A 115,343-nucleotide genomic window follows, 5' to 3' on the forward strand; every position below is an offset into this window, starting at 1 on the left:
AACGCCTTGTCGATCGCGACCTGCCCGAACAGGTAGTCGACGTCGTGGCCGGGCCGCGCGCTCTTCGACACGATCACCGTCTTGCTGGTGGACGACGTCGCGCCGCCCATCCCGTCGATCTGCTTGCCGTACGGATCGGGGCTGCCGATCACGCGCAGCAGCAGCGCGTCGCGCGCGGCGCCCGGCGCCTGCGCCGCATCGGGCAGGTCCTGCAGCCGGAAGAACACGCCCTTGCTGGTGCCGCCGCGGATATAGGTCGCGGGAATCCTGATTTGAGGAATGTGAGCCATGTCTGTGTTCTCGATGTAACCCGTCACGCCGCCTGCGACGATTCGAGGAAGTCCTGCGCGAAGCGCTGCAGCACGCCGCCGGCTTCGTAGATCGACACTTCCTCGGCCGTATCGAGCCGGCACGTCATCGGCACCTCGACGCGCTCGCCGTTCCTGCGGTGAATCACGAGCGTCAGGTCGGCGCGCGGCTTGCGCTCGCCGATCACGTCGAAGGTCTCGGTGCCGTCGATGCCGAGCGTCGTCCGGTTCGTGCCGGGCTTGAACTCGAGCGGCAGCACGCCCATCCCGATCAGGTTCGTGCGGTGGATCCGCTCGAACCCTTCGGCGGCGATCGCCTCGACGCCCGCGAGCCGCACGCCCTTCGCGGCCCAGTCGCGCGACGAGCCCTGGCCGTAGTCGGCACCGGCGACGATGATCAACGGCTGCTTGCGATTCATGTACGTCTCGATCGCTTCCCACATCCGCATGACCTTGCCTTCCGGCTCGACGCGAGCGAGCGAGCCCTTCTTCACCGCGCCGTCGACCACCGCCATCTCGTTGATCAGCGTCGGGTTCGCGAAAGTCGCGCGCTGCGCGGTCAGGTGGTCTCCCCGGTGCGTCGCGTACGAGTTGAAGTCCTCTTCCGGCAAGCCCATCTTCGCGAGGTATTCGCCGGCCGCGCTGTTCGCGAGGATCGCGTTCGACGGCGACAGGTGGTCGGTCGTGATGTTGTCGCCGAGCACCGCGAGCGGGCGCATGCCCTGCAGCGTGCGTTCGCCGGCAAGCGCCCCTTCCCAGTATGGCGGACGGCGGATGTACGTGCTCTGCGGCCGCCAGTCGTACAGCGGCGCCGCGCGCTCGCCCGCATCGGCGCTGCGCGCGAACATCGGCTCGTAGACCTTGCGGAACTGCTCGGGCTTCACGCTCGACGCGACGATCGCATCGATCTCCTCGTCGGTCGGCCAGATGTCCTTCAGTGTGACCGGCTTGCCGTCCTGGTCGTGGCCGAGCACGTCCTTCTCGATGTCGAAGCGGATCGTGCCCGCGATCGCATACGCGACGACGAGCGGCGGCGACGCGAGGAACGCCTGCTTCGCATACGGATGGATGCGGCCGTCGAAGTTGCGGTTGCCGGACAGCACGGCCGTCGCGTACAGGTCGCGATCGACGATCTCCTGCTGGATCTTCGGATCGAGCGCGCCCGACATCCCGTTGCAGGTCGTGCACGCGAACGCGACGATGCCGAAGCCGAGCTTCTCGAGTTCCGGCAGCAGGTTCGCTTCTTCCAGGTACAGCTCGACCGCCTTCGAGCCCGGCGCGAGCGAGCTCTTCACCCACGGCTTGCGCACGAGGCCGCGCGCGTTCGCGTTGCGCGCGAGCAGGGCCGCGGCGATCACGTTGCGCGGGTTGCTGGTGTTCGTGCAGCTCGTGATCGCGGCGATGATCACCGCGCCGTCGGGCATCTCGCCCGCCTTCTCTTCCCACTGGCCGGCGATCCCGCGCGCGGCGAGGTCGGACGTCGGCAGCCGCTTGTGCGGGTTCGACGGGCCGGCCATGTTGCGCACGACGCTCGACAGGTCGAACGTCAGCGTGCGCTCGTACTGTGCATTGTCCAGCGTATCGGCCCACAGGCCCGCCACCTTCGCGTAGGTCTCGACGAGTTTCACCTGCTCGTCGCTGCGGCCGGTGAGACGCAGGTAGTCGGTCGTCTGGCCGTCGATGAAGAACATTGCGGCCGTCGCGCCGTATTCGGGCGCCATGTTCGAGATCGTCGCGCGATCGCCGAGCGTGAGGCTCGCAGCTCCCGCACCGCGGAATTCCAGGTATGCGCCGACCACCTTTTCCTTGCGCAGGAACTCGGTCAGCGCGAGCACGATGTCGGTCGCGGTGATGCCGGGCTGGCGCTTGCCGGTCAGCTCGACGCCGACGATGTCGGGCAGGCGCATCCACGATGCGCGGCCGAGCATCACGTTCTCTGCTTCGAGCCCGCCGACGCCGATCGCGATCACGCCGAGCGCGTCGACGTGCGGCGTGTGGCTGTCGGTGCCGACGCAGGTGTCCGGAAACGCCACGCCGTCCTGCGCCTGGATCACCGGCGACATCTTCTCGAGGTTGATCTGGTGCATGATGCCGTTGCCGGGCGGGATCACGTCGACGTTCTCGAACGCCTTCTTCGTCCACTCGATGAAGTGGAAGCGATCCTCGTTGCGACGATCCTCGATCGCGCGGTTCTTCGCGAATGCGTCCGGATCGAAGCCGCCGCATTCGACGGCGAGCGAGTGGTCGACGATCAACTGCACTGGCACGACCGGGTTCACCTTCGCCGGGTCGCCGCCGCCGTCCGCGATCGCGTCGCGCAGGCCGGCGAGATCGACGAGCGCCGTCTGCCCGAGGATGTCGTGGCACACGACGCGCGCCGGGAACCACGGGAAGTCGCGCTCGCGCTTGCGCTCGATGATCTGCTTCAGCGAATCGGCGAGGATTGCCGGATCGCAGCGGCGCACGAGGTTTTCGGCGAGCACGCGCGACGTGTACGGCAGCGTGTCGTAGGCGCCGGGCGCGATCGCTTCGACCGCGGCGCGCGCGTCGAAATAATCCAGCGACGTGCCGGGCAGGGGTTTGCGGTTGGCGGTATTCATGATGTGGGGGCAGACTGGGTAGGACGTTCAGCGCGCGGCGGCCGTGCATGCGTCATGCATCGGCCGCTGCACGCTGCTGGCGTTTCAGCGCTTCTCGATCGGCACGAACTGCAGGTCTTCCGGGCCCGTGTAGTTCGCGCTCGGGCGGATGATCTTGTTGTCGATGCGCTGCTCGATGATGTGCGCGCTCCAGCCCGACGTGCGCGAGATCACGAACAGCGGCGTGAACATCGCGGTCGGCACGCCCATCATGTGATACGACACCGCGCTGAACCAGTCGAGGTTCGGGAACATCTTCTTCGCTTCCCACATCACCGATTCGAGGCGCTCGGCGATGTTGTACAGCTTCGTGTCGCCCGCTTCCTTCGACAGCTTGTGCGCGACGCCCTTGATCACCTTGTTGCGCGGATCGGAGATCGTGTAGACCGGGTGGCCGAAGCCGATCACGACTTCCTTGTTCTCGACGCGGCGGCGGATGTCGGCTTCGGCGTCGTCAGGCGAGCTGTAGCGGCTCTGGATTTCATACGCGACTTCGTTCGCGCCGCCGTGCTTCGGCCCGCGCAGCGCGCCGATCGCGCCGGTGATCGCCGAGTAGATGTCCGAGCCCGTGCCCGCGATCACGCGGCCCGTGAACGTCGACGCGTTGAATTCGTGCTCCGCGTACAGGATCAGCGACGTGTGCATCGCCTCGACCCACGACTTCGACGGCGTCTTGCCGTGCAGCAGGTGCAGGAAGTGGCCGCCGATCGAATCGTCGTCGGTTTCCGTTTCGATGCGCTTGCCGTTGTGCGAGAAGTGATACCAGTACAGCAGCATCGAACCGAGCGACGCCATCAGGCGATCGGCGATGTCGCGCGCGCCCGGCAGGTTGTGGTCGTCCTTCTCCGGCAGCACGGTGCCGAGCACCGACACGCCCGTGCGCATCACGTCCATCGGGTGCGCGGACGCCGGGATCTGCTCGAGCGCCGCCTTCAGCGCGCTCGGCAGGCCGCGCAGCGCGCGCAGCTTGGTCTTGTACGCGGCCAGTTCGGTCAGGTTAGGCAGCGTGCCGTGCACGAGCAGGTGCGCGATTTCCTCGAATTCGCACGACTCGGCGACGTCGAGAATGTCGTAGCCGCGGTAGTGCAGGTCATTGCCGGTCTTGCCGACCGTGCACAGCGCCGTGTTGCCGGCCGTCACGCCCGACAGCGCCACCGACTTCTTCGGCTTGAATGCGCCTGCGGCGGCCGGTGCTGCTGCGTCTTTCGTCTCGCTCATGTTTCCGTTCTCCAAAATTTGTCGGCCAGTGTTGGCGCTTCAGCGCTTGTCGACCGGTGTTAGTGCTTCAGCACTTGCTCCGGTCCCACGCAAGGCGCACTCTGGCCCCATACAACACTCGAATGCGTGTATCGGGGGCGCGGGCCGCGTTACTTCTTGCCCTGCGCGAACAGTTCGTCGAGCTTGCGCTCGTATTCGTGATAGCCGAGGAAATCGTACAGCTCCGCGCGCGTCTGCATCGTCGGCACGGCCGCCTTCTGCGTGCCGTCGCGGCGCAGCGTCTCGTAGAAGTTCAGCGCGGCCTTGTTCATCGCGCGATACGCGCCGCAGCAGTACAGCGCGATGTCGACGTTCGCCTCGCGCAGTTCGTCGAGCGTAAACAGCGGCGTCGAGCCGAACTCGGTGAGGTTCGCGAGGATCGGCACCTTCACGGCCGCCTTGAAGCGGCGGTAGTCGTCGAGCGTCTTCATCGCTTCCGGGAAGATCATGTCGGCGCCGGCTTCGACATACGCGACCGCGCGCTCGATCGCCGCGTCGATCCCTTCGGCGGCGGCCGCATCGGTGCGCGCCATGATCACGAACTGGTCGTCGGTGCGCGCGTCGACCGCGGCCTTGATGCGATCGACCATTTCCTCCGCCGGCACGACTTCCTTGCCCGGACGATGGCCGCAGCGCTTCTGGCCGACCTGGTCCTCGATATGCACGGCCGCGACGCCGGCCTTGATGAACGAGCGGACCGTGCGCGCGATGTTGAATGCGCCACCCCAGCCCGTGTCGATGTCGACGAGCAGCGGCAGGTCGGTTGCGTTGGTGATCCGGTTCGCGTCGATCAGCACGTCTTCCATCGTGCTGATGCCGAGATCGGGTATCCCGAGCGAGTTCGCGGCGACGCCGCCACCCGACAGGTACACGGCCTTGAAGCCGACCGCCTGCGCCATCTTGGCTGCGTATGCGGTGATCGCGCCGACCACCTGCAGCGGCTGCTCGGCCGCGACTGCCGCGCGGAATTTCGCGCCGGCGCTCTGAAGATGCGTGTTGCTCATGAACGGCCTCCTGAAGGAATGCCCGATAACAGCAAGGACCGGGCCAGCTCGCGAAACATCGCTAACCCACTGATTCTTAAGCAACCGGCGCGGGCGATGCAGTGCCAGGAAATTTCAATTCGGCAATTTCATGTTTCAAAAATGAAATCCCGCGCGCATAATCGATCGCCATGGACCTCTCCTCGACCAAGCCCGTCGACCCGGCCGATCGCGCGGCGCGCCCGCGCATCTGGGCGATGGGCATCAGCCGCCTGCGCGACTTCTTTCGCGAGATCGCGGGCGAATTCGACGAACGCGCCGACGTGCGCATCGTGACGCGCGCGTATGAGGATGCGCTCAGCGCGATCGCCGAGGCCGGCGCCGCGCGGCCCGACGTGATCGTCGCGGCCGGCTCGAACGGCGCCTTCCTGAAGACGCGTGCGCAGGTGCCGGTCGTGGTCGTGTCGCCGACCGGCTTCGACGTGATGCAGGCGCTCGCGCGCGCCCGGCGCGACGCGTCGCGGATCGCGCTCGTCAGCGCCGGGGAAACGCCGCCCGAAGTGCGCCGCTTCGTCGCCGCATACGGCCTCGACGTGCAGTTTGCGTCATATCAGTCCGCGCAGGAAGCGGAAGCCTGCGTGCACGACCTGCGCGACCGCGGCATCGAGACGATCGTCGGCCCCGGCCTCGTCACCGACCTTGCGGCCAGTGCCGGCATGGGCGCGGTGTTCCTGTATTCGCATGCATCGGTGCGCAAGGCCGTCGATACGGCGCTCGAAGTCGCGTATGCGACGCACGCCGAGGCGTTCCGCCGCCAGCGGCTCGACAACCTGCTTCAGCACCTGCGCGACGGCGTGGTCGCGCTCGACGCGCGCGGCCGCGTCGAGGCGATCAACGAGCGGCTCGCGTCGGCACTCGGGGTCGAACCCGCGGCGGCCGTCGGCCGCGCGCTCGTCGACCTGCGGCCCGAGCTGCGCACGCTGCGCGGCGAGGACGGCGACGCGCTCGCGACCGTGCGCGGCGTGCGCTACGTCGTGCATCGCGGGCCGCTCGTCGATCGCGGCGTCACGTCGGGCAGCGTGCTGACGTTCCAGGAATCGCGCGCGGTCGAACGGCTCGATCGCGCGCTGCGTTCGCAGCCGACCACGCAGCAGTTCGCGGCGCGCTACGCGCTCGACGACGTGATCGGCGCATCGGCGCCGATGGCGCGCGTGCGCGACCTCGTGCGCCGCTACGCGAAATCCGACGCGACCGTGCTCGTGCTCGGCGAAAGCGGCACCGGCAAGGAAATGATCGCGCAAAGCCTGCACGCGCTGTCCGCGCGGCGCAGCTACCCGTTCGTCGCGGTCAATTGCGGCGCGTTTCCGGAAGCGCTGCTCGAGAGCGAGCTGTTCGGCTATGAGGAAGGCGCGTTCACCGGCGCGCGGCGCGGCGGCAAGACCGGGCTGTTCGAGGCCGCGCACCGCGGCACGCTGTTTCTCGACGAGATCGGCGAGATGCCGCCGTCGCTGCAGAGCCGGCTGCTGCGCGTGCTGCAGGAGCGCGAGGTGATCCGCCTCGGCTCGACCGAGCCGATCCGCATCGACGTGCGCGTGATCGCCGCGACGCACCGCCCGCTGCTCGCGGCCGTCGAGGCAGGCACGTTCCGCGCGGATCTCTATTACCGGCTCAACATCCTGAACATCGGCCTGCCGCCGCTGCGCGAGCGCGCGGCCGACATCCCCGCGCTCGCGGCGACGCTGCTCGTGCAGGCCGCGCGGCGCGAGCCGCGCCTCGCCGAACGTCTGCGCGACGCCGGCGACGCTGCGCGCGTGCTCGGCGCGACGCAGGCAACGCTTGCGCGCTACCGGTGGCCCGGCAACGTGCGGGAACTGCAGAACGTGATCGAGCGGATCGCGGTGGAACTCGCCGAGGAAGCCGATGAAAACGATCCGGCCGCCGCGTGCGCCGCGCTCGATCCCGACGCGCTGCAGGCAATCGCGCCCGAGCTGTTCGCGGCGCCGCCCGACGCGGCCGATACCGACGATACGCAGACGCTGCACGCGCGCCGCCGCCGCGCGGAAGCCGACGAGATCCGCGCGGTGCTCGACGCGTGCGGCGGCGACCGCGACCGCGCATGCGCGATGCTCGGCATCAGCAAGACGACGCTGTGGCGGAAGTTGTCGGCGAAATAGGCAGGTTCGGGGCCGATGCGCTCGCAGGCGCGTGCCTGAACGTGCCCGTCAGTGGGCCTTGTGATAGTGGCGGTACGCCTTCGCGCGATTGCCGCACGACGACATCGAGCACCAGCGGCGGCTGCCGTTCTTGCTGTCGTCGATGAACAGCCACCGGCATGCGTCGTTCGCGCATCGCTTGACCTTCGCGAGCCGCGCGCCGCCGAGCAGGTCGATCGCCGACCACAGCACCGGGCTCAGCAGCCCCGCGAGCGTTGCGCCCGCGTCCCCGATCCGCCACGCATAACCGCCGTCGACGCGCGCCAGCGCGACCCGCGGCGACGCTTCCGCCAGGAAGCCGCCGAGCAGCGCGAGATCGTCGGCCTGCGGCTCGTGCCGCTCGGCTTGTGCATGAAAGAGCCGATACAACGCCTCGCGCAACGCGAGCGCACGCGCGAGCATCGCCGGCTCGCCTTCCTCCCTACCGCGCACGCGGCACCGGTCGGCCAGCCCGGCCGGCACGCCGGCCTGCTCGCGGCACCACGCCAGCAGGTCGTCCATCGCTCCGAAGGTTTCCGTCGGCGCCTCGCTGCCACGCCAGTACAGCGTGTTCGCGAAATCGATGCTCAGGGTTTCGGGCGGCGCCGGTATCAGGCAGTCCATCGTGACGGAAGGTTGCGTATTGCTCATGGTGCCATCGTATCTAACCACCATGCCGGTTGACAAGCGTCCGGACGCTTTCTAACATAACCAGCATGGTAGTTATAAAAAGGTTTGCTGTACTGACGCCCCCTTCAGTTCAAGGAGCCACAGATGATCGATCGCCATTCCCGCGGAGTTATCCACAACTACCGCAGCCGCGCGTTCTACGACAGCACGCTCGGCGCGCTCGGCTACAAGCGGCTGTATAGCGACGACGGATCCATCGGGTACGGCACGACCGAACCGGAGCTGTGGTTGCAGCACGCTGCCCGCCCGGTCGCCGCCGATCCCGAATCGGGGCTGCACCTGTCGTTCAAGGCCGCTTCGCCCGTCGAGGTCGACGCGTTCTACCGCGCCGCGCTCGAGCACGGCGGCCAGGACAACGGCGGCCCCGGCAAGCGCGAACACTACGGCCCCGGCTACTACGCGGCGTTCGTCGTCGATCCCGACGGGTATCGGCTGGAAGCGCATTGCGAACTCGACAACGTCGTGTGACCCGCCCGCGTACACCGCGTACAAATGGCAGAAGCCCGATTCCGCATTGCGCGGAATCGGGCTCCTGGTTTTGATGCGTCAGCGCCCGGTTTCCGGCGACCGCCTGCAGCGGTCGCTCGACGGGATCGCGGCTCGTGCGGTTACTGTGCGCCGCGCGTGCGCTGCAACTGCTCGCCGAGCCCTTCGATCCCCAGGCGCACCACCTGGCCGGCCGTCAGGAAGATCGGCGACGGCTTGATGCCCATGCCGACGCCCGGCGGCGTGCCGGTCGTGATCACGTCGCCCGGCTGCAGCGTCATGCAGCGCGACAGATAGGCAATCAACTGCGCCACGGTGAACACCATCGTGCGCGTGTTGCCGTTCTGATAACGGTGGCCGTCGACTTCGAGCCACAGGTCGAGACGCTGCGGATCGGGCACCTCGTCGCGCGTCACGAGCCACGGACCGATCGGGCCGAACGTGTCGAAGCCCTTGCCCTTGTCCCACTGGCCGCCGCGCTCGATCTGCCATTCGCGCTCGGACACGTCGTTGACGACGCAATAGCCCGCGACGTAATCGAGCGCGCTCGCTTCGTCGACATCCTTGCACCGCGCGCCGATCACGACGCCCAGTTCGACTTCCCAGTCGGTCTTGACCGAACCCTTCGGGATGTCGATGCCGTCGTTCGGGCCGCAGATCGAACTCGTCCACTTGCCGAACACGACCGGTTCCTTAGGCACCGGCATGCCGGCTTCGGCGGCGTGATCGGCATAGTTCAGGCCGATGCCGATGAACTTGCCGACGTGCCCGACGCATGCGCCGATGCGCGGCTCGCCGGACACGAGCGGCAGCGTGGCCGGATCGATCGCGCGCAGCCGCGCGAGACCGGTGTCGGACAGCACATCGCCGGCAAGATCCGGCACGTGCGCGGACAGGTCGCGAATCCGGCCGTCCGCGTCGAGAATACCGGGCTTTTCCTGGCCGGACGGGCCATAGCGAAGCAGTTTCATCGTGGTCAACCTCTGTTGTCGAATGGGACAGGATACCGGCCGACGCGGCCATTCGCGGCCGCGCGCCGGACTGATTGTCGATCGTCGATTGCGCGCGTTGGCACCGCATCCGGCATGCCGTCGACGCGCAAGGGTCGCGCGTGCGCAGCGATCGCGGCGCCGCACGAAAAGCACGGCGCGCATCGAACGGGCGGCCGCCGGTCTGCGCATCGGCGACGACGGCCCGGTACCCGCGACGCGTGCCGGCCGATGCCGGCCGACTTCACGCGCGGCCGCACCGTCGCTGGCCCGCAAGCCTTTGTACCATCGGCCGCGCACCGTGAAATGACGGGCGACGGATACCGACTATTGGTGCGCCTGCAGACACTGCGGCGCAACATTGGACGCGCCAACGCAAAGCGATCCGCCGCGCAGGTCGCCGTTGCCTGCCATCGGCGCCTGAATACTGGCTATTCGGGGTGCCCCTGTCATCGGAAACGTTTGCCAATCCGTTCTTGTCAGGTAATGATCGGTAAATGGACGCTGCATTGCACACTGTATGTTTATTGCTAAGCTCGTATGAATGGTTTTCATCGCCATACGCGGGGCCGACTTATGCACGTGCAGAACCGGCCAGCGTGCGTCGCCAACCGATCGACGGTAATCCCCCCAACCTCACACTAAAAATGCAAACAACCAACGACCCGCTTTCCGGCTGCGACGCACGGGAATCGATGGCCGCAATCGATCGCTATCGCGCGCCCGCGCTCGACAAAGGCCTCGACATCCTCGAACTCCTGTCGGAGCAGAAGGAAGGACTCACCCGCACCGAAATCACGAAGGAACTCGGCCGCAACGCGAGCGAAATCTACCGGATGCTCGAACGCCTGGTCGCACGCCGCTATGTGATGCGCTCGACCGGCGGCGACCGCTACACGCTCAGCCTCAAGCTGTTCGCGCTCGCGCACCGGCATCCGCCGATGAACCGGCTGATCGCCGAGGCATTGCCGCCGATGCAGCGCTTCGCCGATGCCGCCGAACAGTCGTGCCACCTGTCGGTCTACGATCGCGGCAACCTGCTCGTGATCGCGCAGGTCGACGGGCCCGGCCCGTGGGGCGTGTCGGTCCGGCTCGGCTCGCGCGTCGGGCTCGCCGATACGGCGTCGGGGCGCGTGATGCTGTCGTTCCAGGGCGCCGAGCAGCGCGCGCACATGCTGGCCGAGCATCGCAAGGTCAGGGGCGAAGCGCCGCTGAACGAGCAGGAACTCGCGCATGCGTGCCAGTCCATCCGGCAGTCCGGCTATCTGCGCCAGGACAGCCGCCAGGCATACGGCGTGACCGACCTGACCGCACCGATCCTCGGGCCGTCCGGCCATGCGATCGCGGTACTGACCTGCCCGTACATGCGCCGGATCGATGTGCACACGGCACCGTCCGTCGACGTCGCCGTCGAAGGGCTGCGCGACACGGCCGCCCATCTGTCGATGGGCCGCATCGAGGCCTGCTGACGCGCGGGTTCAACGAAGCGCACCGGGTCCGGCGCAGTTGCGCCGGACCCGGTCGCGCAATACCTGTGCAGTGCCCGATCCACGGTGCCACATCGTGCGCTCACGGCGCTACGCTAGAATAGCGGCCCTCTCAAAAACTACGGCGGCCGGCTGTCGCGGCCGTCGTGTCCGATGGATGTCATGGCCAAACTTCTGAACGATCAAGAATTCCAGCGTTTCTCCGAACTTCAGCAGAAGCAGGCAAGCTTCACGATCACGCCCGAGGAGGCGGACGAGCTGCGCGATATCGTCGCGCGCGCGCAGAAGAAGCGCGACGATCGTGCCGCCGCGATGCAGGCGATCGAGAACTACATCGAGCAGTTCGACATCACGCCCGACGAGCTCTTCTCGCCCGAGCAGATCGGCGATGCGGCCCGCACCTATGGGCTTATCACGGCGACCAAGAAGGAACGCACGCTGCCGCCGTCGATCACGTTCAACGGCAAGCCGTACCAGTGGACCAAGACGCTTCCGGACGACGTGCGCGGCGCGCTGTTCGAAGCATTCACGTCCGGCGAGTCGGTCAAGCGCTTCATCGCAATGCCGAAGGACACCGCGCGTTGCGCGCTGACGATCGCCCGTCTCGAGCGCGAAACCGGCGCCGTCTATGCCGATCCGCACCTCGAGGAACTCGCGATTTCGCGCGACCAGGTGAACGACGCGGCGTCGAAACTCGCTGCCTGAATCTGATCGCGGGCACGGTTCATGCGTGCTCGCACCCACGTGTGGCGCCGGCAATGGCCGGCGCCGCGCTCGCGGGAGCCGTGCGTCCGCATGCTCCCGAAAAGTCTCACCTTGGTGCCCTGCAAGCGCTCACCAACACCTCCCGAAAAAGCTCACCCAAAGCTCCTGGAGACCCTCGCCAACGTCTCCCGAATGTCCTCACCGGCCCCTCCCGCAACCCCTCCACCAACGTGTCCCGGAAAGGCTCACCAGCGCCTCCCGCAGGTGCTCACCGGCCGTTCCCGGGAAGGCCCACCGAATGCTCCCGTATCGGCTCACCACACTTCCCCGGAAAAGCTCACTCGCGGCTCCCGAAAAGTCTCACCTTTGCGCTGATTCCGAATTGGCGAGGCCGGAACGCGGTTGCGAACGCGCGTGAACGCCTCGGGTGAAACGGCTGTGCGAAGCCGATAGTGCGGCACACAGCAAACGCCTCCGGGCGCTATGCGTGCGTCGATATCGACGTAGCGAACGAGCCCGATACGTTTAGGCGTTTCGTACAAGATGCCGGCTCGAATGTTTTGCATCTCTGAATGAAAACAGGTGCAACACGGTGAAGGATTGGCACCATCGACTGCATGCGATAGCGCCGCGCTTCACGCAGCCGACAAACGCTACGGCTGCAACTGCATCCTGAAACCCACGACGCCCGGCTCCTCCGTCGTCGACACCTCAAAACCGCACGACTTCGCGAGCGAGATCATCGCCGAGTTCTCGCGCAGCGCCTCGCCGATCATCCATGCGGTTCCGCGCGAGCGTGCGTAGTCGATGATGCGGTTCATCAGCAGCCGGCCGAGCCCCTTGCCCTTCTGATCGGGCCGTACCGCGATCGCGAACTCCGCCGTCTCGTTGTCGGGATCGGCGACCGCGCGCACGACCGCCAGCGTATGGTCGCGCCCCGACACATCGGTGTACGACACGATGAGGGCCATCTCGCGGTCGTAGTCGATCTGCGTCATGCGCGCCACTTGCGAATGATCGAAGCCGCGCACCGCGCCGAAGAAACGCATCCGCAGATCGTCCGGCGTCATCGCGCCGAGCAGTTCGTTATGCGCGGCCTCGTCTTCCGGACGGATCGGACGGATCGTCACCGTCTCGCCGCGCCACTCGAGCGTCTGCTCGAGGTGGCGCGGATACGGCATGATCGCAAGCCGGCTGCGCCCCGTGGCCAGCGTGATGCGCGGCGCGATCACCTGCGCGCGATCGGACAACACACGCAGCGTGACGGACATCGCGACGACGTCGCGCACGTCGCAGACGACCTGCGACAGCGCCGTCAACGCGTCGAGCGTCGGCTCGACGGGCGTGCGGCGCGCATACGGCGAGCGCTCCATCACCGCGCGGGCGAGCACGGTGTTCAGCGGCGGCAGGCCGTAGACGACGAATGGCGCCGACACGCCGTCCGCAGGCGGCACGGCATAGCGAAACACCGGACCGAAGTTCGAATCGTCGTACATGTCGACCATGACATCGACGACTTTCGCGCCGGCCGGCTCGCCCGCCTGTTCGCCCTGCAGCCCGAAATGGGACAGCCAGCGCAGCGCGGCTTCGCCGGCCAGTTCATGCTGGCCGGTTTCGACCATGCGGCGCGCGTCGGCCTGTGCAGACGCAACGCACTCGGCCGGCTGCAGCGGCGTGCCCTCGGGCGTCTGCATCAGCAGTTGCCGCCCGAGGTTGTAGTCGACGAGACGCGCATACGCGCGCGCGAGCCGCTGCGGTGTCGTGTGTACGGGAATGCCGTTCGCGTGCAGCGCATCGCGCGTCGCCGCGTCGACCGCACCGAAGAAACACGCGAGGATGCCGCGATGCGCATACTGCCGCGATTCGATCAGCGTGCGCGCAACCGAATCGGCCGGCGCGCTGTGGGACGTCGAATGGACGACGAACAGCGTGCCAGTTTGCGGGAACGGCGCGAGCGCCTTGATCGCCGCGGCGAAGTGCTCGGGGCGCGCGTCATCGCCCAGCGTCAGCGGATTGCCGGGCGCAGCCAGATGCGGTAGCGCGGCCGACACGGCCGAGGTTGCAGCCGGCGACCAGTCGGACAGCACGTCGCGCACCTCGGCGACCGCATCGACCGCCAGTTTCGCGACGCCCGCATCGCTCGTCACGAGCGTCGCCGCGCCGCGCGCCGTGACACGGCCGACGCCGAGCGTCTCGATCTCGTCGAGCAGATCGTCGAGCGCATCGACGCGCACCATCCCCGCGCGCTGGAACGCCGCCGTATAGAGCGCGTCGCCGGGATCGGCGCGCCCGGTGCGCAACGCGAGCACCGGCTTGTTGCGTGCGGCCGCACGTGCGGCCGACATGAACTTGCGCGCGGCACGCACGGTATCGAGTTCGAGCAGGATCGCGCGCGTGCCGGGATCGCTCGCCAGATAGTCGAGCACGTCGCCCGCATCGACGTCGGACTCGCTGCCGAGCGCGACGACATGCGAAAAGCCGAGGCCCCGCGCATCGGCCCAGCCGAGCGCCGCGTTCGTCAACGCATTCGATTGCGACACCCACGCGACGCCGCCCGAGCGCGCCGTATAGGCCGGCGCGCCGAAATGAGCATGCCGCGCGGGCGACAGCACACCGAGGCTGCCGGGCCCGACGATACGGAGCACGAACGGCTTCGCCGCCTTCAGCGTGCGATCGAGCGCGGTTCGATCGGCATCCGTGCGCGCCTCACCGACGATCACCGCGACGCGCGTGCCGAGTTCGCCGAGCTTGCGCACGATACCGGCCCAGGTCGCGGGCGGCGTGCAGATCACGGCTACCGACGGCGGCGCGGGCAGCCGGTCGACGTCGGACACGACCGTATGCCCGTTCAGCTCGCGATATTTCGGATTGACGGGCCACACGGGCCCGTCGAACGCGCCGTCGAGCACGCGCGACCACACCATCGCGCCGATACTGCCCACGCGCGACGACGCGCCGACGACCGCAACGGACTTGGGCTGGAACAACGCATCGAGATGGCGAACGGTCACATCGGCTCCCTGCGGTAACGAAAGACGACCCGAGCGGCATACGGCACGGACAGGCCGCGCGCCGCTCGACGCGAACCCCAAGCATAGGCGAAGCGCATGCGGCTGCCTATATGCCGAACGGCCGACTACCCGACGAACGTCAACGCTCGCACCATGGATCTGCAACACAAGCGCGACGCGACATCGGCCGCATGCCGCAAGCAACATGGCGCAACGCCGCCGCTTCCTCAAAGGTGAGGATTTACAGGAGCCATGGTGAGTATCTTCGGGAATTGCACGGCACGACGCGCAAACACGCGAAAGGTGATGCAAATCTGCGGCAGGCGTGCACCGCGGAAATGGCGATTGCCAATGCACATGCACTGCGCAATTGCACGGTTGTTTACCGGAATTCACCGCGATAAGCAGCCGAATCGCGGCGAATTCGCAAAACGGGATCCGTTAATCGTGCGGCATTGCACTGCAATTCGTCAGCGGGAATCGCACGGCGACGGCACAAAAACAAAACGGTGCGACGGCCGCATGGCCGTTCGCACCGTCAGTCAACGCACGAAAGGTGAGGATTTTCGGGAGTCAGTCCTTGATCAGGAAACGTGCGCGATTCTTGCCGAGCCACGCCGGCGCGCGCCCGCGGCCACTCCAGGTTTCGCCCGTCTTCGGATTCAGGTATTTCGGCGGCAATGTGCGCTTCGGCTTCGAGGTAGCGGCGGCCGTCCCTACCGGACGAAAACCAAGCTCTTCCGGCGTAATGTCGTATTCGTCGATTTTCGCGCGGATATCGGCAATCGCGTCGGCAATCGCCTTTTCGCGTTCCTTGTCGATCTTTTGCTGAAGTCGTTCGAGCTGCGCGGTCAGTTGCCTGTAGGTCGCCATATGGATGGGACTCCGTGAGTGTTATTCGTGAAAAATAGACGACTCCAAGCAGGCAGAAAAGCGCTTCGCCCGATCGCGGTCTCCTCGGCCGGTCATTTCGGGATCAGTAACCGCTTTTCTTCTTGCATGCGAAGAGAAGATTTCGCACGGCGTCATCAGTCGATTGCTGGATCACTTCGAAATCCCCGTTGCACATGGCCCGGGCATTGTCCGTGCAATTGCTCCAGCCGCTGCCGGTGCATTGCACCTGCGTGGTCGGGCGCCCGTCCGAAGTGAACAGCGGCGCGCTGCCACCGCACCCGCCGAGCCCTGCGACCAGAGCCAACAATCCGGCCACCCGAGGCCACCGACAGACCGACGCAAGCATGTGTTTCATTATTCTTCCCGTCAACCATTTTTTAAATGTCGCGAGTATGCCATGCGCTGCCCTTCCGTCGTCAGTTCGGTGCGCGGTCCGGTTGCCCGCGCGCCTTGTACGGCAAGCTCCGGCGCGGATCGTCGGTGATACGAACGAACACCTGCTCGACGTCCGGAAGCGCCTCGAGTTCGCGTTGCAGCGCCTGTCGATCGAACGCCATATCCGCGCATCCTTCGACATAGATGAAACGCCGCTGCACGGTGATCCACAGGCTCGTACCGTGCAGGCGATCGGAGCCCGCGAAGTGCGCCTTCGCGGCGTCGGCGATCGGTGCGTCATACATATACGAATTCGGTTTCGTGCAGCGGTGCGCGAGCCAGCAGGTGGTGCCACGTTCGGCGCGGTAATGCGCATCGTCCGACATCTCCGCGCGGGTCATCCACGGGCCGAGCGGCAGCGGGCATTCGGCCAGATCCTGCGACAGCGCGACGAACGGATCGTTGTACCAGTTGCGCCGCGCCTCGGGCGCGTCCGCGCCGCCGGACTGCGCGAGCGCGGAGGTCGCCAGCAACATGGTCAGCCAACCTGCGATACCGATCCGCTTCATCGTGATCTCCTGTTCGATGCTTCAACTCCGGCCGCGTCGGCGCCGCCGATCGGCCTACCGGTCGATGCCCAGCGCCGCCAGCTTCTTGTACAGCGTCGCGCGACCGATCCCGATGCGCGCGGCGGCTTCCACGACCCTGCCGTCACAGGCCGCCAGCGCGTCGATCAGGAACTGGCGCTCCCACGCCGCCAATGCATCGGCATACGACGCGGCCGGCGCACCGGATGCATCGCCCGCGCCCTGCTCGACCGATGCCGCCGCGACCCGCTGCGCCGGCGACGCGCCGTCCGTCGATATGCGTACCGGCCCGAGGAACGGCGCGAGCGCACGCGCATCGATCACCGAACGGTCCGACAGCATCAGCGCGCGTTCGAGCGTATTGCGCAACTCGCGCACGTTGCCCGGCCACGGATACGCACACAGCATCCGCAGCGCGTCGTCGGTCAGCTCGCAGTGCGCGGCGCGTCCGTGCTGCGCGGCCAGTTCCTCGAGCGTCGCGTACACGAGCGCCGCGATGTCGGACGCCCGCTCGCGCAGCGGCGGTGCGTGGATCGTCAGCACGTTGAGTCGGTAATAGAGATCCGCGCGAAAACGCCCGGCCTCCACGAGTGCCGGCAGGTCGGCCGACGTCGCGGCGATGATCCGGACGTCCGCGCGCACGATCCGGTTCGAGCCGACCGGCTCGAACTCCTTGTCCTGCAGCACGCGCAGCAGCTTGCCCTGCAGCGGCAGCGGCATGTCGCCGATTTCGTCAAGAAACAGGGTGCCGCGATCGGCCAGCTCGAACTTGCCGACACGCCCCTTGCGGTCGGCGCCCGTGTACGCACCGGGCGCCGCGCCGAAGAATTCGGTTTCGAGCAGCGTGTCGGGAATCGCAGCGACGTTGACCGTTACGAGCGGCTGGAGCGCACGCGCCGAAGCCGCATGGATCGCGTGTGCGAGCAGTTCCTTGCCGGTGCCCGTCTCGCCGAGCAGCAGCACCGGCGAATCGACCTGCGCGGCCCGCCGCGCCTGGCGCTTGGTTTCGAGGCTCGCGGCACTCGTGCCGACGAAGCTCGCGAACGTGTATTTCGCGCGACGCGCCTGTGCGAGCGAGCGCTGCGTCGCGATCAGTTGCTGCTGAAGCTGCACGTAGCGGGAAAAGATCGGCGTAAGCGTCTTCAACTGATCGAACAGCGCAAAGCCGATCGCCCCGACCGTCTCGCCGGCCTCGTTCTTCAGCGGCAGGCGCGTGACGACGAGCGGCTCGCGGCCCGTCTCCATGATGTCGAGCAGGATCGGCTGCCCGGTCGACACGACCTCGCGCATCAGGCTGTTCGGGATCACGGCCTCACAGTCGAGGCCGACGGCCTGCTGCGGATCGGCGAAACCGAAGCGCGCCGCGTAACGCTCGTTCATCCACACGACGCGCGCGTCGCGATCGACGACCACCGTGCCCGCGCTCGAATCCTCGAAGGTCCGGAACAGCGACTCGGCGGCGCGCCGCAGCACGTCGCCGTAGTTGACGGGCAGGCGGGCCCAGTCGTTCATCATCGTGTCTTCGTCTCCGTGTATTTTCGGCCGGATGTCTCCGGAACGAGACGGATTATCTCACTATGGAGACACGCCACAACGGGTTGTCCGGGAAAGCCCTGCCCGATTTCACGAGCTGGCCGGATGGCCGTAACGTCTCCGGATGGAGACGTTTTCTGTAGAATCGTCAGACATGGACCGGCGCGGCCCCGCCGGTCTCCGTCGGACCCATGTCCGGCGGCGCAATCCGGCCGATGGCACGAAACCTGCACGAACCTGAGCCGGTCCGCGGCGCATCGCGCGATCGAACAACAACCAAAGCCATTAGGAGACTCCCCTTGTCTTTCGTGATCGTCCTCGCCGCGCTGGCGTTCCTGATGTACGCCGCGTATCGCGGCTACAGCGTGATCCTGTTCGCGCCGATTGCCGCACTCGGCGCGGTGCTCCTGACCGAACCCGCCGCCGTCGCACCGGTCTTCTCCGGCATCTTCATGGAGAAGATGGTCGGCTTCGTCAAACTGTATTTCCCGGTGTTCATGCTCGGCGCGGTGTTCGGCAAGGTGATCGAACTGTCCGGGTTCTCCGAGTCGATCGTCCATGCGGCGATCCGCTACATCGGCCGCTCGCGCGCGAATGCGGTGATCGTCGCGGTGTGCGCGCTGCTCACCTATGGCGGCGTGTCGCTGTTCGTCGTGGTGTTCGCGGTCTATCCGTTCGCGGCCGAACTCTATCGCCAGAGCAACATTCCGAAGCGGTTGATGCCCGGCGCGATTGCGCTCGGCGCGTTCTCGTTCACGATGGATTCGCTGCCCGGCACGCCGCAGATCCAGAACATCATCCCGACCACGTTCTTCAAGACGACCGCGTGGGCCGCACCCGCGCTCGGCACGATCGGCTCGCTGTTCATCGTCGTCGTCGGCCTCTCTTATCTGGAATGGCGCCGCCGCTCGGCGATGGCGAAGGGCGAAGGCTACGGCACATCGCTCGTCAACGAGCCGGAGCGCGTCGAGGCGACGTCGCTGCCGCACCCGGCGCTCGCGATTCTGCCGTTGATCCTCGTCGGCGTGTCGAACTTCCTGTTCACGAAGCTGATCCCGCAATGGTACGGCGCCGCGTCGTACACGGTCGCGCCGGACGTGCTGCCGGGCGTGCACACGCCGGTGACGACGTCGATCAAGACCGTCGTCGCGATCTGGTCGGTCGAGGCGGCGCTGCTGCTCGGCATCGTGCTGGTCGTGCTGACCGCGTTCAGGCGCGTCAGCGACCGCTTCGCGGCCGGCTCGAAAGCCGCCGTCGGCGGCGCACTGCTCGCCGCGATGAACACCGCGTCGGAATACGGCTTCGGCGGCGTGATCGCCGCGCTGCCGGGCTTCCTGGTCGTCGGCGATGCGCTGAAGAGCATCCCGAACCCGCTCGTCAACGCGGCCGTGTCGGTCAGCTCGCTCGCCGGCATCACGGGCTCGGCGTCGGGCGGCATGAGCATCGCGCTCGCCGCGATGTCGGACCTGTTCATCAAGGGTGCACAGGCAGCCAACATTCCGATGGACGTGCTGCACCGGGTCGTCGCAATGGCGAGCGGCGGCATGGACACGCTGCCGCACAACGGCGCGGTCATCACGCTGCTCGCAGTCACGGGCCTCACGCACCGCGAGTCGTATCGCGACATCTTCGCGGTCACCGTCATCAAGACGCTCGCGGTGTTCTTCGTGATCGCGGTGTACTACACGACGGGGCTCGTGTAAGTGCCTGCATGAGGCGGCGTTCCGTACGCCGCCTTCCGGCCTGCCGCGTCGCCGTGCAGGCCTCTGCAAGCCCCACTGGCCTGTCACGATCGGACCGGATGCGAACCGGAATGGATTCCGGAGTTCGCATCCGGTCCGATTTCATTTCCCCGCTCGCCGGAACCGGTCGGCTCCACACCGCCGCACAGCTCGCGTGGCCTGTCGCCCGTCACTCTCGTCAAGCCGACATCCGGCATCGCCCGCCACCGCCTGCCCATTGTTACCCGCTACAAAACACTGCGTTGGGCGCGATCGCATTTTTCGCGCGCCTGCTCCGGCCTACACTGGTTTCAACGTCGCCCGTCGCTTCGACGAACGAAGCGCGGCGAATCACCGAAATCATGGAGGTCCCGCTCATGAAGCGCCTGATCCAAGCCGTTGCCATTGCCCTGGCCGTATCGGCCCCGCTCGCCGCGCAAGCGCAGTCGAACCAGCCGCTGACGCGCGCGCAGGTCCACGCCGAAGTGAAGGCGCTCAAGCAGGCCGGCTTCCAGTCGAGCGACTGGTTCTATCCGGCCAGCATCGTTTCCGCCGAAGCGAAGATCGCCCGTCAGCACGACGCCGGATACGGCAGCGATCGCGGCGCGTCGTCGGAGTCGGGCCGGTAATCTATCGTCCGGCCCGCTCGACGATGTGCGCGTGCGCCGTTACGCCTTCACCGGCTGGATCAGCTTCGCGCACGCCGCTGCCTGCGGATCGCCCGCGGGCAGTTTCCCGCATACGCCATCGAACTGCTTCACGACCGACCGGACCGACGCATCGTGCGCGCCGCCGCTGCGCCAGCGGTTCAATTGCGTGACGACCTTGGTCAACGCGCGCAGGTTCGCGCCGTAGAACGCGTCCCGGGTCTTGTCGGCCTGCGCGAGCACGCTCGCGGCAATCCCTTCGATGCGCGCCGAATCGTCCGGCGCCAGTTCGACCGCATTCGCAAAATAGGTCGCGCCCCAGCGCAGCTTCGTCGCCGGCCCGCTCGCCGAGTCGTATGCCTTGCGATACCAGTCGAGCGCCGCGGCCTTGTCGCCGCGCGCCTTCGCATTCGCGGCCAGCCCCGACATGAAGTAATACGGCGTCGACGAACGCGGCAGCTCGGCCTTCAGCAATGCATCCGACTCGTCGTACAGCCCTGCGTCGGTCAGCGTGTCCGCGCCTTCGCTGACGAGCGCCTGCCGTTCATACGCATTCGCGGCTCCCTGCACCGACGCGGCGATCTGCTTGCGCGCGGTGTCGGCCAGCGCCGGCGCAGCGAGCGCCGCGCCCTTGCGCGCGTCGCCGCGTGCGAGCAGCACGCGGCCGTGCAGTGCCATCAGCCGGTCGATCGACGACAGCGTGGTGTCGGTCGACAGGCGCGCGAGCGCCGTGTCGTACGCGCCGCGCAATTTCGCGCGCTGCGCGTCGTCGCCGCCGAGATACGCGACCACGCGCGCGGGTGCGGCGACCAGCACGTCCGAATCGGCCCGCGCCAGCGCGGGATCGCGCAGCACCGTGCGCAGCGAATCGGCCAGCGCCGCCTTGTCGAGCGCGCCGGCCTGCGCCGGATCGTCCGACGCGGCGACCACCGCCGACTTCAGTGCAAACCGCGCCGATTCGGCCTTCGCGCCGGCTGCCCGCGCGCGTTGCGCGAGCGACTGCAGCGTCTCGGCGACACGATCGGCCGACACCGGCAGCGCGCCGTCGGTGTCCCACGAATAGTCGGCCAGCAGGCGCCATTCGTCCGGCGTCAGCGACGCGCCGTTCTTCAGCGCAGTCGCGAGCGTCTGCCGCACCGGATGCGCGGCCGTCATCCCGAGCGACAGCGCCTGCATGTAGCGGTCGAGATCGGCCTCGCCCGGCAGCCGCGTCACCTCGGTGCCGTCGGGGCGGAACAGGATCATCGTCGGATAGCCGTGCACCTTGAAACGCTCGCCGAGCTTCTGCGCGCTTTCGGTATCGCCGTCGAGATACACGGGCACGAAAAACGACGAGCGGGTCTTGAATGCCTGCTGGCTGAAGATGGTCGACTTCACCTGGTTGCACGACGGGCACCACACCGCGCCCCAGTAGAGCAGCAGCGGCTTGCCGGTGCGCTTCGCCAGCGCAAAGGCGACATCGACATCACCGTGCTGCCATGCGATACCGGGCGGCAGATGCGCGCCTTCGGGCGACGCGCTCGCCACCGCGGCGCCCGAAGGCGCTGCAGCGGCAAACGCCGCACCCGCGGCGGCAAACAGGCAGGCGGCAGTCAGATTCCGGAGAGCGGTTTTCATCGAAGCAGGTTCCGTTGAAAGAGACGGTTGCGGGAAGATGTGTCGCGCGAAACGATGACCATGAAGCGATGTTCATGAAACGATGAAGCGCACCGGCGTGCGGCGAGTCGCACGCCGGAATGCAGCGGCGCATGGCGTACGCATCGACGCAAAAAAAGCGCACGCCGGCCGATGCGACCGGCAAATCGATCAACGATGCGACCGGCGCGGCCTGCGGAAAACGAACGAATTCTCGAATGAATATGACGCGCGGCACCGTGGCCGCGCGTTCCGTCACGCCCGCGCCGGCCGCCCGTTCACCGCCGGCCCTTGATCCGCGCCATGTGATACACGGACGCATGCACGCCGTCGCGCAATGCATAACCCGGCGATTCGCCTTCGATCCGGAAACCGTGCTTCTCGTAGAGCGCGATCGCCGCGCGGTTGTCGGTGAACACGGTCAACTCGAGACGCGTGATGTTCAGCCAGTTTTCCGCGAGATCGATCGCGGCCGCGAGCAGCCGGCCGCCGACGCCGCGCCGGTGACGGGCCCCGTCGACCATCATGCCGAGCCCCGCCGCATGGCGCCGGCGCGGATTCGGCTCGGGATGCAGGCCGAGATGGCCGACCACCGCACCGTCGATTTCAGCGACGAGGCTCACGCCGCGCTCGCGCGCGTTTTCGAGCCGCTGCTGCCATTTCTCGAGCGACGGAAACGGATGCTGCAACGTATTCATGTACACCGCGGGATGGGCGGCGATCTGCCGGATCGCGTCGACGTCGTGCGTCTCGCTGTGCCGGATCTTGATGTCGGTCATGGGTGGGCCGGTTCTGGAAAGTCGCGCCGGCGGCGCGGACTGCGCACACGCGCAGCGACGTTTCGAGCTTAGCCGATTTCATGCATTTGAAACATGGGCGACACGTCGTCGCGCGATGCCGTTGTATCTGCAACGACACACGATCACGCCGCAGGCCGCGGTTCGGAAAAATATGCCCGATTCCGCATGCGGCGATCGGTAATTCCTTACCCGCTTCCGTCACGCATCGCACCCGAAATGATTGTTGCGCACACAACGTCATGCGCACGACATGCGATGTCATTTCTTCATCACGTCGACGTCATGTCGGCTCCCTAGACTGGGAGCCGCCCAGCCCGGCATGCGCCGGGCCGGTGTATGCCGACGTCCTGCCCGCGCATCACGAGCGCGCGGCGCGCAGGACCGCGACGACGGCGGATGCATCCGCTCGACCCACACGTCGCGCGATGCGCGCAGATCCGCCACGCGCGGCCGACACACTCGAACGCACACGCATCGCGGATCGTCCTGGGGGGACGACGCACGAGTGCATCCAGACGAAGTCACGAACGCTCCCACCATCACAGGATCCGAACGCCATGACGTCACGCCGCAAATTCCTTCAGCAGACCGCCACTTCCGGCCTCGCCGCCGCCGCGCTGTCCGCGTTTCCGCCGAGCATCCGCCGCGCCCTCGCCATTCCCGCGTTTCACGAAACAGGGACCATCAAGGACGTCAAGCACGTCGTGCTGCTGATGATGGAGAACCGCGCGTTCGACAGCTACTTCGGCACGTTCAAGGGCGTGCGCGGCTACGGCGACCGCTTCGCGGTGCCGTCGCCGAACGGCCGCGACGTGTTCTACCAGACGTACACGAAGGCGACGCCCGCCACGACCTGCACGCCGTATCACCTCGACGCGAGCCAGGGCAACGCGCAGCGCGCGGGCGGTACGCCGCACGCGTGGGCCGATGCGCAGGCCGCATGGGATCACGGCCGGATGAACCGCTGGCCCGACGCGAAAACGCCGCTGTCGATGGGCTATTACGACGCGGCGGAAGTACCGTTCCAGCGCGCGCTCGCCGATGCGTTCACGCTGTGCGACCACTACCACTGCGGGATGCACACCGGCACGATCGCGAACCGCCTGTTCTACTGGAGCGGCACCAACGGCCCGAACGGCATCAGCCCGGCCGACGGCAGCCGCGTGAAGATCGCCGCGCTGAACAACCAGTTCAACGGCGGCAACGACATCGGCCCGTCGAGCCAGGGCTGGACCTGGACGACCTATGCCGACCGGCTGCAGCAGGCCGGCGTGAACTGGAAGGTCTACCAGAGCCTGATCGACAATTTCGGCTGCAACGAGATGATGAGCTTCCGCCACTGGCGTGCGGCGATCGAGCAGATGCCGGCCGCGCGCCGGCCCGCGTACGTCGCGTCGACGGACATCACGCAGCCCGTGACGGCGGCCGGCGCGTTCTACGATCCGGCGATCGACGATCCGTTGAGCCCGCTCGCGAAGGGCTTCGGCAACACGATGCCGTACGGCTTTCTCGAATCGTTGCGCGACGACATCCGCAACGGCAAGCTGCCGGAAGTGTCGTGGATCATCCCGCCGTCCGTGTACAGCGAACACCCGGGGCCGTCGAGCCCCGCGCAGGGCGGCTGGTACGTGCAGGCCGTGCTCGATGCGCTGACGGCGAACCCGGAGGTGTGGAGCAAGACGGTGCTGCTGGTCAACTACGACGAGAACGACGGCTTCTTCGACCACATGCCGTCGCCGGCCGTGCCGTCACGCAACGCCGACGGCACGCTCGCGGGCGGCCACACGCTGCGGGACGCCGACGTCGCCGTCGAGTATCACGACTTCACGCCGGCCACGTCGAGCCAGCCGGCGGCGGACGGCCGCCCGTACGGCCCGGGCCCGCGCGTGCCGATGTGGGTCGTGTCGCCGTGGAGCCGCGGCGGCTGGGTCAATTCGCAGGTGTTCGACCATACGTCGACGCTGCTCTTCCTCGAGAAGCGCTTCGGTGTCGCCGAACCGCAGATCAGCGCGTATCGCCGCGCCGTGTGCGGCGACCTGACGAGCGCGTTCAACTTCCGCTCGCCGAACAACGAGCCGCTGCCGACGCTCGCGGGCCATACGACGAAAAGCCAGGTCGACGCGCTGAGCGCCGCGCAGCAGGCCGCGCCGAAGATCGCGCCGCCGGCCGCGCCGGCGCTGCCCGCGCAGGCCACCGGCGTGCGCCCGTCGCGCGCGTTGCCGTACGAGCTGCATGCGAGCGCGCGCACCGATGCCGGCACCGGTACGGTCACGCTGAAGTTCGCGAACACGGGACGCGCCGCCGCCGTGTTTCACGTCTATGACAAGCTGCACCTCGACCGCCTGCCGCGGCGCTACGTCGTCGAGCCGGGCAAGACACTGCACGGCGACTGGGCCGCGCGCGCCGACAACGGCGGCAAATATGACCTGTGGGTGCTCGGCCCGAACGGCTATCACCGCCGCTTCACCGGCGACCTGAGCCGTCTGGCCGGTACCCGCGCGCCTCGTCCGGAAGTCCGCGTCGGTTATGCGGGCGCGAGCGGCAACCTCCACTTGCGGCTGCGCAACGACGGCGGCGGCACGGTGCGCTTCACGGTGAAGTCGAACCAGGTCTACGGGCCGCTGCCCGGCCGCGGCGCGAACGACGATCGCGGTCATGGCCACGGCAACGAGGACGGCAACAACCAGGGTCACTATTACGGCAATGGCAACGGCACGGGCACCACGTGGACCGTCACGGTGCACGCCGGCGACCAGTCCGAGCTGCACTGGAAGCTCGACTCGACCGGCCACTGGTACGACTTCATCGTCACCGCCGACAGCGATGCGAGCTTCTCGCGCCGGGTGGCCGGCCGCGTCGAAACGGGCCGCCACTCGGTCAGCGACCCGGCGATGGGGCTGCCCGACCGCTTCTGACGCTGCCACGGCGACGCGGCGACGCGTGTTGCACCGCGTGTCGCCGCCCGCGCCAGCGCGGCCGAGAACGCCGGTCAGGTGCCGGCCCCGGCCGCGCGCGATCCGGCTGAAACGCCCGCCTGGCGCGGCTCAAACATCAGAAGGATGTGCGGTACAACCCTCATTTCGCCTCAACGAAAATGCTCCGTATTGCGGCCCGTTCGCGTTAAACTGCGACAAGCTGTATTCAACAAACACATCTTCGCCGTTACGGCACCCACGACACGAGGATAGGTTCGATGCGCACAACCGGCTCATCCGGGGCAATGACCCTGCTCACCGAACACGACGCGGCCGATGGTCGCCAACTGCGTTCGCTTCGGCTCGAAGCAACCGGCGACGGCAAGAGCGTGCTGCTGATCGAGATCGACGAACGCAAGCCCGGCATACACCGCGAGGTCCGCTACGAGATCACGCCGGCCGAACTGATCGCGGCGATCCGCTCGCACGGTGCCGAGCTGCCCGGCGAAAACCACGGCGCTGCGTCGCTCGCCCGCACTCCCTCCTGATTTCGCACGGTGAGCCGCGCGCAACGCGCCGGCTCACCGGCATTCCCCTGCCGCCGTCAGGCGCTTTGCGTCATTCCCGCCGCTGTCTTGAAAATGGCCGATAATCGGCCCATCTGCGTTTCCTGCCCACGCATTTCCTTTTCGGCCAGCCGTCATGCTCCTTCGTGACCTCGTCGCCCAGTACGGGCCGCTTCTCGTGTTCGCCAACGTGCTCGCGGCGGCGATCGGCCTGCCGGTGCCCGCGATGCCGACGCTCGTGCTGTTCGGCGCGATGTCCGCGATGCATCCGGCGATGATCGGCTCGCAGCTCGTGACGGTGGTCGCGCTGTCGGTACTCGGCGCGCTGGTCGGCGACACCGTCTGGTACGTCGCCGGACGGCGATACGGCGGCACGACGCTGAAGACGATCTGCCGGCTGTCGCTGTCGCGCGATACCTGCGTGCGAAAGACCGAGCGCTTCTTCGGACGCTACGGCGTGCGCGTGCTCGCCGTCGCGCGCTTCATTCCCGGGCTGTCGCTCGTGTCGGTACCGATGGCCGGCGCACTCGGCACGCGCTATCGCACGTTCGCCGGCTACGACGCGCTCGGCGCCGCGCTGTGGACGATCGTCGGGCTGGTGGCCGGAATCGTGTTCTACCGGCAGATCGACTGGCTGTTCGCCGGCGCGAGCCACCTCGGCCGCGCGGTGCTGCTGGTCATCGTCGCGCTGCTGGCGATCTATGCGGCCGTGCGCTGGATGCGCCGCCGCGCGCTGATCCGCCAGCTCGCGAACGCACGGATCGGCGTCGACGAACTCGACCTGCTGCTGCGCGACGCCACCGCGCCGGTGGTGCTCGACGTGCGCTCGCCCGAGCACCGCAAGCTCGATCCGTTCACGATTCCCGGTGCGCAGTTCGCCGACGAGCGGCAGATCGGCGACATCGCCGCGCGCTATCCGCTCACGCAGAAGTTCGTCGTGTTCTGCTCGTGTCCGAACGAAGTGACGGCCGCGCTGATGGCGAAGCGCCTGCTCGACGCAGGCTTCACCGATGCGCTCGCGCTGCGCGGCGGCCTCGACGCGTGGCGCGATACGGGCCGCCAGCTCACGTCGCTCGCGGAAGAGATGCCCGCCGCGAACGATCCGGTCGCGGGGTTGCACAAGCCGGCCTGATCGCCCTGATCGCAGGCCGGCCGCGCGATGCGGGGGCCGTGCGCCCCCTTCGATCAGAACGCGTGCAGCGGCAGGTTCACGACCAGACGGTACTCGGTGTTGGTTGCATCCGAGTAGTGCGCCGAGCCGTTGTGCCACATCGCGATGAACGTGACCTTCGTGTCCTTCAGCTTGCCGCTCTGGAACGTATACGACGGGATGAAGCCGAACTCGTGGTGACGGCCCTGCACCGGCGCGCCGTTGCTCCAGTAGATGCTCGACTTGGTCGGGTCGTTCGCCGCGCCCGCACTGCCGTCCGCACCCCAGCCCGTCACGCCCCAGACCATCGCCTTGAAGCCCGGCAGGCCCGCTTCCTTGCCGTAGAACGTGTAACGCAGCTGCAGCGACTTTTCGTGCGGCGCGTTGTAGTCGACGTCCATCGAGTTGGTCAGGAAGATGCCGTTCGTTTCGTTCAGATAGTCGAAGAACTGGTCGCCGAGCACCTGCTGGAAGCCGAGCAGCAGCTCGTGCGGGCCGTGCTGCGCGGCCACCGACAGGCTGTATGCGTTGTTGTCGATCTTGCCCTGCAGCGCATCGCCCGTGTCGTGCGTCGAATAGACGTTGCCGAAGCCCGTCCACTTGATCGTCTGCGGGCTGCCGATGCTGTGCTTCACCGACGCGTAGTACTGGTGCCACACGTCGTCGGCCTGGTTCGCGTACAGCGCGACTTCGCCGTTCGGCGAGTAATCCCACGTGCCGCCGACATACGACAGGCGATTGACGCGCGTGCCGCCGTATTGCGTCGTCAGGTTGGTGAGCGTCGTATGACCGCGTGCGTCGGTCTTCGTGAAGCTGCCGGCCTCGAGCATCACGTTCTTGAATTCATTGCTGACGATCGTCGCACCGAGGAACGTCGGCGGCAGCGCACGGTTGTCGTGCTGCTCCATGAACGGGTTGTCGACGGCCTGCAGACCGTACTTGACCACCGTGTTCGAGATGCGTGCCTTGATGTCGTAGATGCCCGGGTAGGCCCACGCGAGCTGGTTGCTGCCGCCGCCGCCCTTCGCGATGTGCACCATGCTGCCGGCGCCCTGGCCGCCATCGAGCTTCAGTGCCGCATACAGCGACGCGTCGAAGCCGATACCGATCAGGCCCGTCGTATAACCCGACTCGAAGTTCGCCATCGCGCCCTGGACCCACGCGTGGCGATGCGGCCCGCCCTTGTTGTCGAGCACGTCCGCATAGTTGCGGAACAGGAAGTCGAGATGACTGTCGGCGATGAAGCCCTTCGACTTCGACTGGGCCGACGGTTCGTCGGGCGGCGTGACGGCCTGGGTTGCCTCGGCGTTGATAACGGCGTTCGGGGTCGTTGCCTGCGCAACGGCCGTGCCCGTGCCGGCGGCCGGCGCGGCCTGCGCGACCGTCAGCGGCGCGGGGGCTGCGTCGTCGGCGTGCGCGACGCCCGTCAGCGAGACGCCGGCGAGTGCCGGCAGTCCCCATGCAAGCAGCATCTTCGATGCCGTCCCGATCGTCTTCTGTTTTTTCATCGTGATTCTCGTCTTGTGTTGATATCGTCCACGCCGGTTGCGATCCGCTCCCGGCCCCCCGGCGTGCCCGGCTAAGGACGCGCCTGTACCCGCGACGCGAAGATCGTTCGCGCCGTACCTACCCCTGTTGACCTGCCTGGTTTTATTGGTTGCGTTACTTCAAATCACGCCGCGCCCGCGCGGATGCACGCGACACGCGCCGCCGACCCCTGCCGCACTTCCGGCAGCGGCACGTCCTGCGCGCACGCGTCGATCGCGACCGGGCAGCGCGTGCGGAACGCGCAGCCCGACGGCGGGTTGAGCGGCGAGGGCATCTCGCCCGCCAGCAGCATCGGACGGCGAGCACGCTCGCGCGCCGGCTCCGGCGTCGGCGCCGCATCGAGCAGCGCCTTCGTGTACGGGTGCTGCGGCACGCCGTACACGTCATGCCGCGTGCCGAACTCCATCACGCGGCCGAGATACATCACGAGCACACGCCGGCTGATCGCCTTCACCACGGCGAGATCGTGTGCAACGAACAGATAGGACAACGACAGTTCGCGCTGCAGGTCGCGCAGCAGGTTCACGATCTGTGCCTGGATCGACACGTCGAGCGCCGACACGGGTTCGTCGCAGATCACCAGCTTCGGCTCGCCGATCAGCGCGCGTGCGATGCCGACACGCTGGCACTGCCCGCCGGAGAATTCATGCGGATAACGCAGCAGGTGATGCGCGTTCAGGCCGACGCGTTCGAGCATCGTGACCACGCGGCGGCGCACCTCGGTGCGGCCGAGGCCGGCGTGGTGCGTGACGAGCGGCTCGGCGACGACCTGCTCGATCGTCATGCGCGGATCGAGCGATGCGAGCGGATCCTGGAAGATCATCTGCACTTCGCGCCGCATCGCGGTGCCGCGCAGGTGATCGGGCACGACGGCTTCGCCGCGCCATTTCACGGTGCCGGCCGTCATCGGCACGAGGCCGATCAGCGCGCGCGCGAGCGTCGACTTCCCGCAGCCCGATTCGCCGACGAGCCCGACCGTCTCGCCGCGCTTCACGTCGAACGACACGCCGTCGACCGCGCGCAGCGTGCCCTTCGGCGACCACGGATAGCCGCCGAGCGGCACGCGGAAATGCACCTTCAGATCGTCGACGGACAGCAGCGTGTCGTCCGTCGCGCCGCCATTGCGGCTTTCATTGACGCTCATCGCAGACCTCCCGCCAGATCGGCCACCGGGCGGTGGCACGCGCGCACCGCACCCACGGCGCCATAAGTTTCGAGCGCGGGGCGCGCTGCGCCGCAGCGTTCTTCCGCATACGTGCAGCGCTTCGCGAACGCGCAGCCGGCCGGCGCGGTGCCGGGCATCGGCGGATTGCCGGGAATCGCGACGAGCGGCGCATCGTCGGCATCGGTCAGGCGCGGCAGCGCGTTGAGCAGGCCGATCGTATAAGGATGCGACGGCGCCGCGAAGATCGAATCGGCCGGCGCGTATTCGACGGTGCGGCCCGCATACATGACCATCACGTCGTCCGCGAGGCCGGCGACCACGCCCATGTCGTGCGTGATCAGCACGATCGCGGTGCCGCGCTCGCGGTTCAGTTCGCGCAGCAGGTCGATGATCTGCGCCTGCACGGTCACGTCGAGCGCGGTGGTCGGCTCGTCGGCGATCAGGATTTCCGGCTCGGACAACAGCGCCATCGCGATCATCACGCGCTGGCGCATGCCGCCCGAGAACTCGTGCGGATACATGCGGATGCGCCGCGCCGCGTCGGGAATGCGCACCGATTCGAGCGCCTCGATCGCGCGCTTGGTCGCCTCCTTGCGCGACAGCTTGCGATGCAGCTGCAGCGTCTCGGTCATCTGCCGCTCGATCGTCAGGAACGGATTGAGCGACGTCATCGGATCCTGGAAGATCATCGCGATCCGGTCGCCGCGCACCGCGTTCAGCGCGCGCGTATCCATCTCGAGCAGGTTGTCGCCGCGGTAGCGCGCGGTGCCGGTCGTCGTGCCGTTGCCGGCCAGCAGGCCGAGCAGCGCCATCACGGTCTGGCTTTTGCCGGAGCCCGATTCGCCGACGATGCCGAGCGTCTTGCCGGCCTCGAGCGAAAACGACACGCCGCTCACGGCGTCGATCGGCGGCGCGTCCTTGCGCGTGAAGCGCACGCCGAGGTTATCGACTTCGAGTAATGCAACCATTTCAGCGATCCTTCGGGTCGAGCGCGTCACGCAGGCCGTCGCCAACGAAGTTCACGCAGTAGAGCGTCACGCACAGCATGACGGCCGGGGCCAGCAGCAGCCATGGCATCGATTCCAGTTTCTGCGCTCCGTCCTGGATCAGCACGCCCCAGCTCGTCATCGGTTCCTGCACGCCGAGGCCGAGGAACGACAGCACCGATTCGGTCAGCACGATGTTCGGTACCGAAACAGTTGCGTACACAACGACGACGCCAAGCAGGTTCGGCACGACGTGGCGCCGCACGATCGACGCCGGAGTCACGCCGATCGCGCGCGCCGCATCGACGAATTCGCGGTTGCGCAGCGACAGCGTCTGGCCGCGCACGACGCGCGCCATGTCGATCCACGAGAACGCGCTGATGGTCAGCACGACCAGCATGAACGAGCGGCCGAACAGGGTCATCATCAGGATCGCGATCAGCAGGTACGGGATCGCGTACATCATGTCGACGATGCGCATCATCACGGAGTCGACGCGGCCGCCCGCGAAGCCCGCGGTCGCGCCCCACGCGACGCCGAACAGGCCCGACACGAGCGTGCCGAGCAGGCCGACCTCGATCGACACGCGGCCGCCGATCAGCGTGCGCACGAGCAGGTCGCGGCCGAGCTCGTCGGTGCCGAACCAGTGCTGGTTCGCCCAGGTCGGCGGCAGGCTGATCGAGCCCCAGTCGCTCGCGGCGGGATCGGCCGCGAGCAGCCACGGGCCGACGAAGCACGCGAGCGTGACCAGCGCGAGCAGCACGAGGCTGAACACGGCCGCGCGGTTGTGAAGGAAGCGCGCCATCGCGAGCGCGAGCGGCGAGCGCGAACGCGGCGGCGAGTCGGTCTGCACGGGCAGGCCGACGACGGGAGTAGTCGGAGTCATCGCAGTGCCTCGCTCAATAACGGATGCGCGGATCGAGCCACGCGTACGCGAGGTCGACCAGCAGGTTGAACAGCACCGCGCAGACGGTCGTCAGCACGACGAGGCCCAGCACCAGCGTGTAGTCGCGGTTGATCGCACCGTTCACGACGAGCTGCCCGAGCCCCGGCAGCGCGAACACCGATTCGGTGACGACGGCCGCCGTGATCGACGTGATGCAGACCGTGCCGAACAGCGACACGACCGGCATCAGCGCGGGCTTCAGCGCGTGGCGCAGCACGATCGTCGAGCCCGGCAGGCCCTTCGCGCGCGCGGTGCGGATGAAGTTGCTCGACAGCGTCTCGATCATCGAGCCGCGCATCACGCGCGCGAGCAGCGACACGTTGATGAAGGTCAGCAGCACGATCGGCAGCAGCCGGTACTGCCAGCCGCCGTCGCCCCAGCCGCCCGCCGGCAGCCAGCCGTTGCCGGCCGACGTCTTCAGCAGGATCGCGAAGATCCACACGAGCACGGGGCCGAGCACGAACGGCGGCACGACGTTGCCGAAGTTGCCGATCAGCATCACGAAGCGGTCGATGAAGCTGTCGCGGCGCACGGCCGCGACGGTGCCGAGCAGCACGCCGAACACGATCGAGAGCGGGATCGACACGCCGCCCACGCCGAGGCTCACGGGCAGCGCCTTCTTCACGAGATCGTTCACCGACCAGTCGACGTAGCGGAACGACGGGCCGAGATCGCCGTGCAGCAGCGAGCCGAGATACAGCAGGTACTGCTTCCACAGCGGCTCGTCGAGGTGGTACTTCGCGTTCAGGTTCGCGAGCGTCGCGGCGGACAGCTGCTTCTCCGTATCGAACGGGCCGCCGGGCGTGAAATGCAGCAGCAGGTAGCAGACGGTGATGACCGCAAGGATCGTCGGCACCGCCCACAACGTGCGCCTCAAAGCGTAGGCCAGCATGATCGCTCCGCTCAGTGCTTGATCAGGTACATGTCCTGCGAAGCACGCATGTCGATCACGTTCTTCAGCGAATAGCCGCCTACGTACGGCTTGACGAGCCGGTCGGCCGAGTACTGGAACAGCGGCACCATCGGCGTGTCGTTCATTGCCGCATCGTGTGCCTGCGTGAGCAGCGCGGCGCGCGCCTTGTCGTCGAGCTTCTGGTTGCCTTCGTCGACAAGCGTGTCGGCCTGCTTGTTGCAGTAGCCGACGGTGTTCTGCGAGCTGCCACAGCGGATCAGGTCGAAGAAGGTCATCGCGTCGTTGTAGTCGGCGAACCAGCCGTCGCGCGCGATCTGCACCTTGCCGTCATGCCGCTCCTTCATCAGCACCTTGAACTCGACGTTCTCGAGCTTCGTGTTGACGCCGAGCTTCGTGCGCCATTCCGACGCGGTGAACAGCGCGACCTTCTTGTGCAGGTCGTTGGTGTTGTACGTCAGCGTGAACGACAGCGGCTTCGCGTCCGAGTAGCCGGCCTGCTTCAGCAGGTTCTTCGCGGTCTCGACGCGCTTGGCCATCGGCCACGACGCCCATTCCGGCGTGAACGGCTGCACGCCCTTCGTGCCGTTCGGCATCAGCCCGTACATCGGCTTCTCGCCGGCCTGCGTGAGCTTCGACGTAAGCACGTCGCGATCGATCACCATCGACAGCGCCTGGCGCACGCGCTTGTCCTTCAGCGCGGCATCGCTGTTGTTCAGGTAGTAGTAGTACGTTGCGAGCTGCAGGCCCGGGCGCAGTTCGCCGCCGAACTGCTTGCTGACCTGCTGGAAGATGCCCGACGGGATCGAGTAGCTGTAGTCGATCTGGCCGGCCTGATACATGCGCATCGCGGTCTCGTCGCTTTCGATCGGCAGGTACGTGACCTTGTTGATCACGACCTTCGGCGCGTTCCAGTATTTCGCGTCCTTCGTGATCACGATGCGGTTGTTCGGCTGCCAGTCGACCAGCTGGAACGGGCCGTTGCTGACGATGTTGCCCGGGCGCGTCCACGCGTCGCCGAGCTTCGTCACCGTGTCCTTGTTCACCGGCGCGAGCGGCACCATCGCGGTCAGCTCCGGGAAGAACGCGACGGGCACGTCGGTCGTCACCTCGAGCGTGTACGGGTCGACGGCGCGCACGCCGAGCGTCGACGGCGCGGCCTTGCCGGCGATGATGTCCTTCGAGTTCTTCACGAACTCGACGAGGATCGTGTATTTCGAGCCCGTCTTCGGATCGACGAGGCGCTGCCACGCATAGACGAAATCGGCGGCCGTCACCGGCTGGCCGTTGCTCCACTTCGCGTCGTGGCGAAGCTTGAAGATCCACGTCTGCGGCGTCTTGCGCTCCCACGACAGCGCGACGCCCGGCACGACCTGGCCGGCCGCATCGATGCGGGCGAGCCCTTCGAACAGGTCGAGGCCGATCGTGTTGCCGGTCCACGATTCGATGTGCGCGGGGTCGAGCGACTCGACTTCGGCGGGCACCTGTCGCGTCAGGTCCTGCTGAGGAGCGAGCGCGACGTTCGACGGAACGGTAACGGCGTGGGCGACGGGCGTCGTCAGGGCGAGCGCGGCCAGCACGGCCGACATGGCATGCAAGGATTTCATCGTGGCAGTCTTGAGAAAGTAGGTTCGGTGAGCGTCGCGCGGCGAATGCCGCGGATTACGCGTGAGACGCTGACGGGTGCAGCGATCGAGGAGGCCCGTGATTCCCGTATTTCATCTTAGTATTCCTTACGTTTCTTTCGACAGGCATTCCGTCTTGGAAACGAAGGAATACCTGTGCGTTAGAACAGCCTCGGCGTACCGACCCAGACCACCACCGACTCGATCTTCGCGGTGTTGACCCAGCTGTGCGGGACCGTCGACTGGTAGTGCGAACTGTCGCCGGCCTGCAGGACGAACGTCTTGCCTTCCAGCGTCAGAGACACTTCCCCTTCAATCACATACAGGAACTCTTCTCCTGCGTGCGTCGTCACCTCAGACCGCTTCTGCCCCGGCGGCAACCTGACGAGGATCGCCTCGAGCTGTCGCCCTTCGGATACGTTCGTCAGCCGCGCGAACAGGTTCGCCGAATCGGCAAACCCGAAGAAGCGCAACTGCTCGCCTCGGCAGACCGAGCGTTCCTCGCTCGGCGTATCCACGAAGTACTGCACCGTCACACCGAGCGCGTGCGCGATACCGGCCAGCGACGTCAGTGACGGCGACGCGAGCCCGCGCTCGACTTGAGACAGAAACGGCTTCGAAATCCCCGCGGCGGTAGCGGTGTCGTCGAGCGTGCGCTTGAGTCGTTGGCGCAACGCGCGAATCTTGCTGCCCAGTACGGCGGCAGCGTCTGCTGACCGCGAGTTTTCAGTGGGGGGAACCATAGCAGGCCGAAAAGTGATCGTCAAAAAATGTTTGATGGAAAATAACTAAGTTAGATCGATATAGCTTAGTCTTCAGGTTCGCGCACGACTTCGGTGTTGAGCCCGGTGCACTAAACAGGGCACGAAGCGTGCGAAACGACGCGCTATCTTGCCAGACTCGCCGGCTTCACAGGCAAGCTGCAAGCGGCTCTCCGGGAATCTTCGGAGGGCCGGCCGAGAAGTTTACAAATAGATGATGAGACGAATCTTCCTGAAAGTTGCTGCCATATCGGGAGTTTCCCTAAGTGGCGCATACCGGACGCACCGGACCGGCGAACGTTACCACTCGCGCGCCGGTCGGGGTCGTTCCCCGCCTCATCGGGCGGTGTTCGCCCCCGGCCCGGGCTAACCGCCCGACTGTTCCATCGCCGATGCCAGGCCTACCCGGCCCATTGTGCACTGGCGCCAGTTAGACCCAAGACGACGCGTGATCCGTGCCGTCCGTTTCAACCGAGATTGATGATGCATTCACCTGTTTCACAAACCCGATCGTTTACGACGGTCTTCCTCATCGAAATGTGGGAGCGCTTCGGCTACTACGGCATGGCCGCGCTCCTGGTCCTCTTCATGGTCGACCGGCTCGGTTTCACCGACAGCCATGCGAACCTGACCTGGGGTGCGTTCACCGCGCTCGTCTATGCGGCACCGTCGATCGGCGGCTGGATCGGCGACAAGGTGCTCGGCGCCCGCCGCACGATGATCATCGGCGCGGCCGTGCTGTGCGCCGGCTACCTGATGCTCGCGGTACCGAACGACCACCTGACGTACATGTACGCGTCGCTCGGCGTGATCGTCGTCGGCAACGGCCTGTTCAAGGCCAACGCGGCGAACCTCGTGCGCCGCGTCTATGAAGGCGACGATGCGCGCATCGACAGCGCGTTCACGATCTACTACATGGCGGTCAATATCGGCTCGACGGTGTCGATGCTCGCGACGCCGTGGATCAAGGATCACTGGGGCTGGCACGCCGCGTTCGCGGTCTGCTGCGGCGGCATGCTGCTCGCGATCCTCAACTTCATGCTGATGCACCGCACGCTCGCGCATGTCGGCTCGCAGCCGGACGAACAGCCGATCCGCTGGAAGCGCCTCGGCGCGGTCGCGGCAGGCGGCGTCGCGCTCGCGCTGGTCACGCTGTACGTGCTGCAGCACAAGCAGCTCGCGGTCGCCAGCGTGTGGACGGCAGCGTTCGCGATCCTGGCGATCTTCGCGTACATGATCGCGAAGTCGGAGCGCTCGGAGCGCGCGGGCCTGATCGCGGCGCTCGTGCTGATCGGCCAGGTGATCCTGTTCTTCATCTTCTACGTGCAGATGTCGACGTCGCTGACGCTGTTCGCGCTGCGCAACGTCGATCCGCGCTTCATCCTGTTCGGCACGACGCTGTTCACGTGGAGCGCCGCGCAGTTCCAGGCGCTGAACCCGATCTGGATCATGCTGCTGAGCCCGGTGCTCGTGTGGGTCTACAACGCCGTCGCGAAGGGCGGCCGCGACCTGCCGGTCGCCGCGAAGTACGCGCTCGGCTTCGGCGCGGTCGCCGCGGGCTACCTGGTGTTCACGATCAGCGGCCGCTACGCGGTCGACGGCCGCGTATCGTCGTGGTTCATGGTGTGGGGCTACGGCCTCTACTCGCTCGGCGAACTGCTGGTGAGCGGCCTCGGCCTCGCGATGATCGCCCGCTACGTGCCGGCGCGCATGAGCGGCTTCATGATGGGCGCGTATTTCGTCGCGACGGGCGTGTCGCAGTATCTCGGCAGCGTCGTCGCGAACTTCGCGCAGATGCCGTCGCACGAGCTGCCGGCCACCGAATCGCTGCCGCTCTACCTGTCGCTGTTCGAGAAGCTCGGCTGGCTCGCCGCGATCGGCATGCTGCTCGCGCTGCTGCTGCTGCCGCCGATGAACCGCCTGTCGCGCCAGCATCAGCGCTGCGCGGAAGAGCGTCGCGAGGAAGCGCTGCAGGCGCCGGCCGTCACCGCGGCCCAGTAAGTACTATCCCTTGGCGTGCGGCATGCACGCCACATTCCCCTGCCGGTTGCGCGATCGCGTCCTACACTGGTGGAAACGCATCCGATCCGTCGCGATGCGCACTGGCGGGAGAAGATCATGAAAAGCAAGACCACGCGGCTGCTGAGGATACTGTCGGACATCCGGCACGCTCAGCGCTGCACCGCGATTCGCGCCGCCCGCGCCGCGGCCGAAGCCGACGCGGTACTCGCGGAGCACGACGACCCGGCGCCGGACGATCGCGACGACGCCGAATCCGACGACGCAACCGCCGTTCCCCGCTCCCGTATCGGCTCACCTCACTGACGCCGCGCGGCACGCTGCGTGCCGCACGCACGCCTTCCCGCGCCGCTCACGCGGCCGCACTGCGCCACCGCGCGATCCACGTTCCCGAACCGGCCACGGCCATCATCAGCCCGAGCGCGCATGCGTCGGCCACGAGGCCCACGCCGACGTGCCGCAGATCGGCGCCGTGCGCGACCGGGTGCAGCAGCGAATCGATGACGAGCGAAATCGCCGCGCCCGCGACGAAGCAGATCAGCCCGCGCTGGCCGATCGCGACGACGGGCCGCACGCCCTGCGCGATCCGCGCGATCCAGCCGTAGCGCACGCAATCGGCCATCAGCCACGCGACGGCCGCGAAGCTCACGACGCGCGGCAGCGCGAGATCGCGCTTGAGCACGCCTTCGGGCAGCGGCAGCCCGGAGAACAGCTTGTAGCTCGCGCAGCCGAGCACGACCGCGCACGCGACGCCGGTCGCCGCGGCGCCCCACCGCCCGAGCGCGATGCGCCGGTAGAACGGCTGGCAGCGCGCGAGCACGCCGGCGACGAACATCAGTTGCCATGCGAACGGGTTGAAGCTCCAGCGGAAGCCGTCGGTATCCAGCAGCTCGGGGCCGAGCCAGCCCGCCGCCAGCCACGACGCGACGCCGAGCACGACCAGCAGCCACGGACGGCGGCGTGCGAACGGCACGAGCACCGGCGACGCGAGCGCGAACAGCACGTACATCGGCAGCACCGACGCGAGATACGGCTGGCGCTGGAACGTCAGCAATTCGGCGAGGCCCGTGAGCGGCGAAGCGAGCATCACGCTGACGTCGTCGAGCGCGAGGTTCGGCGCATCGATCCCGTAGTGATCGAGCACGGCCGACACGACGAGCATCAGCGTCGACGTCGCGAGAAACGCGCGGTAGATCTGCATCGCGCGGCGCACGAACCGGCGCTGCGCGGCGCGCGCGCCCTGCCGTTCGGCGATCGCGCCGTACGCGCTCGCGGTCGCGAAGCCGCCGAGAAAGACGAACACCTCGGCCGCGTCGCACAGCGCGAACGCGTGCAGCGTCACGCGCGACAGCACGCTTGCACCGATGTGATCGACGACGATCATCAACAGCACGAGCCCGCGGAAGAAATCGACTTCGATCAGGCGGCCACCGCGCGACGGCTGGACCGCGGCGGAAGGCGGCATGCTCAACGACATGAGCGCACCTGCGCAACGGCTGCGCGACAGGCGCCGGGGAATGGATCGGGAAGGAGAAGGCGAGCGCGATCAGCGGCGATGCGCGTATGCTCGCATCGCGCCAACCCGGCCGGCCAGGCACGGACATGACCGTTCATTGGAAAGCTGCATACGAAGGGAAGTCGGTCAGACCAGTCTATGGCCGATCGGGGGAGACCCTAAGTAACAAAGTGCAACCGAATCTTCTGTTCGATTACAGGCGCGAGGCTGGCGAAATGAAGCAGGCGGCGCTGCCAGATTCACGCCAGCACGGCGCCAGTTTGCAGTCAGCATCGATGTGTTCGATCACGGTTCGACCGCTGTTCGATCGTCGAGCGATACGCGACGCGCGGCACGTTCCATACGGCCGCCGCACCACGATCAAGATCGAAACTTATCCGCGCGCGGGCAATCGCCGCATCAGCATTGCGCTGTGCCACGCGGTCAGCGCGACGGCGACCCAGATCGGCCCGTACGTCGCGAGCTTCGCGACGCTCAGCGTCTCGCCGAGCAGCAGCAGCGACACCGCGACGAGCAGCACGGGCTCGACGTAACCGAGAATCCCGAACAGCGCCATCGGCAGCATCCGGCTCGCCTTCAGGTAGCTTGCGAGCGCGAGCGTGCTGAGCACGCCGAGCCCCGGCAGCAGCGCGGCCCACAGCACCGGATTGCTCGCGACGCGCGTCGTGCTCGCCGCGACCATCGCGAACGCGACCGGGCACAGCAGCGCGATCTCGATCGCGAACGCGGCCAGCGAATCCGCGTTGATCCGGCGGCGCAGCACGAAATACGGCGGATAGCCGAGCGCGACGACGAGCGTCGGCCACGCGAACGCGCGGGTCGCCCACACTTCGTGCACGACGCCGAGCGCGGCGCACGCGACCGCCGCCCACTGCAGCGGGTCGAGGCGTTCGTGATAGTAGAAGCGGCCGACGAGCACCATCGTCAGCGGCAGCAGGAAATAGCCGAGCGACACTTCGAGCATGCGGCCGTGCAGCGGTGCCCACAGGAACAGCCACAACTGCAGGCCGAGCAGCGCCGCGCTCGCGGGCAGCGCGATCAGCAGGCGCCAGTCGCGCACGCCGCGCCACGCGAGGTCGACGAGCACGGGCCAGCGGCCGCGCAGCGCGATCAGCGCGAGCGCGCCCGGCGCGGTCCACAGTACGCGCCACGCGAAGATGTCGAGCCCGGTGAGCGGCGCGAGCAGTTTCGCGTAAGCCGACATCAGCGCGAACAGCGTCGATGCCGTCACCGACAGCAAGAGGCCGCGCCCGGCTTCCGGATACCCCGTCATGGTTGTTGTGCGCCTGTTACTGCTGCTGGAAACGCTCGAAGCGCCTTTCGGTCCGGCGTTCCTCGAACGTCACCTCGGTCACGCGCGCGGCCGGCGGCCCGTGGCGCAGCCACGCGAGCATCCGGTCGATCTGCGCGCCGGGGCCCTGGATCATCGCCTCGACGCTGCCGTCCTCGAGATTCGCGACCCAGCCGCGCAGCTTCAGCGCATGCGCCTCGCGCACCGTCGCATGACGGAAGCCGACGCCCTGCACGACGCCGCGCACCCGCACGTAGTAGGTCTCGATCCGTTCGTCCAGTTCATTGCGGCTCATCGCGTCGCCCTCCCGTTGCATTCAAGCCCGGCATTGTAGTCGCGTCGGCCGCTTCGCACACGCGTGCGGCGGGCCGGCCGCGCGCCGCCACGGAAGCACGGCCAGCCGGGATGCCGGCGTTGCGTCGCCGCGCGCGCCGACCACGTACAATCTCGCCGACGCTCAACCGCCGCGCCGCTCGCGCGCGGCCCTGCAGGAAACGCTTGACTGCCACTCTACCTAAAGGTAGGGGCTTCCCACTTCGCCGAATGCAACCCGACATCGCCTCAAAGAGACATGGGACTTATGCTTTCTCCATGGGCTGACACCGCCAGTCCGGCGGCCAAAACATTACGCGCAGCGTTGGTGTCGCGATCGTGGTTCGCCCCGCATGCAGGCCAGGCCCAAGCGCGCACCTTCAATGGCATGCTGGCTACGGTATGGCCGCAATCGGAGCAACGTTTGCTGGACGGGTACCAGCGATCGATGGCGATCAGCGTGCGACCCTATCACGCTGCCTTGTACGTCAACTGCCGCACGAATTCCGACCAGCCTGCGTCGCTGATCGATTTCGCGAGCCGTCGGTTCTGCTGCATGCGGCTAATGCCAAGGCTTTCGATGGCGATCACTTGGTTTTCGTCGATCTGCCGGGTCGAAAGCTTGTGCAAGAAATCCCTGCGGAAATCTGCCACCTTGGCGTGCATGCGTGCGACTTTGAGTTTCGCCCTCCGGCGGTTGGCGGAACCCTTCTGCTTCTTTTCCAGTCGCCGTTGCAACTTGGCAAGCTTGGCTTCGTTCTTGCGAAACGCATTCGGCGCAGGAACCTTCTCGCCCGTCGAAAGAACGACAAAACCTGTCAACCCGAAGTCAATGCAGACCGCGCCGATTGCTTCCGCTTTTGCGGAAATCACGTCGTCGCAAAGCATCGAGACGTGGTATCGACCGGCAGTGTCCTTCGATACCGTGACTGTAGTTACCTTCACGCCTTTCGGAATTGTTCGTGACCAGCGGATCGCGAGCGGCGCGTCCATCTTCGCCAGCTTCAGCGAAGTACCGTCCCACTTGAAGGCGCTTGCCGTGTACTCGGCCGGTTGTATGCCATCCTTGCACCGGAACTTCGGGTACTTCGCGCGCTTGGCGAAGAAGTTCGCAAACGCAGTCTGCAAGTGGCGCAACGCCTGCTGGAGCGGAACCGAACTGACTTCGTTCAGCCAGGCATGTTCGGGCGTTTTCTTCAGCGCGGTGAGCGCGGCGGAGATTTCGTGATAGCCGACACGCGCCTGACGCTGCAGCCACGCATCGGTGCGCATTCGCAGCATGTGGTTGTACGCGAAGCGCGCACACCCAAACGTTCGCGCAAGAATCTCCGCTTGCTTTGGCGTAGGGTAGAACCGAAATCGATAGGCGCGCTAGATATCCATGCCTCAAACCATGTCACAGGCTTGCGTGTACCTCAAGCTCTGGAGAAGCGGCCATTCCGCAACCACTCTTTTCATCCCCAGCGTGAAGGGCTGGGTTTCCTGGAACCAATCTGATGACTGATACCTCCCGCGATCTCGTTCTCGTCACCGGCGCGTCCGGTTTCGTCGGCTCGGCCGTCGCGCGCATCGCGCAGCAGAAAGGCTATGCGGTGCGCGTGCTCGTACGCCCGACCAGCCCGCGCACGAACGTCGCGGATCTCGATGCCGAGATCGTCACCGGCGACATGCGCGACGAGGCGTCGATGCGCGCCGCGCTGCGCGGCGTGCGCTACCTGCTGCACGTGGCGGCCGACTACCGGCTGTGGGCGCCCGATCCCGACGAGATCGAGCGCGCGAACCTCGAAGGCGCGGTCGCGACGATGCGTGCGGCACGCGCCGAAGGCGTCGAGCGGATCGTCTACACGAGCAGCGTCGCGACGCTCAAGGTCACGAGCGCGGGCGACCCGTCCGACGAAAACCGGCCGCTCACGCCCGAGCAGGCGATCGGCGTCTACAAGCGCAGCAAGGTGCTCGCGGAACGCGCGGTCGAGCGGATGATCGCCGACGAAGGGCTGCCGGCCGTGATCGTCAACCCGTCGACGCCGATCGGCCCGCGCGACGTGAAGCCGACGCCGACCGGCCGCATCATCGTCGAGGCCGCGCTCGGCAAGATTCCCGCGTTCGTCGACACGGGGCTGAACCTCGTGCACGTCGACGACGTCGCGCACGGCCACTTCCTCGCGCTCGAACGCGGCCGGATCGGCGAGCGCTACATCCTCGGCGGCGAGAACCTGCCGCTGCAGCAGATGCTGGCCGACATCGCGCAGATGACGGGCCGCAAGGCGCCGACGATCGCGCTGCCGCGCTGGCCGCTGTACCCGCTCGCGGTCGGCGCCGAAGCGGTCGCGAAGTTCACGAAGAAGGAGCCGTTCGTCACCGTGGACGGGCTGCGGATGTCGAAGAACAAGATGTATTTCACGTCCGCGAAGGCAGAGCGCGAGCTCGGCTACCGCGCCCGCCCGTACCGCGAAGGGCTGCGCGATGCGCTCGACTGGTTCGGCTCGGCGGGGTACCTGAAATAACACAAAGCGGCGCGCGACGCGCCGCCTTGCGCACTTTGTTACACGTCGCGCGCGGACCGGCACCGGCGCAGCGGGTAAAATCGCGGGTCTTACGCAGAGAAGACACGCATGAACCTGAACGATCAGATCGATTCGCTCAACGCGGGCGTCGATCAGCTCCTCCACGATCACCACGCCGCGCAGCAGGCGGCCCGCAGCGCGGAAGCCTTCGCGCGCGCCGCAGCAGCGGAAGCCCAGGCCGCCGCGCAACGTCACGCTGCCGCGGAAGCCGAAGCGCAGGCCGCCGCGCAGCGCCACACGGCGGCAGCCGCCGACGCCGAAGCCGCGCAGCAGCGCCACGCGGAAGCCGCCGCCGCCGCCGAAGCCGCCGCTCACCGTCATACGGATGCCGCCGCGCAAGCCGAAGCCGCCGTGCAGCGCCATACGGAAGCCACCGCACGGACCGAAGCACTCGCGCAACGTCACGCGGATGCCGAAGCCGCATCGCAACGTCACGCAGCGGCGATCGCCGAAGCGGAGGCCGCCGCGCAACGTCATGACGCCGCCGCGACCGAAGCCGATGCGGCCGCGCAGCGCCATGCGGCAGCGACCGCCGAAGCCGAGGCCGCCGCGAAGCGTCACGCGCAAGCGACCGCCGAAGCCGAAGCGGCCACGCAGCGCCACACGGCCGCGATCGCCGAGGCCGAAGCGCTCGCGCAGCGTCACGCGGAAGCGATCGCAGAAACGCAGGCCGCCGCGCAGCGTCATGCCGACGCGACCGCCGAGGCCGAAGCCGTCACGCAACGCCACGCCGAAGCGATCGCTCAGGCCGAAGCCGCCGCGCAACGCCACGCCGACGCCACCGCGCAGGCCGAAGCCCTCACACAGCGCCATGCCGAAGCGATCGCGCAGGCCGAAGCCGCCGCGCAACACCACGCGAAGGCCGTCGCCGACGCCGAAGCGCTGGTCGAGGCCGTCGTCAAGGAAGCCGCGACGAACGCGGTTGCCGCCCCGGCCGTTGCCGCCGAAACCGCCGAAACCTTCGAACCGGCACCGGCGCACACGCCGGCGGCCGAACCGGCTGTGAACGCCCCCGCGCCGGCTGCGGCCGATGCGACGGCCGACACCGGAACCGCTGTCGTCGCGCCGGCGCAAGCCGAAGCCGCGACCGAAACCGAAGCCGCCCCCGCTCCGGCCGACAAAGCGACGCTGCACGTGGCGCGGCCGTCGCAGAACGAGATCGCGCTAACCATCAACGGCGAATCGATCACGCTGAACCCGGACCAGCTCGGCCAGTTGATCGAGGAACTGGCGCATGCGCGCGCGTCGATGCAGCCGGAACCGCCGCAGGGCATCCCGCCCGGCTGGCGTTTCGTGTCGACGAAGAACCCGATGATGGCCGTGCAGAAGCAGTCGAACGGCGACCGCCTGCTGGTCGCCCGCCACACCGGCTTCGGCTGGGTGCCGTTCACGTTCTCGCCCGACGTGGTGATCCAGATGTACATGATGCTGACCCAGCGGTAAGCACCGGCAGGCGGCACCGCCGAAAACGACACAGCCCGACCGGTTTCCACCGGGCTGTTTGCTTTCCGGCTGCCGGAACGGCAGCGTCCCGGGACGCGCGCCAACGGCGCGCGAAACGCTCAGCGATCCACCGGCGCCTGCACACGCGCCTTCCACTGGCCGCCCTTGCCGCGCCAGTAGCGCCACGCGGACGCGAACGTCGCGCCGACGTAGAACAGCGCAACGAGCGGCAGCGCGGGCGCCCACAGCGGCGAGCGCCGGTAGTAGCGCAGCATCGGCGCATACGCGGCGCACATCGACGCCCACGCGAGCCACGCCGGCCACGCGCGCGCACCGTACGCGAGCGCCGCGACGGGCGGCACGAGGTAGATGATCACCATCCCGAGCAGCGTGCCGGCCAGCAGCAGCGGCGAATAGTGCAGCTGCGTGAACGCGGTGCGCGCGATCATGTTCCAGATGTCGCGCCAGCTGTCGTACGGACGCAGCGACACGCTGCGGTCGGCCAGGTCGAGCCGGATCGGATGGCGGCCGCTGCCGCGATGCTTGATCTGCGCGGCGAGGCTGCAGTCGTCGATCAGCGCACCGCGGATCGACTCGATGCCGCCCGCTTCCTCGAGCGCCGTGCGCTTCACGAGCATGCAGCCGCCCGCGGCGCCGGCCGTCCGGTTGCGCGGGTTGTTGATCCACGAGAACGGGTAGAGCTTCGCGAAGAAGAACACGAACGCCGGGATCAGCGCCTTTTCCCAGAACGAATCGCAGCGCAGCCGCACCATCAGCGACACGAGATCGCGCTGCTCGGCCTGCGCGCGCGTGACGAGCTGCGCGACGGCGTCGGGCGGGTGGCCGATATCGGCATCCGTCAGCAGCAGGTAGTCGGCCGGCAGGCCGAGCGTCTGCACTGCGGCGATCCCCTGCGACTGCGCCCACACCTTGCCCGACCAGCCGGCCGGCAGCGGCTTCGCGGCCAGCACCGTCAGCCGGTCGGCGCGGTTGATCGCGAGCGCCGCCGCGCGGGCCGCGTCCGCGGTGCCGTCGTCGCTGTGGTCGTCGACGATGATCAGATGAAAGTCGCCCCGATAATCCTGCTCGAGCAGCGAAGTCGCCGCGCGAGCGATCACGTCGGCCTCGTTGCGCGCCGGCACGACCGCGACGACGGCCGGCCAGCCGGCGTCAGCTGCGGCGCCGCGCGCGTCGGGCGGCAGCGGCCGCGCCGGCACCGCGCGCCAGAAGCCGCCGCGCGCGACGAGCAGCACGATCCAGATCATCAGCGACAGGCCGGACACCAGGAAAGCGATCGCCAGCATCATCGGCGCGCCTCCGGCCGGATACCGGCATGCTTAATGGGGGTCAGGAACAAAACGCCCGAAACCGCACGGGCGGCCGGGCAATACGCGTAAGAATCGACGGTCATCGAATGGCCTTGAAATGAGCGCGACGCCGGGCGGCCGGAGCGGCTGCCCGCGAAACCGCGTAGTTTACTGGGTTCCGCGCGCGCCAGCGCCGACGCGGCTCTCCCGCAATTGCAACACGGATGACACGGCACCAGAGCACGGACTTCCCGATAGGGTTAAAATGCGCGATTAATTCGGGGTTCCGGGGCCTGGTCTGGCCGGTTCGTTCCTGCCTTCATAACTTCAAGCCGGGGCGATCGAGTTGGTGCCAGCTCTTCGAACCCCGGCGTCTGTCGTCGGAGTTCGCTCACTTATGCGAGTCATCCTTGCCCAGCCCCGCGGCTTTTGTGCGGGGGTTGTCCGTGCAATCGAGATCGTCGATCGCGCGCTGCAACAGCACGGTGCGCCGGTCTATGTGCGTCATGAGATCGTCCATAACCGGCATGTCGTCGAAAACCTGCGTAATAAAGGGGCACGATTCGTTGAGGAACTCGACGAGGTGCCGCACGGCGCTGTCGCGATCTTCAGCGCGCACGGTGTCGCCCAGACGGTCGAGCGCGATGCGCAAACGCGCGGGCTCGACGTGCTCGACGCGACCTGCCCGCTCGTCACGAAGGTGCACGTGCAGGGCCGCCAGTATGTGGCGGCGGGCCGCCGGCTGATCCTGATCGGCCACGCGGGCCACCCGGAAGTCGAGGGTACGATCGGCCAGATTCCGGCCGAAGTGATCCTCGTGCAGAGCGAAGCCGAAGTCGATACGCTGACGCTGCCCGTCGATACGCCGGTCGCGTACATCACGCAGACCACGCTGTCGGTCGACGACACGCGCGGCATCATCGAAGCGCTGCAGCGCCGGTTCACCGACCTGGTCGGCCCGGACACGCGCGACATCTGCTATGCCACACAGAATCGCCAGGCCGCCGTGCGCGAGCTGAGCGAACAGGTTGACGTGCTGCTCGTCGTCGGCGCGACGAACAGCTCGAACTCGAACCGCCTGCGCGAGATCGGCACCGAAAGCGGTGTGCCGAGCTATCTCGTCGCCGACGGCTCGGAAGTGAAAGCCGAATGGTTTGCGGGCGTGCAGACGGTCGGCCTGACCGCCGGCGCGTCGGCGCCCGAAGAGATGGTCGAGGATGTAATCGGCGCGCTGCGCGCGCTGGGGCCCGTCGATGTCGCGACGATGGCGGGCCGTGAAGAAAAAGTCGAATTCAAGCTGCCGGCGAAGCTCACGCAAGCTGTCGCCCGCGAAGTTTAAGGAGGACATCCCTTGTCTATTCCGCTGCTCCAGCAAGTCCGTGTAGGCGCATACATCGTGCGCCAGCACCTGTCCGGCAACAAACGCTATCCGCTCGCGCTGATGCTCGAGCCGCTGTTCCGCTGCAACCTCGCGTGCAACGGCTGCGGCAAGATCGATTATCCGGATCCGATCCTGAACCAGCGCCTGTCCGTCGAGGAATGCCTGCAGGCCGTCGACGAGTGCGGCGCGCCCGTCGTGTCGATCGCCGGCGGCGAACCGCTGCTCCACAAGGAGATGCCGGAAATCGTCAAGGGCATCATGAAGCGCAAGAAATTCGTGTACCTGTGCACGAACGCGCTGCTGATGGAAAAGAAGATGGACGACTACGAGCCGAGCCCGTATTTCGTCTGGTCGGTCCACCTGGACGGCGACAAGCAGGCGCACGATCACTCGGTGTCGCAGGAAGGCGTGTACGACAAGGCCGTCGCGGCGATCAAGGAAGCGAAGCGCCGCGGCTTCCGCGTGAACATCAACTGCACGCTGTTCAACGATGCAGTGCCCGAGCGCGTGGCGAAGTTCTTCGACACGCTGGGGCCGATCGGCGTCGACGGCATCACGGTGTCGCCGGGCTACGCGTACGAGCGCGCACCGGATCAGCAGCACTTCCTGAACCGCGACAAGACGAAGAACCTGTTCCGCGAAATCCTGAAGCGCGGCGAAGGCGGCAAGCGCTGGTCGTTCAGCCAGTCGTCGCTGTTCCTCGACTTCCTGGCCGGCAACCAGACGTACAAGTGCACGCCGTGGGGCAACCCGGCGCGTACGGTGTTCGGCTGGCAGAAGCCGTGCTACCTGGTCGGCGAAGGTTACGTGAAGACCTTCAAGGAACTGATGGAAACGACCGAGTGGGACAACTACGGCGTCGGCAACTACGAGAAGTGCGCGGACTGCATGGTCCACTGCGGCTTCGAGGCAACGGCCGTGATGGACACGATCGCGCACCCGCTGAAGGCGCTGCGCGTGAGCACGAAGGGCATCAAGACCGACGGCCCGTTCGCACCGGACATCTCGATCGCGAAGCAGCGTCCGGCCGAGTACGTATTCTCGCGCCACGTCGAGATCAAGCTCGAGGAAATCCAGCGCGCCGGCAAGGGCAAGCTGCAGAAGCCGGCGAAGCCGGCAACGGCGGCTTAAGCGCGTTTCGCGTCGCGGGGGCTGCGCCTGCGCACCGGCACGCGGGCATGAATGAAGCGCCACGGAGTTCGCTCCGTGGCGCTTTTGTTTTGGGCCGCTGGATTGTGCCCGCACCACGTTGCCGCGGCGGCCGCGCAATCGCCGACGTCGCGCGATTGCATCGCCGCGCCGGTGCGGCCGGCCCTGTCTCCTCCACCCTCCCTGCAAAACTGGCGCTCGGCACTACGCGACGAGCGATTCGGCCGCATGCACGCGCATCTTCTCCGCCGCGCTCGCCACGAGTGCCGGCTGGCCGCTCGTCGCGAACATGCAGACTTGACGCCACAGCTCGGCGAGCCGATGCCGCGTGAGCGTCGCGACGCAGGTGTCGTGCGCCGCGAGCACGCGCTCGAGCACCGCACACTCGTCGTCGCGCAGCGCCCATGCGCCGCTTTGCGCCGCGCGCGCCACGCCCGCATCGAGCGCACGCTCCGCATCGACGCACAGGTCGATGTCCGCGTCCACGCACACCGCATCGTCGATCGCCAGGAACACCAGATAGACGCTCGTGCGCAACCGCATCAGCAGCGCCTCGTTGCCATGCTCGCCGCGCAGCGCGACGAGCGCCATGTGGCATTTCAGCGAGATGTCGCGTGCATGCGCGGGCGGCAGCGGTAGCAGCCATTCGCGGGTCAGCGGCACGTGGCGACGGTTCTTCCGGCTGGCCTTCATGATTCGCGCTCGCTGGCGGCAGCATCGCTCGCCGCGAAATCCGGCCACGCGGCGCGGCACGCGATCGTGCCGCGGCCTGCATCGTGGTTGCGCTTCGCACGGCGTCGCGCGACGCTGCGTCGCGGCGTCGCTCGCGCATCCGGCAACCGGCGCGGCGCCGACGCGCGCACGACGTCGGCGAATCGGATCGGGCAAGCCATGCGCGTCTCCTGCATCAGAACGTGTTCTCGCCCTTCAGGTAGTACGCGGTCTTCACGAAGAACGCCTTGACCGGATGGCCGCCCTGCGCGTCGCGCGCGGCGCGCGCTTCCATCGCGGCCCGCTCTTCGCGCGACCGGTCGGGCACCGGATTGTGGACACGTTCGAGCGCACGCTGCATCGCGAGCGGATAGTTCTGGTTGCCGGCCGTCGTCGCGCGATAGCCGGCACGCGTCATCTGCATCAGTTGCGCGTCGGTTTCGGCGCGCGCCGCCGACCAGCTCAGCCGCGCGGCATGCGGCGACCAGTCTGAGCCGGCCGACTGCGCAAAGCTGACGGCGGGCAGCGCAACGAGTGCGCAGGAAAGAACAGCAACGGGAACGAGGGATCGCATGGTGGCTCCAGATGGTTGTCCCCGCATCGATCACGATCGTCGATGCGTTGAAGCCATCGTATGTCGGGCCGCATTTCGCTTGAATAGCCGATTTCGCAATTGATATTTTCAGCCTTGCATTCGGCGTGCGATCTGCGTCATTCGCCCATCCCGCCGAAACGGAATTTCTTTATTTCATTCAACTGCCTGTTCGCATTTTTCCGGACGAACCGACGCGACGCGCGCAACGCTTTTTCAATTTCCGAAATGACGTGTTGACTGTGCGATTGCGGCCGGCGCACGTGCCGGCACGGCTTCCGGCGTGATATCGCGCAGGCGAATACCACAAACCCGGTTTCATCGGATCAAACGATTCTTCTGATACAGGACAAATCATCGGCTTCGGATTGCCGGGCCGTGACACGACGCATACGGCAAGGACGCGCGATAATCACGCATCGGCCGTTCGCACGGCGCTTCACGCATTCCCCTTTTTTATCGAGTCCTTCCATGGCTGCCCTCGACACCACCGCCATCGACAGTTGGCACGCGCACGTCTATTTCGATGCGGCCAGCCGCGACGCGGCCTGGGCGTTTCGCCAGATCGTCGACGAACGGTTCGGCGCGGTCATCGAACTCGGCCGCTTTCACGAACGCCTCGTCGGCCCGCATCCGACCTGGTCGTACCAGATTGCATTCGACGCCGCGCGATTCGACGACATCGTGCCGTGGCTCGTACTGAATCACGGCGCACTCGATATCTTCCTGCACCCGAATACCGGCGACGACCTGCGCGACCATCGCGATTGCGCAGTGTGGATCGGGAAGTCGTATGTGCTGAATCTCGACGCGCTGGCCGGATAAGGGCTGACGCGCGGCCGCCTTCAACCAGGGCCGCATCCACGTTTCGGGCCGACGTGAAACGTCTCGCGGCGTCGCGCTAATACAGTGGGTTCCGTTATCGACGCTTCAGGGAACCCGCCATGACATACACCGACACCGACGCCGACGCCGATGCCCGGCGCATCCATGAAGGCTGGCATGCCGCCGTCGTCGCTCGCGACCTCGATGCGCTGATGGCGCTGTACGCGGACGACGCGGTGCTCGAAACACCGCTCGCCGTCGTCACGCTGCCCGCGCACGGCTCCGGCGTGCTGCACGGCAAGGCCGCGATCGGCGAATTCTTCGCGGCCGGCCTGCGCAATCCGGGCAACAGGCTAGGACGCTGGTACCGAACCGGGCTGTTCTTCTCGAACGGCCGCCAGCTCACATGGGAATATCCGCGCGAAACGCCGGAAGGCGACCAGGTCGATCTCGTCGAGGTGATGGATCTGCGCGACGGGCTGATCGCTCATCATCGCGTGTACTGGGGATGGGTCGGCTTTCTCGCGCTGCAGGCCGCGACGCCGGCGCCCGACCGCGCATGACGGCCGCCGGCAAGCGGGCCGCGCCCATGCAGACCACCGCGCGCCGACAGCGCATTCCCCGGACGCGCCCGTGGCGCGTCGTCACCGGGTCAACGCCGCATTGCGCTCACGCGACATACATCGCGACACTGACGAACTGGCACAGGCTGCCGGCCAGCACGAAAAGGTGCCAGATACCGTGCCCGTGGCGGATGCGCTCGTCGTTGACGAAGAAGTAGATCCCGGCACTGTAGATCACGCCGCCGGCCACGAGCCACGCGGTGCCCACCGGCGGCAGCGCATGGATCAGCGGGCGCACCGCGACGAGCGCGAGCCAGCCCATCAGCACGTACAGGATCATCGACAGCATGCGCGTGCGCCGCCCGAGCGTCAGTTCCTGCACGATGCCCAGCACGGCGAGCCCCCAGCTCACGCCGAACAGCGACCAGCCCCACGGGCCGCGCAACGTGACCAGCGTGAACGGCGTGTAGCTGCCGGCAATCAGCAGGTAGATCGCCGAATGGTCGCATTTCTGCAGGATCGCTTTCAGGCGCGGGTTGCGCACGCTGTGGTACAGCGTCGAAATCGCGTAGAGCAGGATCAGCATCGCGCCGTACACGCTGAAGCTCACCACCTTGTACGGGTCGCCTTCGAGCGCGCCCATCGTCACGAGCGCCACGAGGCCGGCCACCGACAGCACCGCGCCGACGAGATGGGAAATGCTGTTGAAACGCTCACCGACATGCACGACGTGTTCTCCTGCGGGTCCACCGGGAAAAAATGAGTTCTATGATACCGGCCACCGGACGTTGCCGTGCTGCGCACCGGCAAACGACGCGGCGATACCCGCGACAGGCGCGCCGCCCACCCCGCCAAAGAAAAAGCGCCGCGAAATCCATCGCGGCGCTTCCTTGTCGATCAACGAACCGTTTCACCGGCCCGGTTGGTTCAGCAACACTTCCCTGCTCCCGACCCGTACCGCGCATTCTGACGCTCGCGGAAAAATTCCTCGTACGTCATCGGCTCGCGGTCCGGATGGGTTTCGCGCATGTGCGCGACGTAGGTGTCGTAGTCGGGCAGGCCGACCATCAGCCGCAACGCCTGCCCGAGGTAACGCCCCGCGCTGCGCAGGTCGCTGCCGAGATCGCTGAACATCGCGGCCTCCCCTTAACGTCCGCTGCCGAGCGCCTGCGCGGCCGGCATCGCTTCGTACGGCGTCTCGCGCACGGTCGGCCTCGACTCGCGGCGCGCGCGCAGCACGGCGATCGCGCCGTATACCGCGATGCTGACGACGACGAAGATGAACAGCCCGGCCAGCGCCGCATCGATGTAGTCGTTGAAGATGATCCGCTTCATCTGCGCGATCGACTTGGCCGGCGCGAGCACCTTGCCTTCGTCCACCGCGGCCTGCAGCTTCGCGGCGTGCGCGAGGAAGCTGACCTTCGGGTTCGCATCGAAAATCTTCTGCCAGCCGGCCGTCAGCGTGCAGATCAGCAGCCACGCGGTCGGCACGATCGTCACCCATGCATAGCGCTCGCGCTTCATCTTGAACAGCACGACGGTGCCGAGCACCAGCGCGATCGCGGCGAGCATCTGGTTCGAGATGCCGAACAGCGGCCACAGCGTGTTGATGCCGCCGAGCGGATCGACCACACCCTGGTACAGGAAGTAGCCCCACGCGGCCACGCACAGCCCGGTGGCGACCAGGTTCGCGGGCAGCGACTCGGTACGCTTGAGCGCCGGGTGGAACGTGCCGAGCAGATCCTGCAGCATGAAGCGGCCCGCGCGCGTGCCGGCGTCGACGGCCGTCAGGATGAACAGCGCCTCGAACAGGATCGCGAAGTGATACCAGAACGCCATCATCGCTTCGCCGCCGATCACCTGGTGCAGGATGTGCGCCATGCCGACGGCCAGCGTCGGCGCGCCGCCCGCACGCGCGATGATCGTCGTTTCGCCGACGGCCTTCGCGGTCTGCGTCAGCATGTCGGGCGTCAGCACGAAGCCCCACTGCGTGACGGTGTTCGCGACGGCTTCCGGCGTCGAGCCGAGCACGGCGGCCGGCGCGTTCATCGCGAAGTAGATGCCCGGCTCGATCACGCATGCGGCGACCAGCGCCATGATCGCGACGAACGATTCCATCAGCATCGCGCCGTAACCGATGAAGCGCGCGTTGGTTTCGTTGTCGATCAGCTTCGGCGTCGTGCCCGACGAGATCAGCGCGTGGAAGCCCGACACCGCGCCGCATGCGATCGTGATGAACAGGAACGGGAACAGGTTGCCCGACCACACCGGGCCCGTGCCGTCGACGAACTTCGTCAGCGCGGGCATCTTCAGTTCCGGCGCAACGACCAGGATGCCGATCGCGAGGCCGAGGATCGTGCCGATCTTCAGGAACGTCGACAGGTAGTCGCGCGGCGCGAGCAGCAGCCACACCGGCAGCACCGAGGCGACGAAGCCATAGCCGATCAGGATCCACGTGAGCTGCGTGCCGCTGAACGTGAACCATGCGGCGAGCGCGGGCGAATCGTGAACGGTCTGGCCGAACGCGATCGACGCCATCAGCAGCACGAAGCCGATGATCGACACTTCGCCGATGCGGCCCGGACGGATGTAGCGCGTATAGACGCCCATGAACAGCGCGATCGGAATCGTCGCGGCGACGGTGAACGTGCCCCACGGCGAATTGGTCAGCGCCTTCACGACGATCAGCGCGAGCACCGCGAGAATGATCACCATGATCAGGAACGCGCCGAACAGCGCGATCACGCCGGGCACCGTGCCGAGCTCCATCTTGACGAGATCGCCGAGCGAGCGGCCGTCGCGGCGCGTCGAGATGAACAGCACGATGAAGTCCTGCACCGCGCCGGCGAACACGACACCGGCAAGGATCCACAGCATGCCGGGCGTGTAGCCCATCTGCGCAGCGAGCACGGGCCCGACGAGCGGCCCCGCGCCGGCGATCGCGGCGAAGTGATGGCCGAACAGCACGTACTTGTTGGTCGGCACGTAGTCGAGGCCGTCGTTGTACTTGACCGCCGGCGTCATCCGCAGCCCGTCGAGCTGCATGACCTTGCTGGCGATGAAACGGCTGTAGAAGCGATACGCGATCAGATACACGCAGACAGCGGCGATCACGATCCAGAGGGCACTGACGCGCTCGCCGTGCGCGAGTGCGATCGTTCCGAACGAGAACGCGCCGAGCAGCGCGACCGCGATCCAGAGCAGGGTACTGGAAGCCCGATTCATGGCGTCTCCTGGTCTCCAATGTGGTTTTGATGGCATGCGGCGAAGTGGCCGCACACGCGTGACGTCGATGCGTCATGCCACGGTCTTGCAAAGGCCGCGGCAATGGGCCGTAGTATTCCGTGCGACGGGGGCAGCTTACAAGCGGATAATTACGTATGCGAGGCTACGTAGAATTACGTAGGCACGCGTCGCATGGACGCCATCCGGCCGCGTCGGTTTGCATAAATTTGTTCCCAAATTTTGCATAAATTTGTACCTAGCCCCCACCACGCCTTTTAACCAGACAGGCTCGCAACTATTACCAGTAGGCGCCGGATTGGGCGCTTGCCAGCATGCTGGATATTAGATCTATATTTTCGGGGGTGTCGAGATGGTCTATCGGACGTCGTCCGCCTAGAGCGGGTACTCGTGAATGAAGCCATTCACGGAGCCACGATTGAGCATCAAAGTCGTCGGGGCTTCCAGATTCTTCGACCATCCGCCGGACTTGAGCAGCGAGCATTTCGATGATAGCTGGTGAGATGTTTTCCAGCCGAGAATCCGACGGAACGGAGTCCGCGCTGCCAGTTGGTTCTACGATAGGCATGTACACATCACAATTGACTTGAGTGGCTTTATAGCCCTGGTGCCGTGCTCGTCGCATGCAGATTATCCGGCTGACCCTGCTCCTCTCCACCCAAGGTACACAAGCGACCGAGCGCGCGCTTTTGTCGCCTGGTCGAACATCTGCCGCCGTTCAACCAATCGCTGTACCCGAAAATAGGTGGGGCAGAGAATGGTGCGGGATTTCCCTCTGACCACCAAACTCCGCACCCTGTTTTCGATGCTTAGAAAGCATACTGGTGACAGAATGATTCCCAAAACTTTCTTGTCCCCTCATTCTACGCCCGCTAGGGGCACCGCATATGGCTATGCAGCCCATCCACTCGCTATCGAAGCAAGGTACCTTAGAACGGCCTCTGCTCGACCATCGGCCACTAGGCTTTTCGCTGTTCTACCCTCGAATGTAGACAGCGATTCATTTTTATACCAGTCAATCGCAACCGGACGATTTCCAGAGATAGCCACCGCCGCTCTCACAACGCGGAGATGTTCTCGGAATCGCTCAATCTGGCGTGGATCGTCTGTCGAGTCAGCGCGCATCGACGTTTCCGTAGATTACTGGTCCAACGCACGAACCACGGTCTCACCCCGTGGAGTCAGGTGGAACGCGTATGTCCTTCGATTGCCGCTGACAGGCGGAGCGGACACCAACAGACCAATCGATATTAAAAAGTCCGTATCGCGCTTCATGCTTTTCAACTGCTCCCGGTTGAGTCCAGGAGCGCGATGCGCGCGCAGGAGCAAATCCACGTGATCATCACTCAACGATCTGGACGACTCCCAAGCCAATAGCCGATGGTGATGACAATACCAAGTCTCTGAAGCAGCCCGACGTTCCATCTGCTGCATTTCGACCGGATCGTAAAAGGTCAGCATGCGGCGCTGCTTGCAGCCGGCGTGATTGCATGGCAGAAAGATCTGTCCAACCCCGTGTTCGTGATCACAGTCGATCCAGCGCCGAAATGCCTCCTCCGTGACCTGATAGCGCGACGCACCGATCACGACAGGGTCTCGAAACCATTCGGAAAGGTCGCGGAACGGTATCGACACATACCTGCCCCTATACCAAACATCGACGGATCCGCTCAATAACGTCCGCTCGATCATCTCGAGATGCCCGCGCGATACATCTATGTTCCCGTCCTCACACCGTGCAAGCATTTCCGAGATGTCAGCGAGCCCGTTGACTACTTCGCCAACCACAGATCGCACATCCGACAGCGCTCCGTCCCCACGCATCACTGCTCCTTACTTCATTGTCGCTTGACGAGGATGTGAGAGCGGTTGCCCCCTTCGCCCTCGCGTCATTCGTCACTCCACGGCGCAAGAATGGGTCGTAAATGCCGTGGCCAGAAAAAGATGATACCTCGACCATATCTCCATGGAAAGGGTATCGGGCCGAAACGACACGGAGGCGCACCTCAAGCAAGTGGGGAGGACGATTCGTGCGCGCCGGCTGGAGCTCGATATCTCACAAGAATCTCTTGCTCATCTCGCAAGCATCGACAGAAGCCACATGGGCAAAATCGAGCGCGGAGAACGGAACGTCACCCTACTCAATCTGGTGAAGATCTCGGCAGCGCTGTCGTGTCGCCCATCCGAATTGCTGTCAGCCGCCGGATTGTGAGCGCGATAGCCATCGCATACGGACACCCACCTCGCGCTGGGAGCATAAACCGTCGCGCTAGAATAGATCTCGAGACTCAAATTGGCATGCGGCGCGCCACAGTTTCTCTGCTAGCGGATGTCGTGACAAAAGGCATAGCCAATACATTGTCGACTCCTTGCTATTTCTAACGGGATACATCGTGTCGCACACTTTCATTCCAGTCATCTCGACTAATCGTCTCCAATGCGAGATGAATGCGTGGCGCATCTCTTGTTTGGAACTTTGCCTCGACACAACATGCCGCCATCCCGGAGCGAAGCTATCCAAAGACGATTCCTCTGACTCCAAGCCTGAAGCGATGTTTCGTTGGATATCGCCGGTGCTCAAATGTACGACTATGTCGATAGTAGGCATCGACGCGAGCCTCTCGATAATGGAATAGTGCAGGTGCCCGGCGTTGAACGGATCCAGCATCGCAAGGTGGAACCCGCCTTTCGACAGTTGTGGCATCACCCAGTCGATCGTCTCATTGGCTCGCCCAACCGCTGACCTCACCGGTGCGCCGAGACCGGACAATCGCTTGTTGCACGCAGCAAGGTATTCGGCATTTGCGTCTGCGACAAAAAAATCGGAAAACGCGCCCCTTCGTTGTTGAGCAATGCGCCAGGCGGCAAGGGGTCCGCCATCAAGGAATGTCTGTGTGTGCTTGATTTTCACACGGCCAGTTCCAGCGAACAAATCGATGTACGTCCGTTGACTCGTGAACTTCTGCCGCGCGGCCCAGCATGCGTCGATGTATCGCTTGACGATTCGATGCTTTTCGTCCGTAACCCAGCGCCCGACTACCATGGCTGGCAATCCATCGATGGGATCCAGTGCAACTTTCTCTTCAGTTTTCACACTGTTCTCTCTTGTTCCGTGCAATGGCCGGAAAGGGATAGAATTCACGAACACCCACCACTAACGGGCGCATCCAGGTACTCATCTGCACGTGCATCAGCCAAAGAGAAGCCTGCCTGAATGCGCGCACAAAACCCGCTGCCTGAACAAACGTACGAGCGCCCGTCAGGCGGACTTTCGCTGCCGAATCAATGGCGAGTACAATCCAGCCGTAACTGAGGACAAGTCGCCTGTAATGGGAAAAGAAACTCGCATAGAATGGACACACCACACATTCAACCCTTGGTGGGGATGTGTCAAGGTGTCGGCTGCGTGTGACAACTGCTACGCAGAGACGTGGGCGAAGCGCTTGGGAGAAGGTCTTTGGGGACCCAACACGCCGCGTCGCTTCTTTGGTGAGGCCCACTGGAAAGAGCCACTGAAGTGGGATAGAGAGGCCGCGAGCGAGAAAACCCGTAGGAGAGTTTTCTGTGCGTCGATGGCGGACGTCTTCGAGAATCGTCCCGATTTGATTGACGCCCGCCACCGGCTGCTCGATCTCATCGCAGAGACGCCCAATCTGGATTGGTTGTTGCTCACAAAACGCATCCATCTTGTCCGTAAGCAGTTGCCCAAGGGCTACGAGTTCCCTAAGAACGTGTGGCTTGGGACTACCGTGGAAGATCAGGCAACAGCTAAGAAACGCATCAAATACCTACTGGAATTCTCTTCGCCTTCTGTCAGATTCCTATCGTGCGAACCCCTTTTGTCGGCGCTTGATCTATCTGAATATCTGGTCAGAAACGAGAAGGGAAATCGTGTTGATTGGGTCATCGCAGGTGGAGAGTCCGGGCCACGTTCACGCCCCATGGACCCGGCATGGCCGTCAGCGTTGCAACGCCAATGTGCCAAGGCAAAAGTACCTTTCCATTTCAAACAATGGGGGCACTGGGCACCGATCGAGTATGTCGCCGACATATTAAAGAAAAGCACGCCGATCCATGTAATCCGTACGGACGGCTCAGAAGTGTCGGTTGCGGCCATTGGGAAAGGCAAAGCAGGACGGATACTAGCTGGCAAGCACTGGGATCAGTTTCCGAGAACCGCACCGTAGTCATTCAATCTGCTACCGGGGTTTTGACTTGGCAAAGCGTCACTATGATTGGAGTAATGGTCCGGCCGAACTAGAACCACACAGTCTGATCAAGCACCAAGTTCTGGTCGACTACCTGATCCGCTATTTCCAGCAACGTTTGCTGAACGCTCGCGGTCGCGACAGAATCAGAATGACGCTCGTCGACGGGTTCTGCGGCGGTGGACTCTACTATCTGGAAGGCACCGGACAACTCGTCGACGGCTCTCCTCTGCGTATGCTCCAAGCCGTTGAAGAAGCGTCGCGCCTCATCAATCTAGAGCGCCCTAAGCAAGTTCTGTTCGACATCCAGTACATCTTTGTCGACAAGGATACCAAAGCGCTTAGTCATTTGCGCAATGTCTTGAGCGCGCGCGGTTACGGTCGATCGATCGGCACGACGATCCACTTGTTACACGCCACCTTCGGATCGACTGTCAGCGACATACTCGCCGCGGTCGCTAAGCACACACCCCGCTCAGGAACGGCACTTTTTTTCCTAGATCAATATGGCTACACCGAGGTACCCGCGCCGCTTATTAGGCAAATCTTCTCAAACGCCCGGGACGCCGAAATTGTTCTGACGTTTCATGTTTCATCATTTGCAACATACACGAACGACGAATTGGCTCGGAAGATTTCGACGACGCTTCGCATCGATGTTCTGAAGCGTCTCGGCGGACGATCGATTGAGGACATCAAACGGGATGAAGCAGACTGGCGTCGTTTCATCCAAGCGGCACTGTATGAAGCGCTCGTTGACGGATGTGGCGCCGATTTCTTCACCCCCTTCTTCATTCGGGGCACCGGCTCCGGACACGGCGAATACTGGCTTGTGCACTTGTCGCAACACCATCGAGCGCAAGACGTCATGAAGCAGGTTCACTGGCAACACCACAACCATTTCGTGCACTACGGGGGCGCCGGCTTAAATATGCTAGCGCCTCAAACCATGGGTTTCCTGCAGCAATTCGATGGTGGGTTCAAGTTTGACGAAGTCGCACGCGCGAAGACAGACCATGAACTCGTCATCCAGTTGGCCAGACGAATTTTTGATCAGCCGGGCCCAAGATCATTCGCAAGCCTGTTCGCCGATACATGCAACGGTACACCAGCCACCGCATCGATGTACAAAAGCGCCCTCGCTACACTGATCGAGGAGGGCGACGTGACAATGCATGCTCCGGACGCCAAACCAAGATATCGCGCGCGCTACATGTCAGACACTGACGTCATAGACAGGTCAAAGCAACTCCGCCTCTTTCTGCCGCCTGGCATCTGACGCATTTTGTGGGCTCCTGGCGGGCACGTATGCCAACTACCGTTGCGCCAGCGTTCTCGCTCTAACGGTTACCCCTTGCGGACCCCAAACGCCTGATCGAACTGTCGGGCCCGCTCGATCTCGTCGCTATGCAAGTAGATCGATGTCGTCGAGACCGATGCATGGCGCAGGTTGTCGCGCACCATGATCAACTCGGCGCCACGTGCGAGCGCGTGCGACGCGTGAGTGTGCCGCATCCAGTGTGGGCTCGCGCGGCGCAGTTTCTCCGCAGTCGCCGGCCGCTCGTCCTGGATTGCATCAGCTACCAGCACGAAGAATCGGTGCAACACGCGTGACAATCGTCGGGGTTCGATGCCTGTGCCCTCAGCCTCGAGGCTCGCGATGATCGGCGTCGCGGGATTCCAGCGCACCGGCGTGATCGGAAGCCCGCGCTGCACGAGATATTGATCCAGGGCTGTCCGAGCGAGCGATGGCAAGGCTACCTTGCCAAGCTTGTCCCCCTTCCCGAGCACGTGCAACCAGTTATCGCCGTGCTCGTCGCGGCGGATATCACCAAGCGTCGCGCCGACCAGTTCGCTCGCACGCAGACCGGTCGCGTACCCGAAATCCAGCAGAAACCGCAGGCGCTGCGCGGCCGGCGCGCTCCAGCCATACGACCACTCGAGACCGTCAGCGAGTGTGCGGATCAACAACCACTCGCCCTCGGAGAACCCACGTGACACGTCCAGTCCCGTGCGCCGCGCGTAACTCTTGACCTTGACTCCTGCGAACGGATTCGCGAGCACGTAGCGCTGTTCGACCAGCCAGCGAAACAGAGCAGACAGGACGTTCAGCGCATAGGCTGCTGATCGGGCCGACAGTGGACCAGTGAACGGTCGCCATTCGATGCTGTGCCGTGACCGTGACGGGCCAACCCATCGTTCACGCGGCGTCGGCCGCCGCAGGAAGCTCCGGTAAGCAATTGCGTCGTCGGTGTTAAGTGACGACAGCGCGCGGCCGCGCTCGACAATCGCCCACAGGATCAGGCGTTCCGCCTCTTTTCGGTACGCGCGCTGGGTGGCGGTCGACTCATGCAGCGACAACCAGGACTGGATCGCCTCGTAATCGTTGGACGCGCTCAGCAGACAGGCCGTGCGTGGCGCGCGGAACTGGCCTCGCGAACCGTCGACCTCGTGCGGCACGCGCAGTTGTTCCCACGGCACGATAGTGCCGGGCTGTGCGGCGGCGATCAAGGCTCGCGCACGTTCGGTCAACTCGGGATGCGCACCGAAGAACGCCTCGATACGGCACGCGCCGGCGACGCCGAGTCCGGCGATCACGGACCACCAGCGACGTCGTCGCGGGATCCGTACGGTCAGATCGGCCAGCGTCTGGATGCCGTGTGCGTGAAGTGCCTCGACAATGCGGGGTGGCAACCACTGATCGATCGGGTCGGCGATCCGCGGCGTCGGCACATGCAAGTTGCGCAGCGTCTCGATCGCACGGGTCACGCTGTCGCCCGATGTCCTCGCTGGACGAATCGGGAACGCGGCCGCCAGGTCGGCGCGATGTCGAGCCTGCGCGTACGCGATGAGCCGCTGGCGAATCTTGCCGAGGATGCCACGTGACGATGCTCCGGCCTCCCGGCGATCGCCCAGATAACGACCTACGGCGGCCCGCGCGTTCAGGCCGGCGTACCAGCCGCGCAGCGCGGCAAGTTCGGCTTCGTCGGGAAAGTCAAGTTCGGTCACGTCGGTGGGAGGGGTGTCACGCGTTTCCATGACTTTCAGTTTATAACAATTATGATACTAGACCGATAAGAAAAGTTATCTGTCTATACATCACTTGGAGCTGACATTTTACTTTCGACCGATGTCATCAAGTGCTCGCTGCGGTGGTAATAGGCGAACATTTGTCCGCCATGATGTAGTGTTGCAGTCGTTTGCAGGCGGAACCTGGATTTCCGCAAATTTTTCCGTTTAGAGTCAGATGGTCTTCTGGGCACGCGCGCGTCTGCTGGATCACACGGTCAAAAAGCGGCCTTGGCATCGCGATCGGCGCCAACAGTCGTGTGCTCGGGTGCGCGCGTCAGGCCGGGCCGGGCCTGACGCGCCGTCTCGGCATCACGCGTCGTCGCCAGCGCTCTCGCGAGCGACGCGCATTGCAGGATCTCCCGATGATTCGTTCCTGCGATCGCGAACTGCGTGATCGGCACGCCGTCACCAACGAACTGGTCGGCACACGCGATGTAACGCTGGTCGTCGCCAGCCACGTACAACGAGCACGGCAGCGTAGCCGGATAGCGCTTGGGCAATTCGTCGAGCAGGCGGACGTTCCGGAACACGAGATCCAGATCCGTCAATTCGCACTCGGCAAGATCGAACACATAGCGATACCGCGCATCGCGCTTGAGCTGGGCCTCGACGTCGTGGGCAATTGCGCCGACCTCCGCGAGCACAGGTGGATCGATCAGATGCAGATGCGACACCGTCCCGCGCGCATACAGCACGTTCGCAACCCGGACAGCCACATGCGCGCCAAACGAGTAACCGGCCACCGCGTGATAGTGCTCCCCTACCACCGACTCGACAATTGCGGCCGCGAGTTCGTCCACGCTGTCGTATGGCCAGAACGCGTTGTAGTCGATCAGATGCGCGTCGACCGTCCCGGCCAGCTTTTTCTCCAGATCGAAATAGCAGATCGGATAGCCGACGAAATCAGGCAGAAACAGCAGGCGCGCCTTCGTCACGCGTCCTCCACGAAAGCCCGCGCGAACGCAGCCACTCGCGCCGGTTCGAAACGCGAGGTCACCACGATGTCGACCGCGTCGCGCGTGCACAGCAGCGTCAGGTCGAGATCGCTCTTGCATGATTCAGACGGCACGGTCTCGTCGACAAGCCCGCTAAAACCCTGATCGTCATCGTTGCGCATATCCACCAAGTTGAACAGCACGCGAACCTCATGCGCTCGCAATCCGGCAGCCGCGAGCGCAGCTTCCGCGCCGATCGCCCCGTGGGCGCGCGTGGCCAGCAGATAGCCGGTCGCGCGCGCGGGATCGGAATGCTCACCGAAGTGCGCGTGGTCGAGCAAGAGCGGCAGCACGTAGGTGCTGAAGCCAGTCCCTCGCCGCGATTTGCGCATCGAGAACAGCGCGTGCACGAGCGGTTGCGACACGCCGAACGCGGCCGTCAGCGCACGCTTAAAGCGCGCCAGCAACAGGGCTTGCCTGTGCGCGCCGGCCGGCATGAGCGACGTGCCGGTGATGCGTTGCCGGTGCCAAGTGACCGTCGCGCCCGCCGTAGGGAAGTCCGACCCGGACGACTGCCGCGCCGCCGCGATCCGCGCTTTCAGATCGGACCAGTGGGGCAGGCACGCATCCGCATCGCGTTCGTGCTCGTCGGCGAGCGCGAGGTTCGTCAAGATGAATTCCAGATCGGCGGTGAGCTCCGTGGGCTCCGCTAAATCCCCGGACGCCGCCGGCGCCCCCCGCAGCGCCCGCAGCAATTCGATCTGCCCGACGTGGTCACCGACGATATGGTGCAGCAGCACCCCGGTGCGGGGTTCGCCGCGAATCGTGCAGGTGAACGGCCGGAACAGAGGATCATCGAAGAGCGACAGCTCAGCCCGCAGGAAATACCTGCTGCAGGCTGCCTCGCTGTCGAATGCCGGATGCTCGGGCCAGGGCCAGTCTTCCGGCGGATGGATGTCCGCAAGATCGAAGCCGTAGACGCCCGCGTCATCAGTGATGCGACAGGCGAGGATTGGAAAGCGGGCGGCCAGGGCCGTGCACAGCCGCGATAGGGTCCCGGGCCTCGCGGCCTCGCCGTCCGGCTTGAAAAGATACGTGACATTGTTCGCCGTGCGGTTGCCGTGGAGCAGCTCCGGATACACCATCGAGCACTGCGCCTTATTCAGCGGCACGAAATCTAGCACCGGACTGTCCCGCAGCCAAGCGCGGTTCGACGCCGCGAACGCAGCCGCCGCGTGGTACTCGCCATGGATCGCCGCGTAGCGTCCGGCAATCGTCTCGACCGTCAGGAAAGGAGGATGTGTCGCCACGCTCGACGTTCCGTTTTCATGAGATTTTAAACACATGGTATTCCCCGGGCTCCGCCCCAGGTTCGGATGCGCGCGCCTCCACGACGACCCCAGCTTGCTGGAGATACGCGCTCAGCGCGCTCAGCGTGGGAGTCGCATAGAAGTCCGCGACGCTGAAACTGTCATCACCCGTGAGCCGGTTGATCGCGCTCACGATACGGATCGCGCCCAGTGAATCCCCGCCCGCGTCGAAGTAGTCGTCGTCATTTCCCAGCCGGGGCAGGCGGAGCAGACGCCGCAACACGTCGAGCGACGTGTCCGCGTCGCCGGTCACTGCGTCGCGAACCTCGCGTTCGAGCGCCTCGAACCGTGCGCGCAGCAGCACGACATCCAATTTGCCGTTTTCGCGCAACGGCAGCTCGTCCTGCGCCATGAAACGTGCCGGCACCATGAACGCCGGCAGTCGCGCGTTCCCGAACGCCGCGAGGATGGCCGTGCCGGGATCGTCACCGTCCGGCACGTACGTCAATCCGATCCACGCGCCGCCCGCGCCCCTAACCGCCAGCGCCACACATTCCCGCAGCCCCTCGCACGACGAGTAGGCGAGCGTGATGTCGGACAACGCGACGCGATTGCCGCGGATTTTGAGCTGATCGTCGGCACGTCCGTGATAGTGATAAAGCCCGGCGACGTCACGCGATACCATATCGCCGCTCAAATAGTGACGCACGCGCTCACTGTCGATTTCGAGGTAGCGGAACCGCTTGTGCGTTAGCGCGTCGTCACCGATGTAGCCGGGCGACAGGCCTGGGCCGGACATGGCCAACTCACCGATCTCGCCGTCGGCGCACGGCGCGCCGCTAGCGTCGAGCACGCGCAGCTCATGTCCGCGCACGGGGCGGCCGAGCGGAATCTTGTCCGGGAACGAGAAGTCGCGTGGGATCTGGAAGACGCACGTCATGATCGTGTTCTCGGTCGGACCGTAACCGTTGTGGATCGTGATTGACGCGTTCTCCGCATAGATGCGCGCTACATGACGCGGCGACAGTTCCTCGCCACCCACGATCAGATCGCGGATGCCGTTGAAGCAGCGCGGTGCGACGTCGGCCAGCGCGTTGAACAGCGAGGTCGTAAGCCACAGGGTAGTTAGCGATGCACGCCGGACCCAATGGCTCAGCAAGCCCGCCGTGACCGGCGAATCGTCGTTGACGATCAGACCGCCACCGTTGAGCAGCGCCGCCCAGATCTCGAACTGCGACGCATCGAACGTCAGCGGCGAACTGTAAGCGAGCCGCGTGCCGGGACCGAGCGGCGGGAGATGCGGGGCGTCGTGACAGAAGTTCAACACGCCTCGATGCGTGCAGGGAATGATCTTCGGCGCGCCGGTGGTGCCACTTGAAAAGTTGACGTACAGCCAGTCGTCGGCTGAGCATGCGGGCGACGCCGGCGGGACGGGGTCTGACAGGGGCTGCAGCAATACATCCGGGGCGAGCGCTGTGATGCCGCGCGCGTAGCTGGGGGCGGCTTGCGACACGAGGTGCCGGATGCCGATGCGCTCGACTATGCTGCGATTCCACGTGTCAGGATGTCGGGAATCGAGATAGCAGAACGCCGCGCCCGCGCGCACGATGCCGACGAGAAACACGACTTGTCGGATCGAGCGCGGCAGGTCAAGGCCGACGACCTTGCCGGGACCAATGCCCGCGCACCGGAGACGGGCTGCGATCGTTGCCGACAGTATGTCCAATTCGCGATAGCGCAACGTGCCGGTTGCGGACCACAGCGCTTCGCGATCGGCCTCGCGCTGGAACACCTGCGCAAGGATGGCGGGGATCGTGGCGTTCGTCATCGCGAGGCTTCTCCCGAATGGTGCGTGATCAGGTTGATGCCCGGCGGGAAGAATCCGGCCGAGTTGTACGCGAGCAGCGCCTCGTCGACCGAGTACGCGCGATACGCAAGACGCGTGAGCTGCGCGGGGGCCTGTGTGAGGATCGCCATGCAGCGGGCGAGATTCCGGTCGACATGCGCCTCGCCGTCCACGACCGGCACGTCCGTCAGGCCGTGGTGATAGGCGTCGTTCCGGTAGCCTGCGCCGCAGCGCGACACGTTGACGATATCGAGATTGCCCAGTGCGGGCGACAGGTCGATCCGGCCGGTCACACGGCCGACATTGACCAGCTTCGGCCGGCTGCCGCGCCGGCCCTCCTGGTCGAGCAGCGGCGCGAGACGCGGAAAGAGCGGCGTGAGATCGGCGTCGACGCAGATGAAGATCCGGTCGAAGCAGCCGCCCGACACAGACGGCGGATCCGGCAGGTCGAACGGGGTCCACGCGGCGGCCCGTTCGAGCGCGGCGCGATCCCGATCCGTCGCGGCGACCGTGGCGCCCGCCGCCGCCGCGACAATTGCCATCAGGGTGCCCACCAGCCCGACGCCCACGACCAGCACGCGGTCGCCCGCGCCGAGCGCGGCCCGGTCCGCCGCGTGAACGGCGGTCGCGCCGATCGCCGCGAGGATCGCATGCCGGGCGGGCAGCGCGTTGTCCGCGCGGCACAGCAGGTTGCGCGGCACGACGATGTAGTCCGAGTGGGTGGCGATCTGCCAGCCCATCGCGACGACGCGCTCGCCGGGCCGCACGCCGTGCACGGCCGCGCCGGCCGCGACCACCTCACCGATCGCGCAGTAGCCGAGCGGCAGCTGGCCGCCCTGTTCGCGCAGCTGGGCCACATAGTACCGTTCCGTTCCCGGGCTCACGAGCGAGTACGTGACGCGGACCAGCGCCTCGGTGTCGCGCAGCGGCGGCAGGTTCTCGCGGTGCAGCCGGACGCCGCGCGGGCCGTCGGCGATCAGCGTATAGCGCGTGGGGGTCATGCCGCCTCCTTCAGAACCCGTAGACAGTCGCCGAATTCCGGAAACGAGGTCCGGTAGCAGCGGCCTTCGTCGATCTCCGCCGCGAGCGCATGCGCGCTCAGCAGCACCTGGGCCGTCATCGACAGGCGATGGTCGCCGAACGACGGCACTGCCGGGCCCGGGCCCGGCGTCTGGCCGCCGGGGACGTGCATGTCGTAGCCGTCGATGTCGACGCGCAGTCCGAGGCCGGCGAGCATCGTCCGCGTCGCGGTGATGCGGTCGCTTTCCTTGAACGTCAGTTCGAACAGGTCGCGGAACACCGCGCGACCGGGCAGCACGCAGCAGACTGCCGCCGCCAGCGGCACTTCGTCGATCATCGCGTGGAAGCGTTCCTTCGAGCCGAGATCCGTCGCGCGGGCGTCGCCGCCGCCGCGCAGGATCACGTCACCGACGGCTTCGCCGAGTGCGCGCCCGGTTTCGCGCGTGCGGACGTCGAAACCGCATTGCGCGAGCCAGTCGAAGAACCCGAGCCGGGTCGGATTCAGACACACGCCGGTGAAGGTGACGGTTGCGTCCGCATCGTTCCGGTAGCGCAGCAGGAACAGCGCGGCCGGATAGGCGAGCGCCGACGGATCCTTCGGCACAACGAGTTCGGCAGGCACGGAGAACGCGCGGGGCGAGAACGCGACCTCGTTGCCTGTTTCAGCGACGTCGTCGCCGAAACTCGCGGCCATCAACTGCGTGTGGTCGCGTGCGCGCACCGGATAACGCACCCGCACCGCGCGCCGGCCGGCGATGCCGGCAAACAGCGCCGCGGATACCGCCTGTGCGCTGCCGATCCGCGTTTCGACGCAGCCGCCGCTGAACTCGGACGCGTGAATGCGGATGGGCAACGCGCCGGGTTCGCCGAGATACTCGAAGCGCCCGCCCATTTCCGTCAGCGGCTCGACGATCCAGTCGAACGGCCGGGCGCGCAGGGTGGCGTCGCCATCCACGATGCAACGCTTGCCGAGGCCTGTCAGCGCGCCCATCAGCAGACGTGCCGCCGCGCTTGACGGTCCGAGGTAGACCGAGGTGTCCGGCGGGAAGTCGGCGGCGCGCAGCGAGCCGTTCACGTTCGCCCGGCGCTCGCCGGGATCGTATGTGAGGTCGACGCCCAGTTGACGCAGCGCATCGAGCAGCAGCGTGACCGCCTTGCCGCCGTTGAGACCGCGGATGACGACCGGATCGGGCGCGAGCGCGGCGAACAGCAGCGCGCGGTGGCTGATCGATTTGTCCGGCGGAATCAGCGCGTCAATCGCGCGCCAGCCCGCGGCATCGGCGGCGATGCCGCCGCGGACCACTTCGTTTTCGTAGTGGATCATCGTGTCAACGCTTGTAGGTTTCCGGATTGATCAATTCGTCATCCGAACGAAGGCTGTCGCGTTCGAATGCATCGCCGGCGCCGGGCCCCTTCGGGATCGGCAGCGCGCTCAGCTCGTAGTGGCGGCGGCGGTTCCGCTTGCGTTCCAGGCCCAGGTTGAACCCGGACAGGTCGATGGCCCAGCGCTCGAGCACGCCCTGTTCGACCGCATGCTCGATCAGTGCGCCGCCCAGCGGGGTGCGCACGATCAGCCGCGCGTGCTTGGCGATCGTCGCGCCGTTGACGCTGGCGTCGAAGATGTTCGGGTCGCCATCCGACACGCTGATGTCGGCGAGCCCGCTCATCCAGTCGCCGCAGGTCAGGCAGCGGTGCGTCTTGTTCTCCTTGAGCTTGCCGAGAATTTCCCAGAACTGCACGACATGCGCGCGGCCGTCGCGCGTGCGGGTCTGGAAGTTGCCTGGATACGCGCCTTCCCGGTACTTGACGTCGACGACCTCGTCGAGCTCCAGGCCCAGCACGCCGGACACGATGCTCGAGGTGCCCGCGGGCAGCGTGTTCGACGAGCAGGCCGTCTCGACCAGCAGCACGATGCGTTCGCGCGCCCATCGACCGAGCGCGGAATCGAGACGCTGCAGCTTGCGCAGCGCCTGGATGTGACAGGCGAGCCCGACCACCGCGACATTGTCGCCCGGGGTCGCTTCGTATACCGCGCGCAGCGCCACCAGATACGGCGCCATCTGATAGGTGGACTGCGCGTTGCCGACGATGTGCTCCGTCTCGTTCGACACGACCGGCGCGGCGCGCCAGCCCTCCGCCGCGTCGCGGCCCATCGACAGCACGTGCTTGACGTCGAGATAGCGCCGGCTTTCGAGCAGCAGCGCGGTCGCCGCGCCGCCCGACGCCGAGCGCGCGCGGATCTCCTCCGAGGTGGAAGTCGCGCCCAGCACGCTGCCGACGATGCCGAGCCAGCGTTCGTCCACCGTGCGCCGCCGGCCGAACAGATGCTCCTCGGAGGCGTCGGTGGCCGGGTCGGCGCCCGGGCAGACCGCGTGGCACGGCGCGTCGCACGTCGCGCACGCATCGGTATCGAAGTCGAGGACCGGCGTGATGCGGTCCTTGTCGAAGCGGATCAGCTGCTTCGGACAGACGAGGCCACATGCGCCGCAGCCAGCGCACAGCGCCGGTTCGAGAACTTCCTGTTTCAGCTTGACTATGGACATGGCGGATATCGGGCAATCGGGGAGGATCGTGGGGAATCGCGGCGCGGCCGGACAGCAGCCCGCCACGCGCGCGGCACGGGGCCGCGCTGCGCAGGCGCATTTGCCGTACGGCGCCGAATGTCGCGTCAGACGAAGGGGGCGGTTCTCTCCATGTGGGTGATCTCGAGCGGCACGGCGCTGCCGCCGTGGGAAAAGTGCCCGTGCCCGATCACCGCGAAACCGTGTCGCGCATAAAACGGACGGGCATTCGTGGTGGCCTCGAGATACACGCGTGCGTGTCCGCGCGCCGAGATCTCGGCGATTGCCCGGTTCAGCAGCGCAGTGCCGACGCCGGCATGCGAGTGGTCGCCGCGCACGAACAGCTTGGTCAGCTCGTCGCCCGCTACCTCGACGAAACCGAGCAGGCCGCCATCGTCGGCCACCCACAGGTCGCCCCGGCGAATCGGGTCGAGGTACATCGCTGCGCTACGCCCTTCCAGCCAGCAGCGGATCTGTTCCGCCGAGTAGCTCGCGGCGCACAGCTGGACCACGGAATTTCGATGGGTATCGAAGATCCGTTCAGCGTCGGATTCCGTAGCCGGTCGAATGTCAAACGGAAGCATGTTAGGTCACCCCTTGTTGGCCCCGGCGCGCAGGGAGGCGATGCGCGTGTAACGGGCTGCGATCAAACATCCCGCGACCATGAGCACGCTGCCGCCCACTGCGCGGTATGAAAGGCTGGACTCCCCGACGAGCACGGACAGGTACCCGGCGCCGAACGGGTAGATGAAGCTGATGTAGCCCGCGTACTCCGCGCCGATTCGCCCGATCAGCGCGATGTAGAGCACGAAGACCAGCGCGGAGCAGACGATGCCGAGATACAGCAGCGGCAGCAGGTACATGGCGGTCACGGGCACTCGCAGCGAAGTTCCGGTCGCGAGCGCCAGTAGGAAATACAGCGCGCACGCCCAACTGATCGCGGTGGTATTGATTCGGATCGAGGTCACGCCGTAGCGCTTTTGCGCGTGCTCCGACAAGACCGAGCCGATCGCAATCAGCGCGAACGCAGCCCCCGCAACCGTGATACCCCACCACGATGCGGAAGCCATGCCGGCGCCGCCGTAGACAAGCACCCCAGCGGTTGACAACAGCGCGCCGGCCACGTTGCTGGGCAAGATGCGCGTGCCGTAGGCGAACCGCTTGATTGCGATCGCGAAGAAGATGACGAGCGTACTCAGACAGGCGACGTACGCGCTGGTCAGAACTTTCGAAGCCACGTAGGTCAGGCCAATGCCGCCGAAGAAGTACGTCACGCCGATCGCCACGAGCAGCTTATAGGGAACGCGCGCGCCGGGCACGCCATCGCGGCTGAGAACCGACGTGCACACACGCAGCGTGAGAGCGGCCAACAGGAAACGCCAGAACAGCGAAGTTAGCACGGGCGTCTCGCGAACCTGCATCGTGATCGCGAACCAGTTCGTCGACCAGATGATTACGCAGACCGCGAACAGCAGCAGGGTCGCGCGGGTGTCCGGCCGCGCGTCGGAACCGGAGTGGGCCGTCATGTCGCATCCGCCGCCGCGAACGCTGCCATGTGCATCAGCGCGGCGAGAAGCGCGCTCCCGAGCAGGTCAATCTCGGCTGCGTCGAACACTGCGGGATCGTGGTCGAGGCTCAGATGCAGGTCACCCGCCGCGCGGTAGCCGGTAATCTCCAGATGATGGCTCTGCGCGCCGTGCATGGTCCGCATCGAAGCTGGACTGACGCGCCAAGTGCTGCTCGACGAGATCTCGATGTCGCCGAGGAAATTGAAGCTGACGTCGCAATCATAGAGGCCGCCGCGCGCGGTTTGCGGGTCGCCGAAAAACGCGTTGCCGAACGAATGCGCGAACGGCTTGACCCGTGCGAGGTAGGCCTCGACGTTGCGCAATACGGCGGACGGGTGGGCCCGGTCGATCTCCAGCACCACAGGGAAAATCAGTGTTAGCCAGCCGAACACCCCGTCGACGGGAAAGTCCGCGCCGCCGAGATGGCGCCCGTGATCGAGCACATGGACCTTCTGCGTGACGTTTCTGCTTTGCTCGGCCAGCGCGATCATCAGGCTTGCCAACAAGGCATTGCCGAGCACTGACACGCCACCATCGAACGCGGGCAGATCGCTGCTGGCTACGCGGACTGCCGTGCGTCTGAACTGGTCGCGCGCGGGAAACGGCATGGTCGCCTGCGCGCGCGACGCGCAGCGGTCCCATGGCAGCGCACGCCAGAACGCATCGTCGCGTTCGGACGCGAGCCGAAGCGCATAATGCGCTTCCCATTCGACGGCGTACCGGGGAGAGTCCCAAGCGGCGAGCGTGTCGACGCCCCGGATCGCGGCCTGATCCAATTCCGACAGCAACAGGATCCACGAATAGCGGTCGACGTGAAACTGGTGGCACGACACGATGAAGTGGAGCACACCCTCCACGCGCGCGACGGCGCACGCGAGCCGCGTGCGCGCGACGAGCGAGATCCGTGCTTCGCTCGCGCGGACCGCATCCTCGATCGACACATGTTCGGGGTACCGTGGGTCTAGATGCCAGCCGGACCAGCTTTGGCAATGGCGCTCGAGTACGGCGTTCAGCTGCGCGGTGGCGTCGGCAACGCTGGCCGCGCCACGGTATTCAAGCACGAAAGACTGGCACCAAGCGTCGAGATCGGGGATGCCCCGCGTTTCGAGAAAGCGCTTCACCGGCATCACGGACCGTTGTAGCGGCTGCACCGATACGCGCTTGCGGCCGCCCGGCGCGGCGCTCAGGGACAGCGCGCGAAGCGGTGTATCGGACAGCAGCGCCAACAGATCGAGCCCGTACCCCTGACGCTTCAGGCTGGCGACGACCTGCAGCGCGCGCAGCGAATCGCCGCCGTTGTCGACGTAACTGAGCGCGTCATCGGCCGACGCTGTGCCAAGCGACGCCGCCACTTCGCGCAGCAGGATGTGACCAGACGGCGCGGCGGACGGCTCGGCTCGAAACAGCGCGCGCAGCACCGTGCGATCGACCTTGTTGTTCTTGTTGAGCGGCAGCGCCGGCAGTGACAGGAAATGCCGCGGGATCTTATGCAGCGGAATACGCGCGGCCAAATCACGGCGCACGGCAACGGGATCCCATTCGGCCCCGGCCGGGACGATCGCCGCGAGGATGGCGGCTTCGCCTTGCACGTCGTCGGTCAACACGCAGACGTCCCGAACGCCGGGCGTGGTGCGCAGCGCAGCTTCAACCTCGTGCAGGCTGACTTTCTGGCCATTGACCTTGATGACCGAGTCGTTTCGCCCGGTGATGACGATACCGCCTTGCGGGGCGTGATAGGCGAGGTCGCCGGTCGCATAGCACGGCGTGGCGAGACCGTCGCGCACTGTTGTCAGCGCCTCGATCGCGCCGGATGCCGGATTCATCCGACGGGCAACCCAGTCCGACATGATCACGAGTTCGCCGATGGCGTGCGGCTCCGTCACGACCCGGCCTCCGTCGAGCAGCGCGACGGTCACGCCGTCGACGCCGTGGGACAATGGCCAGTTGCGCTCCATCGCAAATGGCCCGTTGCAGTGCCGAGCGTACAGCGCGACCGTGCATTCAGTCGGACCGTAGGCGTTGAACAGTTCCGCGTCGTGCGGAAAGGCCGCGTTGAAGCGTTCGAGATCGCCGCCGTAGATCAACTCGCCGCCAATCACGAGCTTGCGCGCCAAGGGCCCTGCGGCACGCTCCGCATACATGCGGCGAAAGTACGGCACGGTCATGTGTAGCGTATCGATGTCGTGCGCGTCGATGAAGTCGCGCACCGCGTCTAGGTCATGCTGCCGCGGGTTGATCGTACACAGCACGCCGCCATGCAGCAGGCACAGGAACACATCCATCAGGCCCGCATCCCACGCGCACGACGCCAGTTGCAGTACGCGGTCACCCGGCGCCGCGCCGAGGTAGAGCGCGTAATTTCGGATGTGCGCGTCGAGCGCCGCCATCGACTGGACGATCGCCTTCGGTTCGCCCGAGGTGCCGCTGGTAAAGATCACGTATTCGCCGCAGCGCGGTTCGAGCGGCTGCGCGTCGGTGGGCGGCGGGCCGGAGAAGTACGAATCGACGTTCAGCGTGTCCGCGCCTGCCAATTCGACGTCTGCGAGCGGGCTCGCGTTTAGCACCATGCGCACATCCAGCGTGCGCAGGACCGGGGCCAGCGGCACGAGCGGCGTGGCCTGATCCAGCACCACAACGCGCGCCGAGGTCGCCAGCGCGGCGATCAATGCCGCGTACGCCGCGCAACCATGCGAGCCGTAGACTAAGATGGCGTCCCGCGCGCCGGGTCGAGCGTCGAGCCCAGCTTTCACGCGCGCGATGATCGACAACAGTTCGGAACGCCGGTAGTGGCGTGCGTCGTCGATGACGACGACCGGATCCGTTTCGTGATGCGTCGAATTCAAATGCCTGAACACGATGACTCCGTCATTCAACGTTGGACGCGACCGACGCGCGCTAAGAGAGGGAGGGGCCGCTTAGAGCGTGGCCAGCGCGCCGCTCAGAATGGCGATAAAGGCATCGGCCTCACATTTGCCGATCACGAGCGGCGGGGTAATTTTCACGGTCGATGCGCGCAGCCCACCGGTACGGACGATCACGCCTGCTTGTTCGAGCTTCGCGCGCAACGGACCGATGACCGGGCTGGCCGCTGCTTCGTCCACGACATCGAATGCCAGCATCAGGCCACGCCCCCGGATCCGGCTCACGCGGGCGTCAGCGGCGGCGACTTCGCGTAGGCGGCCGGTGAGGTATGCGCCCATTTCCGTCGCGTGCTCCCACGGCTTTTCGGTCAAGTAAATATCTAGCACGCGCGACGCCACGGCGCACACCAGTGGGCTGAACGTGAAGGTCGACGAGTGCTCCGCATAGCCGATTCCGTCGACGAGGTCGGGCGCGCCCGCGACGGCGGACACCGGCAGTCCGTTGCCGAGCGCTTTGCCGATCACGATCATGTCCGGCTTCAGGTCGATATGGCTCGCGAACGGCGTGCCGGTGCGACCGAAGCCCGTGTAGATCTCGTCGAAGATCGTGACCACTTCGAATTCGCGGCCGGCGGCGAGGATTGCCTCGAGGACAGGTTCGGGTACCGGGTGAATGCCTTCCGCGGCCTGGATCGGCTCGACAAGGATCGCAGCCGGTAATTCACCTCCCGTCTTCAGCGCGCCCAGGTGATGCCGGAATGCCTTAGTCCAGCGATCGAAATCCTGCGGACCGCCCTCGTAGGTGTCGTCCAGCGCGAAGCGCGGATTGTCGCGCAACGTGGCGGCAAGGTGCGTGCGGAAGGCGGGATTTGCCGTGACCGACAGCGCGCCTTGCGTCTTACCGTGGAATGCGTTGCCGAAATAGAGAATCTTGTCGCGGCCAGTTCGGGCGCGGGCTATTTTCGCGGCAATCTCGATACCTTCGGCGCCGGTCACGCCTCCCATTACGGACGCACTCTCATAAGGCAGCAAGTGCGCGAGCTTGCGGATCATCTCGTGGCGCTGCGGGTTGTCGATATTCCAGCCGGTATGAATCAAGCACTCGGCCTGGCGCTGGATCGCGTCGATCACTTCCGGCCGCGAATAGCCAAGGTTGGCCGCGCCGCTGCCGCCGGACATATCGAGATAGCTGCGCCCGGCCTCGTCAAACAGATGGCAGCCAGCACCGCGTACGATCGACGGTGCATCGGGATTGCTGCGCTTGACGGATATCGAAAGAGCCTCGGTGTACATGAGAAATCGATGAAATGTAGAGTTGGCGATTCCGCGTCGCAGCAACAATGAATCGAGGGCGAAACGGGCTGTGGCGGACGCGTGTGAAGCGGCTCGCAGTTGCACTGCATGCTGATCTTGACTGTCACACCGTCGTTTTTCCAGTCGGCACGGAAGCGTTGAAAAGATCATTCGTCTGATAGCTGACGCATGTTTTCCCGGCTAGAAAGCAGCACGGAGCACGACATGTCGGAGCGACGGCGAATTCCTGGGCACGCGATGGCGAATACGACGGGACCGCGCGCCTGACAGGCACTGCGTATTCGGCCGGGGACCACCGGGATCAACAATCGACTTCTGCTGTCTCACCGAGGAATACGAAATATCCAATGCGTGGCACTGATGCCTGTTCGAAGCGGCGGCTGACGAATCGGAGTCGATGCTGGGAACTCGGCCGCGGCAGAATTGCAACGAAAAGGAAACGCCCGCTCCCTGAAAACCATGCGCTACAAGCGGGATAGAGCTTGCTTAGTGTCGTGATCATAAGCGCTGTGCGTCGACATCGTTACGGATGGACCTGACGTGTTTCGATAAATGCCAAAAATGAAATATCCCATATCGGCGGTTAGCACCGGAACGTATAACGTAAGTCGCCGGACATGAATGAAACCGACAGCACGTTATTTAAGTGCGGTCACGGCTGATTTTTGCTTGTCCGTTCATGAGTCGGATCGATGCTATCGATTCGAAACGATCGAGTCAATTTTTATTTTTCTGACAAATCTGACACTCAACGGGAGGCACGCACGAAGATTGCACACAGCCAATTCGCAATGATGAAAATATTCATCTCATTGTTTCATTGTTGATAATAACGAACTTAAACAATTGAAAGTTGACGTTTTCAATATTAATTCGGGACGCCATATGCACGTACCCGATGCCGGTGCCACATGTGGCCGGGCCCGGCGGGTCGCGTGGCGAAGGGACAGTGACGGTGTACCTGGCGGCGCCTTTCGGACAAACCAAGAAAGGAAACGCACCATTGCGTAAATCGAAACTTTGGAATCCTTGGTCGATGCATTTGATGACAATCGTATGGCAGCTCAGGGTTTGGATTGACCAACCCATCTCATCAAAAAAAGTTTGACGGCACCGTTTTTTTTAATGTATCGTCCAATCGTTGCTTGCTACGCATCACCTCGTTAGGTAGGCGTGGTTAATGGCGCCAATTTAAGATGGTGCTGGATCTGGACATTTTCACCTTAATACCAGCATCATTCCCTGGCCGAAGCGATCGCAAAATGAATTTGTAATATGCATGCATTTACAATGTAAATTTCGTGGATTTAAAATTCTTGGATGGCTTTTTGACTCTCACCCAGATCTTTAGGGAGGGGTAATTTTCGCGCATTCGTGACTTTCCCACGAAGGTCCCGATTAAATCGCCCATGCTTATCAGGACGGATTTTTAATGAAAAGTCCCCATGCAGAATAATAACTAGTTGAGTGCCGATTTTCTTTTCTTGAGCAATTATCAACACGCCATGCAATACGCAAGCGTGAGCGCTCGGTTCTTCCCGTTCTCGCAAGACCGGGTCCATGTCGAGAAGAATTGCTCGCTAGTGCTGGCACGTTGTGGTCGGCGATATGTCTAGATATGAAGAGTAAGTGACGAAGCCGGAAGGTAGCCCTGGACTCGCCACGCTGCTCGCGATCGAGCGAGACGCAGGATGGGCGCTGCGGCTGGTGCATGGTCGGACAGTGCTCTTGAGCCAGAGTGGATAAGAGCGGCCGCCGATACGTCATGCGCAGTTTTCTAGTGATTGACCTTGTCTGATTGATATAACAACAATAGAAACACCAATCATTAAATTAGGATTCCACAATGATAGCAACGAAGAAGCGGCGTGACGGATTTGGTGCTGAAATCCATGGGTTCGATGTGGAGGCGGCATCCGACGGCGAAATCGCGGCACTCCGGAATCTGCTGCTTGAACACGAAGTCATCTTCATCAAGGGCTGCAACGTGCTCGGACCTCAGGCGTACCGAACCTTCTCGGAGCGGTTCTGGGGGAGCCTGGTTCATCCTTTTTCCTCGACGGAAGATCCGATCGTTCCCGGCATTAGCCCTTTTCAGCCGTACGAGGGCTTTCCGGAAATCACCGGCATTTACCACGGCAAGAACAACAAGGGCAATCTGAACGAGTGGCACAGCGACCTAAACTGGCTGGCCAACCCGTCTTTCGGATCGATTCTGCAGGCGGTTGAGGTGCCTACGTATGGCGGCGACACCCTCTGGGCATCCACGACCCGCGCATTCAACGACATGCCAGTCGCGCTGAAAAGCCGCTGCGAAGACCGTGCGGCTTTTCACGATTTCACCCAGATCTATCGCGGCATTTTCAAAGATAACCACGCGGCGCTCGCCGAAGCGCAAAGAAGGTTTCCCGCGATCCGGCATCCGATCTTCATGACGCATCCCAAGACCGGGCGAACCACTGTGTTCGTGAATCGCGTCAGCACCACGCATATCGATGAAATGGCTCTGGACGAATCCCGAGCCATTCTTGAAGAGGTGTACCGCTGGGTAAGCAAACCGGAGTTCCAGGTGCGGCACACGTGGGAACAAGGAGATATCGCCATTTGGGACAACCTGGCCACGCAGCACTACGCGATCTCTGACTATTTCCCGCAAGAGCGGAAGATGCACCGCATTTCGTTGCGCGGCGTCGAGATTTGAGGAGAGACGGTGATGAAAGAGCATATTCTGCATATCGGATTTCATCCGGCGTTCAAGAGCTTCATCGACTTCGAGCACGCCAACGTGACGGTGATCATCCACAGCAAGCTCCTTGAGCTGTATCCGGATGAACTGACAAAGTTCGCCGCGGTGAAGGAACTGAAGGTTGCGCACAATCTCAACCTGAACGAGTACCACAATGCGATGGATCAGATCGAGTCGCTCGCCGATGAACTGTCAGCGGCGTTCGGCAAACCGACCGCAATCGTAGGCATGTTCGAACACGTGACGTTGCCCGCTGCGAAACTCCGCGAACGTTATGGACTTGCCGGCACAAAGCCGCTCATAGCCGAGCGGTTCCGCGACAAGGTCGTCATGAAATCCGCGCTGCGGAACTCGGACATTCGCTATCCGTGGTTCGTCGCGTTCAGCGACGAAGCGGATATCGCCGGGAAGGTCGATGAGCTGTTCGCGCGCAGCGCCAAGGTCATCGTCAAACCAAAGTCGCAGGCGGCGGCGCAGGGGATTCGCGTCTTCACGGATGCGGCGTCATGTGTCGACTATCTGCGCGAGCTGGACGACGTAAGCGAAGTGGAGGCGGAAGAATTCATCGAAGGCCGGCTGCTGCATTTCGATGGTTTGTACGAGAACGGTGCGTTCAGGTTTTTCAGCGTCTCAGAGTATTTCCACGGTTGCTTCGAGGTTGTGCACGAGGGACAGCATCTGGTTTCCTATACCATCGACGATCCGAGCCTGTTCGCGCGCGTACAGGAGCTGGGGTTGGACGTGATTCGCGAACTCGGACTGGAGCGCGGCGTGTTTCACGGCGAGGTGTTTTGCACGCCGGATGACGACTTGGTGTTTTTGGAGATCGGCAACCGGTTCGGCGGCGCAGGTGTTTCTCCGACCCTGAAGAAGGTGTTCGATTTCGACATCGTGGCCGAGTCGATCCGGGTCGACCTAGGGCAGGCCTCCCAGTATGCGGGTCCCACCCGCTCGATCGATACGGGAAAAGTCGGCACCTATGTTTATATCGCGCTGCCGACGACGAAGCCGTGCGAGGTCGAAAAGGTCAACGGTCTGAGCCTGCTGCCCGATTCTGTGCTGCATCACGACACCCCGGGTGTCGGTGCGAAGCTCAATGTTGCGGCGATGCCGTTTCCCGCCTCCGGAAAATTCATCCTGTGCAATGCGAGCGCGGAACAGGCGCAAGCGGATGCTCGATCCATCATTCGCTCGTACTCGATTGAAGTCGGAGTGATCGGCGATGCGTGAACAAGCGATTCCTTGCCTCGAATCCTCCCTGTACGAGATCTTTGCCTGTCATCCCGAGTATCCGGTCCTGGTCAACCGGCAGCACCGCGTTGACCACGCGCTGTTCCGTCAGTGGCAGGAGGAGGCAGAACATCTGCTTCGGGAGTGGGGCGCCGGAGCGCAGCACGTGGTCGAATTGTGCTTGCCGAGGTCGTATCAGCTGGTCGTTTTGGCAGTCGCGTGCCTGTCCATGCGCGTGCCGTTTTTCGTGACCAACCCTCATGAGACGGAGTCGGTGCTAGCGCGCGATCGCGAGCGCCTCGAGCCGTTCCTGACCGTGTCGCTGGCCGGCGACGGAGAAACGGAGGCGGTCTCTGTCGCGAGCGCTTGTCGGTTCGATACCCACGCGCAGTTTGCCTGCACCGGCTGGCAGGACATCGCGTATCTCGCGAGAAGCTCCGGTTCCACTGGCGAACCGAAGTTTTGCAGAATCACCCGGCAGGGGCTGGCTAACCTGATTCATGAGCAAGGGATTCGGTTCGGGCTGCGACCGGGCGCGGTGGTGGGCCTCGCATCGTCCGTTAGCTTCGACGCAATCTTCTCTGAGATCTTCGTGAGCCTGTTCAACGGCTGCACGTTGTTCATTCTAGACGCGCGAGACAATGCGCTTGTCCAGAGCCTGAAGCGTGATATCGGAAACCTGAGCCACCTGACGCTGACGCCGTCCGTCGCGGTGCGGCTCGATCCCGAATCCCTCGGCAAGCTGGAGACGCTAGTGCTTGCCGGGGAGCCGATTCCGCAGAATCTCCTGAGCGGCATCCCGGATCACGTGGCCGTGATCAATGCGTACGGGCCCTGTGAAGCGACGGTCTGCACACACACGAAGCAGATCGGCCGCATCGCGGACAACAACGTGGGCGAGCCCATTGGTCATCTCCGAGCCTACATCGCCGATCTGAGGGGCGAAGCCCTGCCCGCGGGCAGCAGCGGGCTCGTGGTGATCGGCGGGCTGGGCGTGGGCGCGGGCTACGTGGGACAGGTCGTCACGACGAATCCAGAACAGGGTTATTTCCGCAACAGCCAGGGCGAACTAGTGTTCAACACGGGAGACCTAGGGCAAATCAACGAGAAGGGCGAATTGCTGCTGCTGGGGCGCAGCGATGCCAAAGTCAAGGTACGAGGGCAGCAACTTCACCTCCGTGGGATCGAGGCCCTAGTGACGAAGATCACCGGCATCGATCTAGCGACCCTGACCGTCGAGGACGACGGACTTTGCCTGCACTACGAAGGAAGCCTACCGGATACACGCGTTCGTACCGTGCTGAAGGAAAGCTTGCCAAGCCACGCATTGCCCCGGCACTGCGTGAAGTACGAGCGGATGCCTCTGAACGCGGCAGGGAAGATCGACCGCAGGAGCCTGACACCGCCTGTTGCTTCCGTCGTCGCGGACGGCACTGGCATGGCGGCCGAGATTTTCGCGAAGGTGCTGGGCCGAGCCTTGTCGGAACATCAGGACTTCTTTGAAAATGGCGGCGACTCGCTGCTGATCACGGAATTGATGGTGGCCTTTGAAGGCCGGGTCGGCAAGGAGTTGGATCTCGACAAGTTTCTCGATACGCCTACGATTGCCGGCTTGTCCGCGCAGATCGACGCGCCCCTAGCGGCGTCCTCGAACGGGCTTGAGCAAGCGTTCATGGAGTTCGACGCGCATCTGGCCACCATTCGGGCCGCTGCATCGGAACTGGGCGCCCGCCTCGACCCGCCTCGGTCGCCGCCCGTCACCGTTTTCCTGACGGGCGGAACGGGCATCATCGGTCGCGAAGTCCTGGCTCATCTAGCGCGCAATGGCGGGGTCCGCGTAATTGCCGCCACCCGTAATCCGCGCACGGCCGCCGAACTCGCGGAACTGGGCGCAAGCGAATGCGTGGAAGTCGATCTGAACAGCCTGTCTCTCGAGCAGGGAACCCGGCTGCTGCGCGACCATGCTGTCACCCACGTGATCCACGCGGCGGCCGAGGTGAACCATGTCTATCCGCTTGCCAAGTTGTTCGCGCCGAACGTCAAAGCGACTTCGGTCCTGCTGCACTCCGCGCTGCTGGCGGCATGCACCCAGTTCATCTATCTGGGTTCCAGCAGTGCCCAGGCCGATCCGAAGCGCGCACAAAGCGCGTATGACATCTCAAAGTGGATGGCGCAGGAACTGGTGCGCGGCGCCTCCGGCGCGCTCGATACGAAGGTACTGAGCCTGCCGCTCGTCGTGGGGGAAAAGTCGCGACAGCGGGCAGACCGGGATCACATGACCGCTCGAATCAGGCAATGCCTCGAGATGGGCCAGTTCCCGGCCGGGGTCGGCGATATCGATGCGGTTTCCGCAGGTTTCGTGGCCGAGATGATTGATGAAGTGATGCGTTACCCAGCGCTCTGGGGTTCGCTCGTCGAAGTGAACTCCAGCGAAACCGTGTCGTTCGACGAGGTCTTGCAGCACGTGGCAAATCTCACGTCATCGCCTGTTTCCAGCGCGGATCCCGAGGAGTTCGGCCAAAACTTGCGCGTCTGGTTCAGCAATCGGCCCGAGTGTCCGCTTGCGCCATTTAGCTCCATCTACAACCAAGCCACGTTCGACTATCTGCCCGTCGCGCCGGGATCCCGCACAAAGACCGATTCGCTGAAACGGTTCTATGAGACCGCCAAGTCGTCGCATCGCTCGGCCGAAGTGATGATTGCTTACCTTGAAGATGTACTGGTCTAGTCAAGTTACCGGGACTGAAAATGCATAAATTCGTAGACATTTGGGACGAGGCAATCAAGGTTTCTCCGGAGATCTACCGTCACGAATATCAGGAGCGGGAGGCGCGGGTCAGGAAATTCGAAACTGGCGATTACCATCCAGGCGCGATTCGCTCGGCCGACGAACGGTGGGACGGTCAGCCGCACCGCTTTTTCGTCGTCAAGACCGGCGGACAATCGTTCGTTGGATCGAAGATCCTGTCCGATATCGTCACGACGCACGGGTCGCCGGGTTTCTTCTGCTCGAAGATTTCTAGCGAGATGATCCTCGGCAGACTCGAATACTTTCAGACCTCGCAAGAAGGCGTCGAGGTATTTTATACGGAGATGGAGAAACGCGAGATCGAGGCGGTGCTCGCCTCGCTGAAAGCGTCGGCGTCGGCGTCGGCGTCGTCGTCGGCGTCGTCGTCGGCGGCGGCGGCGGCGGCGGCGGCGGCGGCGGAGATTCATTATCCCTTTGTCCAACTGGTCGGCGCGGACAAGGTCGAGATCAACACTCCGGGCAACGGCTGGCACATCGATGAGCATCGCGCGCACCTGTTGGGGCTGGGCGAGATCTACTTGCGCGCGTTGTCCGCCCGTTTCCTGAACAAACTCAACACCCAAAATCTCGTGGTGTACGACCCTGCCTGCTCGACGGGGCAATTTCTGTTCGAATTGAAGCAGGCGCATCCCGGCATCTATACGATCGGACAGGACATCAGCGCCGACATGATCAGGTTTGCCGAGGGCAAGGCCGATGAACTCCACGTGGGGGATTCGTTGCATCCGAAGCCCGCGGAAAAGTCTGTCGATCTGATCTTCTTCCGCTTCCTGAATGCCGAAGTGGTGTCACGTTCAAAAGCGCTGGACCTGTTCCGGTCGGTGATGCGCTGCTTGAAGGACGGCGGATATGCCGTTCTGTTCGGGCACACGCCGGTTCTGCTTAATAGGTCGGAACTGCTTGGCGAGGGCTGTCGCGTACATTCCTGCGTAGCCGCAGTCGAGGATGGCTCCGTCGTGCAATTCTACGTGATCCAGAAAGAGGGCGAGCACCGTGAGCAGGCCTGAGCGGCTATATCTGAAATCCGAGGTGATCGTTGAGCCGCTGATAGCGCGATACCGCGCCTCCCCGTACCTGTTTCAGCCCGCCTCCGCTGCCATGCTACTGAGGCGGCTGGTGGGAAAGTTACTCAAGTCGTTTGTCGATGCGCCGCAGACGCACGTGAAGGCGGTCAGCGACCCACGGTTGAAGGGCGGGCCATTCCTGACGCTTCACCACGATAAGGTTGAGTCGGCCAGGCGCCTGTATGACGAACTGACCGGACAACTGCTGCCGCTGTTTCAGTTGGCCGACGCTTTCGACCGGCTGGGCGAAACGTTGGCTGATGAAACGGGCTCCTCGCTGACCCACTATCTGGCCGCGCTGCCGGACGACCTCGCCGCCTGCGTCGAGTTGAGCTACGACGCATGGAACCGCGCGCATTTCAGCATCAATGAACCGATGCTTTATCGGAGCCGGTATTTCGACCGGTCGCTGCAGTCGTTCCTGATCTACGAGGGCGACCCCGATGAAAAGGACTTCGCACTGAGTACGCCCAGGCTCGCTGGGCCGAACGCATTTTCGATTCAGCGAGGCTTCGACGACGAGGGGGTGCAACGCCTGCTTGCCTCCCGATCGCGCGGCATCGACGAGACCGAAGTGCACTCGCTTTGCGCAGCGCTGGGCGTCGACGATGCGCGCACGGCTGACTTCCTGGCACTGTTCACGCGCGAGCCGCTCCGGTCCAGGATCGACGTGGCGCGGACAGATCGCGACGAAGTGGACTATTTCGGCCACGCTTGCGTTCTCGTCCGCTCTGGCGGCCTAAGCGTGCTGGTCGACCCGTTCATCAGCTATGCGACGCGTAAGGACGAAGCGCGGCTGACGATCGCGGATCTGCCGGAAAGAATCGACGCGGTGCTGATCACACATCTGCACATCGATCACTTCTGCATCGAGACCCTGCTCAACATCCGGCACCGGGTCACGAGGATTCTCGTTCCCAGCTGCGCCGGCTCGACGCTGCTCGACCCTTCGCCATACATGGTGCTGCGATCCATGGGATTCGAGAACGTCGTGGAGTTGAAGAGCTTCCAGACGTTTCCGATCGGCGAGACGGTCTCCGTTCAGGCGCTTCCGTTCCAGGGTGAGCATGGCGAGTTGAACGTCACCTCGAAGGCGATGTTCGTCGTTTCAACTGCGTATAGCGGATATCTGTTCGTAGCCGACGCGCGTTTCGATAACACGCGCCATCTCGAGCAGATAGCGAAACTCGCGGAGCGCGATATCGACATCATGTTTATTGGCATGGAGTCGAAAGGCGCGCCTTTCACTTGGCTGTACGGGCCGATGATGGCGCGCCAGACTGGGCGCGTGCATGCGGAAACGCGGCGCCTAAACGGATCATGTTCGCGTCGCGCGTCCGAACTGGTCAGTGCATTTCGGCCCTCAATGGTCTTCGTGTACGCGTTGGGCAGAGAGCCGTGGCTCGCGCCAATCATGGCTGTCGAAGCAGATGGCGATACAAAAATCCAGGATGAGATCGATATATTTGTCGACTCATGCGACCGGATGCACAAGCGCGTCGCGGTGCTGAACGGCACCAGGCATCTAGAGGAGATGGCTCATGCCTGAACCGCAGCGAGTCTTGACCACCGCGTCCGGCCGGGATGTACATGATCTGTGCGTAGGGACCATGAACTGGTCGGCGCCGGTTTACGGCCGACGGTCCACGGATAGCAGCGCGCTCGTCGTTCAGGCTGCGCTTGACGCCGGAATTAATCAGTTCGATACCGCCGACTGCTATGCGCCGGTGGACAGCGGTCCTACCTCAGAGCAGTTACTGGGGCAGCATCTCCGTCAGCTTCAGGTTGACCGTGCAGGCGTTTTCATCGCCAGCAAGTGCGGCATCCGGCTAACGAGCGGCGGTTGGGGCCGGGTCGTCGACAACTCGCCTGAATACATCGTGTCGTCGTGCGAAGCGTCGCTTGACGCGCTGCAGACCGACTATCTGGATCTCTTCTACTTGCATCGGTTGGATGTCGGGCGCGCGCATTTGAAGGCGTCGCTCGACGCGCTTGCCGGCTTGAAGCGCGCGGGAAAAATCCGTCATATCGGCCTGTCCGAGGTGGATGCCGGCACGATCATGGAGGCGGACCGCATCCTGACGGATCTCAGCGCCGGCGTCTGCCGACTGGATGCGGTGCAATCCGAATTCTCGATGCTTCGGGCAACTCCCCTGAACGACGGTGTATTTGACGCCTGCCGCGAAAGGGGCGTGCGTTTCTATGCGTACAGCCCGCTCTCGCGAGGCTTCCTTTCCGGCGCGACACAGCACATCGGCGAGGAAGATTGTCGAAGCGGGATTCCGCGCTATCAGGGCGGCAGCCTTGAAGCCGTCAGGCGTGCCGTCGGGCAACTGGAGACCGCGTGCAAGGCGACCGGCATGACGTTGAATCAGGCGGCGTTGGGCTGGATAAGGTGGGTGTCCCAGAGCCGGCAGCAATACATTCACCCGGTGATCGGTACGTCAAATCCCGGACATCTGAAGTCGAACATTCGCTTCGGTGCGGCGGCGGATTCGGTATTCGCGCAGTTCGACGCACTCATCAAGCTGCAGCCTCGATTCGGTGAGCGATATCCCGAAGTCGACATGCAGGAATTTCAACTGAGCAACTGAGGTCTTCGTGAAAATACTGGGTTACAACGGCCTGAACGGATCCGTGCGTTATCGCCGAGAGGCTTTTGACGGCCTGACGGAAAACGAATATGCGATGTGTCAGGGGATGGATTCGTCGGTCTGCCTGATGATCGATGGGGAGATCGTTGCAGCAGCGGCTGAGGAACGATTCACCGGCGAAAAATTTACGTCCGACTTTCCGCGCCACGCGATCCAGTACTGCCTGGATGTGGCCGGGATCGTCGCATCCGACCTCGATGCGATCACCCACAGCTTCGACTATCAGGCCTATCAGAAGCTGTTCAAACTCGGTGAGCGCAATTCCCGGTACTACGATCAGGTGCTGGCACCGAAGATTCAGGCCGATCTCTGGAGGGAACACTTCTCGCTCGACCATGTCGACACGCTGTATACACCCTGCAATCATCATCTGGCGCATGCGGCGATGGCATTCTATCCGTCCGGATTCGAACGGTCGCTAGTGATTGTCGCCGACGGTCTGGGCGAGATGACCGCCATTTCGGTCTACGAGGGGCATGGTCATGCGCTGAATCTGCTGCATCAACAGGGCACGCTCAGTTCGCTGGGCATTCTGTATTCTCAGATCACGGCACATTTGGGCTTCTGGGTGAACTCCGACGAATACAAGATTATGGGGCTGGCGCCTTACGGCGATCCCGAAGTGTTCAGACGCGCCTTCCAGGACATGGTCGAACTGTCCGACGGCGGAACTGTCGTGGTCCGAGCTTTCGAGCGCAACGTCAACGAACTGGAGCGACAGACCGGCCGGGGCTTCCGGCGCTGGCTGGATGAACACGTGATCAAGGCGCGCGAGGCTGGCGAGACCATTACGCAGGCCCATCGGGACTTCGCGGCGGCGTTACAGCAACGCATTGAAGAAGCGCTGTTCCATGTGATCCGCCATTGGAAAGAGCAAACAGGTGCCGAGAATATCTGTTTTGCGGGCGGGGTGGCGCTGAATTGCACGGCCAATGGTAAGCTGCTGCGCAGCGGGCTGTTCAAGCAGATCTTCATCCCGCCTGCGGCGGACGATGGTGGCACTGCCGTCGGCGCCGCGATGCTGCTTCATGTCGAGAAATCGAATGGGAAACGTGCCAGCTTTCTGGCCAATGACCTGCCGTACTGGGGGCATGAAATCGACGAAGATGAGATTAGGGCGTCCATCAGCGAATTTGGATCCAGCATCGATGTCCAGAAACTGGATGACACGGCTTTGCTTGAGGCTGCAGCCGGCGATATCAAGGACAACAACATCATTGCATGGGTGCAAGGCCGCATGGAATTCGGTCAGCGCGCATTGGGAAATCGCAGCATCTTGGCCAATCCGGGCGCGCCGGACATGAAAGAGCGGGTTAATGCGCGCATCAAGAAGCGCGAGGAATTTCGCCCTTTCGCGCCGTCGGTGAAATACGAGTGCGCGAATACCTACTTCGAACTGCCGGATAATTTCGAGTCGCCGCATATGCTATATACGATTCCGGTTCGAAAGGAGTGGGTCGCGTCTCTGCCCGCCATCACGCACGTCGATGGAACGGCTCGCGTGCAGACAGTCAACCGCGAGAAATCCGAAAAATACTGGGCACTGCTGGACGAGGTGCAACGGCGCACGTCGATGCCGGTGGTATTGAATACGTCGTTCAATATCAAAGGGCAACCCATTGTACGCACCGCGAGAGAGGCGATTGCGACGCTTTTCACAGCCAATCTGGACGCGCTGTACATCGGAAACTACGTGATCAGAAGAGGGAGTGATTCAATTGATCGATAAGCTGATCGGGCTGAAGAGCGTCGTTCTTCTACAGACGTTTCTGGAACGGCTAGCACTGTTCGTCCTGCCACTCTATGTGTACCAACTGACAGGCAGCAAGCAGATGCTGGGGATGATCGTCGTGCTTGAGTGGTTACCGACGATTCTGTTGTTGCCCATCGCGGGCTGGCTCGTGGACAGGTTCGGGTGCCGCGCCTGCTTTTTCCACCCATCGATTCTCAGGGCGGTCGTCGCGCTGATGTTGGTGCTGCTAACCGGCGTGCTGCCGAACATCGCACTGATGCTGCTATTTGCCGCGCTGGCTTCCGCCGCCAACATCGTGGCATATCTGAGCTTCGAGAAGTATGTCGCGTCCCGAGTGCCGAATGCGCAGGTCAGCAGTTATTACTCGTTCTTCTCCGTGTCCCAGCAGGCCAATCAGATTGCCGCGCCGCTGATCGGAGTTTCGGTCATCGCTGCGTTCAGCGTGCAGCAGTTCTTTCTGCTCTATGCGCTGCTGTTCGCGTGCCTGGCCTTCCTGTTCTACGCGGTGATTCCGAAAGCGGTGGCTTCCGATGCAGAGCGGGGGGAACGGGTACCGTTCAGGATTCTGGCGGACCGGCTCGTCCGGAACCAGCGGCTAGTCACTCTCGCGCTGTGCATGCTCCTTATCAATACGGTGCTCGCGGTGTTAATCACGCTGATCCCGGATATCGTGATCGGTGAGTACGGCCTCGGCAAGCGCGATGTTGCGTTGCTGTTTACATCGGGCGCGGTGCTATCCGGTTTATTTCACCTCGCTTACAGTCGTCCCGCGCTTGCCGGCAGGATGAAGTTGCTGGGGCGAGCGTCAGTGCTCCTCATCCCTATGTTCCTGATGGCGCAGATAGTGGTGTCCGGCGTATTTTTCTTCGCGGTCAGCGCGTTGACCATGGCCATTTCACTACCGTTTTCCGTGTGGTCGAGAACCCTCCGGAACAACCTGTTGCCGCCAGAAGGATTCGCTAGTGCGGCGTCCATTGTTATGGTTATCTCACTGCTCGGATTTCCGATTGGCGGGTTGATCGTCTCGACCCTGTCCGCGTTGCCCAATCGCTGGATCATGTTCGGGACCGGGGCAACGGTGTTTGCGGTTGTTTTGGCACTGCTGCGCTTCGGCGGGTTTTGGCGCATCGAGTCCATGAGGGATCAGCCGGAACTGGAGCCGCGACTCGCCAAGCCGGAGTCGTGACGGGGAATGCGGTCGCATGCGGTTCCGTGCGAACCTGTACCGGACGGGAGCGCTGCGGGCGGAGTTGTATAGCGGAACGGCTGGGCCAGTGCTGCCGGGAAGTTGATGGCGAACCCACTTCGGGGCAGCCGGACGGAAACGATTCAAGTGCGCGACTCAGATATGGGCGCTGACATGCGGGCGGGGCTGCATCGCATGTCGCCCCCCCTCGTGGCGGTACGAGTTTTTCAAGGCATTATCCTGAGGCCGCATGTTGATGCACGCGTAAAAGCGACCCACTTTAAGCGATCATGCAGCAGCGCCAACGGATGTCGCCCGAGCGTGAAGCCCATGGTGCGATAATCGCTAGTAGATAACAGCAGCCACCAAAAAGAGCAAAGCGACATGAATCACGGCGTCGCTCGAAGCAAGTCCAAAGCTGGCGAACCCTGTGAGCCAAGCACGCGTGCGCTCGACGACAGCGATGCCGACCGAGCCGCTCGCTACTTCCTAGGCCGCGACTGGAAATTCTGGCTGGCCTTGATGCCGCGCCTTTCACATAACGCTGACAACGAGCAAAGACATACCCCTTGTTCGCATTCAGTTTTTTCCCGGACGCTTACGCGGTTATCCGCTCAAAGCCAGCACTGCCGGAATGGCGTCAAGCATAGACTCGAACACCATCGAATTCTGCCGGTTGGCGCCTGTGACCGTGACAGGTAGCTGGACGCTGCGTGCGTCTACGACGATGTGCCGCTTAGATCCGAACCGACCTCGATCTGTCGGGTCTGGGCCGGCTTCCTGCCTCCTAGGGGACGCTAGCTCCATCGAGGTTGCCAGTTCCCAATCGACCTGGTCGTGGTCATGCAGCCGACGAAGCGTCGCCAGATGAAGTCGTTTCCATACGCCATCGTCTTGCTAGTCTCGTAGACATCGTCAGCTCGTCATGCCAAAGCTCAACTCCTAGGGGAAACCATCCCACGGAATACCGGTTTGCGTACATACAAGATGTCATTTAGCGCTATTCGATCATCGATCGCGCATCGTCGTCCACCCTCGCTCGATGGCGTGAACTCTGGAATCGGTTGTTCCAGCACCGCCCACAAATCCGATCTGAGTTTACGTCTTGCCATGCCGCCACAATATGGCGTGTGCAGCCCTACGTCCAAGTTGTGTTGTGACTCTTAGTTAGCCATAGATATGCTCGGCTCTTATAGACCGCAAGCACCCTCGCTCAACTACCTATCCCCGTCAGTCCGGAGGCCGCGGTTCTAGAGTAGGTCAATAAATGAAGTCGAGATTCTCCCGAAATCGTCTCACGGTAGATAACACTATGAGGCATCAACGTCGCGAACCCAGCGCATCAACACTAGCTCGTCGCCGTCTGACTGAATACGGACGAAGCCCGCCGGATGCGCGTACTCTAATGGTTCTCTGTCGCTGTTGAGGCTATCCAACCACACAGTCATTGAGTCAAACTCAGCCTCGATCTGCCACTTCGCCGCCGCATTAAGCAAGTCAAGTTCGGAAGGTTCGAGGGTCCACGTATAGTTATCGAAGGGACTATGCAGGTGCTGGAAGTACTCATCAGAACACGTCGCATCGTCGCTCGCCAATCGAACAAAGCCGAAATCTCGAGCGCTTTGCGAAAGAACGATCAATCTGCCAAACTCCTGATCCGCGAGACGCTTCGCCCAAACTTCGGTCCAGCGCCCCCATCGAGCTTCGAGTTCGTCCAATGTCATTTCGTAGGGACACCGTCGCCTGTAGCTCTGACCGTGCACTCCAATCACCTTGCGCCAAAGAACTTCCCCTGTTGTCTCTACTACATCGAAGCAATCGCAGCGACACGCGATCTGCTTAGTTCGAAGCGCCTCAATCAGGCTGTTTAAATACTCGACATATGGTGGCGGATTATGCGATAGAGGCTGTGTTTTCATATAGAAATCAAATAGAACTGAAATCGCACGCCTACCTTCTACATCAGGATAAAAATATCCGCCACCCCTATCAAATCGTCGATATTCGATTCTCCAATTAACATCGACGGATTTCACATACATTTTTATCTCTTCTGGCACCGGCTCGATGACATAGATTTGACCAAGCTTATGAAGATTAAACGATGAATCAGACAATCCACGAGAATTCAATAACAAAATATCTTTATCTGAAAATTCAGCACTTGATTTTGTTGATCGGCTCGCCCAATCTAGAATGCTGGCCGGCACACTACCAAGTCCGTCATCCGCGGGCCCACGTTGAACAAGGGGCCAGCCAGCACAATGAATTTTCATTACATATTGAAGTGTCCTTATATAGTGTTCTAGTATGGTGCCGTAATACCTAGGGGGTTGAGCAACTTGTAACGGAACACCATGGAATGGGCACATGACTAACCATGCGACTTCATGGAACATGCTGTGGTATCCAAGTCTCGCGCATTCGGGACAAAATCGAATGACACGCTCGTCGCGACCGCCCGGGTTCAGACTGTAGCTTCCGCAACTGCTCAAACTAAGATCTGGATAAAATGCCGTACGAAGCCTTGAGGAAGACTCGCCTAGTAGAGCCGCTAGCCGATCAATCTCTGTGTCAGGCGAGCTGAATGGTCGATGAGGGTTAAATGCCAAGACTTCTTGGGCTCTTCGAATGCTAAGGTGATTGAGTTCGCAGAACCGCAGAAAAATGCTGAACCCCGACTCATATGCCCTCGCGCATCCGCTCCACCAATTAAACTCTAGATATGTCATGCTACGATGGCGGACAAATAATCCGCATGTGGTCAGAGAAATTTGTCTTAGCTAACCGCTTTAGCCAGTTTTCATATGATGTCACCTCATCCCAATCGTCTCCTCGGGCCAATTCAAAAAGCGTCGCCTCAATAGTTCGAGCGATATGCTGCATAGGGAACTCCCCGAATCGCTTGGCACTATCGGGGGATAGGCTTTGCAAAGATTTCCAGAGATCAGGACTGCAGTCAACCAACCTCCGCCCCATTGAAAAATATTTTGGCGCAAAATACTCGAGAAATGAAACATTGCTACCCTCGGGCCATCGAGAGTCGACATCGTAGCCTGTCAATACGCACTCCAACTCTTCCGTTGTACGCAAGCCATGAAACTGCGCATGTGATGCCATGAATCGAGCCGAAACATGGGCATTTCCGGTGCCTGCGAAATAGTCGTACTTGTAGTTCAGTTGGTGCGATCCGACTGAAATGACGCTCAGCAGATACCCCTTTTCGTCGAGATCGTTCTGCAGTCCCATCAACCACTGCCATTCTCGCAATGTCATACCCTGTGCTTCGTCTATCAACAAGATCACATAGTTTCGGCGTGCCCACTCTGCAATCGCAATGAAGCGTTGCAGACACATGTAACGCCCTTCTGCGCGCGGTGGCGGCTTCGCCACATTGACGAGCGCAAATCGCGAAGCTCGCAGCAACATGTGCCAGAAGCCCGCCTCGCTCAATTGACTGTCGGGCGGGCGAATCCAGACAATGAGAGGAAGCTCGACCTCGAAGCGCTCGCGTAGCACTTGAGCGAGGAAATACTGAATACATCTTGACTTCCCAAGGCGCGATGCCCCCATGAGATACGCCCCTGGACACTGCTGATCGATCCAATCGCCAATCTTGGATATCATTTCGTGTATGGGCAGTGTATAGACCGCATACTGCTGCGTTACGATGCAGTGAGTGGGGTCAATATGTTTTGGGAGCGAGAATGTCATCGTGACCTCGTCGACGCGATCCGCCGTGGTGGCAAAGGCGTCGCCGCTTCTGGTCGTTTGACATGACCTGGGCGCCGATCGGATTTCTTCGAATCAATATATTCGGTTTCCTTATCGTCTTGATTTTCATCATCCCGCTTCATCGCAGCGTCCAGCATCATATCTCCAACTGATTGTGTCGCCGCGGCTGCAATAATGCGACGGGCCTCAAGATATGCCGGGTGCACCGGAAGCTTGCCCTTCGGTTGCGCTTCTGAATAATGAATCAATGCCTCAACGGGATCCATTCCAGGTGAAATATCGAACTTCCTGGCTCTGTTCGCTTGGCAAATCGCCGTACGGACAGCCAAGCTGTGCGGCAAACCATTCCAAGGAGGAGCCGCTCTCAACACACCCAACGACGTACCGCTGATCTCGACCCCCATCGCAATGCGGGCATCATTTTCCCTATGTGCAATTACCCATATCTTTGATCCGACGAGATCATATCGAGCGCCCAGTACCTCGTTCGAATAAGTCGCGTTGAGGAATTCGACATAGGGTCGACGCCCCTTACTAGCTCCGCCTCGGACGGTACAGAGCTTTCGGACACTGAACATCGAATTGACCATCTCGGCATCTACATGCCGTAGCGCCGAAGACGATTGACGATAGAGGAACTCTGCGTATTCTAGCGGCGTACGATTTCCGATGCTCCGATGCGGCGTACTGTTGTAGTTTGCTATCAGCACATCGATCAGTTCTTCTGCATACTCGTATTGAAATCGACTCGTCACTGCTACATCGTCCGGGTCACGTCCTTTCTTGTCTTTTGGTTTGGCCCCCGTTGTATTGGATAGGCGCTGAAATCCCAGCGCAGCCAGATGACGAAAAAACGCCTCGATAAAAGGGCGATCGTCTTTGCTGCGTCGCCTAGAAAATGAATTCGATGGATCAAGCAGTTTGGACCGAACAACTTCTTCGAGCGACTGGCGAACATGTTGGCAGGTCTCCGCGAGCGCACCATCCACGCTCGTTTCGTCCCAACAGAGGCCAATGTAGGCTGGGCCGAGAATTGATAGCAATCCTGCTCCAGGCTTGTAAGGCTCTTCACAAAACGTCACCTGCCGCTGAACCCACGGGGTCAGCGATCCCTTGATCGCCCGCAGCACATCGTCCTTTGAAACCTCTCGTCTCAAACTAAGGTAATACCCAATCACTGCTCTGGAAGTTATTTCGAGCAGAACAATAACCCAGAGCCGATGGATTATTTTTTCGAGGAAGCCACCTCCGATCTGTGGTAGCAGCACACAAAACCGGCCATCCAATTTATGCGCGTCCATCTCTACCCGCTGCATAAACCTGAAAACTGGACGATTGGTCCCGTCGCCAGTCGCCAGTTTTTTAACCAAATCTGGCCCGCCTGCTTCATGTGCCAATGCCTTCGGATTCGCAGACAGAACCTTTTCAATATAACGTCTTATGGAATAGTATCCGCGGCTAGCTGTATTAAAGGGCCATTCGTTACGTATCTCGTAACCGAGCGCCCGAAGCTGGTCGAGAAACCAACTCTGATGACGTGTTCTTGAGCGCTTGATCTCGGCAAGCTTGCCGGCGCGCGGAATAGTTTGAATCCTCGCGTCGAAGTCTCTCCTTAGTTCAGGGTGGGCATCCAGAACGACCTGCATTGCGCCGGCCGCACCACCGCCGTAGTTATCCACTCGAATTCGCTTGGTACGCCGATACGGTCGCACTCTTTCGTATGGGATCAATCCCCGCCATCCGTACTCTCGGCCATCTTCATGAGTCTCAAGACAGCGCTCGTTGATGAGTCGATACGCCTGCTTTGCACCGAGAGATGTTGCTTGCTCAATCGATTCTGACGTCGCCCCCTCCAAGTACAACTCAACAGCCTTCTTCCTCGCGAAATAACGTGCCTGTCGAGAATCCGTCATCGCGCCTACGTCCGGCGTCACCCAATGGGACGTATCAATGGCCCGCCCCCGCACTATTCGCTGGGAAAACTTGGGCTGCTTTTCGGAGTCGTCAGTTGCCATCTCGCGCTTTTCCTCATCCGAGCGACGGACTTGATTCTGGTCGGGGTCGCCCTAGCGATGCTTCTGCGAGAGAAGGCTAGTACATCGAAATCGGCAATGCGGGATTAGTTACAAAGTCACCAAAATCGCTTGGACAAGATACAATTTCATGCAAATTTTTGCCCAAAAAGATTGTTCCCGAAATCTCTGTGACGGCCAATTGGCGGGGATGTTGTAGGAACAAATTTATGCAAACCGACGGGCCGCGATTGATCGCAGTCGGCAAGCCACGTACAGTGTTTGCCTGCCTCGATTCCGGAACCGCCATGCCGATCCGATTTCAGAAGATGAACGCGAATGGCGATGACTTCGTCATCGTCGACCTGCGCGGCGAGGATCAGGATCATGCGCATGCGATCGACCGCGACCTCGTCCGGCGCATCGGCGACCGGCATCGCGGCATCGGCTTCAACCAGCTCGCGGTGCTATCGGACTGCGACGACGCGGCCGCCCGCGTCGCGTTCTGGAACCCCGACGGCTCGATGCTCGATACCTGCGGCAGCGCGACGCGCGGCGTCGCGTGGAAGGTGATGCGGGAAACCGGCGCGGCGTCGGTCGTGCTGCGCACCAACCGCGGGCGCCTGCTCTGTTCGCACGATGCGCACGGGCTGATCACGGTCGAGATGGGCGCGCCGCGCGTCGGCTGGCAGGACGTGCCCGTCGCCGAAGCCGTCGACACGCTCGCCCTTCCGCTTCCCGGCGCACCGGCCGCGTGCAACATGGGCAATCCGCACTGCACGTTCTTCGTCGACGATCTCGATGCGATCGATATCGAAACGCTCGGCCCGGCGATCGAAACGCATCCGCTGTTTCCGCTGAAAACCAACGTGCATGTCGTTCAGGTGATCGGCCGCACGCATATCCGCCTGCGCATCTGGGAGCGCGGCGGCGGCGTGCCGCTCGGTTCGGGTTCGTGTTCGTGCGGCGCGGTGGTCAACGGCATCCGGCGCGGGCTGCTCGACCCTGCGGTGCGGGTGGAATGCGACGGCGGCGACGTCACCGTTCAATGGGACGGCACCGGCAGCGTGTTCCTGAGTGGGCCGGTTGCGTTCGGTTTCGACGGGGTGTGGGTGGACGGGACGATGCCGGCAAGCTGATCGCCGGCGTTCGCGATGCGGCGTGAATCGCGATGCCGATTCGAGCCGGATGCGCGGCGGCAACGCAACCGCATCGTCATCGATCGTCGACGCAATCCGTTCGCCGCCATGATGTGGCGCCCGGCCTCCGACGATCGCGCCGACGCGCGGTGCCGTTCACGGCCCGCGGTCGGCCGGGCCCGGCGCAGCGCGCGCCGGGCCGCATCGATCAGTGCTTGTCGTCGACCTTCTTCGGCTTCGGCGGCGACGGCACCTTCGCGTACTGGAACGCCGGCGTCGCCTTCAGCGCATCCTTGGTCGCGCCCGGCAGGTAGATGTTGCCGTTGCGCACGTCGAGCGATGCGATCGGCACCGCGACGTCGTGCGCGGCCACGCCGAGGAAACCGCCGGCCGACACGATCGCCGCCGACACCGAGCCGTCCGGCGCGACGATCAGGTCGCGCACGGTGCCGACCTTCTGGTTCTGGTCGTTGTAGACGGCCTTGCCGAGTACGCTCTTCTTCACGCTCCAGCCTTCGAGCAGCGCCTGCGATTGCTCGACGGTGACGCTGATCGGCTGTGCGCCGGCGATCTGCGCATGTGCGCTGACGCTCGATGCGAGGACGGTTGCTGCGATGAGGGTTTTGTAGAACGCCATGCTTTTATGCACTCCGGTGAATTGTTGTCGATATCCGCGGCCGGCCTAGCCGCCTGCGTGCGCGACACATCGCACCGGCCCATGTTAGCGCCACTCGCGAGATGCTGCATCGAACGCGATGACGCAGCACTCATGTCGGCGCCGCCCCATCACGCATTCCGCGAATACACCCGCCGATGCCGCACCGCCTCCGCCAGCACATCGAGCACCGGCTCCGTCTGCGTCCAGCTCAAGCACGCATCGGTGATCGACACGCCGTACTGCAACGGCACACCCGGCTTCAGATCCTGCCGCCCGGCCTCGAGATGGCTCTCGACCATCACGCCGACGATCCGGTGCTCGCCCTGCGACAGTTGCCGCGCGAGATCCTGCGCGACGTCGATCTGCCGCTCGTGCGACTTGTTCGAGTTCGCATGCGAGCAATCGACCATCACCTGCTCGCGCAGCCCGGCCTTGCGCAGCACCGCGCAGCTCGCCTCGACATGCGCGGCGTCGTAGTTCGGGCCGTTCTTGCCGCCGCGCAGGATCACATGCGCATCGTCGTTGCCGCGCGTTTCGAAGATCGCGGCCATCCCCATCTTCGTCATCCCCATGAACGCATGGCTTGCGGCCGCGGCGACGATCGCGTCCGACGCGACCTGCACGCCGCCGTCGGTGCCATTCTTGAAGCCGATCGGGCAGCTCAGCCCCGACGCGAGCTGGCGATGGCTCTGGCTTTCGGTCGTGCGCGCGCCGATCGCGCCCCACGCGATCAGGTCGGCGATGTACTGCGGGCTCAGCAGGTCGAGAAATTCGGTCGCGGCCGGCAGGCCGAGCGCGTTGACGTCGAGCAGCAGTTGCCGCGCGGCGCGCAGCCCTTCGTTGATGCGGAAGCTGCCGTCGAGGCGCGGATCGTTGATATAGCCTTTCCAGCCGACCGTCGTGCGCGGTTTCTCGAAGTAGACGCGCATCGTGATCAGCAGGTCGTCCTTCAGCGCATCGGCGGCAACTTTCAGGCGGCGCGCGTAGTCGAGCGCCTGGTCGTGATCGTGGATCGAGCACGGGCCGACGACGAGCAGCAGCCGGTCGTCGCGGCCGTGCAGGATGTCGCCGATCGCGCGGCGCGTATCCTCGACGAGCGTCTGCGTGGCGGCCGGCACCGGCAGTTCGTCGAGCAGCAGCGCCGGCGAAATCAGCGGGCGGACGGCGCCGATGCGGACGTCGTCGATGCGCGTGGTGTCCTGCGTCGCGTCGGCGCTGCCTACCTCGCGATCGTGGGAAGGATTGTCGAGGTTCTGCATGGTGATTCTCCGGGGGGACGTCTGGAATGATGTGCAGGCTTGATTATGGCACCCGGGAGAGACGGCAGCCGGTCGCGGCGGGGGAATGCGGGTGACTGCGGTCAGGTAAATGCGACAGACGGCCGAACGCGGGACAAAAAAGGGCGATCCGCAGCGGATCGCCCTGCCCTTCGCCGCGTCGCCCGGCGCGTCTAGTGCGGCGTCTCGGGCGCCAGCGAATTGCTCGGCAGCAGCGCCGTCAGCCAGCAATTGCTCGGCGCGGCTTTCCCGTTGAAACGGTCGTAGAGCCACGGCAGCATGCCGGCCACCCAGGGTACGATCGCGCCCGCATGTTCGAGCGGATACTCGTTGTACGTAACCCGCGTGCCGCTCGCGCAGAACTTCTGCGCAAGCGCGCGCACGTCGTACGCAAGCATCACGCCGTCGCCCACCTGGCTGCTGAACGTGCCGTCGAGCGCGCCCGCCGTGCCCTGGCCGATAAACATCGGGATCGTCGGCGACGCGGCCAGCCCCGCATTCACCTTGTTCGCATACGTCACGTACACCGGAATGCTGTTGATGTCGTTCGCGTATTGCGGCTTGAACAGCGTCGCCCAACGCAGGCCCGTGTACCTCGGCAGGATGTACGCGAGCGACTGGCTCTGGATGTCCTTGAACACGGCGACGCCGGTGTCGCTGAGATAGGGCGTCAGGTCGAAGCCGTAGCCGCGCGCCAGCCCGGCGAGCGCGGCCGCGGCGACGCCGCCCCAGACGATGCTGCCGTCGACATAGCGCAGATTGTGTGCGGGGTCGACCAGCACGCCGCCTTCGGCCGCGCCGACGAGTTGCCGGTTGATGTCGGGCGCATAGCTCGGCGCGAGTTGCGCGGCCCAGTTCGTCGCGATCGCACCGCCGGAATAGCCGATCATCGCGACCTTGCTCGACGGATTCAGGCCGGTCGACGGCGTATTGAGCGCGGCGCGGATCGAATCGAGCGTCGTCATCCCGTATTCGGGGCCGGCGGCGAAGTCCGCCGTCTGGCCTTCCGTATCGGGCACGATGATGTTGTAGCCCAGCAGCAGCAGTGTCGACAGCGGAATCGATTCCGCGCTGTACAGCAGCGTGCCCACGTTGATGACCTTCGTGACGTCGCGATCGCCGGCGATCACCTGCGACGGCTCGTCGTACGGGTTCAGCGAATCGTAGGCCGATTGGTACGAGATGGCCTGGCCGTTGCTGACCGCGCTCCGGATCACGGACGTCACGTTGACGACGGGCTGGTTCTGCGCGTTGCTGGTGCGATACAGCAACTGCTGCGCGGTCAGCGCGGTCGGAATGCCTGCCACGTGATAGGTGACGTCGCGCGTCTTCAGCACCGTGCCCGGTGGAATCGATGCCAATGGCGTGGCGCCGGTGTACGTATAAAACGGATCGGACACGGTCGGCGCGCCGGCGCTGGCCGGCGGAGCAATGATGGCCAGCGCGGCGGACACGGCGGCCGCAGCAATCATCAAACGTCTGGAGGACATGAGTGGGGGCCCCTTGGATAACCTGCTTTCATCGAAGGAAGTTCGGCGGTGTTGCGGACCATCGCGATTGACACCTCAAATGCATTTCCGTGCCATCGACTGTCTCCTGTGAATGAATGATCCGACTTGTTCGGAATCTGTAATTTTAGTAGGAGTACAAACCGGATGAATTGAAGCACAACGAGAACGCGTTCGATGTGCGTTTTCCGTTGTTTGAAGGTAAACGTCTAAATCTGCCGCAATGCGATGCGGGCGCCCCGGCCGTTCGGCCAACTGCCCGCGCCCGGATGAAGTGCCGTACGATCACGGCTGTCCGTTACCGAAGCGGCCCGTCGTGCGATGCGGGCCGCGCGGCGCGCCGCCTGCCTGTGACCGATCGCTTCCTGCCCAACCGACACGCCACGATGACCGTATCCGAACTGCTCCGCGCCGTCCGCCAACCCTATATCGACCTGCTCGCGAAAGCGGCAGCGCAACCGGCGGTGATCGTCGAACCGGCCTACCGGCAGGCCGACGGTGCGCTGGCCACCGAAGGGCCGCTCGCGCTGCCGTGCCGGGCCGACACGATCCCGGCCGAAGGCGACGCAGCCGGCCAGCCGTCGATGGTCGATTCGACCTCGCAACTGGATTTCGAACCATTCGCGTTCGACCTCGAAACGGCGGCCGTGTCGATCCGCCCGTTCGTGTGGGACTGGGCCGCGATCGAGGCCGACGGCCTCGACGAAAGCACGGCGGTCGATGCGTTCAAGACATGGTTCCTCGCGTGGTTCGATGTGGACGACGAGAACACGCCGGCCGAAGACGGGCTGCATGGCATCATTCACTACCTGTCGGAACCGGTTCGCACGGAACAGGGGTGGCGCGTCAATGCGGATCTCGGTTCCGCGCCCGAGACGGCCGTCGAGGATCTGCTGTTCCGTCTCGTCGATTCGGGGGCTACGCGGATCAGTGTCGGTTGAAATGTCGCTTTATCTCATGCACACCACCATCGTGAAAAAAGCTCTTGCCGCGGTACTGCTCTGCATTTCGTTGCCGGCGCTCGCCAAGGTTTCCACCGAAGTGTTCTGCTTCACATCGGATGGCGACAAACCCGTGCGCTTCGAGATGCGCACCTACTACGACGATGCGGTCAAATGGACGGGCGGCATGGTCCGGTACGCGAAATCGAAAACGGCCCTCCCGCTGGTGATCGAACACGAAGAGGACGAAGTGCTCGCCGAAGACCGTCCGCACCAGTACACGACAACCTGGGTCGAAATGGTCGACGGCAAGATCAACGGGCGATACGAAATGATGTCCCAGGGCGCCAACATCTATTCGATGACCTACACCAATGCGCGCACCGGCAAGAAAACCGCGTTCGGCAGGGCGCTGGATGTCGATGCTTCGCCGCAATCGGGGTGCCGCTGGTAGCGATGGCGTCGCGGCGACTGATGCCCGCTGCACGGCGCGCGTGCACGCGCCGGCACCGCGCCGGCACCGCGTCGCATCGCGCGGTGAATCAGCCCGCGCCGCCCTGCGCGTCGACGTCGATCCCGAGTTCGCTGGCCATCCGCTGAACCAGCGCATTCAGTCGCGCCACTTCATCCGCGAGGCGCTTCTGTTCGGCCTTCAGCGCCTCGAATTCGGAAGGCGGCACGGAATCCGCGCCGCCGGCATCCGCGCTCGCGAAGTCGGCCACGTTCACCTCGCCGCACATCAGGTGCATCCAGCGGTTCTCGCGCGCGCCCGGCGCACGCGGCAGCCGCACGACGAGCGCCTGCGCGCGCGCCGCGAGTTCGTCGAGAAACGCCTCGACCGACGAGATATCCGCGAAGCCGTGCAGGCGCGCGCTGTTCAGGCGCAGCTCGGCCGCCGTCTGCGGGCCGCGCAACAGCAGAATGGTCAGCAGCGCGATCGCCTGGCTCGGGATGCCGAGCACGCGGTTCATGTTGTGCTCGAAACGCGGCACGCGGCTGCTGCTGCCTTCCATCACGAGGCTCAGGTGCTTCAGCCCGTCGAGCGCGGTCGTGACTTCGTCCTCGCTGACGTTCATCACCGGTGAGCGCGCGGTTTTCTGGTTGCAGCCCGCGGTCAGCGCATTCAGCGACAGCGGGTAGGTGTCCGGCACCGTGTGCTGTTTCTCGACGAGCACCCCGAGAATGCGGGCCTCGAGAGGCGTGAGATCGCGAAGGGCGCGTGGCGTGGGCGTATCCGGCGTGGTGTTCATGGTGGCTTCGCAGCGTGCAGCAGATGAGGGGAAACGGTCGAGGCCCGTCCGGCATCGCGAACGGGCGAGCCATATGATAGCTCGCGCTGCGTGGCCCGGCGCTGCTCGCCGCGCCGGCGCGCGCACTTGCCGCAGTCGCTTTCGTCCAACGTATCGGCCTCCCGGTGCCGCGCGACGATGCACGCGCACGGCACTCGCGAATTCGCGCTGCACACACGCCGCAGCCTGCGGCGCAGCCGCGGAATCATGCCCGCGTTTGCGCCGCACGCATGCCGGCGCTACGATATGCCAAGCGGACACCCGCGGCGCCGCGCGCAACCGCCTCTGCACACCCCTGCACGCCAATATCACGCATAACCTGCCCAACACGCACTGCCGCCACGCCTGCGCGCCGCTCGTCGACACCGTTCACCTTTTCACCCAATCACTCGTTCGCCACCATGACTGCATCCTCAACCGCGCCGCACGTGCGCGCCATCGTCACCGGACACACGCGCGGCCTCGGCGCATCGCTCGCCGAACAACTGCTGCAGGAAGGCATCGCCGTGCTCGGCGTGTCGCGCAGCCGCCATCCGTCGCTCGCATCGCAAGCCGGCGACCGCTTCGCCGAAGTCGAACTCGATCTGTCGGACGCGTCGGCCGTCGCGACCTGGCTGGCCGGCGACACGCTGCGCAGCTTCGTCGACGGCGCGTCGATCGTGCTGCTGTTCAACAACGCGGGTATCGTCGATCCGATCGGCCCGCTCGCCGCGCAGGACCCGGCGATCGTTGCGCGCGCGGTCGGCCTGAACGTCGCAGCGCCGCTGATGCTGTCGGCCGCGCTCGCGCAGGCGGCATCCGCCACGACCGAATGCCGGATCCTGCACCTGTCGAGCGGTGCGGCTCGCAATGCGTACGCGGGCTGGAGCATCTACTGCGCGACCAAGGCCGCGCTCGATCACCATGCGCGCGCGGTCGCGCTCGACGCTAACCACGCGCTGCGAATCTGCAGCGTCGCGCCGGGTGTCGTCGATACGGGCATGCAGGCGACGATCCGCTCGACCAACGAAGACAACTTCCCGATGCGCGAGAAGTTCGACCAGTTGAGGTCGAGCGGCGCGCTCGCGACGCCCGAGGCGGCCGCACGTCAACTGATCGGCTATGCGCTGAGCGATGCGTTCGGCTCCACGCCGACGGCCGACGTGCGGGAATTGCCGGCCAGGTAAGCCGTGAGCCACGGGCCGCGGCCCGTCATCCGTCGAGCCGTTTCGTCCAGTCTTCGACCTGCCGCTCCGTCCGGCGCTTTTCGAGCATCCTGCGCCAGCCGGGCGGCAGCACCGGGACGTCACACAGCGCTTCGAGCGCGACCATGTCGAGCGTGCGCCGATACAGCACGTCGAGCACCGTCGACAGCGGCCATTGCGGATAGCTGCGCTCATGCAGCGCCAGCACGTCGCCCGGCGCCACCCAGCCTTCGTGCAGCACGCGGTAGTACCAGCCGGTCCGGCCGCTTTGCTGCACGAGCGCGGCCATCCGCGGATGATCGAAGCGCGTGTTGAGCTTCCAGCACGGCTGCCGCGACTGCGTCACCTGAAGCACGGCGCCGCCCAGCGTGAGCACATCGCCAATGCACACGTCGTGCTCGGTCACGCCATGCGTCGACAGGTTCTCGCCGAACGCGCCCGGTCGAGCGAGCACGTCGCGCGCGCCGATCTGCGCGAACCACCACGCATAGTGATCGTGCGCATAGTGGTGGACCGCCTTGTCCGGCCCGCCGTGATGCCGCGCATCGGCCTGCTCGTCGCCGGCAAAGCCGAGCGCGCCCAACCACAGACGCGAATCGACCGGGCGCTTGTCGATCGCGCTTGCGTGCGGCGTGCCGGCCAGCGGCCGGCTCGTGCCGACCCGCACCGCGTCGATCGCAACCGCGATCGCCGGCCGTGCTTCATCGCTCATGCCGGCACACCATCCGGCAGTGCCGCAAGCAGGCGTTCGAGCTCGCGCGTGCGCGTTTCGCCAAGCGGCAGCAGCGGCTTCCTCGGTTCGCCTGCGTCGAAGCCGCGCAGGCGCAATCCTGCCTTCACGGTCACCGGCAACCCGCCGTTGACGATGAACTGCAGCAACGGCAACTGCGCATGGAAGGCCGACCTGGCGCGCGTCAGGTCGCCCGCGCGCATCGCGCCGACCAGCGCGAGCGGCAACGCGGCGTTCAGGTTCGGCGCGGCCGTGCACCATCCGGCTGCGCCCGCGGCCAGCGCGGCGAGCGCCATCGGATTGCTGCCGTTGTAGAACGGAATCGTCCCGTCGCTCAACTGCGCGAGCCGATGCATCCGGCCGATGTCGCCCGTGCTCTCCTTGACCATCGTGACGTTGTCGACGGTCCGGCAGATCGTCACGATCAGGTCGGGCGACATGTCGACGCCGCTCGTCGCCGGGTTGTTGTACAGCATGATCGGAATGCCGATCGCGTCGCCGATCGCGCGGTAGTGCGCGACGATCTCGTCGTTGCCGAGCTTCCAGTACGACACCGGCAGCACCATCACCGCATCGGCGCCGGCCTGTTCGGCAAGGCGCGCGCGGCGCACCGCGCCCGCCGTGGTGAGATCGGAGATGCCGACGACGGTCGGCACGCGCCGGCGCACCGCACGGATCGACTCGGTGGCAACCGCCTCCCATTCGGCGTCGGACAGGTACGCGCTCTCGCCGGTACTGCCCAGCGGGGCAATCGCATGAACGCCGTCGGCAATCAGGCGCTCGATCAGCGTATCGAGCGTTTTCAGGTCGACGCCGCCGTCGGCGGAGAACGGCGTGACCGGGTAGGCAATGATGCCTTGCAGCAGGACAGACATGATGTGTATTCCTCAATGATGAATGAACGCGACGGAAGCGATGCGCTCGTTCACGCGATGCAGTCGCGATGCGTGCGCAATGCGCGGCGCGCGTAATAGTCGAACGTCACCGCATCGCGCTTCGGTTTCGAAATCCAGTCGTGCGCTTCCCGCGCCAGCGCCGGCGGCACCGGCTTGATCTCGCCGGCCGACATCGCGAGCAGTTGCAGCTTCGCGGCACGCTCGATCAGCAGCGCGAGGATGCATGCTTCCTCGATCGTCTTGCCGACCACGAGCTGGCCATGATGCGACAGCAGGATCGCGCGCTTGCTGCCGAGCGCCTTCGAGATGATTTCGCCTTCCTCGTTGCCGACCGGCACGCCGGGCCAGTCCTTCAGGAACGCGCAATCGTCGTACAGCGGGCAGGTATCCATGTGCGACACGACGAGCGGCTGCTCGAGCATCGACAGCGCCGCGACATGCGCCGGATGCGTGTGGATGATGCAGTTCACGTCCGGGCGCTCGCGATAGATCCACGTATGGAACCGGTTGGCCGGGTTCGGAATGCCTTCGCCGTCGACGACGTCGAGATCCTCGTTGACGCGCAGCAGGTTCGCGGCCGAGATCTCGTCGAAACCGAGCCCGAGCCGCTGCGTGTAGTACGCGGCGTCGCCCGCGCGGCAGGTGATCTGCCCGGCCAGGCCGGAATCGTGGCCCGCGTCGAACAGGATTCGGCACGTGAGTGCAAGCTTCTGCCGCGCGGACCAGCCGCTGTCAGCCACCTCGTTTTCAAGACGCCGCTCCGCCAGCGCGACCAGCGCCTCTTTCGTCAAATTCAGCGTTTCCGCCATGTTCGCCTCCTGAATTGGGTCGGATGTGTCGCGTCGTCCGCAGCCGTTTCCGCCGGATTCGTGACACTCGATCCATTATATGACACATTGTGTCATGCGTTACAATCGGTTTTTCGAAGGACACCTGGCGCCCCATGACGATTCGCCTGAAGCTGCTCAGAAAACAGAAGGGCTGGACGCTCGATGTGCTGGCCGACGAGACCGGCCTCACCAAGAGCTATCTGTCGAAAGTCGAGCGCGGCCTGAGCGTGCCGTCGATCGCGGTCGCGCTGAAGCTGTCGAAGGCGCTGAACGTGGACGTCGAGCAGTTGTTCTCGGAAAGCCGCAATCGCGAGCTGATCACCGTCACACGCGCCGGCGAGCGCACGGCGATGGGTGCGGCGGCCGACAGCCACGTGCACCGCTTCGAAAGCATCGCGGCCGGCGTCGCACCGAAGAAGATGCTGCCGTTCGTCGTGCATCCGCCGCATGAATTCGTCGCGTCGACGTTCCGCGAGCACGAAGGCGAGGAGTTCCTGTTCGTGCACAAGGGGCGCGTCGAAATCGAATTTCCGAACGAGACGGTGCAACTCAAGACCGGCGATTCAGTCTATTTCAACGCACTCATCCCGCACCGCACGCGCAGCCTCGGCGCCGCGCAGGCGGAGATCCTGGTCATCGTCAGCCACGACGACTAGACTCGTCACTTCTTCGCGCAAGGATCTTCCGATGGTCACAAAGGCCACCGCACCGTTCCAGCAGATCAAGACGCTCGTTCGCCGGAACGTCGAATCGGGCGACTGGCGCCCCGGGGACCGCATTCCGTCCGAGCTCGATCTAGCCGCGCAGTTCGGCGTCGCGCGCATGACGGTCAACCGCGCGCTGCGCGAACTGACCGAGGAAGGCGTGCTGAAGCGCATCGCGGGCGTCGGCACCTTCGTCGCCGAGGCGAAGCCGCAGTCGAACCTGTTGATGATTGCGCATATCCGCGACGAAATCCGCGCGCGCGGCCACGAATACCGCTGCCGCGTGCTGAGCCAGTCGAGCGAGCCCGCGTCGTTCGACGTCGCGGCCGCGTTCGGCCTGCCGGTCAACACGCCGGTCTTTCATGTGGTGTGCGTGCATGAGGAAAACGGCCGCCCGATCCAGCTCGAGGACCGCTACGTGAACCCGGCCGCCGCGCCCGGTTTCATTGACCAGGATTTCCAGGTCGAGCCGCCGTCCGAGTACCTGTACAACAACGTATCGCACTACGAACTGGAAATCGAGCACGTCGTCGATGCGTCGCTGCCGACCGGCGAACAGGCGCGGCTGCTCGACATGCGCGCCGACGAGCCATGCCTCACGCTCACGCGCCGCACCTGGACGGACGGGCTGCCCGTCACGTTCGTGCATTTCCTGCATCCGGGCAACCGCTACCGGCTCGGCTCGCGCTTCAAGCCGGGCGCCGGGCGCCACCCGACCTGAACCTTCGTCACACGCTGACACGCTGATACGCACAAAAACGCGCGGCGGCCGTTTCGTCAGGAAACGGCCGCCGCGCGCGTTGCATGCGCCGGTCAGATCGCGCCGGCCTGCCCTGCGTCGCGCGACCACACGACCGGAAACAGCGGGTGTTCGAGCAGCGCACCGTCCGGCAGTTGCTCCGCGAGCCCGGGGAAATCGGGCGATGTTTTCCAGCGGCGCGGCGCGTGACGGATATCGTCGCCGACAAAGCGGATCGAGAACGCGCGCCGGCGGTTCTGCGTGCCGCCCGACGCATGCAGCGTGAGCATCCGGAAGCACACCATGTCGCCGGGCTCGAGCGCCCAGTGGCGGATCGGGAACGCCGCGCGATCGGCTTCGATGTCGGGCAGGTCCGCGAGGCTGCCTTCCGGGAACCACTTCGCCTCCTTGTCCATGAACGTACGCGGCATCAGCCACGGCCCGCGATGCGAGCCCGCGACGAATTCCAGCGTCGATTCGAGCGGCACCGGATCGACCGGAATCCACATGCTGACGTTGTCGTCGCCTTCGATGTTGTAGTACGGCTGATCCTGGTGCCACGGCGTGCGCTGCCGCGTGCCGGGCTCCTTCACGAGCAGGTGGTCGTGATGCAGCCGCACGTGCTCCGTGCCCATCAGCGCGGCCGCCACCGACGGCGCCGGCGAGCGCACGATGAAGTCGCGGTACGCGTCGTTGCGCTGCCAGTTGCAGAAATCCTCGAAGAACCAGCCCGGATCGTCGGGCCGACTCGCGACTTTCGCGCGCTCGCTCGGCTGAGCGAGATTCGCGTCGATGCCGGCGCGGAGCGCGGCTACTTCGTCGGGCGAAAAGATGCCCTTGACGCAGACCGCGCCTTCCTCGCGAAACGCGGCGATCAGTTCGGGCGTCACGGCTTTCGCGACGCGGTCCTGGATACTCGTCATGGTTTGCCTGTCGATTGAATGAATCACGGGGTCACGGTGCGGTACTCACGGCTTCGTGCCGTAGATGTCGAAGTCGAAGTACTTCGCGGCGATCTTCCGGTACGTGCCGTGCGCGCGGATCGCGACGATCGCGTCGTTCAGCCGCTTCTTCATGTCGGCGTCGCCCTTGCGCAGCCCCATCGCAACGCCGTAGCCGGTGATGCGCGCGTCGGTCACGTCGGGGCCCGCGAACGCGTAGCCCTTCCCGCGCGGCGTCTTCAGGAACGAGTAGCCGGCCTGCGTCTTGTCCTGGAAGGTCGCGTCGAGGCGGCCGTTGACGAGATCCTGGTACACCTGGTCCTGGTTCTGGTACGAGACGATCGTCACGCCCCTGGTCGCCCATTCGGCCTTCGCGTACGCCTCCTGCGTCGTGCCCTGGTCGATCCCGATGCGCTTGCCCGCGAGCGACGCCGCGGTCGGCAGCAGCTTCGAGCCGACCGGCGCGACGAGCGCGCCCGGCGACGCATACAGCTTGTTCGAGAAATCGATCTGCTTGAGCCGCTCGTCGGTGGCCGTCATCGCGGACATGATCACGTCGAACTTGCGCGCGCGCAGCGCCGGAATCATCCCGTCGAAACCCTGCTCGACCCACACGCACTTCGCACGCAGTTCCTCGCAGATCGCATTGCGCAGGTCGATGTCGAAACCGGCGAGCGAGCCGTCGGGCTGCTTCGCCTCGAACGGCGGATACGTGGGATCGATGCCCCAGCGGATCGTCGACGTGTCCTGCGCGAACGACACGAGCGGAGCGAACGCCAGCGCGGTAACGAGGAGCTTTGCAGTGCGGTTCATGACGTGTCCTTGAAGGTCTCGACGCGGCGGGCGACCGCCGGCGTCCGTTGGATGGCGCCGCGCCGGGATGCCGACGCGGTGCGGTGCGCGAAAGACGGGGACTTCGATGAAACTGCGGCGCAGTCTAGACCGCTCAATTTTCGAGCGCAAGCGGGGGAAGCGAGGATGGCGCGAATGGAGGTCGGGTGGGGGCGGGAATCGGGGAGGAAGGTGGGAGTGGGATCGGAAATATTGCTGTTTTTCGCGACATTTCGAAATTTTCGGGTGCTTACCCTGCGCAACGCACGCACTCCACAGAGCGTGGTTTTCCGGGTATCCGCTGGATATCGACGTCTATACAGGCGATCAATGCCCAACCTCGCCCGATCCCGAACCATCGGTATTGGCGATGCGCCCTATACCACCCCGGAATTGACGTCTGCGCCCGCATCGATCAGCACGCGCGCCGCACCGTCGTGATTGCCGTGCGTCACGATCAGCAGCGCCGTGCGGCCCTGCCCGTCGCGCGCATCGACCTGCGCGCCTCGTTCAAGTAGCGCACGCACGTCGCCCGCATCGCCGCGATCGGCCGCGCTGCGCAGCCGACCCTCGAGCGCGCCGCCGTCGGCGGCGGCTACGGCCGACGTAAGCGTCGTCAATGCAAACGACCCGATGATCGCGATCCGTCTGAAAAAATCCCGTTTCCTCCTTGCGTGCCCGCGCTCGCCGAAGCACGGCCGATGCAATGCGTCAGGCGCCCCGCAGCGCGCGACGCCGCGCCGGGCCCGGCGAAACCGCGATTGCCCGCGGCGTCCGGCCATGTTAAAAGTCGTCGCACGCATTTGAAAATGAAATATTCGAATCAGAAAAAGTGCATAAATGAATAGACCCCTGTTCGACCTCGACCTGCTGCGTGCGCTCGTGATGGTCGCCGACTGCGGCAGTTTCACGACCGCATCCGCGCGCCTGCACTCGACGCAGTCGACCGTCAGCCAGAAGGTGCGCCGGCTCGAGGAAATCGCCGGGCACCGCCTGCTCGACCGCGGCACGCGCGACGTGCGGCCGACCGATGCGGGCGTGACGGTGCTCAGCTATGCGCGGCGCATGCTCGCGCTGAACGACGAGATGCTGGAAGCGCTGTCGGGCGCGACGGTCGCACTGACGATCCGGCTCGGCGTGCCGGACGATTTCGCGGCGGGCCGCACGACCCATGCGCTCGCCGCGTTCAATCGCGCGCATCCGCAGATCAAGCTCGAAGTGACGTGCGGACTGAGCCGCGACATCAGCGCCGCATACGACCGCGGCGAGCTCGACCTCGTATTGATCAAGCAGCGGCGCGACAGCCGCGAGGCCGTCGTGCGCTGGCCCGAGAAGCTGCGCTGGATCGACAGCGCGAAGCATCCGTCGATCGATCTCGACCCGGTGCCGATCGTCGTGTTTCCGCCGCGCGGGCTCTATCGCGACGACATGATCAAGGCGATCGAGGAGCGCGGCCGCCGCTGGCGGATCAGCTTCACGACGTCGAGCCTGAGCGGCATCCAGGCCGCCGTCGCGGACGGGCTCGGCATCAGCGTGCTGCCCGCGCGCGTGGTGACGGACGAGCACACCGTGCTGACCGCGAAGCAGGGTTTCGCGCCGATCGAGCACATGGACATCGCCATCCTGCATCGGCCGACGGCCGACCCGATGGTCAGCGAGCTGACGAAGACGCTCGCGGCGATGCTGGAGCACGAGGAATAGTCGAACGGCGAAGTTCGTTCAGGAAGGAGGAAGGGGGCTGCACGCTCCGGACAACTCAGAACATCGTGTTCCCGTTCGCGGCCTGTTCGGGCACCGGCTGGTTGACGTCCCAGTGCTCGACGATCTTGCCGTTCTCCAACCGGAAGATGTCCAAGATCGCGCTGCCGCGCGTGCCGGGTTCGCGCACCGCGTGCACATGCAGGATCACGTAGTCGCCGTCGACGAACGAGCGTTTGATCTCGCTGTGCGACTGCGGATACTTGTCGCGCAGGAACGCGACGAACTTGCGAAAGCCGTCGCGGCCGTCGGCCGCGTTCGGGTTGTGCTGCACGTAGCGCTCGCCGACATACGCGAGTGCGGCGTCCGCGTCTTTCTCGTTCAGGCCTTTTTCGTAGAACGCGAGCACCGTCCGCCGATTGGCTTCCTGCTGCACGTCGTTCGGGCCGCCCGCCACCGCATGCGCGGCGGTCACGGCGAACAGGGCCGCCGCCGTCCATCGTGCGGCCCGTGCCGCTGTCGTGCTTCGCATCGTCGTCTCCCGGGAAATCCGGCTTAAAACCGGATCATACCGGCGCGATGCTCCGCTCAGACCAGCGCGCCGTTGCGCGCGACGATCTTCCCCGACGATACGACGAGACGCCGCACCGGCCGCGCGACGACCGCCTCGGCGAACGTCAGCGCATCGACGAGCACGACGTCCGCACGGTTGCCCGGCTGCAGCCCGTAGTCGGCGAAACCGCAACCGCGCGCCGCACTGTGCGTCACGCAATCGAGCGCGACTTCGAGCGCATCGTCGCGGCGGAAATCGTTGCGCATGCCGATCAGCATCGCGCGTTCGAGCATGTCGGGCGAACCGTACGGCGTCCACGTGTCGCGCACGCCGTCGTTGCCGCCGATGACGGTCACACCCGCCGCGCGGCACGCGGCCACCGGCGGCACCGGCACCGCCGCGGGCGCGGTCGTGACGATCGCGACGCCGAGTTCGGCCATCCGCGCGAGCAGCGCATCGCGCTCGCGTTCGGCGATATCGCCGAGGCAGAACCCGTGGCTGATCGTGACTTTCCCGTGCATGCCGTGCGCGGCCGTGCGCTGCAGGATCAGGTCGAGCGAGTACGCGCCCATCGACGCGCGCTCGTGCAGATGGATGTCGAGCCCGCGGCCGTGGCGCTCGGCGATCGCGAACAGCACGTCCACCGCCTCGACCGGATCGCCTTCGATCGCGCACGGGTCGAGCCCGCCGAGCAGATCGGCGCCGGCGCCGAGCGCGTCGGACAGCAGCGCGTCGGTGCCCGGCCGCTTGAGCACGCCCGATTGCGGAAACGCGACGATCTGGATGTCGACCTGCCCGCGCAGCGTCTCGCGCGTCGCGAGCACGCCATGCAGGTGCCGCAACCGGGCCTCGGTATCGACGTCGACGTGCGTGCGGATGCGCGTGGTGCCGGCCGCGAGAAACGCGCGCGCCAGCGCGAGCGACGCGGCGCCCGCGTCATGGCCGCTCGTCGCGCGATAGTGCCGTTCGTTCTCGATGCGGTCGACGAGGCGCGGCCCGACCTGGTTGCGATACCACGGCATCCCCCAGTGCGTCTTGTCGAGGTGCGTGTGGCCTTCGACGAGGCCAGGCAGCGCGAGCGCGCCCGCGCCGTCCTCGATCGTGCAGCCGGCGGGCGCGTCGAGCGACGGGCCGACGCGCGCGATGCGATCGCCTTCGATCAGGATGTCGAGCGCAGCGTCGGCGCTCGTGCGGACATTGCGGATCAGCAGGTTCGTCATGTCGGTTCCCGTGTGGTCGGTCAGTGCGAAGCGGGCACGGCGCGTGCTGTGCCCGCGGTCGGGTCGGTCAGCGCGTGAAGCGCAGCGCGGGGGCGACCGGCGCGCCCGTGTCGCTTTCGCCGCGGCGGAACACCCGGCGTTCGGCCGGCACGCCCGCGATGGCCGCCGCCGCATTCGGCGCGCGCACCGCGACGAACGTCGCGTCGCAGCCGACCGCGATTCCGTAGTTCTCCTTGCCGATCACGCGCGCGCCGGCGTGCGTCGCCATGTCGAGCGCGATGCCGAGCGCTTCGTCGGTGTGGAAGCCCGACCGATAGCCGACCATCATCGCGCGCTGCAGCATGTCACCGTTGCCGTACGGCCACCACGCGTCGCGGATGTTGTCGTTGCCAGCGAACACGTGCACGCCCGCGTCGCGCAACTGCCGCACCGGCGGGAACGCGCAGTCGCCCGGCGCGTTCGTCAGGATCGACACGCCGGCGTCGGCGAGGGCCGCCGCCGTGCGCTGGACGTCGTCGTAGCCGACTTCGCCGAGCGCGTATGCATGGCTCACGTTCACGCGCCCGCCGAGCCCCGCCGCGCGCGTGCGCGCCGCGATCCGCAGCAGTTGCGCGATGCCCGTCTCGCCCGGTTCGTGCAGGTGGATGTCGATCTTCGCGCCGCGCTTCTCGGCGATGCCGAACACGATGTCGAGCTGGCCGTCCGCATCGCCGTCGAGCGTCGTCGGGTCGATCCCGCCGACCACGTCCGCACCTCCGCGCACGGCCGCGTCGAGGATGTCGGCGGTGCCCGGGCACGTCACGACGCCAGCCTGCGGAAACGCGACAAGTTCGATGTCGACGATCCCGCGCCATTGCTCGCGCGCGGCCATCACGGCCTGCAGGTTCGACAGGCCCGTTGTCGCATCGACGTCGACGTGGCTGCGCATCGCGACCGTGCCGAACGCGGCGGCCTGCGCGATCAGCGCGTTCGCGCGCTCGACGATCGGCGGCGCAGCCGCGAGCTGGCGCTTCTCGACCGCGAGCCGCTCGCGCAGCGAGCCGACCGGTTCGTGCGGTACCCAGCGATCGCCGACGAAACTCTTGTCGAGGTGGATGTGGCCATCGACGAAGCCGGGCAGCACGACGCGGCCGTCGAGGTCGATCGTCTCCGCACCTGGCGCGGCCGTGCAATCGGCACCGATCGCGATGAAACGGCCGTCACGGACGACGAGGTTGATGGGCCGGCCGCCGGCGTCGACGGCGTTGATGAAGATACGATCGGTCATGGCTCGGAATCCGTGGGGCGGTCGCTGCGCGACACCGACGCGGACAGGGGGAGGAACCGCAGCCGGCGCGGCGCGACCGTTGGCAGGGAATCCGGCCACGATATCGGACGCCGCCGCCCGAGGCCAATTAAATGTCGCGATGCCGCGCATTCGATTTCGCGATGTGCGGCGCAAACGCCACGCAAGAATGGTGCGGCAGCGCGGTCCGATCTCGTCGGAGACGGCCTGCATTGGCCCGTCGGGCGACGTCGCGGAAGCCGAAGTTTCGGGCGCTTGCACCGAGGGGCCGACCGCCTCAAAAGACACTCCGCCGGACCGCTACCGATGCGCGTCGTCGAAGCTGCCGAACGGGCGCCACTGCCCTTGCCGGCCGCTGCGCGACCGCCCCGCGCAAGCCGCGATTTACGCGGCAACAGACTTTACACGTTGTTACCCGGCCGCACCGGACGCGCATCCGGCCATTCCTTATACTCACGCCGAGTTCGCCACCCGTCCGGGTTCCGCCGGCGAACACGTTGCCGATGCAGGAAACATCATGATGCGCATTCCTTCCACGAAGACCGTTCTGTTCGCCACGCTCGTCGCCGTGGCGGCGCTTCCGCTGACCGCCTGCGTCGCGCCCGGTTATTACGGCGCGCAGCCGGGTTATCCGCAGCAGCAATATGCGACGCCCGGTTATGCGCAGCCCGCGTATTCGCAACCGGGCTACGTGCAGCAGCAACCGTACGATCAATACGGCAACCAGCCCCAATACGGGTCGCAGCCGTACGACCAGTACGGCAATCAGCAGCAATACGGCAACCAGTACGGCAACGGCTACGGCACGCAGTACGGCACGGTCGCGAACATCCGGCCGGTCAGCGGCTCGGTCGGCCCGTCGGGCGTCGCCGGCACCGTCGTCGGCGCGTTGATCGGCGGCGTGCTCGGCAACCAGGTCGGCCGCGGTCACGGCCGCGAGGCGGCCACCGTGATCGGTGCGCTCGGCGGTGCGGTTGCGGGCAACCAGATCGGCCAGCAGATGGGCGCGGCGCAACCGCCGAGCAGCTACCGGATCGACGTGCAGGTGAGCGACGGCTCGACGCGCTCGTTCGACGTGCAGTCGCCGGGCAACCTGCGGCCGGGCGATCGCGTGCAGATCAATGGCAATCAGTTGTCGCGGTATTGATGCCGATTCGGTGCGCCTGACCTGAGCGGGCGCACCTCGCGCGTTGAGATCGTGTGACGGTTCGGCACCGCGGCGCGCCTGTTTTACGTCCTCCTCATCCTTCGTGTCGACGCGGCGCGCATCACGCGCCGCCGGTATTTTCGCAGCCCCTCCACATTCGCGTCCGCCTCCGGCGCGACGCGTCGCACAGCCGTTCCATCGCTCGCCTGCACAAACCGACCGTGTTGCCGTCACACGCGCTCGGCACCGGGCAACGATGCACGTCGGCCGCGCGAACGCCCGCGGTTGCCGCGAACGCCGCCACGCGTCATCCGGATTCCGATTAGCATAGGCACGGTGCATCCCGCGGCCGCGGTAGCCCGCGCCGGCATGCACAGCCGCCCTCCACCGGAATCCCCTCGATGACGATCACGACCCGCCTGCTCGACGCGGCCGACGCCGCCCGCTTCCAAACCCTTCGCCTGCGTGCGGTCGACACCGCGCCCACGTCTTTCCTGCCCACGCTCGACGAAGTATCGCAGGTGCCGGTCAACGAATTCGCCGCACGCATCACGCCGACGCCCGCGCAGGCCGTGTTCGGCGCGTTCGACGGCGACACGCTCGTCGGCATCACGGGCGTGCGCCGCGATGCGCGTGCGAAGGTCGCGCACAAGGCGACGATCTGGGGCGTGTTCGTCGATCCCGCGTATCGCGGGCGCGGCATCGCGCAAGCGCTGCTCGAAAGCGCGACCGCTCATGCGGCGCAAGCGTGGCAGTGCAAGCAACTGATGCTGTGCGTGAACGAAGTCAACGGCACCGCGGAGCGGCTGTATGCGTCGCAGGGGTTCGTCCGGTTCGGCACGGAACCGCGCTCGCTGTTCGTCGACGGGCGCTTCTACGACGAACATCACATGGTCAAGACGCTGGCTTGACGCGTTCAATCAAGCTTGCGTTCGCGCGCATCGACCACCGCACGCGAACGCCCTTCACCTCAAGTCACCGCTTGTCGGTAATCGTCGCATTGACGATCTGCCCGGCGATCGTCACGTTCGTCAGCGTCAGCGCGCTCACGTTGAACGCATAGATCGGCCCCGGCGACGTGACCGCCGGCGTACCCGACGCGACCGGCGTGCCGAAGTCGCAATTGCTGATCGTCACGCCGGCGATCGGCTGCACGGCCGGCGCAGGCGGCGTGCCGTTGTAGTCGAACGCAACGGGCCCCTGCGCGACGATCGCCTGGAAACACGACGCGGTCACGCCGTTCAACGTCACGTTGCTCGCCTTCACGTCCGAGATCGTCACGTTCTGCACGACCGGCGCGCGCGTGCGCACCGCATCGTTCGCGGGCTGGTAATCGCAGTCGAACGTGACGATGCCGCCCTGCGCGGCCGACGGGTTGCCGGCCGACGGCGTGACGACGCCGAGCGGCACGCTCGCGTTGATCGGGCTGCCCGCGAGCAGTGCGCTGCCGTAGCCGCCGCCC

Annotated in this window: 100 protein-coding genes and 1 pseudogene (2 of these 101 running past the window's edge); 37 read left to right on the forward strand and 64 right to left on the reverse strand. The window is 64.6% G+C overall.

Features of this window, described 5'->3' with window-relative positions; all coding sequences use genetic code 11:
* The 4 genes from prpF to prpB form a co-directional block, all read right to left on the reverse strand.
* Positions 1-290, reverse strand: the 5' end (the start) of a protein-coding gene (gene prpF, locus DM992_RS25125) for a 2-methylaconitate cis-trans isomerase PrpF (protein WP_111020387.1). Its footprint begins 904 nt before the window's first position; 290 of the gene's 1,194 nt are visible here — the first part of the coding sequence; the start codon lies at positions 288-290; the stop codon falls past the left edge of the window.
* Positions 291-313: 23 nt separating this feature from the next.
* Positions 314-2,908 (reverse strand): Fe/S-dependent 2-methylisocitrate dehydratase AcnD, encoded by a 2,595-nt coding sequence (acnD, locus tag DM992_RS25130; protein WP_111019099.1) that lies wholly within the window; start codon positions 2,906-2,908, stop codon positions 314-316.
* An 84-nt stretch (positions 2,909-2,992) separates the two neighbouring features.
* Positions 2,993-4,165 (reverse strand): 2-methylcitrate synthase, encoded by a 1,173-nt coding sequence (prpC, locus tag DM992_RS25135; RefSeq protein ID WP_034181628.1) that lies wholly within the window; start codon positions 4,163-4,165, stop codon positions 2,993-2,995.
* 149 nt (positions 4,166-4,314) lie between these two features.
* The gene (gene prpB / locus DM992_RS25140) at positions 4,315-5,208 is read right to left on the reverse strand and encodes a methylisocitrate lyase (RefSeq protein ID WP_111019100.1); all 894 of its coding nucleotides are present in this window, start codon (positions 5,206-5,208) and stop codon (positions 4,315-4,317) included.
* Positions 5,209-5,378: 170 nt separating this feature from the next.
* Here prpB and prpR point away from each other — a divergent pair, with 170 nt between their 5' ends.
* A complete protein-coding gene (prpR, locus tag DM992_RS25145) occupies positions 5,379-7,361 on the forward strand; it encodes a propionate catabolism operon regulatory protein PrpR (protein WP_111019101.1) in 1,983 nt (660 codons plus the stop codon).
* 48 nt (positions 7,362-7,409) lie between these two features.
* On the opposite strand, the gene DM992_RS25150 is transcribed toward prpR, so the two are convergent.
* Positions 7,410-8,030 carry an ABATE domain-containing protein gene (locus DM992_RS25150; protein WP_239511439.1) on the reverse strand — a complete coding sequence of 207 codons (621 nt, stop codon included), beginning with the start codon at positions 8,028-8,030 and terminating at the stop codon, positions 7,410-7,412.
* A gap of 123 nt (positions 8,031-8,153) precedes the next feature.
* Between DM992_RS25150 and DM992_RS25155 the strand changes: the two genes are divergently transcribed.
* A complete protein-coding gene (locus DM992_RS25155) occupies positions 8,154-8,537 on the forward strand; it encodes a VOC family protein (RefSeq protein ID WP_111019103.1) in 384 nt (127 codons plus the stop codon).
* 140 nt (positions 8,538-8,677) lie between these two features.
* Here DM992_RS25155 and DM992_RS25160 read toward each other — a convergent pair whose 3' ends face one another.
* Positions 8,678-9,526: an ureidoglycolate lyase gene (locus tag DM992_RS25160; RefSeq protein ID WP_111019104.1), complete on the reverse strand. Its 849-nt coding sequence runs from the start codon at positions 9,524-9,526 to the stop codon at positions 8,678-8,680.
* 665 nt (positions 9,527-10,191) lie between these two features.
* On the opposite strand from DM992_RS25160, the gene DM992_RS25170 reads away from it, so the two are divergent.
* Both DM992_RS25170 and DM992_RS25175 read left to right on the forward strand, forming a co-directional pair.
* Positions 10,192-11,013 carry an IclR family transcriptional regulator gene (locus DM992_RS25170; RefSeq protein WP_111019105.1) on the forward strand — a complete coding sequence of 274 codons (822 nt, stop codon included), beginning with the start codon at positions 10,192-10,194 and terminating at the stop codon, positions 11,011-11,013.
* A gap of 171 nt (positions 11,014-11,184) precedes the next feature.
* Positions 11,185-11,736, forward strand: coding sequence for a hypothetical protein (locus tag DM992_RS25175; RefSeq protein ID WP_034181621.1), 552 nt, complete (start codon positions 11,185-11,187; stop codon positions 11,734-11,736).
* A 653-nt stretch (positions 11,737-12,389) separates the two neighbouring features.
* On the opposite strand, the gene DM992_RS25180 is transcribed toward DM992_RS25175, so the two are convergent.
* From DM992_RS25180 to DM992_RS25200, 5 genes are all read right to left on the reverse strand, one after another.
* Entirely contained in the window at positions 12,390-14,747 is a 2,358-nt protein-coding gene (locus tag DM992_RS25180; RefSeq protein WP_111019106.1) for a GNAT family N-acetyltransferase, read from the reverse strand.
* A 573-nt stretch (positions 14,748-15,320) separates the two neighbouring features.
* Positions 15,321-15,620, reverse strand: a complete 300-nt coding sequence (locus DM992_RS25185) for an H-NS histone family protein (RefSeq protein ID WP_111019107.1) — start codon at positions 15,618-15,620, stop codon at positions 15,321-15,323.
* Positions 15,621-15,723: 103 nt separating this feature from the next.
* Complete coding sequence (locus DM992_RS25190; protein WP_111019108.1) at positions 15,724-15,996, reverse strand: hypothetical protein; 273 nt, start codon at positions 15,994-15,996, stop codon at positions 15,724-15,726.
* A gap of 61 nt (positions 15,997-16,057) precedes the next feature.
* A complete protein-coding gene (locus DM992_RS25195) occupies positions 16,058-16,585 on the reverse strand; it encodes a BON domain-containing protein (protein WP_111019109.1) in 528 nt (175 codons plus the stop codon).
* 54 nt (positions 16,586-16,639) lie between these two features.
* Positions 16,640-18,118, reverse strand: a complete 1,479-nt coding sequence (locus DM992_RS25200; RefSeq protein WP_111019110.1) for a sigma 54-interacting transcriptional regulator — start codon at positions 18,116-18,118, stop codon at positions 16,640-16,642.
* Between the two features lie 317 nt (positions 18,119-18,435).
* Here DM992_RS25200 and DM992_RS25210 point away from each other — a divergent pair, with 317 nt between their 5' ends.
* Positions 18,436-19,839, forward strand: a complete 1,404-nt coding sequence (locus tag DM992_RS25210) for a GntP family permease (protein WP_111019112.1) — start codon at positions 18,436-18,438, stop codon at positions 19,837-19,839.
* Positions 19,840-20,234: 395 nt separating this feature from the next.
* A complete protein-coding gene (locus tag DM992_RS25215; protein ID WP_111020388.1) occupies positions 20,235-20,486 on the forward strand; it encodes a DUF4148 domain-containing protein in 252 nt (83 codons plus the stop codon).
* A gap of 39 nt (positions 20,487-20,525) precedes the next feature.
* Here DM992_RS25215 and DM992_RS25220 read toward each other — a convergent pair whose 3' ends face one another.
* On the reverse strand, positions 20,526-22,121 hold the full coding sequence (locus DM992_RS25220; RefSeq protein WP_111019113.1) for a thioredoxin family protein: 1,596 nt from the start codon (positions 22,119-22,121) through the stop codon (positions 20,526-20,528).
* A gap of 296 nt (positions 22,122-22,417) precedes the next feature.
* Positions 22,418-22,918, reverse strand: a complete 501-nt coding sequence (locus DM992_RS25230; protein ID WP_111019115.1) for a GNAT family N-acetyltransferase — start codon at positions 22,916-22,918, stop codon at positions 22,418-22,420.
* Positions 22,919-23,496: 578 nt separating this feature from the next.
* Here DM992_RS25230 and DM992_RS25235 point away from each other — a divergent pair.
* The 3 genes from DM992_RS25235 (at position 23,497) to DM992_RS25250 (ending at position 27,552) form a co-directional block, all read left to right on the forward strand.
* Positions 23,497-25,854, forward strand: a complete 2,358-nt coding sequence (locus tag DM992_RS25235; RefSeq protein ID WP_111019116.1) for a phospholipase C, phosphocholine-specific — start codon at positions 23,497-23,499, stop codon at positions 25,852-25,854.
* Positions 25,855-26,132: 278 nt separating this feature from the next.
* Positions 26,133-26,402, forward strand: a complete 270-nt coding sequence (locus DM992_RS25240; RefSeq protein WP_072440048.1) for a hypothetical protein — start codon at positions 26,133-26,135, stop codon at positions 26,400-26,402.
* A gap of 154 nt (positions 26,403-26,556) precedes the next feature.
* Positions 26,557-27,552, forward strand: coding sequence for a DedA family protein/thiosulfate sulfurtransferase GlpE (locus DM992_RS25250; protein WP_111019117.1), 996 nt, complete (start codon positions 26,557-26,559; stop codon positions 27,550-27,552).
* Positions 27,553-27,605: 53 nt separating this feature from the next.
* On the opposite strand, the gene DM992_RS25255 is transcribed toward DM992_RS25250, so the two are convergent.
* The 7 genes from DM992_RS25255 to DM992_RS25285 all read right to left on the reverse strand — a co-directional run bounded on the left by DM992_RS25255 (position 27,606) and on the right by DM992_RS25285 (position 35,493).
* Complete coding sequence (locus DM992_RS25255; RefSeq protein WP_111019118.1) at positions 27,606-29,078, reverse strand: OprD family porin; 1,473 nt, start codon at positions 29,076-29,078, stop codon at positions 27,606-27,608.
* 164 nt (positions 29,079-29,242) lie between these two features.
* Entirely contained in the window at positions 29,243-30,262 is a 1,020-nt protein-coding gene (locus tag DM992_RS25260) for an oligopeptide/dipeptide ABC transporter ATP-binding protein (RefSeq protein ID WP_034181607.1), read from the reverse strand.
* Positions 30,259-31,251, reverse strand: coding sequence for an ABC transporter ATP-binding protein (locus DM992_RS25265; protein WP_111019120.1), 993 nt, complete (start codon positions 31,249-31,251; stop codon positions 30,259-30,261). The genes DM992_RS25260 and DM992_RS25265 overlap by 4 nt, the downstream gene beginning before the upstream one ends.
* Position 31,252: 1 nt before the next feature.
* The gene (locus DM992_RS25270; protein WP_034181605.1) at positions 31,253-32,155 is read right to left on the reverse strand and encodes an ABC transporter permease subunit; all 903 of its coding nucleotides are present in this window, start codon (positions 32,153-32,155) and stop codon (positions 31,253-31,255) included.
* Positions 32,156-32,168: 13 nt separating this feature from the next.
* A complete protein-coding gene (locus tag DM992_RS25275; RefSeq protein WP_034181604.1) occupies positions 32,169-33,107 on the reverse strand; it encodes an ABC transporter permease subunit in 939 nt (312 codons plus the stop codon).
* An 11-nt stretch (positions 33,108-33,118) separates the two neighbouring features.
* A complete protein-coding gene (locus tag DM992_RS25280; protein ID WP_034181603.1) occupies positions 33,119-34,732 on the reverse strand; it encodes a peptide ABC transporter substrate-binding protein in 1,614 nt (537 codons plus the stop codon).
* A 179-nt stretch (positions 34,733-34,911) separates the two neighbouring features.
* Positions 34,912-35,493: a cupin domain-containing protein gene (locus tag DM992_RS25285; protein WP_034181602.1), complete on the reverse strand. Its 582-nt coding sequence runs from the start codon at positions 35,491-35,493 to the stop codon at positions 34,912-34,914.
* 498 nt (positions 35,494-35,991) lie between these two features.
* On the opposite strand from DM992_RS25285, the gene DM992_RS25295 reads away from it, so the two are divergent.
* Positions 35,992-37,512, forward strand: a complete 1,521-nt coding sequence (locus DM992_RS25295) for a peptide MFS transporter (protein ID WP_111019121.1) — start codon at positions 35,992-35,994, stop codon at positions 37,510-37,512.
* A 117-nt stretch (positions 37,513-37,629) separates the two neighbouring features.
* Positions 37,630-37,836 carry a hypothetical protein gene (locus DM992_RS25300; RefSeq protein WP_105390636.1) on the forward strand — a complete coding sequence of 69 codons (207 nt, stop codon included), beginning with the start codon at positions 37,630-37,632 and terminating at the stop codon, positions 37,834-37,836.
* Between the two features lie 46 nt (positions 37,837-37,882).
* Here the strand turns inward: DM992_RS25300 and DM992_RS25305 are convergent, their stop codons facing one another.
* From DM992_RS25305 to DM992_RS25325, 5 genes are all read right to left on the reverse strand, one after another.
* Positions 37,883-39,007 (reverse strand): OpgC domain-containing protein, encoded by a 1,125-nt coding sequence (locus DM992_RS25305; protein WP_111019122.1) that lies wholly within the window; start codon positions 39,005-39,007, stop codon positions 37,883-37,885.
* A gap of 412 nt (positions 39,008-39,419) precedes the next feature.
* Positions 39,420-40,319, reverse strand: coding sequence for an EamA family transporter RarD (rarD, locus tag DM992_RS25310; RefSeq protein WP_111019123.1), 900 nt, complete (start codon positions 40,317-40,319; stop codon positions 39,420-39,422).
* A 16-nt stretch (positions 40,320-40,335) separates the two neighbouring features.
* Complete coding sequence (locus tag DM992_RS25315; protein WP_034187849.1) at positions 40,336-40,632, reverse strand: acylphosphatase; 297 nt, start codon at positions 40,630-40,632, stop codon at positions 40,336-40,338.
* A 266-nt stretch (positions 40,633-40,898) separates the two neighbouring features.
* Positions 40,899-41,108: a transposase gene (locus DM992_RS42880; RefSeq protein WP_343212474.1), complete on the reverse strand. Its 210-nt coding sequence runs from the start codon at positions 41,106-41,108 to the stop codon at positions 40,899-40,901.
* A gap of 12 nt (positions 41,109-41,120) precedes the next feature.
* Entirely contained in the window at positions 41,121-41,975 is an 855-nt protein-coding gene (locus DM992_RS25325) for a transposase (protein WP_239511441.1), read from the reverse strand.
* A gap of 170 nt (positions 41,976-42,145) precedes the next feature.
* On the opposite strand from DM992_RS25325, the gene hpnA reads away from it, so the two are divergent.
* Positions 42,146-43,153 (forward strand): hopanoid-associated sugar epimerase, encoded by a 1,008-nt coding sequence (gene hpnA / locus DM992_RS25330; RefSeq protein ID WP_048246118.1) that lies wholly within the window; start codon positions 42,146-42,148, stop codon positions 43,151-43,153.
* 108 nt (positions 43,154-43,261) lie between these two features.
* On the forward strand, positions 43,262-44,656 hold the full coding sequence (locus tag DM992_RS25335; protein ID WP_111019125.1) for a phage tail protein: 1,395 nt from the start codon (positions 43,262-43,264) through the stop codon (positions 44,654-44,656).
* 119 nt (positions 44,657-44,775) lie between these two features.
* On the opposite strand, the gene DM992_RS25340 is transcribed toward DM992_RS25335, so the two are convergent.
* Positions 44,776-45,963 (reverse strand): glycosyltransferase, encoded by a 1,188-nt coding sequence (locus tag DM992_RS25340; protein WP_111019126.1) that lies wholly within the window; start codon positions 45,961-45,963, stop codon positions 44,776-44,778.
* Between the two features lie 397 nt (positions 45,964-46,360).
* On the opposite strand from DM992_RS25340, the gene ispH reads away from it, so the two are divergent.
* Positions 46,361-47,302 carry a 4-hydroxy-3-methylbut-2-enyl diphosphate reductase gene (gene ispH / locus DM992_RS25350; protein ID WP_050013381.1) on the forward strand — a complete coding sequence of 314 codons (942 nt, stop codon included), beginning with the start codon at positions 46,361-46,363 and terminating at the stop codon, positions 47,300-47,302.
* Positions 47,303-47,314: 12 nt separating this feature from the next.
* Positions 47,315-48,475, forward strand: a complete 1,161-nt coding sequence (hpnH, locus tag DM992_RS25355; RefSeq protein ID WP_111019128.1) for an adenosyl-hopene transferase HpnH — start codon at positions 47,315-47,317, stop codon at positions 48,473-48,475.
* Between the two features lie 222 nt (positions 48,476-48,697).
* On the opposite strand, the gene DM992_RS25360 is transcribed toward hpnH, so the two are convergent.
* The 3 genes from DM992_RS25360 to DM992_RS25370 are packed head-to-tail and all read right to left on the reverse strand — an operon-like array spanning position 48,698 to position 49,778.
* Positions 48,698-49,186, reverse strand: a complete 489-nt coding sequence (locus tag DM992_RS25360; protein WP_111019129.1) for a hypothetical protein — start codon at positions 49,184-49,186, stop codon at positions 48,698-48,700.
* Entirely contained in the window at positions 49,183-49,386 is a 204-nt protein-coding gene (locus tag DM992_RS25365) for a hypothetical protein (protein WP_111020389.1), read from the reverse strand. Before DM992_RS25365 ends, DM992_RS25360 begins: the two co-directional genes overlap by 4 nt.
* Before the next feature lie 14 nt (positions 49,387-49,400).
* On the reverse strand, positions 49,401-49,778 hold the full coding sequence (locus tag DM992_RS25370) for a hypothetical protein (protein WP_111019130.1): 378 nt from the start codon (positions 49,776-49,778) through the stop codon (positions 49,401-49,403).
* Positions 49,779-50,267: 489 nt separating this feature from the next.
* Here DM992_RS25370 and DM992_RS25375 point away from each other — a divergent pair, with 489 nt between their 5' ends.
* Entirely contained in the window at positions 50,268-50,621 is a 354-nt protein-coding gene (locus DM992_RS25375; protein WP_111019131.1) for a DOPA 4,5-dioxygenase family protein, read from the forward strand.
* 119 nt (positions 50,622-50,740) lie between these two features.
* Positions 50,741-51,184, forward strand: a complete 444-nt coding sequence (locus DM992_RS25380) for a nuclear transport factor 2 family protein (protein WP_111019132.1) — start codon at positions 50,741-50,743, stop codon at positions 51,182-51,184.
* Between the two features lie 106 nt (positions 51,185-51,290).
* On the opposite strand, the gene DM992_RS25385 is transcribed toward DM992_RS25380, so the two are convergent.
* From DM992_RS25385 to DM992_RS25410, 5 genes are all read right to left on the reverse strand, one after another.
* Positions 51,291-51,911: a hemolysin III family protein gene (locus DM992_RS25385; protein ID WP_111019133.1), complete on the reverse strand. Its 621-nt coding sequence runs from the start codon at positions 51,909-51,911 to the stop codon at positions 51,291-51,293.
* A 200-nt stretch (positions 51,912-52,111) separates the two neighbouring features.
* Entirely contained in the window at positions 52,112-52,318 is a 207-nt protein-coding gene (locus DM992_RS25390; protein WP_006480280.1) for a YbdD/YjiX family protein, read from the reverse strand.
* 12 nt (positions 52,319-52,330) lie between these two features.
* On the reverse strand, positions 52,331-54,409 hold the full coding sequence (locus DM992_RS25395; RefSeq protein WP_111019134.1) for a carbon starvation CstA family protein: 2,079 nt from the start codon (positions 54,407-54,409) through the stop codon (positions 52,331-52,333).
* A gap of 298 nt (positions 54,410-54,707) precedes the next feature.
* Positions 54,708-55,052 (reverse strand): MbcA/ParS/Xre antitoxin family protein, encoded by a 345-nt coding sequence (locus tag DM992_RS43555; RefSeq protein WP_343212420.1) that lies wholly within the window; start codon positions 55,050-55,052, stop codon positions 54,708-54,710.
* A gap of 515 nt (positions 55,053-55,567) precedes the next feature.
* On the reverse strand, positions 55,568-56,251 hold the full coding sequence (locus DM992_RS25410) for a hypothetical protein (protein WP_239511340.1): 684 nt from the start codon (positions 56,249-56,251) through the stop codon (positions 55,568-55,570).
* A 142-nt stretch (positions 56,252-56,393) separates the two neighbouring features.
* Between DM992_RS25410 and DM992_RS25415 the strand changes: the two genes are divergently transcribed.
* Positions 56,394-56,639, forward strand: a complete 246-nt coding sequence (locus tag DM992_RS25415; RefSeq protein ID WP_081074803.1) for a helix-turn-helix transcriptional regulator — start codon at positions 56,394-56,396, stop codon at positions 56,637-56,639.
* A 57-nt stretch (positions 56,640-56,696) separates the two neighbouring features.
* On the opposite strand, the gene DM992_RS25420 is transcribed toward DM992_RS25415, so the two are convergent.
* Positions 56,697-57,521 carry a three-Cys-motif partner protein TcmP gene (locus DM992_RS25420; RefSeq protein WP_239511341.1) on the reverse strand — a complete coding sequence of 275 codons (825 nt, stop codon included), beginning with the start codon at positions 57,519-57,521 and terminating at the stop codon, positions 56,697-56,699.
* Positions 57,522-57,756: 235 nt separating this feature from the next.
* Here DM992_RS25420 and DM992_RS25425 point away from each other — a divergent pair, with 235 nt between their 5' ends.
* A complete protein-coding gene (locus DM992_RS25425; protein WP_111019139.1) occupies positions 57,757-58,614 on the forward strand; it encodes a phage Gp37/Gp68 family protein in 858 nt (285 codons plus the stop codon).
* 28 nt (positions 58,615-58,642) lie between these two features.
* A complete protein-coding gene (locus tag DM992_RS25430; RefSeq protein WP_111019140.1) occupies positions 58,643-59,914 on the forward strand; it encodes a three-Cys-motif partner protein TcmP in 1,272 nt (423 codons plus the stop codon).
* A 68-nt stretch (positions 59,915-59,982) separates the two neighbouring features.
* Here the strand turns inward: DM992_RS25430 and DM992_RS25435 are convergent, their stop codons facing one another.
* From DM992_RS25435 to DM992_RS25480, 11 genes are all read right to left on the reverse strand, one after another.
* Positions 59,983-61,674 (reverse strand): phage integrase family protein, encoded by a 1,692-nt coding sequence (locus tag DM992_RS25435; protein ID WP_111019141.1) that lies wholly within the window; start codon positions 61,672-61,674, stop codon positions 59,983-59,985.
* Between the two features lie 248 nt (positions 61,675-61,922).
* Positions 61,923-62,642 carry a thioesterase domain-containing protein gene (locus tag DM992_RS25440; protein WP_162631732.1) on the reverse strand — a complete coding sequence of 240 codons (720 nt, stop codon included), beginning with the start codon at positions 62,640-62,642 and terminating at the stop codon, positions 61,923-61,925.
* Positions 62,639-63,952: a hypothetical protein gene (locus DM992_RS41810; protein ID WP_162631733.1), complete on the reverse strand. Its 1,314-nt coding sequence runs from the start codon at positions 63,950-63,952 to the stop codon at positions 62,639-62,641. Before DM992_RS41810 ends, DM992_RS25440 begins: the two co-directional genes overlap by 4 nt.
* 16 nt (positions 63,953-63,968) lie before the next feature.
* Positions 63,969-65,780, reverse strand: a complete 1,812-nt coding sequence (locus DM992_RS25445) for a non-ribosomal peptide synthetase (RefSeq protein ID WP_111019143.1) — start codon at positions 65,778-65,780, stop codon at positions 63,969-63,971.
* Entirely contained in the window at positions 65,777-66,799 is a 1,023-nt protein-coding gene (locus DM992_RS25450) for an oxidoreductase (protein ID WP_111019144.1), read from the reverse strand. The genes DM992_RS25445 and DM992_RS25450 overlap by 4 nt, the downstream gene beginning before the upstream one ends.
* Positions 66,796-68,142 (reverse strand): 3-phosphoshikimate 1-carboxyvinyltransferase, encoded by a 1,347-nt coding sequence (locus DM992_RS25455; protein ID WP_111019145.1) that lies wholly within the window; start codon positions 68,140-68,142, stop codon positions 66,796-66,798. Before DM992_RS25455 ends, DM992_RS25450 begins: the two co-directional genes overlap by 4 nt.
* Positions 68,143-68,146: 4 nt before the next feature.
* The gene (locus DM992_RS25460) at positions 68,147-69,361 is read right to left on the reverse strand and encodes a Coenzyme F420 hydrogenase/dehydrogenase, beta subunit C-terminal domain (protein ID WP_111019146.1); all 1,215 of its coding nucleotides are present in this window, start codon (positions 69,359-69,361) and stop codon (positions 68,147-68,149) included.
* Between the two features lie 125 nt (positions 69,362-69,486).
* Complete coding sequence (locus DM992_RS25465) at positions 69,487-69,891, reverse strand: GNAT family N-acetyltransferase (protein WP_239511342.1); 405 nt, start codon at positions 69,889-69,891, stop codon at positions 69,487-69,489.
* Positions 69,892-69,969: 78 nt separating this feature from the next.
* Positions 69,970-70,905 carry a DMT family transporter gene (locus tag DM992_RS25470; protein WP_111019148.1) on the reverse strand — a complete coding sequence of 312 codons (936 nt, stop codon included), beginning with the start codon at positions 70,903-70,905 and terminating at the stop codon, positions 69,970-69,972.
* Positions 70,902-73,820 (reverse strand): AMP-binding protein, encoded by a 2,919-nt coding sequence (locus DM992_RS25475; protein ID WP_111019149.1) that lies wholly within the window; start codon positions 73,818-73,820, stop codon positions 70,902-70,904. The genes DM992_RS25470 and DM992_RS25475 overlap by 4 nt, the downstream gene beginning before the upstream one ends.
* Before the next feature lie 42 nt (positions 73,821-73,862).
* Complete coding sequence (locus tag DM992_RS25480; protein WP_111019150.1) at positions 73,863-75,101, reverse strand: aspartate aminotransferase family protein; 1,239 nt, start codon at positions 75,099-75,101, stop codon at positions 73,863-73,865.
* Positions 75,102-76,968: 1,867 nt separating this feature from the next.
* On the opposite strand from DM992_RS25480, the gene DM992_RS25485 reads away from it, so the two are divergent.
* The 8 genes from DM992_RS25485 to DM992_RS25525 are packed head-to-tail and all read left to right on the forward strand — an operon-like array spanning position 76,969 to position 88,564.
* Positions 76,969-77,823, forward strand: a complete 855-nt coding sequence (locus tag DM992_RS25485) for a TauD/TfdA family dioxygenase (RefSeq protein ID WP_111019151.1) — start codon at positions 76,969-76,971, stop codon at positions 77,821-77,823.
* A 12-nt stretch (positions 77,824-77,835) separates the two neighbouring features.
* Entirely contained in the window at positions 77,836-79,098 is a 1,263-nt protein-coding gene (locus tag DM992_RS25490) for a hypothetical protein (protein ID WP_111019152.1), read from the forward strand.
* On the forward strand, positions 79,091-81,826 hold the full coding sequence (locus tag DM992_RS25495; protein WP_111019153.1) for an AMP-binding protein: 2,736 nt from the start codon (positions 79,091-79,093) through the stop codon (positions 81,824-81,826). Before DM992_RS25490 ends, DM992_RS25495 begins: the two co-directional genes overlap by 8 nt.
* Before the next feature lie 20 nt (positions 81,827-81,846).
* The gene (locus DM992_RS25505) at positions 81,847-82,914 is read left to right on the forward strand and encodes a class I SAM-dependent methyltransferase (RefSeq protein WP_162631734.1); all 1,068 of its coding nucleotides are present in this window, start codon (positions 81,847-81,849) and stop codon (positions 82,912-82,914) included.
* A complete protein-coding gene (locus DM992_RS25510; RefSeq protein WP_111019156.1) occupies positions 82,901-84,520 on the forward strand; it encodes an MBL fold metallo-hydrolase in 1,620 nt (539 codons plus the stop codon). Before DM992_RS25505 ends, DM992_RS25510 begins: the two co-directional genes overlap by 14 nt.
* On the forward strand, positions 84,513-85,565 hold the full coding sequence (locus DM992_RS25515; RefSeq protein WP_111019157.1) for an aldo/keto reductase: 1,053 nt from the start codon (positions 84,513-84,515) through the stop codon (positions 85,563-85,565). Before DM992_RS25510 ends, DM992_RS25515 begins: the two co-directional genes overlap by 8 nt.
* A 7-nt stretch (positions 85,566-85,572) precedes the next feature.
* On the forward strand, positions 85,573-87,354 hold the full coding sequence (locus DM992_RS25520; RefSeq protein ID WP_162631735.1) for a carbamoyltransferase C-terminal domain-containing protein: 1,782 nt from the start codon (positions 85,573-85,575) through the stop codon (positions 87,352-87,354).
* Positions 87,335-88,564, forward strand: a complete 1,230-nt coding sequence (locus DM992_RS25525) for an MFS transporter (protein WP_111019159.1) — start codon at positions 87,335-87,337, stop codon at positions 88,562-88,564. Before DM992_RS25520 ends, DM992_RS25525 begins: the two co-directional genes overlap by 20 nt.
* Positions 88,565-88,909: 345 nt before the next feature.
* On the opposite strand, the pseudogene DM992_RS42380 reads toward DM992_RS25525, so the two are convergent.
* From DM992_RS42380 to DM992_RS25545, 4 genes and pseudogenes are all read right to left on the reverse strand, one after another.
* Positions 88,910-89,676 (reverse strand): annotated as a pseudogene (locus tag DM992_RS42380) (IS5 family transposase).
* A 198-nt stretch (positions 89,677-89,874) separates the two neighbouring features.
* Complete coding sequence (locus DM992_RS25535) at positions 89,875-90,963, reverse strand: hypothetical protein (protein WP_239511343.1); 1,089 nt, start codon at positions 90,961-90,963, stop codon at positions 89,875-89,877.
* A 334-nt stretch (positions 90,964-91,297) separates the two neighbouring features.
* Positions 91,298-92,278 (reverse strand): ATP-binding protein, encoded by a 981-nt coding sequence (locus DM992_RS25540; RefSeq protein WP_111019161.1) that lies wholly within the window; start codon positions 92,276-92,278, stop codon positions 91,298-91,300.
* Entirely contained in the window at positions 92,275-94,314 is a 2,040-nt protein-coding gene (locus DM992_RS25545) for a hypothetical protein (RefSeq protein WP_111019162.1), read from the reverse strand. The genes DM992_RS25540 and DM992_RS25545 overlap by 4 nt, the downstream gene beginning before the upstream one ends.
* Before the next feature lie 305 nt (positions 94,315-94,619).
* Between DM992_RS25545 and dapF the strand changes: the two genes are divergently transcribed.
* Complete coding sequence (gene dapF / locus DM992_RS25550) at positions 94,620-95,450, forward strand: diaminopimelate epimerase (RefSeq protein ID WP_111019163.1); 831 nt, start codon at positions 94,620-94,622, stop codon at positions 95,448-95,450.
* 208 nt (positions 95,451-95,658) lie between these two features.
* Here the strand turns inward: dapF and DM992_RS25555 are convergent, their stop codons facing one another.
* The 3 genes from DM992_RS25555 to DM992_RS25565 all read right to left on the reverse strand — a co-directional run bounded on the left by DM992_RS25555 (position 95,659) and on the right by DM992_RS25565 (position 98,875).
* Positions 95,659-96,087: a PRC-barrel domain-containing protein gene (locus DM992_RS25555; protein ID WP_111019164.1), complete on the reverse strand. Its 429-nt coding sequence runs from the start codon at positions 96,085-96,087 to the stop codon at positions 95,659-95,661.
* A 149-nt stretch (positions 96,088-96,236) separates the two neighbouring features.
* Positions 96,237-97,367 (reverse strand): 3-deoxy-7-phosphoheptulonate synthase, encoded by a 1,131-nt coding sequence (locus tag DM992_RS25560; protein WP_111019165.1) that lies wholly within the window; start codon positions 97,365-97,367, stop codon positions 96,237-96,239.
* A gap of 191 nt (positions 97,368-97,558) precedes the next feature.
* Complete coding sequence (locus tag DM992_RS25565) at positions 97,559-98,875, reverse strand: lipase family protein (protein WP_111019166.1); 1,317 nt, start codon at positions 98,873-98,875, stop codon at positions 97,559-97,561.
* A gap of 404 nt (positions 98,876-99,279) precedes the next feature.
* Here DM992_RS25565 and DM992_RS25570 point away from each other — a divergent pair, with 404 nt between their 5' ends.
* Both DM992_RS25570 and DM992_RS25575 read left to right on the forward strand, forming a co-directional pair.
* Positions 99,280-99,834 (forward strand): hypothetical protein, encoded by a 555-nt coding sequence (locus DM992_RS25570; protein WP_111020390.1) that lies wholly within the window; start codon positions 99,280-99,282, stop codon positions 99,832-99,834.
* Between the two features lie 16 nt (positions 99,835-99,850).
* The gene (locus DM992_RS25575; RefSeq protein ID WP_239511344.1) at positions 99,851-100,288 is read left to right on the forward strand and encodes a hypothetical protein; all 438 of its coding nucleotides are present in this window, start codon (positions 99,851-99,853) and stop codon (positions 100,286-100,288) included.
* An 88-nt stretch (positions 100,289-100,376) separates the two neighbouring features.
* Here DM992_RS25575 and DM992_RS25580 read toward each other — a convergent pair whose 3' ends face one another.
* Positions 100,377-101,084, reverse strand: coding sequence for a YceH family protein (locus DM992_RS25580; protein ID WP_111019167.1), 708 nt, complete (start codon positions 101,082-101,084; stop codon positions 100,377-100,379).
* A 440-nt stretch (positions 101,085-101,524) separates the two neighbouring features.
* Between DM992_RS25580 and DM992_RS25585 the strand changes: the two genes are divergently transcribed.
* Positions 101,525-102,289, forward strand: coding sequence for an SDR family oxidoreductase (locus DM992_RS25585; protein WP_111019168.1), 765 nt, complete (start codon positions 101,525-101,527; stop codon positions 102,287-102,289).
* Between the two features lie 25 nt (positions 102,290-102,314).
* Here the strand turns inward: DM992_RS25585 and DM992_RS25590 are convergent, their stop codons facing one another.
* The 3 genes from DM992_RS25590 to DM992_RS25600 are packed head-to-tail and all read right to left on the reverse strand — an operon-like array spanning position 102,315 to position 104,742.
* Positions 102,315-103,019: an MOSC domain-containing protein gene (locus tag DM992_RS25590; protein ID WP_111019169.1), complete on the reverse strand. Its 705-nt coding sequence runs from the start codon at positions 103,017-103,019 to the stop codon at positions 102,315-102,317.
* The gene (locus tag DM992_RS25595; RefSeq protein WP_111019170.1) at positions 103,016-103,912 is read right to left on the reverse strand and encodes a dihydrodipicolinate synthase family protein; all 897 of its coding nucleotides are present in this window, start codon (positions 103,910-103,912) and stop codon (positions 103,016-103,018) included. Before DM992_RS25595 ends, DM992_RS25590 begins: the two co-directional genes overlap by 4 nt.
* 50 nt (positions 103,913-103,962) lie before the next feature.
* Positions 103,963-104,742: an aldolase gene (locus DM992_RS25600; protein ID WP_111019171.1), complete on the reverse strand. Its 780-nt coding sequence runs from the start codon at positions 104,740-104,742 to the stop codon at positions 103,963-103,965.
* 134 nt (positions 104,743-104,876) lie between these two features.
* On the opposite strand from DM992_RS25600, the gene DM992_RS25605 reads away from it, so the two are divergent.
* Together DM992_RS25605 and hutC are read left to right on the forward strand one after the other, a co-directional pair.
* Positions 104,877-105,419, forward strand: a complete 543-nt coding sequence (locus DM992_RS25605) for an XRE family transcriptional regulator (RefSeq protein WP_111019172.1) — start codon at positions 104,877-104,879, stop codon at positions 105,417-105,419.
* Positions 105,420-105,450: 31 nt separating this feature from the next.
* Positions 105,451-106,188 carry a histidine utilization repressor gene (gene hutC, locus DM992_RS25610; RefSeq protein ID WP_111019173.1) on the forward strand — a complete coding sequence of 246 codons (738 nt, stop codon included), beginning with the start codon at positions 105,451-105,453 and terminating at the stop codon, positions 106,186-106,188.
* A gap of 92 nt (positions 106,189-106,280) precedes the next feature.
* Here the strand turns inward: hutC and DM992_RS25615 are convergent, their stop codons facing one another.
* The 3 genes from DM992_RS25615 to DM992_RS25625 all read right to left on the reverse strand — a co-directional run bounded on the left by DM992_RS25615 (position 106,281) and on the right by DM992_RS25625 (position 108,598).
* Positions 106,281-107,129 (reverse strand): phytanoyl-CoA dioxygenase family protein, encoded by an 849-nt coding sequence (locus DM992_RS25615; RefSeq protein WP_111019174.1) that lies wholly within the window; start codon positions 107,127-107,129, stop codon positions 106,281-106,283.
* A 45-nt stretch (positions 107,130-107,174) separates the two neighbouring features.
* The gene (locus DM992_RS25620) at positions 107,175-107,960 is read right to left on the reverse strand and encodes an ABC transporter substrate-binding protein (RefSeq protein ID WP_111019175.1); all 786 of its coding nucleotides are present in this window, start codon (positions 107,958-107,960) and stop codon (positions 107,175-107,177) included.
* Positions 107,961-108,355: 395 nt separating this feature from the next.
* Positions 108,356-108,598 (reverse strand): ankyrin repeat domain-containing protein, encoded by a 243-nt coding sequence (locus tag DM992_RS25625; RefSeq protein ID WP_239511345.1) that lies wholly within the window; start codon positions 108,596-108,598, stop codon positions 108,356-108,358.
* Positions 108,599-108,818: 220 nt separating this feature from the next.
* Here DM992_RS25625 and DM992_RS25630 point away from each other — a divergent pair, with 220 nt between their 5' ends.
* Positions 108,819-109,679, forward strand: coding sequence for a LysR family transcriptional regulator (locus tag DM992_RS25630; protein WP_111019176.1), 861 nt, complete (start codon positions 108,819-108,821; stop codon positions 109,677-109,679).
* Between the two features lie 55 nt (positions 109,680-109,734).
* On the opposite strand, the gene DM992_RS25635 is transcribed toward DM992_RS25630, so the two are convergent.
* The 3 genes from DM992_RS25635 to DM992_RS25645 all read right to left on the reverse strand — a co-directional run bounded on the left by DM992_RS25635 (position 109,735) and on the right by DM992_RS25645 (position 112,716).
* Entirely contained in the window at positions 109,735-110,208 is a 474-nt protein-coding gene (locus DM992_RS25635; RefSeq protein WP_111019177.1) for a nuclear transport factor 2 family protein, read from the reverse strand.
* Between the two features lie 56 nt (positions 110,209-110,264).
* A complete protein-coding gene (locus DM992_RS25640) occupies positions 110,265-111,449 on the reverse strand; it encodes an amidohydrolase family protein (protein WP_111019178.1) in 1,185 nt (394 codons plus the stop codon).
* A gap of 67 nt (positions 111,450-111,516) precedes the next feature.
* The gene (locus DM992_RS25645; protein ID WP_111019179.1) at positions 111,517-112,716 is read right to left on the reverse strand and encodes an amidohydrolase family protein; all 1,200 of its coding nucleotides are present in this window, start codon (positions 112,714-112,716) and stop codon (positions 111,517-111,519) included.
* A gap of 535 nt (positions 112,717-113,251) precedes the next feature.
* Between DM992_RS25645 and DM992_RS25650 the strand changes: the two genes are divergently transcribed.
* Together DM992_RS25650 and DM992_RS25655 are read left to right on the forward strand one after the other, a co-directional pair.
* Positions 113,252-113,881, forward strand: coding sequence for a glycine zipper 2TM domain-containing protein (locus DM992_RS25650; RefSeq protein ID WP_111019180.1), 630 nt, complete (start codon positions 113,252-113,254; stop codon positions 113,879-113,881).
* Positions 113,882-114,282: 401 nt separating this feature from the next.
* Entirely contained in the window at positions 114,283-114,792 is a 510-nt protein-coding gene (locus tag DM992_RS25655; protein ID WP_111019181.1) for a GNAT family N-acetyltransferase, read from the forward strand.
* Between the two features lie 64 nt (positions 114,793-114,856).
* On the opposite strand, the gene DM992_RS25660 is transcribed toward DM992_RS25655, so the two are convergent.
* Positions 114,857-115,343 carry the end of a glycoside hydrolase family 28 protein gene (locus DM992_RS25660; protein ID WP_111019182.1) on the reverse strand. Its footprint extends 1,514 nt past the window's final position, so only the last 487 of its 2,001 coding nucleotides appear in the window; its start codon lies beyond the right edge, outside the window — the gene reads right to left on this strand; its stop codon occupies positions 114,857-114,859.

This window comes from Burkholderia sp. JP2-270 (genome assembly GCF_003233675.1).
In the GTDB taxonomy this organism is placed as follows: Bacteria; Pseudomonadota; Gammaproteobacteria; order Burkholderiales; family Burkholderiaceae; genus Burkholderia; species Burkholderia pyrrocinia_C.

Coding starts and splice junctions, on each gene's coding strand:
- ispH (WP_050013381.1), top strand. CDS start 46,361: ATGCGAGTCATCCTTGCCCAGCCCCGCGGCTTTTGTGCGGGGGTTGTC.
- DM992_RS25160 (WP_111019104.1), bottom strand. CDS start 9,526: ATGAAACTGCTTCGCTATGGCCCGTCCGGCCAGGAAAAGCCCGGTATT.
- DM992_RS25155 (WP_111019103.1), top strand. CDS start 8,154: ATGATCGATCGCCATTCCCGCGGAGTTATCCACAACTACCGCAGCCGC.
- prpB (WP_111019100.1), bottom strand. CDS start 5,208: ATGAGCAACACGCATCTTCAGAGCGCCGGCGCGAAATTCCGCGCGGCA.
- DM992_RS25340 (WP_111019126.1), bottom strand. CDS start 45,963: ATGATGCTGGCGATCGCTTTCCTGGTGTCCGGCCTGTCGCTGATGATC.
- DM992_RS25595 (WP_111019170.1), bottom strand. CDS start 103,912: ATGTCTGTCCTGCTGCAAGGCATCATTGCCTACCCGGTCACGCCGTTC.
- DM992_RS25455 (WP_111019145.1), bottom strand. CDS start 68,142: ATGATCCACTACGAAAACGAAGTGGTCCGCGGCGGCATCGCCGCCGAT.
- DM992_RS25365 (WP_111020389.1), bottom strand. CDS start 49,386: ATGGCTTGCCCGATCCGATTCGCCGACGTCGTGCGCGCGTCGGCGCCG.
- prpC (WP_034181628.1), bottom strand. CDS start 4,165: ATGAGCGAGACGAAAGACGCAGCAGCACCGGCCGCCGCAGGCGCATTC.
- DM992_RS25600 (WP_111019171.1), bottom strand. CDS start 104,742: ATGGCGGAAACGCTGAATTTGACGAAAGAGGCGCTGGTCGCGCTGGCG.
- DM992_RS25195 (WP_111019109.1), bottom strand. CDS start 16,585: ATGAAGCGGATCGGTATCGCAGGTTGGCTGACCATGTTGCTGGCGACC.
- DM992_RS25380 (WP_111019132.1), top strand. CDS start 50,741: ATGACATACACCGACACCGACGCCGACGCCGATGCCCGGCGCATCCAT.
- DM992_RS25415 (WP_081074803.1), top strand. CDS start 56,394: ATGGAAAGGGTATCGGGCCGAAACGACACGGAGGCGCACCTCAAGCAA.
- DM992_RS25370 (WP_111019130.1), bottom strand. CDS start 49,778: ATGCGATCCCTCGTTCCCGTTGCTGTTCTTTCCTGCGCACTCGTTGCG.
- hutC (WP_111019173.1), top strand. CDS start 105,451: ATGGTCACAAAGGCCACCGCACCGTTCCAGCAGATCAAGACGCTCGTT.
- DM992_RS25495 (WP_111019153.1), top strand. CDS start 79,091: ATGCGTGAACAAGCGATTCCTTGCCTCGAATCCTCCCTGTACGAGATC.
- dapF (WP_111019163.1), top strand. CDS start 94,620: ATGCCGATCCGATTTCAGAAGATGAACGCGAATGGCGATGACTTCGTC.
- acnD (WP_111019099.1), bottom strand. CDS start 2,908: ATGAATACCGCCAACCGCAAACCCCTGCCCGGCACGTCGCTGGATTAT.
- DM992_RS25235 (WP_111019116.1), top strand. CDS start 23,497: ATGACGTCACGCCGCAAATTCCTTCAGCAGACCGCCACTTCCGGCCTC.
- DM992_RS25300 (WP_105390636.1), top strand. CDS start 37,630: ATGAAAAGCAAGACCACGCGGCTGCTGAGGATACTGTCGGACATCCGG.
- DM992_RS25545 (WP_111019162.1), bottom strand. CDS start 94,314: ATGGCAACTGACGACTCCGAAAAGCAGCCCAAGTTTTCCCAGCGAATA.
- DM992_RS25150 (WP_239511439.1), bottom strand. CDS start 8,030: ATGAGCAATACGCAACCTTCCGTCACGATGGACTGCCTGATACCGGCG.
- DM992_RS25190 (WP_111019108.1), bottom strand. CDS start 15,996: ATGAAACACATGCTTGCGTCGGTCTGTCGGTGGCCTCGGGTGGCCGGA.
- hpnA (WP_048246118.1), top strand. CDS start 42,146: ATGACTGATACCTCCCGCGATCTCGTTCTCGTCACCGGCGCGTCCGGT.
- DM992_RS25505 (WP_162631734.1), top strand. CDS start 81,847: ATGCATAAATTCGTAGACATTTGGGACGAGGCAATCAAGGTTTCTCCG.
- DM992_RS25590 (WP_111019169.1), bottom strand. CDS start 103,019: ATGAGCGATGAAGCACGGCCGGCGATCGCGGTTGCGATCGACGCGGTG.
- DM992_RS25540 (WP_111019161.1), bottom strand. CDS start 92,278: ATGACATTCTCGCTCCCAAAACATATTGACCCCACTCACTGCATCGTA.
- DM992_RS25655 (WP_111019181.1), top strand. CDS start 114,283: ATGACGATCACGACCCGCCTGCTCGACGCGGCCGACGCCGCCCGCTTC.
- DM992_RS25360 (WP_111019129.1), bottom strand. CDS start 49,186: ATGAAGGCCAGCCGGAAGAACCGTCGCCACGTGCCGCTGACCCGCGAA.
- DM992_RS25250 (WP_111019117.1), top strand. CDS start 26,557: ATGCTCCTTCGTGACCTCGTCGCCCAGTACGGGCCGCTTCTCGTGTTC.
- DM992_RS25635 (WP_111019177.1), bottom strand. CDS start 110,208: ATGCGAAGCACGACAGCGGCACGGGCCGCACGATGGACGGCGGCGGCC.
- DM992_RS25175 (WP_034181621.1), top strand. CDS start 11,185: ATGGATGTCATGGCCAAACTTCTGAACGATCAAGAATTCCAGCGTTTC.
- DM992_RS25375 (WP_111019131.1), top strand. CDS start 50,268: ATGGCTGCCCTCGACACCACCGCCATCGACAGTTGGCACGCGCACGTC.
- DM992_RS25585 (WP_111019168.1), top strand. CDS start 101,525: ATGACTGCATCCTCAACCGCGCCGCACGTGCGCGCCATCGTCACCGGA.
- DM992_RS25260 (WP_034181607.1), bottom strand. CDS start 30,262: ATGAGCGTCAATGAAAGCCGCAATGGCGGCGCGACGGACGACACGCTG.
- DM992_RS25410 (WP_239511340.1), bottom strand. CDS start 56,251: ATGCGTGGGGACGGAGCGCTGTCGGATGTGCGATCTGTGGTTGGCGAA.
- DM992_RS25240 (WP_072440048.1), top strand. CDS start 26,133: ATGCGCACAACCGGCTCATCCGGGGCAATGACCCTGCTCACCGAACAC.
- DM992_RS25615 (WP_111019174.1), bottom strand. CDS start 107,129: ATGACGAGTATCCAGGACCGCGTCGCGAAAGCCGTGACGCCCGAACTG.
- DM992_RS25480 (WP_111019150.1), bottom strand. CDS start 75,101: ATGTACACCGAGGCTCTTTCGATATCCGTCAAGCGCAGCAATCCCGAT.
- rarD (WP_111019123.1), bottom strand. CDS start 40,319: ATGACGGGGTATCCGGAAGCCGGGCGCGGCCTCTTGCTGTCGGTGACG.
- DM992_RS25630 (WP_111019176.1), top strand. CDS start 108,819: ATGAATAGACCCCTGTTCGACCTCGACCTGCTGCGTGCGCTCGTGATG.
- DM992_RS25335 (WP_111019125.1), top strand. CDS start 43,262: ATGAACCTGAACGATCAGATCGATTCGCTCAACGCGGGCGTCGATCAG.
- DM992_RS25170 (WP_111019105.1), top strand. CDS start 10,192: ATGCAAACAACCAACGACCCGCTTTCCGGCTGCGACGCACGGGAATCG.
- DM992_RS25650 (WP_111019180.1), top strand. CDS start 113,252: ATGATGCGCATTCCTTCCACGAAGACCGTTCTGTTCGCCACGCTCGTC.
- DM992_RS25215 (WP_111020388.1), top strand. CDS start 20,235: ATGAAGCGCCTGATCCAAGCCGTTGCCATTGCCCTGGCCGTATCGGCC.
- DM992_RS25555 (WP_111019164.1), bottom strand. CDS start 96,087: ATGGCGTTCTACAAAACCCTCATCGCAGCAACCGTCCTCGCATCGAGC.
- DM992_RS25470 (WP_111019148.1), bottom strand. CDS start 70,905: ATGACGGCCCACTCCGGTTCCGACGCGCGGCCGGACACCCGCGCGACC.
- DM992_RS25645 (WP_111019179.1), bottom strand. CDS start 112,716: ATGACCGATCGTATCTTCATCAACGCCGTCGACGCCGGCGGCCGGCCC.
- DM992_RS25305 (WP_111019122.1), bottom strand. CDS start 39,007: ATGTCGTTGAGCATGCCGCCTTCCGCCGCGGTCCAGCCGTCGCGCGGT.
- DM992_RS25220 (WP_111019113.1), bottom strand. CDS start 22,121: ATGAAAACCGCTCTCCGGAATCTGACTGCCGCCTGCCTGTTTGCCGCC.
- DM992_RS25270 (WP_034181605.1), bottom strand. CDS start 32,155: ATGACTCCGACTACTCCCGTCGTCGGCCTGCCCGTGCAGACCGACTCG.
- DM992_RS25620 (WP_111019175.1), bottom strand. CDS start 107,960: ATGAACCGCACTGCAAAGCTCCTCGTTACCGCGCTGGCGTTCGCTCCG.
- DM992_RS25275 (WP_034181604.1), bottom strand. CDS start 33,107: ATGCTGGCCTACGCTTTGAGGCGCACGTTGTGGGCGGTGCCGACGATC.
- DM992_RS25390 (WP_006480280.1), bottom strand. CDS start 52,318: ATGTTCAGCGATCTCGGCAGCGACCTGCGCAGCGCGGGGCGTTACCTC.
- DM992_RS25490 (WP_111019152.1), top strand. CDS start 77,836: ATGAAAGAGCATATTCTGCATATCGGATTTCATCCGGCGTTCAAGAGC.
- DM992_RS25395 (WP_111019134.1), bottom strand. CDS start 54,409: ATGAATCGGGCTTCCAGTACCCTGCTCTGGATCGCGGTCGCGCTGCTC.
- DM992_RS25425 (WP_111019139.1), top strand. CDS start 57,757: ATGGGAAAAGAAACTCGCATAGAATGGACACACCACACATTCAACCCT.
- DM992_RS25185 (WP_111019107.1), bottom strand. CDS start 15,620: ATGGCGACCTACAGGCAACTGACCGCGCAGCTCGAACGACTTCAGCAA.
- DM992_RS25255 (WP_111019118.1), bottom strand. CDS start 29,078: ATGAAAAAACAGAAGACGATCGGGACGGCATCGAAGATGCTGCTTGCA.
- DM992_RS25450 (WP_111019144.1), bottom strand. CDS start 66,799: ATGACCCCCACGCGCTATACGCTGATCGCCGACGGCCCGCGCGGCGTC.
- DM992_RS25575 (WP_239511344.1), top strand. CDS start 99,851: ATGCACACCACCATCGTGAAAAAAGCTCTTGCCGCGGTACTGCTCTGC.
- DM992_RS25605 (WP_111019172.1), top strand. CDS start 104,877: ATGACGATTCGCCTGAAGCTGCTCAGAAAACAGAAGGGCTGGACGCTC.
- DM992_RS25640 (WP_111019178.1), bottom strand. CDS start 111,449: ATGACGAACCTGCTGATCCGCAATGTCCGCACGAGCGCCGACGCTGCG.
- DM992_RS25445 (WP_111019143.1), bottom strand. CDS start 65,780: ATGACGAACGCCACGATCCCCGCCATCCTTGCGCAGGTGTTCCAGCGC.
- DM992_RS25560 (WP_111019165.1), bottom strand. CDS start 97,367: ATGCAGAACCTCGACAATCCTTCCCACGATCGCGAGGTAGGCAGCGCC.
- DM992_RS25435 (WP_111019141.1), bottom strand. CDS start 61,674: ATGGAAACGCGTGACACCCCTCCCACCGACGTGACCGAACTTGACTTT.
- DM992_RS25230 (WP_111019115.1), bottom strand. CDS start 22,918: ATGACCGACATCAAGATCCGGCACAGCGAGACGCACGACGTCGACGCG.
- DM992_RS25485 (WP_111019151.1), top strand. CDS start 76,969: ATGATAGCAACGAAGAAGCGGCGTGACGGATTTGGTGCTGAAATCCAT.
- DM992_RS25570 (WP_111020390.1), top strand. CDS start 99,280: ATGACCGTATCCGAACTGCTCCGCGCCGTCCGCCAACCCTATATCGAC.
- prpR (WP_111019101.1), top strand. CDS start 5,379: ATGGACCTCTCCTCGACCAAGCCCGTCGACCCGGCCGATCGCGCGGCG.
- DM992_RS43555 (WP_343212420.1), bottom strand. CDS start 55,052: ATGCGACGAGCACGGCACCAGGGCTATAAAGCCACTCAAGTCAATTGT.
- DM992_RS25535 (WP_239511343.1), bottom strand. CDS start 90,963: ATGTTCCATGAAGTCGCATGGTTAGTCATGTGCCCATTCCATGGTGTT.
- DM992_RS25515 (WP_111019157.1), top strand. CDS start 84,513: ATGCCTGAACCGCAGCGAGTCTTGACCACCGCGTCCGGCCGGGATGTA.
- DM992_RS25460 (WP_111019146.1), bottom strand. CDS start 69,361: ATGTCCATAGTCAAGCTGAAACAGGAAGTTCTCGAACCGGCGCTGTGC.
- DM992_RS25265 (WP_111019120.1), bottom strand. CDS start 31,251: ATGGTTGCATTACTCGAAGTCGATAACCTCGGCGTGCGCTTCACGCGC.
- DM992_RS25280 (WP_034181603.1), bottom strand. CDS start 34,732: ATGAAATCCTTGCATGCCATGTCGGCCGTGCTGGCCGCGCTCGCCCTG.
- DM992_RS25200 (WP_111019110.1), bottom strand. CDS start 18,118: ATGATGAACGACTGGGCCCGCCTGCCCGTCAACTACGGCGACGTGCTG.
- DM992_RS25580 (WP_111019167.1), bottom strand. CDS start 101,084: ATGAACACCACGCCGGATACGCCCACGCCACGCGCCCTTCGCGATCTC.
- DM992_RS25315 (WP_034187849.1), bottom strand. CDS start 40,632: ATGAGCCGCAATGAACTGGACGAACGGATCGAGACCTACTACGTGCGG.
- DM992_RS25565 (WP_111019166.1), bottom strand. CDS start 98,875: ATGTCCTCCAGACGTTTGATGATTGCTGCGGCCGCCGTGTCCGCCGCG.
- DM992_RS25295 (WP_111019121.1), top strand. CDS start 35,992: ATGATGCATTCACCTGTTTCACAAACCCGATCGTTTACGACGGTCTTC.
- DM992_RS25285 (WP_034181602.1), bottom strand. CDS start 35,493: ATGGTTCCCCCCACTGAAAACTCGCGGTCAGCAGACGCTGCCGCCGTA.